Raw genomic sequence first — 113,314 nt, forward strand, 5'->3', positions numbered from 1 at the left:
CGAGGCATCCGCCCACGCCCGGCTGGTCGACTCCGTGCCGGCCCGCGACGCGGTCGCCAAGACGCAGCCGAAGACCGTCCAGTTCCGCTTCGACGAGTCGGTCGAGGGCAAGTTCGGCGCCGTCAAGGTCTTCGACGTCGCCGCCCGCCGCGTCGACGACGGCGACACCAAGCACCCGGGCGGACAGGGCAAGGTCCTGCAGACGGGCCTGAAGCCGAACCTCCCCGACGGCACGTACACCGCGACCTACCGCGTCGTCTCGGCGGACGGGCATCCCGTCGAGGGCGGTCTGGTCTTCTCGATCGGCAAGGCCGGCGCCAGCACGTCGAAGACCATCGACGAGCTGATCGGCACCGCGAAGGCCGGGCCGGCGACGAAGGTGCCGTTCGGCATCGCCCGCTCGATCGACTACCTGGCGACGGCGCTGGCGATCGGTCTGCTCGCGTTCCTGCTCTGGTGCTGGCGGCGTGGCCTGGCGGAGGTCGCAGGCGCCGGGGCCGAGTGGCGGACCGCGTCCGAGGCGCTCGCCGCCCGCGCCCGGCGGATCCTCTTCGCCGTCGTCCTGCTCGGCCTCGTGTCCACGGCGCTGGGCATCGTCTTCCAGGGTGCGGTCGCGGCCGGCACGACGTTCTGGGGCGCCCTCGACGGGACCATCCTGCGGGACGTGATCTCGACGCGCTTCGGCACCGTGTGGGCGCTGAAGGCGGGCGTCTGGGCGGCGCTCGGCGCGGCGCTGGTCGTCGTCGCGCCGCGGCACGCCTTCGCGCTGCGCCCGGCCGCGCTCGGCGCCGACGGGCAGGTCCTCGGCGCGCCCGGGACAGCCCGGCTCGTGGCGCTGATCGTGCCGGCGACAGCGCTGGCGTTCGCCCCCGCGTTCGCCGGGCACGCGACCACTCAGGACGAGCCGTTGCTGCTGATCCCCGCCGACGTCGTCCACGTCCTGGCGATGAGCCTCTGGTTCGGCGGCCTCGCCGGGCTGCTCCTGCTGGTCCCGCGGGCGACCGCCGCGCTCGAGCCGGTCGACCGGACCCGGCTGCTCGCCGCGGTCCTCGTCCGCTTCTCACCGCTCGCGCTCGCGTGTGTCCTGGCGCTGAGCATCACCGGGACGCTGCAGTCGATCGTCTACCTGCAGTCGTTCGGGGACTTCCTGGACGACGCCTTCGGGCGCGCGGTCCTGATCAAGATCGGCCTGATCCTCGCGCTGATCGGCATGGGGGCGACGAACCGGCAGCGCGTCCTGCCGCAGCTGCGGCAGCTCGCCTCCGGCGGCGGGACCCCGGGCGCGGCGGGCCACCTGCTGCGCCGCACGCTCCGCCTGGAGGTCGGCACCGTGCTGGTCGTCCTCGCGGTCACCGGCGCGCTGGTCGGCTACGCACCGCCGAGCTCGACGGCCGGCGTGACCGGCCCGGTGAACATCTCCGAGCGCCTCGGGCCCCTGCAGCTGGAGGCGACGATCGAGCCGGCGCGCGTCGGGGCGAACACCATGCACCTCTACCTCTTCGCCGCGAAGGGCGGCCGTCCGTTCGACGGGACGCAGGAGATCACCGTCACGGCGACCCAGAAGAAGAGCGGCGTCGGCCCGATCGCCGTCTCGATGCAGAAGACCGGCCCGGGGCACTACACGGCCGATCGCTTCCAGCTCGTGCCCGGCGGGACATGGACGTTCGACGTCGTCGACCGCGTGTCCGAGTTCGACCAGTACGAGACCAGCTTCACCGCCGAGGTCGGCCGGTGACCCATCATCTTCCCGTCCCACGCCCGCCTGAGGAGGCACCCACCATGCACCGCAAGCCCATCCTGGCCGCAGCGCTCGCCGCGCTCGCCGTCCTGGCCACCGCCGGCCCGGCGGCCGCGCACGTGACCGTCCAGCCCGACACCGCGACCGCCGGTGAGTACACCGTCATCGACGTCCGCGTCCCCAACGAGTCCGACGAGGCGAGCACGAAGACCATCGCGCTGCAGATGCCGCCCGGGTTCGCCGCCGCGAGCTTCCAGCCCGTCCCCGGCTGGGAGGTGACGGTCAAGAAGGAGAAGCTCGCCACCCCGATCGAGACCGACGACGGCCAGATCACCGAGGGCGTCACGCAGGTCACGTGGACCGGCGGCCGGATCCCGCCGGGCGGCTTCCAGGACTTCCCGCTGTCGGTGCTGATGCCGGACAAGGCGCAGACGCTGACCTTCAAGGCGGTCCAGACGTACACGGACGGCGAGGTGTCCCGTTGGATCGGCGCGCCCGACAGCGACGAGCCCGCGCCGACGGTCAAGCTGACCACCGCCGCGGCCGGCGAAGAGGCCGGGCACGGCGGCGGGGAGGACCACGCCGCCGCCGCCACGGGTGGCGAGGACGCGGAGCCCGCCGCGGCCGCCGAAGGGTCCGCGGCCGCTGCCGACGAGGGCCACGAGGAGAAGGCGAGCGAGCACGAGACCGACGGCCTGGCCGTGGCCGCGCTGATCGTCGGCGGGCTGGGCGTGCTGCTGGGCGCCGCGGGCCTGGCGTCCGGTCGCCGCCGGTCCACGCCGGCCTGAGCCCGTCCCGCCGCACCAACGCGCTCTTTCCCGAAGCCGGCTTCGGGGAAAAGCGCGTTCGTCGGCTTTAGGTGCGCGACACGCGCGCTTGACGCCCGGCTCAGCCGCCGGGCCTACCGTTTCCCGGAGCCACGTCCCACCGCATCGGAGTCCCACACCACCATGAGCGATCCCAACCTGAGCAAGAAGGACCGGCGCGACGCTGCCCGCGCCGAGCGCCAGGCGGCCGAGCAGGCCGCAACGGCGTCCGCCGCGCGCAAGCGGCGCCTGTCGATCCTCGGCGGCCTCGTCGGCGCGGCGGCCGCTGTGATCGTGGCGGTCGCCCTGGCCACGTCCGGCGGCGGCGACGACGACGAGCCGGCGGCCCCCGCCCCCACGTCCGCGGCCGTCGCCGGCGCCGCGGAGTCGTCCGAGATGCTCACCGGCGTGGCGCAGTCCGGCAACACGCTCGGCGACCCCAAGGCCCCGGTGACGCTGGTGGAGTTCGCCGACCTGCAGTGCCCGTTCTGCCGCGACTACGCCGTGCAGACGCTCCCGCGGGTCATCCAGGACTACGTCCGGACCGGCAAGGTGAAGCTCGAACTGCGCCTGCTGACCTTCCTGGGCCCCGACTCCGTCCGCGGCTCCCAGGTGGCCGCTCGCGCCGGCGAGCAGAACAAGCTCTGGAACTTTGTCGACCTCTTCTACCGCAACCAGGGCGAGGAGCAGACGGGCTACGGGACCGACGCGTTCCTGAAGAAGCTGACGGCCGGCGTCAGCGGGCTCGACAGCGCGAAGGTCTTCGCGAGCCCGGTCACCGAGACGGCGACCGAGGCCGACAAGGAGGCCGACTCGCTCGCCGCCGCCAACGGCGTCACCGGCACCCCGGCGATCCTGATCGGGAAGAGCGGCGGACCGCTGAAGGCTGTGGACGGCCTGACGTTCGACGACTCGGGCGCCGACTACGACCGGGTCAAGGCCGCCCTCGACGCCGCCCTGACCGGGTCCTGACGTCGTGGCCGACAGGACCCTCCGGCGGATCGCGCTCGCCCTGGGCCTGTTCGGCCTGGGGATCGCGTCCTACCTGACCTACGTCCACTACGCGGACATCAAGTCGCTGTGCGAGATCGCCCACGGCTGCGAGAAGGTCCAGAACTCCGAATGGTCCAAGCTCGCCGGGGTGCCGGTCGCGCTGCTGGGGCTCATCGGCTACGTCGGGATCCTGGCGTCCCTCTTCGTCCGCGGCGAGGCGGGCCTGCTCGCGGCCGCGGCGCAGTCGATCGTCGGGTTCGGGTTCAGCGCCTACCTGACCTACCGCGAGATCTGGACGATCGAGGCGATCTGCATCTGGTGCGTCGGCAGCGCGATCGTGACGACCGGCCTGGCGATCGTCACGACGGCCCGCCTGGTCAGAACGCAGCCGGCAGGGTCGACAGCAGCCCCCTGACGGTGTTACCCTACGTAGGGTGAAGAAGACCTCCCTCTACCTCGACCCGGAGCTCGACGAACGTCTGGCACGCCGCGCCGAGGAGGAGGGACTGTCGAAGGCGGAGTTCATCCGCCGCACGCTCGCCGGTGCCGTGACCCGCCCGAAGCGCCCCAAGCCGCAGGGCATCGGAACGATCACCGACGACGGTCCCGACTGGTGGTCGTCCGACGTCGATCGCGCCCTGCGCGAGAGCGGCTTCGGACGGTGACGCTGGTGGTGGACACGAGCTTCGTCCTGTCGCTGGCGATCGTCCGCGACGAGTTCCACGTCGCCGCGCGCGACTTCCTGCGCGACAGCGACGAGGACCTCGTCACGAGCCCGCTCGCCGTCGCCGAGATGGACCACCTGATCACGCAGCGCGGCGGCCCCGCAGCCCGCGACGTGCTGTGGGCCGACTTCGAGAGCGGCGCATACGGGGTCCGCTGGTGGGCAGACGCCATGAGCGAGACCTTGACGATCGCGCGCGATGCGCCGAAGGTCGGTCTTGCGGACGCCTCGCTCGTCGCCCTCGCCCGGCGTCTGCGCACCGGCCGGATCCTCAGCTTCGACAGCCACTTCGCCTCCTTTGACTTGACGCTCCTCCCCGAAAGGCCCTGACACAGATGTCCGAGAACCCGAACTCCTTCGACGCCAAGGCGACGCTCAGCGCCGCGGGCAAAGAGCTCACCATCTACCGCCTGGACGCGCTGCAGGCGAAGTACGACGTCGCGCGGCTGCCGTTCAGCCTCAAGGTGCTGCTCGAGAACCTGCTGCGGACCGAGGGCAACGGCGCGGTGACCGAGAAGGACATCGTCGCGCTCGCCTCGTGGGACGCGAAGGCGACGCCGTCCGAGGAGATCGCGTTCACGCCCGCGCGCGTGGTGATGCAGGACTTCACCGGCGTTCCCGCCGTCGTCGACCTCGCCGCGATGCGCGACGCGATGGCCGAGCTGGGCGGCGACCCCGCGAAGATCGAGCCGCTCGTCCCGGCGGAGCTCGTCATCGACCACTCCGTCCAGGTCGACCACTTCGGCACCCGCGAGGCGTTCGGGCAGAACGCGGCCCTCGAGTTCGAGCGCAACCGCGAGCGCTACCAGTTCCTGAAGTGGGGCCAGCAGGCGTTCGACACGTTCAAGGTCGTCCCGCCGGACACGGGGATCGTGCACCAGGTCAACCTCGAGTACCTGGCGCGCACCGTCTTCGTCAACGACAAGACCGGCGAGGCCTACCCGGACACGCTCGTCGGCACCGACTCGCACACGACGATGGTCAACGGGCTCGGCGTGCTGGGTTGGGGCGTCGGCGGCATCGAGGCCGAGGCGGCCATGCTCGGCCAGCCGATCCCGATGCTGATCCCGCAGGTCATCGGCTTCAAGCTCAAGGGCGAGCTGCCGGAGGGGACGACGGCCACCGACCTCGTCCTCACGATCACCGAGATGCTGCGCGCCAAGGGCGTCGTCGGCAAGTTCGTCGAGTTCTACGGCGCGGGCGTGAGCGCGCTGCCGCTGGCCGACCGCGCCACCATCGGCAACATGTCCCCCGAGTTCGGCTCGACCTGCGCGATCTTCCCGATCGACGCGGAGACGGTCCGCTACCTGAAGTTCTCGGGCCGGCCGGACGACCTCTGCGAGCTCGTCGAGGCGTACGCCCGCGAGCAGGGCCTGTGGCACGACGAGAACGCCGAGGAGCCCACGTTCACCGACACGCTGGAGCTCGACCTCGGCGACGTCGTCCCGTCGATCGCCGGCCCCAAGCGCCCGCAGGACCGCATCGCCCTCACCGACGCCTCGTCGGCGTTCGACGAGGCGATCAAGACGTACATGCCGTCCGGTGACGAGTCCGGGGGCAGCCAGGCCGGCGAGCGCGCCGTGGAGGACGAGGCTCCGCTGGCCACCGTCACCGCGAACCGGCGGAGCGCCGACGTCGCGCTGTCGACGGGCGCGAACTGCTCGCTGCAGGACGGCGCGGTCGTGATCGCCGCGATCACCTCGTGCACGAACACGTCGAACCCGTCGGTCATGCTGGCCGCCGGCCTGCTGGCCCGCAACGCGGTCGCCAAGGGCCTCGTCACCAAGCCGTGGGTCAAGACGTCGCTCGCGCCCGGGTCGCTCGTCGTCACCGAGTACCTCGAGCGCGCCGGCCTGATCGACGACCTCGAGGCGCTCGGCTTCCACAACGTCGGCTACGGCTGCACGACCTGCATCGGCAACTCGGGCCCGCTCCCGGACGAGATCAGCGCGGCCATCAACGAGCACGACCTGGTCGCCGTCAGCGTCCTCTCCGGCAACCGGAACTTCGAGGGACGCATCAACCCGGACGTGAAGATGAACTACCTCGCGTCGCCGCCGCTGGTCGTCGCCTACGCGATCGCCGGCTCGATGGACGTCGACCTGTACACCGACCCGCTCGGCCAGGACGACGCCGGCAACGACGTCTACATGAAGGACATCTGGCCGTCGACGGCCGAGATCGCACAGACGGTCGAGGAGGCCGTGCAGAGCGACATGTTCCACAAGTCCTACGCGACCGTGTTCGACGGCAGCACGGACTGGCAGGAGCTCGACGTCCCGTCCGGCGACCGCTTCGCCTGGGACCCGGAGTCGACCTACGTCCGGCACGCGCCGTACTTCGACGGCATGCCCGCCGAGCCCGAGGCCGTCACGGACATCACCGGGGCGCGCGTGCTCGCGAAGCTCGGCGACTCGGTGACGACCGACCACATCTCGCCCGCCGGCGCGATCAAGGCGGATGGCCCGGCCGGCACCTACCTGAAGGAGCACGGCGTCGAGCGCAAGGACTTCAACTCCTACGGCTCACGGCGCGGCAACCACGAGGTGATGATCCGCGGCACGTTCGCGAACATCCGCCTGCGCAACCAGCTCGCGCCCGGCACCGAGGGCGGCGTGACGAAGAAGGACGGCGAGGTGACCTCGATCTACGAGGCCTCCGAGGCGTACATCGCCGCGGGCGTCCCGCTGGTCGTGCTCGGCGGCAAGGAGTACGGCTCGGGCTCGTCCCGCGACTGGGCGGCGAAGGGGACCAACCTGCTGGGTGTCCGCGCCGTCATCTCCGAGTCGTTCGAGCGGATCCACCGCTCGAACCTCGTCGGGATGGGCGTCCTGCCGCTGCAGTTCCCCGAGGGCCAGACGGCGGACTCGCTCGGCCTCACCGGCGAGGAGGAGTTCTCGATCACCGGGTTCGCGGAGGTGCTGAACGACGGCGGCCTGCCGAAGACCTGTGCGGTCAAGGCCGGCGACGTCGAGTTCGAGGCGGTCGTCCGGATCGACACCCCGAAGGAGGGCGACTACTTCCGCCACGGCGGGATCCTGCAGTACGTCCTGCGCCAGATCGTCGCCAGCGACTGAGCGCCGCGCCGGTCACCGAACGGAATGGTTGCCGGGCAACCGTTTCGTTCGGCCGGAAGGCGTCAGGCGGGGCGCTCGCCCCGCTTGACCCGCTTGAAGGCGTGCAGGTCTGAAGCGATGTCCGCCTCCGGCGCGCGCACGACGTAGCGCGTGATGCGGCCGTGGTCCTCGGCGACGAGGACCCGGAGCGGCCACTGGTAGCGCTTGCCGTCGGTGCCCGTCGCCGTCGCGGTGCACACGAGGATCACGAGGTCGCCGACGACCTCCGCGCGGTCCAGGCCCATGTTCAGGTCGGGCGCGGCGGCCAGCGCGGCGGCGACGGTCCCGCGGAAGGCGGCGATGCCGGTTGCCGCCGTCGGCCGCAGGCCGAGCGCGACGGGGGTGAACAGGTCCACCTCCTCGTGCATGAGGACCTCGAGCTCGTCCAGCCGGCGCTCATTGAACGCCAGATGCGCCGCGATGATCACCTCGATAGAGGCGTGCTGCACGCGACCTTCGATCTCATCCGTCCCCTTCATCCTGCCTCCAACTCGCTCTGCCGACGTGGAAAAGACGCGACTGCTCCCGTGCGAGGAGTCTAGCCAGGATCCGGCCGCTAGCCTCACGGTTCATATGAGCCTCCCCTCCGTCCTGCAGGATCTCCTCCTCGCGCACGGCCCGTCCGGCCACGAGACCGCCCCGGCGAAGGTGTGGCGCGACGCCGCCGCGGCGTTCGCGGAGGTCGAAGTCGACCACATGGGCAACTCGACCGCCCGGGTCGCGGGGACGGCCGGCGGGCCGACCGTCGCGATCGTCGGCCACGTCGACGAGATCGGCCTGATCGTCACCCACATCGACGACAAGGGCTTCGTCTACTTCGAGAGCGTCGGCGGTTGGGACCCGCAGATCCTCGTGGGCCAGCGGGTCGCGCTCCACACCAAGGACGCGGTCGTCCCCGGCGTCGTCGGCAAGAAGCCGATCCACCTGCTCGAGGCGGAGGAGCGCAAGAAGGTCACCGAGCTGAAGGACATGCACATCGACATCGGCGCCGCGGACGGGGACGAGGCGAAGGGCCTGGTCCGGATCGGCGACACGGCCGTGATCGACGCGGTGCCCCAGTCGCTGCTCGGCGGGCTGACGGCCGCCCGCGCGATGGACAACCGCCTCGGCGCGTTCGTCGCGTTCGAGGTCGCGCGGCTGGTCGCGGAGGCCGGCGGCGCCCCCGGCGACGTCATCGCGGTGGCCGCCGTCCAGGAGGAGATCGGCCTGTTCGGCGCGGCGGCGAGCTCCTACCGCATCAAGCCCGATGCGGCGATCGCGGTCGACGTCACGTTCGCGACCGACACGCCGGGCAGCGACCACAAGAAGCTCGGCGAGCACCCGCTCGGCTCGGGCCCCGTCCTGACCCGCGGGGCGACGCTGAACCCGCGCCTGTTCGAGGCGCTCTACGACGCCGGGAACACCGCCGAGATCGCGTTCACCGTGAGCGCCAGCGGCGGCCGGACCGGCACGGACGCGGACTCCATGCACCACATGCGCGGCGGCATCCCGACGACCGTGGTCAGCATCCCGCTGCGGTACATGCACTCGCCCGTCGAGGTCATGAACGTGCAGGACGTCCTCGACACGGCGAAGCTCATCGCCGCGACGCTCCAGACGCTGAACGCGGAGACATCCTTCGCGCGCTGATCCCGTCAGCGGCCGGTCCGACCTGGACGGCGGGCTCCGCGGGCCAGGCCCACGCACATCGCCAGCAGCGCCGGGGCGCCCATCAGCAGGAACGTCCCGGCCACCCAGCGCGCGCCGCTGCCGTTGTCGCCGGGGACGTCGGGCGCCGCCGGCCCGTCACCGGCCACCAGCGCGGCCGCGCCCATGCAGGTGAACAGCAGGAAGAACCAGAGGCCGCCGATGGTCGCCGCCATGCCTGTCCCGCCCGGCGCCGCCTTGCCCAGGCCGTGCACGCGGGTGGCGATGAGGTAGATCCCGGCGAACGGCACCACGAAGATCGACAGGACCAGCGCCATCGCCTCGAGTGCGGTGTCGCCGGGACAGGGACGGACGTTGACGTACGGGCCGCCGTCCGAGCACGTCCCGATCTGCACGAGGTCGTAGATCCCGAGCGACGCGACGGTGACCGAGCCGGCGACCAGCGCGATCCCGAGGACGGTGCGGATCCAGTAGCGCGCCATCCCGTCAGCGCCCCAGCGCGTCGACGCACGCCTGCAGCCGCGCCGGCCGGTTGCCCGCGCGCCTGAGGCAGCGGTTCAGGCGCCGGCCGGCCGCGGGGTCGGTGACGATCGTCGTCCCGCCGACGCGGACGACCACGACGTTCGACTCCGGCGGGATCCGCACCTGGGTCCCCGGCCGCGTCGTCGGGCGGACGGGGGTGGTCGGCGTGGGCGCAGGGGTCGCCGCCGGCGTGGTGCTCGTGGTGGGGATCGGCTCGCCGAGGGGCGGCGCGACCGGCTCCGGATCGCCCGCGCGGCGCGACCGGGTCCCCGTCGCGTCGGCGGTCCAGTGCTGGTCGGCGATCGGGACCTCCTCGAGCGTCAGGTCCCAGGACTGCTGCTCCTGGTTCGCCGCGTAGCGCCAGTCGACGCGGACGATGCGCGCCGCCGGCCCGGTGGTGCTCAGCGCCGCCAGCACGAGCCGGCCCGGCGCGCCGGGGTCCAGGCGGGACAGCGCCGGCCCGGGCGCTGCGTTGGTCCCGGTGCGCGCCTCGACCACGTCGTAGGCAAGGTCGACGCCGAACGTGCGCTCGTGGCCCTCGGCGTCACGGACCTCGATGACGGCGCGGACGGGGGAGAGGTCGACGTCCGTGACCACCTCGTCGTCGTCGAGGCGTGCCGCCACCTTCGCGAACACCCGCTGCAGGTTCGCCTCGCGCAGCAACGACCGACCCTCGGCCCGGACGACCTCGCCGCGGCGGCCCTGCTCGACGGGGTCGCGGAGCGCGGCGCGCTCGGCGCGCCAGAGTCCGAGGCCGGTCGCGACGAGCGCCAGCGCCGCGACCACCAGGGGGATCCAGCGCTCGCCCCGGGGCGGGGTCCAGTCCGCCTTCCGGCGGTCGCGGTCGCCCTCGGTATCGCGGCCGGGCCCGGGGCCCCGCGGCCGGTCCCACTGCGGCGGCCCAGGCAGGGGATCGCCGCTGCCGTCGTCGCCGAACGCGCGGCGCGCATCGTCCGTCGAGGAGTTGTCCGGGGGCGCGACCATCTGCGCGGCGGACCGTACCGCGCCATCCCGGGCGTGCCGAGCAGATCGAGACGGGCTTGAGACCACCGCCCGCTCCCGGGCAGGCCGCTCAGGGGCGCAGCATGCCGTCCGCCGCGAGCTGGCGGTAGATGATCCCCGCGGCGATCCCGGTGCCGGTCTTGTTGAGGTGCACGCCGTCCGGCTCGCGGACCACGACGCTGCGGCCCTTGTAGGTGATCGACTCGGTCCACACGTCACCCGGGGAGATCACGTTGCCGATCTTGTCGATCACGATCACGCCGTCCGGGAACGTCTTCGCCGCGAGCAGGATGGCCGTGTTGACCGCGTGCCACTGCGCCGGGCGCTGCGGCCGGTCGGCGGTCGGCCGCGGCGCGGGCAGCAGCGCCCAGTAGACCAGGCTGTGGCCGTCGCGGGTGAACGTGCGCATGATCTCCCGCAGGCGGCGGCTGTACTCCGCGACCCAGGCGGGCCCGCAGCACACCGCCTCATTGCCCGCGTCCGTCGTCAGCGGCTCCGAGTCGCCGGCCGCGCCCAGCATCACGAACGTCACGTCCGGGCGCACGGCCTTGTTGATGACGCGGGCGTGGACGGGCCAGTTGACGAACTCGGGCTTGCTCACCCCGGTGCCGGGGTTCGGATCGCCGCGGACCGTCCCCCCGGTGGGCGCCAGCCGGCGCGCCAGGTCGTTGAAGATCCCGTAGGTCATCGAGTCGCCGGTGACGAGGACGCGCAGCGCCACGCCCCTGCGCACGCTGACGGTCCGCTGCACCGCTGACCCGAACGTCGGCTTCGCGCTGAGGGTCCAGGTCCCCTCGCGGGCCAGGCGGACCTGCGTCTTGTGCCGCAGCCGGCCCGGCGGGACACGCACCCGGCGACACCGCTCGAGGCCCGCGGCCGACGTCGCGCAGACGTCGGCGAAGTACCCCCCGAGCCGCCAGCGGTCGGTGAGGCGGACCGTCGTCGCCTTCCCGGGCCGCACACGGGCGGGGACGGCGACCATGGCTAGGCGGTGTGCACAGGACGGCGTGCGGACGACGGCGGTGGCGGTCCGCGGCGGCCCGTTCGTGCTCCCGCTGCGCGCGATGAACCGGCGCACGCTGCGGTCGCAGCGCCAGGTGGTGATGTCGGGGACGGTCGCCGAACCGGAGGTGACGGTGATCAGCTTGAGCGGGAACTCGCGGCCGCCGAAGACCTCGGACAGCTGGACCACGTCGCCCGGGACGCCGGTGACCGACAGCTCGATGTGTCCCGGGGCCGCGGCGCTGGCGGTCAGCGACATCGGGCGGGCCGGCGGGTCCTGGCTGTGGGCGACCGGCGCCACCACCGCGAGGGCGGCCGCCAGTCCGGCGGCCGCACACGCGCGCAGACCAGACGTGCCTCTGCCCAGGAAATCGGCCATTCGCGGGACAGCGTAGGCGAGATCCGGCGCGTCGCGAGCCGGTGCATGTCAGATGGCGCGCAGGTACGTAGGCTGCTCGGGTCCACGCCGCGCGCCGTGAAAGGCCATGCCCATGCTGCTGCTGTTCGACATCGACGGAACGCTGCTGATCCGGGCCGCGGAGGCGCACACCCGCGCGCTGCACGCCGCGATCGAGGAGGTGCACGGCGTACAGGCTCCCGATGCCTTCGTCCCGACCGCCGGCCGCACCGACCTCTCGATCATGCGCTCGCTGCTGCTGCTGTGCGGGGTGGACGCGCGCGCGATCGACGACGGCGCCGAGGCGACGAGCACCGCGGCGGCGATCGCCTACGCGCGGCTCTGCCCCGCCGACCTCAGCGCGCACGTCGCACCGGGGGTCCCGGATGCGCTCGACGCGCTGCTCGGGGCGGGCCACGTCCCCGCGCTGGTGACGGGCAACATCGAGTCGATCGCGCGGCTGAAGCTGCGTCGTGCCGGCCTGGGGGAGTGGTTTGCCTCAGGGCCCGGCGGGTTCGGGTCCGACCACGAGGACCGCTCCGAGCTGCCGGGCCGTGCCCGCGCACGCGCCGCCGGCGAGGGTGCGCGCCCGGTCCCGCGCGATCAGGCCGTCGTCATCGGCGACACGCCGCTGGACATCGCGTGCGCGCGGGCCGACGGCGTGCGCTGCGTCGGCATCACGACCGGCCCGCACGATCGCGCCGACCTGTCGGACGCCGACGCGGTCATCGACCGGATGGCCGAGCTCGAGGACGTCCTGGCCGGCTGGGCCTGACGCACGGCCCTGGCGGTTGCGATCAGGCCGCGAGCGACCAGTAGCCGTCCGCGCCCACCGGGTGCTCGACCGCCGCGCGCGCCAGCAGCTCGCGGGCGTCCGGGACGGACAGCTCGCAGATCGCGGCGACCTCCTTCGTCGCCAGCGGCTCACCGGCCCAGGCCAGCACCTCGGCGACGTCGTCCGTCGTGTCGCGGCGCTCCAGGCCGGGGGCCAGGTTCGCGATCAGCACCTCGTAGGCGAGCAGCGGCTGGAAGCCGGCGGCGACGACCGTGGAGTCCGGGGAGCCGTCGAGCGTCAGCTCGTACGACGGCGCCGTGTAGCGACGCCCGCCGGACCAGTCGGCCAGCTTGTGGTCCAGAGCCAGCGCGGCCGGGTGCGGATGCCGCGCGCGGTCCATGTCGTCCTTCAGCGCGGCGGCGACGTCGTCACCGGCCGCCCACTCGGCGAGCTGCGCCGGGTCCAGCCCCGCGTCCTCCGCCGCGGCCGCGAGCGTGTCCGGGTCGTCGAGCAGCGCGCCCGCGAAGCAGCGCACGCGGAGGGAGCGCAGGAGGGCCCGCATCGCGGTCGGCGCGTGCAGGCGGGCGGCGACCACCGAGCGACACGCCGGCACGGTCCCGGCCATGCGCGGCCGCAGCGCGGAGTCGATCGGCATCCCGTGGTCGGCGCCGATCTCCTTCAGCGCGCCGGACAGGACGTCGGCGGTGAAGCCCTTCGACTCGTAGTCCTCGCCCGACTCGGCCAGGCCGATCATCACGGGGGTCCACGCGAGCTGGTCCCCGTACACCCAGTCGAGCCGCCGGCGGGCCGGTTCGGCGCTGAAGGCCCACGGGCATCCGGGGTCGGTGAACTCGCTGATCTCGATCGTCGGCATGCGCACACCATAGAAAGACCGCGGACTGCGGTCCGGATGGCCGCGTGATCCGCGGCCGACCGGCTCCCGAATATCCAGGTGCATGTCGAAGATCGCCATCATCGGAGCCGGGATCGCCGGGCTCACCGCAGCGCACCGCCTGCACCCGGACCACGAGATCACGATCTTCGAGGCGGGCGCCTACGTCGGCGGCCACACGAACACGATCGACGTCCGCACGACGAGCGGCGACTGGGCGGTCGACACGGGCTTCATCGTCCTGAACGACCGCAACTACCCGAACTTCACCCGCTTCCTCGACGAGCTCGGCGTCGCGACGCAGCCCACGCACATGGGCTTCAGCGTGTCGTCCGACCATGAGGACTTCGAGTACGCCGGCACGCCGCGCGGGCTCGTGGCGCAGCCGGCCAACGTCGTGAATCCCAGGTACCACCGGATGATCCGGGACCTCCTGCGCTTCAACAAGGACATGCGCGCGCTGCTCGAGTCCGGTGAGGACGGTCCCTCCCTGGGCGAGTACCTCGACGCCGGCGGCTACAGCGAGTGGTTCGTCCACCGGCTGATCGTCCCCCAGGCCAGCGCTGTCTGGTCCGCCGACCCGGCCGGGATGTGGGCGTTCCCGGTCCGCTTCCTCGCCGAGTTCTTCCGCAACCACGGCATGCTCGGCTTCAAGGACCGGCCGCAGTGGCAGACGATCGTCGGCGGCTCGCAGCGCTACGTCGACGCCGTGACCCGGCCGTTCGCGGACCGCATCCACACATCCAGCCCGGTCGAGGCGGTCACCCGCCACGGCGACCACATCGCCGTCACGCCGCGCGGTGCGGAGTCCCAGCGCTTCGACGAGGTCGTCCTCGCCTGCCACGCCGACCAGGCGCGGGCCATGCTCACGAACCCGACCGACCTCGAGGACGAGCTCCTCGCCGCGTTCCCGTTCCAGGCCAACGAGGCCGTCCTGCACACGGACGCCTCGCTGATGCCGCGGCGGCGCACGTGCTGGCAGGCGTGGAACTTCCACCTGCTGCGCGAGCCCAAGCCGCTCACCACCATCACGTACGGCATGAACCACCTCCAGTGCCTGCCGGCGCCCGAGGACTTCCTGGTGACGCTCAACCTGACCGAGAAGATCGATCCGGCCAAGGTCATCGAGACGATCCAGTACGCCCACCCGATCTACACGCGGGAGGGTGTCGCCGCGCAGGCCCGCCACGGGGAGATCAGCGGCGCCGACCGCATCCACTATGCCGGCGCGTACTGGCGCTGGGGCTTCCACGAGGACGGCGTCGTCAGCGCGCTGAACGCCCTCGATCACCGCGAGCGCCACCTCCGGCAGGCAGTCCCGGCCTGATGGCCGGCACGGCAGAGACCCTCGCCCGCGGCGGGCGGCCGACCGAGGACGCGCGTCTGCGGTCGGCGCGTGCCGGTGCCGCCGACCGGCCCACCGCGAGCGCCATCTACGTCGGAACGGTCCGCCACCGGCGCCACGACCCGATCGAGCACGCGTTCACCGCGGCCGTCGGGATGCTGTACCTGGACCTCGACGAGCTGCACCTGCTCGAGCACCGCCCGCTGTGGTCCGCCACCCGCCCCGCCATCGGCCGCTTCCGGCGCGCGGACTACCTGGGCGACCCGGACGTCCCGCTCAAGCACGCTGTCGCCGCCGAGATCCGCCGGCAGACGGGGGCCAACCACCACGGCCCCATCCGGCTGCTCACGACCCCGCGCACGTTCGGCCGGGCGTTCAACCCGGTCAGCTTCTACTACTGCTTCGCCGCCGACGGCACGACGGTCGAGTTCGTCGTCGCCGAGGTGACCAACACGCCCTGGGGTCAGCGTCACAGCTACGTCCTCGACGCCCGCGCGAACCGGCGCCAGACGACGCTCGAGCAGGAGTTCGACAAGGTCTTCCACGTCTCCCCGTTCATGGGGATGGACCACCGCTACGCGTGGTCGCTCACGGTGCCCGGCCCGACGCTGTCGGTGAACATCGACTCCGCGACGACCGGACCGGACGCGCATCACGCGTTCGACGCGACGCTCAAGCTGCACCGCCGTCCGCTGACCGACGCAGGCCTGCGCCGCCTGCTCCTGCGCTTCCCCTTCCAGACGCTTCGCACGGGCCTGCTCATCTACGGGCACGCCGTGCGCCTGAAGCTCAAGGGGGCGCCGTACTTCGCGCACCCCGAGGGCACCAAGCCGCCCCTCCTGACCAAGCTCCGCCGATCCAATAAGGCCTCCGCGCGATGAACGACAAGCACGCACGCTTCCTGCTGCACCAGCTCCTCTCCCGGACCCAGGACGGCCAGCTGACCGTCGAGGAGGACGGGGTGGTGCGCAGCTTCGGCCAGCCCACCGGCGCGGAACCGCTGCGTGCCCACATCACCGTCAACGACCCGAAGTTCAACCAGTCGATCCTCAAGGGGTCGCTCGGCCTCGGGCAGTCGTACATGGACGGCCTCTGGGACGTCGACGACATGGTCACGCTGATCCGCATCGCGGCCCGCAACGTGCACCGCTTCGATGAGCTGCGGCGGACGTTCCGCCCGGTGCTGGCCCCCCTGCAGTCGGCGGTGAGCCTGGCCCGGCGCAACACGATCGAGCGCTCGCGCGAGCAGATCTCCGCGCACTACGACCTCGGGAACGACCTCTACGAGCTGTTCCTGGACCCTTCGATGATGTACTCGGCCGCCGTCTTCGACACGCCCGACACGCCGCTTTACGACGCGCAGATCGCGAAGCTCGACCGCATCTGCCAGAAGCTCGCGCTGAAGCCGGGCGACCGCCTGCTGGAGATCGGCAGCGGCTGGGGCGCGCTCGCCGTCCACGCCGCCGGGAAGTACGGCGCCCGGGTGACGACGACCACGATCTCCACCGAGCAGCACGCGCTCGCCGTGGAGCGCGTCAAGGCCGCGGGGCTGGAGGACCAGGTCACGGTCCTCCTCCAGGACTACCGGACGCTCACCGGCACCTACGACAAGCTCGTCTCGATCGAGATGATCGAGGCCGTCGGCTGGCGGGACTTCCCGACGTTCTTCCGCGTGTGCGGCGAGCGCCTGGCCGACGACGGCGTGATGCTGCTGCAGGCGATCACGATCGACGACCGCGCCTACGACGTCGAGAAGGCGGTCAAGTCGTTCATCAACCAGCTGATCTTCCCGGGCGGCTGCCTGCCGTCGGTCGAGATCATCTCGCGCAACACCGCCCGCCAGAGCGACATGCGCATCGTCCAGCTCGAGGACATCACCGAGCACTACGTCACAACGCTGAAGCACTGGCGCGGGACGTTCGAGGCCGCGACCGAGCAGCTCGAGGAGCGTGGCTACGACGAGCGGTTCCGCCGCCTGTGGCGCCTGTACCTCTCTTACTGCGAGGCCGGCTTCGCCGAGCGCCGGATCCAGGACGTGCAGCTCCTGATCGCGAAGCCGAAGTACCGCGACGAACCGGTCTGGGCGCTCGACAGCCCGTCGGGCGACGAAGGTGAGCGTGCTCGCGGGCCGCACGCGCTGCCCGAGCCGGCGGACGACGCCGACGCGGTCGCTGCCTAGACGACGCTCCCGCCGCGGTTGACCGCGGAACCGCTTCGTGACACAGTGGCCGTATGTCCGCGACTGTACATTCGGCATGAGCGCGCTCCTCGATACCGCAGCAGCGCTGCCGGTCGGCGCCGCGCCGTCGCCGGCCGGGCCGGCGACGCAGGCCGACCTCGACCGGCCGGGCCCGCCCGAGATCCCGCTGCCGAAGCACCTGCAGGTCCTGCGGTTCAACATCCGCCAGACCGAGTTCGTCTTCAAGTGGCGCCGCGAGCTGGGGGACACGTTCCGCTTCAACGGCATGGTCGCGGGGCGTCCCGTCATCACCTGCCACCCGGACCACGTCCGGTCGCTGTTCACGGCGAAGCCCGAGCTCGTCCCCACCCTGGTGTCCGAGTCGCCGCTGCGGCCGATCGTCGGCCCGGCCTCCGTCCTGACCGCGAACGGGCCGCGGCACCTGCGCCAGCGCCGCCTGCTGCTGCCGCCGTTCCACGGCGAGGCGATCGAGCGCTACACGCAGATGATCGCCGACGTCTGCGATCGGGAGATCGCGCAGTGGCCGATCGGCGAGCCGTTCGCCGTCGCCCCGCGCATGCAGTCGGTCACGCTCGACGTGATCATGGCCGGGATCTTCGGCATCGAGGGCGACGTCCCCGCCGGGACGCCCGAGCACCGCTTCCGCCGCGCGATCGAGCACCTGACGACGATGTCGACGACACCGGTCGCGCAGCTCGGCGAGCTGCTGAACGTCGGCAAAGCCGAGCCCGTCGGCTTCCTCAAGCAGGGCGTCCGGCTCCTGGACGCAGTCACGTACCCGATCATCAAGGCCCGCCGCAAGCTCGACGACCTCGAGACCCGCACGGACATCCTGTCGATGATCATGTGCGCGCGGACGGAGGACGGCGACCTGCTCTCCGACGAGGAGCTGCGCGACGAGCTGCTCACGCTCGTGCTGGCCGGCTTCGAGACCACCGCCAACTCGCTCTCGTGGACGCTGGAGCGCTTGGTGCGCACGCCGGACGCCTACGAGCAGCTGCGCGCCGCGGTCCGGGAGGGCGACGACGCCGCCGGCCACATCGAGCGCGCGCTGCAGGAGGGCATGCGCGCCCGGCCGGTCATCCCGATGATCGGCCGCCGGCCGAACGTGGCGTGGCGCCTGGGCGACTTCGCGGTCCCGGCGGGGACGCCGATCACGATGTCGATCCTGCTGCTGCACCACCGCGAGGACCTCTACCCGGACCCGTTCGCGTTCCGCCCGGACCGCTGGGTCGGCCGCAAGCCGGGGACCTACGAGTGGATCCCGTTCGGCGGCGGGACGCGGCGCTGCCTCGGTGCGGCGCTCGCGATGGCCGAGCAGCGCGCCGTTCTCGACGCGGTCATGCGGCGCCTGGACCTGGCGGCCGACCGTCCCGAGGCCGAGCATGCGCAGCACCGCAACGTCACCATGATCCCGGCGCGCGGGGCGCGGATGATCGTGCGCTCGCGGTCCTGAGGCCTGGGCCGCTGAACCGGGTTCCGCGGCCCGGCGTAAAGATGGGGGAGATGTCAGTCGCCTACGACCGCAGCGGGACGGGCCCGCCGCTCCTGCTGATCCACGGCCTCGGCGGCGAGCGCCACATCTGGGAGCCCGTGCTCGAGCACGTGACGCCGGAGCGGGACACGATCCGCGTGGACCTGCCGGGCTTCGGGGACTCTCCCGTCCTGCCCAAGGGGACGAAGGCGACGCCGTGGGCGCTCGCCGCCGGGATCGCGGAGCAGCTCGACGAGCTCGGTCTCGACCGGGTGCACGTCTGCGGCAACTCGCTCGGCGGCTGGGTGGCGCTCGAGCTGGCGAAGGCGGGTCGCGCGCTCAGCGTCACCGGGATCGGGACCGCGGGCCTGTGGCGCGGGCCGCTCGCGCCGAAGCCGTACCTGATGCGGAACGTCTCCCGGGCGCTGCGCCCGGCGTTGCCGGCGCTGCTGCGCGCGGGTGGCGTGCGCCGGTTCGCGCTGCTCGGCTCGGTCGCCCACCCCGAGCGGATCCCGGTGGAGGCGGCCGTCCGGATCGCCGTGGCGTACGCGCGGTCGCCCGGGTTCGTGAACGCCAGCAACAACATGCGGGCCAACCACTTCACCGGTGGCGAGCAGGTCCAGGTCCCCGTGACGATGGCCTGGTGCGAGCACGACCGCCTGATCGCGCGCCCGCGCAAGCTGCCGTTCCCGGCGCGGGAGACCGTGCTCGAGGACTGCGGCCACGTGCCGATGTACGACGATCCGGTGGCTGTCGCGCGGGTCGTCCTGGCGGGCAGTGCGGAGCCCGCTGTCCGGGCGAGCACCGCCCGGGCGTAGGCCGAGCCGCTACGGTTCGGCCCATGCCGCCCCGCCTGTCCGTGCCCGTCGCGTGACCGCATCCACGTCCGCGCCTGCCCTCGTCGTCGAGGACCTGACGAAGGTCTACAAGGGCCGCACCGTCGTCGACAAGCTCTCCTTCGAGGTCCTACCCGGCCGGGTCACCGGCTTCGTCGGCCCGAACGGCGCCGGGAAGACGACGTCGCTGCTGATGATCCTCGGCCTGGCCGAGCCCGCCGGCGGGACCGCGCTGTTCGACGGCCGCCCGTACCGGCAGATCGAGCGGCCGCTGAACGCCGTCGGCGCCGTGCTCGAGATCGCCAAGGGTCACCCCGGCCGCAGCGGCCGTGACGAGCTGCGCTGCCAGGCCGCGACGCACGACATCCCGGACAGCCGCGTGGACGAGCTGCTCGACCTCGTCGGGCTCGCGGACGCCAAGGGCCGCCGCAGCGCGGAGTACTCGCTCGGCATGCGCCAGCGCCTCGCGCTGGCGGGGGCGATGCTCGGCGACCCGCCGATCCTGATCCTCGACGAGCCGCTGAACGGCCTGGACCCCCAGGGCATCCGCTGGATGCGCGCGTTCATGGCCGACCAGGCCGAGGCTGGCCGCGCGATCCTCGTCTCCAGCCATCAGCTGACCGAGCTGCAGCAGGTGGCCGCCGACATGGTGGTCATCGACAAGGGCCGCATGATCGCCCAGGGCCCCATCACCGACCTGGTCTCGAAGTCCGAGACGGGCTCGTGGGCGCGCTGCACCGATCCCGAGGCCCTCGAGCGCGCGCTCGCCGACGCCGGGTTTGCCGTGTTGCGCCAGGACGGCGACGGCCTGCGCGTGACCGGCGCCAGCGGCGTGCAGATCGCGACCGTCGCCCTCGAGCATGGCCTGCTCGTCACGGAGCTGTACCCCCTGGTCGCCAACCTCGAGCAGACCTTCTTCGACCTCGTCGACGGCAAGGAGGGCCCGGCATGATCCGCCTCATCCGCGTGGAGCTGCTGAAGCTCATCACGACGAAGCGCACGACCGGCATCTTCCTCGCCGTGAGCATGGGTCTCTGCCTGCTCATCTCGCTGCTGAACCTGCTCGCCAGCGACGACATCGACACGAGCCAGGACATCCTCGACGTGCTCGGCGGCGCCCAGGTCTCGGCGCTGTTCGTCGTCCTGATCTTCGGCGCCGTGAACATGGGCGGCGAGGCCCGGCACGGCACGCAGGTCGCGACGTTCCTCGCCACGCCGGTGCGCTGGCGCGTCATCGTCGCCAAGTCGATCGCGCACGCGCTGGCCGGCGTCGCGGCGGGTGCGCTCAACGTCCTCGTCGGCCTCCTCTGCATCGCGCTGTTCGCCGACGCGCCGTGGCCGTCCGGCGGCGACCTGTGGCTGCAGATCCTGGGCGGCACGGTCGGCGGCGCGCTGATCGGCTCGTTCGGCGTCGCGATGGGCGCCGTCCTGCGCAACCAGGTCGCGGCGGTGGCCGGCACGCTCGTCTACCTGCTGGTCGTTGAGCCGCTCCTCGGCAGCTTCATCGACTTCTTCGCCGACTACGGCATCTTCGCGAGCCTCGGGACCGTGGCCACGGCCGGCGGCAGCGACGGCATCGCCCAGGGCACGGGCGGGATCGTGCTCCTGGTGTGGATGTTGTCGCTGACCGCGCTCGGGGCGTACGTCGTCGAGAAGCGCGACATCCGCGGCTGAGGCCGGGCCGCCGCCCGTCTGCGTCATCTGACGCGGCGGGCGGGAAATCCGCGTCCGGGCTGCGGCCGGGCCGTTACCGTCGTGAACGGGACACGGCCACGGGAGGCGGGGCGGATGGGGGCAGGCATGCTGGTGCGGGTACGACTCGGCGCTGCGGCACTGCTGGTGCTGACGGGGCTCACGCTCGCGCTCGGCGGGACGCAGGCCGCGTACGCCGATCCCCCGGTTCCGACCGATCAGCTGGCGGCCGAGGTCAACGCGTACCGCACCGCCCGCGGCATCCCGGCGATGGCGGTCGACGCGCGCCTGTCGGCGTCGTGCGCCGCGCACGTCGAGTACCTGCTCGCGAACGGCGGGCTGGCCAAGCTCGAGGACCCGCACACCGAGCTCCCCGGAAGGCCCGGCTACTCCGACCTGGGGAAGGAGGCGGCCGGCGACTCGATCCTCGGGTACTCGCTCATGAACGGCGGCCGGCCGTTCTTCCGTGCTCCGGGGCACCTGTACTTCTTCCTGCACCCGCTCGCCGTCCGGGTGGGCGTCGCCGAGCGCACCGACGTCGTGAACGGCGAGCGCATCACCCAGTCGTGCATGCGGTCGGCGTTCGCGGATGCCGCCGGGCAGCGTCCCGTCGCGGCTGCGCCGCGGATGTACAGCGTGCCGCGCGACGGGGCGACCGGCGTCGACGTCGCCCTGAGCGCGGCTGAGGGCCCGACGATCCCCGCCTTCGAGGCGGGCCTGACGCCGAACCCCACCGGCCCCTACCGCGCCGGCGAGCACGTCCTGCTGTGGCACGACGACGTCGACGGCAAGGACCTCGGGTCGATCTGCCGCAGCGCGATGCTGGGCCCGGGCGGCCAGCCGATCCAGGCGCCCGCGAGCCGCGCGATCATCGTCCCGGCCAAGCCGCTGCTCGCCGGGGCGACGTACACAGCGCTCGCCACCATGAGCACCGCGCGCGAGTGCGGTGCCGTCCAACGGACCGCGGCGACGTCCTTCACGACGGCGCCGCGGCTGCCGGCGACCGCCGACGCGTACGTGAGGTTCGGCGAGCCATACGCGAAGGACGGCAAGACCTTCGCGGACTCCGAGGTGGCGGAGGAGATCAAGCTCGTCCGTGGCGAGCTGATCGGCCGCTACCTGCCGGGCGGGTTCCAGTTCGACCTCAGCGGCAACTGGGAGTACCCGACCAGCTGGGAGCTCAGCAACACGCAGCCGGGGGAGACGTTCTCCGCGCGCTACACGAGCAGGCGCATCGAGCTCGGCGAAGGGTGCTACGGCGCGGCGCTGATCGTCGGGTCGTGGACCCGGTCGCAGGACGGGAAGTCCTACGTCCGCAACGCGCCGACGTTCGAGGCGCTCGGTGATGCGGACTGCAGCGCGGCGCCGGTGGCCGGGCCGCCCGCGCCCGCGTCCGGTGCCCCCGGCCAGATGGTCCGCATCGACGGCGCGGGCCTGGCCAAGGCGACCGCGGTGAGCTTCGGCGGCGTTGATGCGACGGCCTGGACGCGCGACGGCGAGGCGCTCCTGGTCAGCGTCCCGAGCGGGGCGCGCACCGGGCCGGTGATCGTCACCGCGCCGACGGGGACGGCGACCGCGACCGCGACGTTCACCATCACTGAGGATCGGACCCCGCCCGATACCCGCGTGGACCTCGCGCCGCCGGCCGCGACGTCCGCACCCACCGCGTCGATCGCGTTCGCCGCGAGCGAGGCCGGGTCGAGGTTCACCTGCCGCACCGACGGCCGGTGGCCAGAGCCGTGCACGTCGCCGCTCCGTCTCGAGGGCTTGGCGGACGGCCCGCACAAGCTGCTGGTCTGCGCCGTCGACGCCGCGGGCAACTCGGACCTGTCGCCCGCCACCGCGGTTTGGTCGCAGGGGGGCGGTACGCCCCCGGCCGCGTCATTGTCGGACACATGCTTCCCGGGCTTCGACGCGCCTCCGAAGCCGCGACCCGATCCTTGCGCGGCGGGGTCGCCCTGCGACACGCCGCCGCGGACGCCTGCCGCCGGGGTCCTCAAGGTCGGGACCGCGGTGCTGCGCCGGGCCACCGGGCAGTTGGGCCTCGGGACGCTGACGGTGCCGGCCCTCTCGAAGGTGCGGATCGAGGCCACCCTGACCGCGGGCGGACGCCGGACCGTGATCCGGCCGGTGACCGTCACCGTCGTGGCCCGGCGCGCGAAGGCGCTCAGGCTGACCGTCCCGAAGGCGGCCCGCGCGCGCTTCAAGCGCGTGCGTCAGGTCAGCGTCAGGCTGTCGCTCCGGATCGCGCCGGCCAAGAAGGGCAGCAAGGTCACGCGGGTCACGCGGACGTTCAAGGTCCGCGTCGCGCGGTAGCGGCCCGACCGGGGCTCCCGGCGGCCGCGTGCGCTGCGGTGACCAGCGCCTCGCGCACCGCGACGAGCGCCGGACGGTGCGCCCCGGTCCGGCGCGTGAGCGCCTGCACGTCGCGGCGGATCGCGCCCTCGGCGGGGGTGCGGGCGACGACCGAGGTGTCGTTCCCGGTCCGGATCAGGTCCGGCAGCAGCGTGATCGCCCCGATCGTGCGCACCAGCTCCAGCAGCACGAGCAGGTCGTTGGTCGTGTGGCGGACCGTCGGCTCGAAGCCGCCCAGCGCCCGGCAGGTGCCGAGGACCATGGCGTGGTGGGCGGTGCCCGGCTGCGCGGCGCACCACGTCTCACCTGCGAAGGCCGCCAGCGACGGGCGCCGGCGGGTGCGGGCGAGCGGGTGGCCCGCCGGGAGGATCAGCCGGACCTCCTCGCGCAGGAGGGTCTCGCGGTGCAGGTCGGCGTGGCGCTCACGCGGCAGGCCGTCGTACTCGTCCTGGATCAGGACGTCGAGGCGGCCGCGCCGGAGCCCCGGCAGCGCCTCCTCCACCTCGGCCTCGACCAGCTCCACGTGGACGTCGGGATGCGCGCGCCCGACCGCCGCCGACGCCGGGATCACCACCTGCAGCATCGCCGTCTGGAACCCCGCGATGCGGATCGTGCCCGCGACGGTGTGCGCGGCGCGCTGCAGGTCGGCCTCCGCCTCCTCTGCCGCCGCGAGCAGAATGCCCGCGTGCCGTGCGAGCAGCCGGCCGGCGTCGGTGAGGCGGACGCCCCGTCCGGCTTTCGCCAGCAGCCGCGCGCCGGCCTCGCGCTCGAGGACCGCCAGCTGCTGCGAGACCGCGGACGGCGTGTACCCGAGGGCGGCCGCCGTCCCCGCGACCGTCCCGACGGCCTCCAGTTCGCGCAGCATCCGAAGGCGTCCGAGGTCGAGCATCGTGAAGCAAAGCTACTGAGTGATCGGTGCGAACGGGCGCTGGACGTGAACAGTCATGGCTGCGAACGTGGGGCCGGTGAAGGGCGTCCTCCTCTGCCTGTTGTCCGCCGTCGGGTACGCGACCCTCGGGGTGTTCGGCAAGCTCTGCTACGACGCGGACGTCGGCGTCCTGACGCTCCTGACCATCCGGTTCGGGCTCGCGGCCGCCGGGTTCGCGGTCCTGACCCGGGCGGTCGAACGCCGATCTCCGCCGCGGGCTCCGCTCGGTCGCCACGTGGTCCTGACGGCGCTCGGGATGGGCGCGCTCGGCTTCTCGGTGCAGTCCGGGCTGTACTTCGGGGCGCTCGGCCACATCGATCTGTCGCTGTTGTCGCTGCTGCTCTACACCTACCCGGCCTTCGTGACGATCGCCGCCGTCGCGCTCGGCCGCGAGGTCGTCACCCGCCGCCGCGTGATCGCCCTCACCGCCGCGTCCGCCGGGGTCGCGCTCGTGCTGATCGGCGCCGGGGGGTCGGACGCAGACGCGATCGGCGTCGCGATGGCCGTCGGCGCGGCGCTCGTCTACACGACGTACATCCTGATCGCGGACGGCGTGATCGACGACGCGCCGCCGCTGCCGTTCAGCACGCTGATCATGACCGGGGCCTTCGCGACGCTGCTCGTCGCAGCGCTCGTCAGCGGGGAGCTCGACTTCGGCTTCGCACCCGAGGCATGGGGGTGGCTGGCCGCGATGGCGGTCTGCTCGACCATCGTTCCCGTCCTCGCCTTCTTCGCGGGCCTGCGGCACGTGGGCCCGTCGAACGCGTCGATCCTGTCGACGTGCGAGCCGCCCGTCACGGTGCTGCTGGCGCTGCTCGTCTTCGGCGAGCGCCTCGGTCCGGTCCAGCTGGCCGGGGGCGCGCTGGTGGTCTCCGCCGTCGTCCTCCTGCAGGCGGCGGTCCGGCGCGAAACGGCTGCACCGGCGCCGGTTCCGGCGCCGGCCGCCGCCGACCGCGTCCCGCACCTGATTCCTGGATAGGCTCGCCCGCATGGGAAATCTCGGAGGTGTGGCGTCGGCTGAGGTCGACGCGCCGATCGATGTGATCTACGCGCTGCTGGAGGACGTCGCGATCGCCCCGGAGTGGCAGTCGGGGCTGCTCGAGATGACGGTCCTCAAGCGCGACGCGCAGGGCCGTCCGCTGCGCTGCAAGACCTCGAGCGACGCGAAGGTCCGCGTGATCAGCACCGAGGTCGAGTTCAGCTACGAGCCCGGGACGGCCGTGCGCTGGAAGCAGGTCAAGGGTGACCTCAAGAGCCTCGTCGGCGCGTGGGAGCTGCAGGACCTCGGCGGCGGGCGGACCAAGGTGACCTACCGCCTCAACGGCGACCCGGGCCGCGTGCTCGGGATGATGGTCCGCGGTCCGGTCGAGGGCCGGATCCGCGAGAAGATGGTCGACGTACGGCCGGGCGAGGTCGTCGCCCGGCTCGCCGCCGGCTGAACTATGCGGCCGCGTCCGGCGGCGTCATCCACTGCACGAGCTGCAGGACGACGCCGTTCGGGTCGGTCACCTGGAAGTAGCGCTCCCCCCAGGGCTCCGTCTCGATCGGGGTCGTGATCGACACGCCCTCGGCCTGAAGCCGCGCGTACTCCTCGTCGATCGCGTCGACCACGAACGCGACCAGCAGGCCGTCGGCATCGTGGCCGGCGAGGGCAGCGGGCTTGAAGCTCGCGAGCCCCGTGCGCAGGTAGGCGATGTTGAACCCGGCGTCCGGGCGCCCGACGGCCACGAAGCCGTCGGCGGACATCTCCTCGACGAAGCCGAAGTGATCCTGGATGAAACGGGCGGAGGCCGCGGGGTCGCGGACGTTCAGGGACAGGGCGGAGGCGGTGATCTTCAAGAGGGCTCCTGACGGTTTCGATCGAGCGTTACTCCGTACACTGTACAAAGATATGCCGTGCGACGATTTCGAGGTGAGCCACGACAGCACCGGCACCGCGCCGGCGGACCGCACGCTGGCGTTGCTGTGGGCCGACGCCGAGGGCGCCCCCGACGCCGCGGCCACCACCGCGCCGGCCCCGCGGCGCCGCGGTCCGCAGCCTCGCCAGAGCGTCCCCGCGATCGTCGATGCCGCCATCACGCTCGCCGACGCCGACGGCCTCGCGGACCTGACCATGAGGCGGCTGGCGGTGAGCGTCGGCGTCGCGCCGATGACGCTCTACACCTACATCCCGGGCAAGGCCGAGCTGCTGGACCTGATGCTCGACACGGTGTACCGGCGGATGGAGCGCCCCCCATGGTCTGCCGGCGCGGGCTGGCGCGAGCGCCTGGCCCTGGTCGCGGCGGCGAACCGCACGCTGCTGGCGGCGCACCCGTGGGCGATCGGCCTGGGCACGACCCGCCCCCCGCTCGGTCCGGGGGTGATGGCGAAGTACGAGCACGAGCTGGCGGCGCTCGACGACGCGGGCCTCGACGACGTCGCGCGGGACGCGGCGCTGACGTTCCTGCTCGGGTTCGTGACGGCAGCGGCCCGCGCGGCGGTCGATGCCGCCGCTGCGGTCGCGGGCTCGGGGGTCGACGACGCCACGTGGTGGGCGGCGAACGGCCCGCTCCTGGCGCGCGTGCTGGACGCCGAGCGCTACCCGCTCGCGGTGCGGGTGGGGGCGGCGGCGGGGGCCGCCCAGGGCTCGGCGGCCGATCCGGCGGCGGGCTACGCCTTCGGCCTCGAGCGGGTGCTGGACGGGCTGCAAGCGCTGATCGAGCGGTCGCCGGCGGGGTGAGCGCTGCCGCCGTGCCTGCGCCGGGGCTGGTGGTCGGGGGTCGGTGGCGCTGACGCTGCGGGCCTGGTGGTGGGGGGTTGGTGGCGCTGGCGACCGTGGGCCTGGTGGTGGGGGGTCGGTGGCGCTGACGCCGGGGGCCGGGCTGGTCGTGGTGGCTTTGGGAACTGCGGGCCGTTGACGGCGGTGGGCGCTGGGAGGCTGCGGGGGCTCGAGTGCGGGGCGTGCGGCGGGCGGCTGGCAGGGCGGGCGGGGCAAGTGGTGGATCGCACGGCTCCCGGCCGGGTGGGATGCCACTGGCTGCTGCCGGGCGGGACTCGTGGTGGATCGCACGGTCCCCAGGCGGGTGGTACGCCATCTGCCGCCGCCGCCCCGGCGGCCTGGCACGCTCGGAGGATTCGGCGGGCCTGACCCGCGGGAGCCTCCACGCAGGCGGGCCGGACTAGACGCTCGGAGGATTCGGCGGGTCAGGCCCACCAGACCCGCCGCGCGTCGCCGTTGCCCTTGCCCTTGCCCTTGCCCTTGCCGGGCTTGCCACCCGACGAGCAACCACGTCGTGGCGCCCCAGCCGCGGAGGGCCATGACCGATCGCCCGCCACCCCCGGCACCACAGCCCCACTGAGCGCCGGAACAGCGGTCGTCAGACTCCCGCCGGGCGGTAGGTGCCGAACGACCAGGAGTTGCCGTCCGGGTCCCGGACGCTGAAGTGCCGGCCGCCGTAGTCCGCGTCGTAGGGCGCCCGCTCGTCCGTCGCCCCCGCAGCGATCGCCTGCTGGTACAGCGCGTCCACCTCGGGACCGGCCTGCACCACCCAGTAGATCGAGGAGCCGCCCAGTGGCTGATCGACGCCGTCCTCCTGACCGGTGCCGCACATGAACATCGCGCCGCCGATCGTGAGCTCGGCGTGGTCGACGCTGTCCCCCGAGTCGGGGTAGGCGGCGACGACGACCGCGCCGAACGCGGCCTCGTAGAAGTGCATGGTCTCGCGCGAGCTGATGCGCAGGGCGGGGATGGCGACGGCGGTGGTGGTCATGGACAGCACGCTACGCCGCGCCGGCGCCCCCGTCTTGCACAAATGTGACCGCCCCGACCGCCGCGACCCGACGGGCACCGGACCGGGTGATGAATCCCGGTGTGGGTGCCTGGGGGAGGGGCACGTCAGAGGTGGAAGCCCGCCGTGCCCCGCTCGGCCATCAAGGTCGTCGGCGTGGCGCCGGAGAAGGCGCGCAGCTCGCGGGTGAAGTGCGCCTGGTCGGAGAAGCCGCAGGCCGCGGCGATCCGCCCGAGCTCGTCGTCGCCGCAGCGCAGCCGGTCGACCGCGCGCTCGAACCGCAGCAGCCGGCCGTACGTCTTCGGCGTCATCCCCACGTCCTCCCCGAACCGGGCGGCGAGGTGCCGGCGGCTGCAGCCGATCGCGCTGACCAGGTCGCCGATCGGGACCTGCCCGCCCGTCGCGACCAGGCGTCGCCAGGCCCACTCGACCTCGGGCGACAGGCGCGGGGCGCTGTCGAAGCGGCGCAGCAGGAAGCGGTCGAGGACCGCGAAGCGCGCCGGCCAGCCGACGGCAGCCGCCAGCTCGTCCACCAGCAGCACCGCGTCGCGGCCGAGCAGGTCGTCGAACGCGACGATCCGGTCCGTGAGCTCCCGCCCGGGCACGCCGAACAGCGCGCGGGCACCGAGCGGGGTGAGGTCGAACTGCAGCGAGCACGCGTAGCCGCGGTGCTCGGCCACCACCGGCCGGTCGATCAGCCCGCCGACGAACGACGTGAAGCGGGTCAGGGGGACGTCGTTCGCCACGCCCTCCCCGAGCCACCACGCGTCCTCCAGCGCCAGGATGACCGCGACGCCGCCGAACGGCAGCTCCCGCCGGCGGATCGGCTCCGGCGACCACTCCCGGAACCCGCTGTAGGACTGCACGTGCGAGCGCAGCAGCGGGTGCGGCGCCCGGGCGACGTGTTCGATCCCGCTCGCCGCCGCCGTGCTCACCGCACCCGCCCCGCTCCCGCCGTCAGTTCCGCGTGAGCTTCTTGTACGTGAGGCGGTGGGGACGGTCGGCCGCGTCGCCGATGCGCTCGCGCCGGGCCGCTTCGTAGGCCTCGAAGTTGCCCTCGAACCACGTCACCTGCGAGTCGCCCTCGAAGGCGAGGACGTGCGTCGCGATCCGGTCCAGGAAGAACCGATCATGCGAGATGACCACCGCGCAGCCGGAGAACGAGAGCAGCGCCGACTCCAGGGCGGACAGCGTCTCGACGTCCAGGTCGTTGGTCGGCTCGTCGAGCAGCAGCAGGTTGCCACCGCGGCGCAGCAGCTTCGCGAGCTGCACGCGGTTGCGCTCGCCGCCGGAGAGCTTGCCGACCTTCTTCTGCTGGTCGGACTTCTTGAAGTTGAAGCCTGCGACGTACTGCCGGGAGTTCAGCTCGCGCTTGCCGACGGCGATGTAGTCGTGGCCCTCGGAGATCTCCTCCCAGACCGTCTTGTTCGGATCCAGCGAGTCGCGCGACTGGTCGACGTACGCGAGGTCGACCGTGTCGCCCACCCGCAGCGAGCCGCCCGACGGCTGCTCCTCGCCGGTGAGCATCTTGAACAGCGTCGTCTTGCCGGCGCCGTTCGGGCCGATGACGCCGACGATGCCCGCGGGCGGCAACGTGAACGAGAGGTCCTCGATCAGCATGCGGTCCCCGAAGCCCTTGGTCAGGTTCTTCGCCTCGATCACGACGTCGCCCAGGCGCGGCCCCGGCGGGATGTGGATCGTGATCTCCTCGAGCTTCTGGTTCTGCTCCTCCGCGACCAACTCCTCGTAGCGCGACAGGCGCGCTTTGGACTTCGTGCGGCGGCCCTTCGGGTTCGTGCGGACCCACTCGAGCTCGGCGGCGATCTGGCGCGAGCGCGACTTGTCCTGGCGGTCCTCCATCTCCAGGCGCTTCTGCTTGGCCTCGAGCCACTGCGTGTAATTGCCCTCGTACGGGATGCCGCGGCCGCGGTCGATCTCCAGGATCCAGCCGGCGACGTTGTCGAGGAAGTACCGGTCGTGGGTCACCGCGACCACGGCGCCCTTGTAGTCGGCGAGGTGCTGCTCGAGCCAGGTGACGGAGTCGGCGTCCAGGTGGTTGGTCGGCTCGTCGAGCAGCAGCAGGTCGGGGGCGCTCAGCAGCAGGCGGCAGAGCGCGACGCGGCGCTTCTCACCGCCGGAGAGGTCGACCACGGATGCGTCGGCGGGCGGGCAGCGCAGCGCGTCCATCGCGTACTCGAGCTGCGTGTCCAGGTTCCAGGCGTCGGCGGCGTCGATCTTCGTCTGCAGCCGCGCGAACTCGTCGGCGGTCTCCTCCGAGTAGTTCGCCGCCAGCTCGTTGAAGCGGTCCAGGAGGTCCTTGGTCTCGCGGACGCCGTCCTCGACGTTCTCCTTGACGGTCTTGTCGGGATCGAGCGCGGGCTCCTGCTGGAGCATGCCGACGGTCGCGTTCGGCGCCAGCTCGGCCTCGCCGCGGTAGTCGTCGTCCAGGCCCGCCATGATCTTCAGCAGCGAGGACTTGCCCGCGCCGTTGTAGCCCAGCACGCCGATCTTGGCGCCGGGGATGAACGACAGGGAGATCCCGTCGAAGAGCATCTTGTCGGGCGGCACACGCTTCGTGAGCTTGTGCATGGTGTAGACGTACTGACTCGACATGAACCGTCCAGGATACGCGTCTGCAGCGGAGGGCACCCGGAAAAGCGCGCTCCTGCGCGGCTTCACGCTGATCCCGGGACTGCTGATGGTGATCGTGCTCCGCGTGAGCACCCTCGTGGCGTGGCCCGCGGCTGCCGTGTGCGTCCTCGCAACGGCCCGGGTACCGGCCTGGTGGCGCGCCTGGGCGGGCCGGACGCTCACCCGCGCCGCCCATCAGCGCGCGCACGCGTGGCTGCTCACGGAGACCCGCTCGGGACGCGCCGCCGCCGACGTGCCGGTCGCCGTCCCGGTGCTCGGCGTCCACGTCCAGCGCCGCTCGCTGCTGGTCCGCGTGCTCCTGCTCGCGCCGCTCGCGCTCGCGCGCTGGGTCATCGGCACGTTCGCCGTGCTGGCGGCGTTCGCGGTCTGGATGTGCCGGGTCTTCGCGGTGCGCCACCCGCGCTGGCTGCGCCGACTGCAGTGGCGACTGCAGGCCCTCTGCGGGGACATCGACGCGTACGTGCTGCTGCTGGTGCCCCGGCGCCCGCGGCTGCCGGAGGTCGACCCGCGCCTCGCGCCCGGCGGCGTCGCGCTGCAGGACCATCCGCCGCTGCCGCCGTGGTCCCGGCGCATGGGCCGGCTGTCGATCGTCCTGGACGCGGTCGCCGGCGTCGTCGTCGTCGGCGGAGTGGCGGGGCTGGCCGTCGCGCTCGGGGCCGACCTGGACGACGACCAGGTCGTCGTCCTCGGGCTCGACCTCCTGATCCAGACCCTCGCGCCGGCGATGGGGTTCCTCCTCGCCGCGTCGCAGGCACCGCTCACGGTCGCGCAGCTGGGCCTGCACGTGCTGCGTCCGCTGCGCAGCGCTGCGCTGGCGTTCGGGCTGATCGCGAGCTACGCGGTCCTGCTGCTCTCGTTCGCGCTGCTGGCGACGCCATTCGCCGCGGAGGCCGCGGCGGAGGGTGGCGGGATCATCCCCGACGACTCGGGCCTCGCCTGGACCATCGTCTTCATCGGGCTGGCGACGGTCATCGCGCCGGTGTTCGAGGAGGCGTTCTACCGCGGGGTGATGTTCCAGGCGCTGCGCGCGCGCCGGGGGACGTGGACCGCCGCCGTGGTGTCGTCGATCGCGTTCGCCGCCGCGCACCTCGAGTTCGCCCCGGTCGCCCTGATCAACCGCGCCCTGATCGGGATCGGGCTCTGCTACCTGTTCGCGCGCACCGGGCGCCTGCTCCCGGGCATGTTCGCGCACTCGATCAACAACGCGCTGGTCGTGCCGCTGACGATCGGGTGGACGTGGCAGGTCCCCATCGTGGTCGTCGTGTCGCTCGTGCTGGTGTGGGCGCTGGCGTGGCTGGCGAGCCGCCTGAAGGGGGAGTGGGACCCGTTCAAGCGCGCGGCGCGGACCGGGGGACCGGCCGGCGCGGTCCCGATCGCCGTCGCGGCGGTCCCGATGGCGCTGCCGCCGGCGCCTGGACCCGGACCCGGGCGCCTGCCGTGGCGAGATCCGGCCCCGCCCCCGCGGAAGCTGTGGTCGGACTGGAACGAGGACGCGGACGAGTGAGGCGACCGTGGCGAGCCGCGCGCCGTCACCCTCGACGTCCCGTCCGAGCCGCCCGCCGGCCCGCGGCCCGCCGGGCTCGCCGCCACTGCGTGTCGGGACGGGGGTCGAGCGGTACCCTGATCCGTCCGTGGCGCAGATCCTCGACATCGAGCAGGCGATCCTCCTCCTGGAGATCGAGCCGCCGTTCGGCCAGCGTGAGGTCCAGCTCGCCCGCCGCCGTCTCGCGAAGATCTGGCACCCCGACCTGGCGCCCCCAGGGAAGCAGTACGAGCACGAGCGCCACCTGAAGGCGATCAACGAGGCCGCCGACACGCTCGAGCGGATGGCCGAGGACTCTCGCGGTGGCCGCGTCTCGCGCAACGCCGTCAAGGTCAGCGCGCAGGCGGCGCGGCGTGCCCGAGAGGAGGCCGGGCGCCGCAACTACGAGGCCCAGGAGCGCGAGCGGGCCATGGCGAAGGACCGGGCCGAGAACGATCCGTTCGGCGCGCAGGTCCCGACGCACTCGGTCGTCCACCGCTATTGCCGGTGCCTGTCCTATCCCGAGTGGGGCGTGGGCTCGGTCACCGGCATCTACTTCACAGGCGACGAGGACGACGTCCAGCAGTGGGCGCGGGTGAAGTTCCAGGTCGGGGTGCGGACCGTCCCCGCCGGCAGCCTGCAGTTCGTCGACTTCTCCAAGCCCGACCCCGGGGCCGACCGCGTCCAGCGCTTCCTGACCGCCGCGCAGCACGCGATGGCCGAGGGCAAGTTCGAGCTCGCGGCGCAGCGGCTGATCTACGCCCGCGACGCCGAGCCGGACAACGTCCCCGTCCTGCGGCTGATGACGCTCGCGTTCTGGCAGGGCGGCAACCTGCCCGCCGCCGGGCGCGCGGTCCGCGACTGGGCGCGCGTGGACAGGGACCGCCCGGCACCGCACCGCTACGCGAGCCGGATCTACGAGGACATGCGCGCCTACGACCTCGCGGCCGAGTCGGCCGACCGTGCCGCCGCCCGGGGTGCGCCGGACGCGAGCGCCTACGCCCGCGTCGGCCGGCTGCGCCTGCGGCTCATGCAGCGTGAGGCCGCGGTCACTGCCCTGGAGCAGGCCCGTCGCCTCGGCCCGTCCGTCGACGCGCTCCTGGATCTGGCGCTGGCCCACCACCTGGGCGGCGACATCGGCGGTGAGGTCACCGCCACCGAGCAGGCCATCCACCTCGACGGCGAGGACCCGGTCGCCTGGGCGCGCCACGCGCACGCTCTCGCCCGGACGGACCGCGTGTCCGACGCGATCCGCGCCGCCGGTCGTGCGGCCGAGCTCGCACCGGACGACGCCGAGGTCGGCGCGCTGCTCCAGCGCCTGCGCGACGCCGTTCCGCGCGCGCTCCCGGCTGCCTGAGCCGGCTTCGGTCGGCCCACGCCGGACTTGACGCATTCGTCCGCCGGATCGGCGACGGCTTGGCGCGAACGGCGTATCGTCATCGCGGCTGCTGCCGCACGGCGATACGTCGGATATCGATCCAGCGCATCACCGTGCGACGGCGCGTGTTCCCGCTCCCGAACCCTCATGCGTGCCTCCATGTCGACCTCATCCCCGCGGCGTTTCCTCAGCCGGCTGCTCGCCCTCACGATCGCCTCCGCCGCGCTGCTGACGCTGGCCACCCCGCCTGCGGCCCAGGCCGCGGCCCCCGGCCTCAACGTCGCGTTCATCTCCGATGCGGCGCTGAACCCGGCGCTGGCCACCGGCGCGAAGTACATCCGCATGTTCGTCGCGTGGGAGAAGCTCGAGCCCGAGGGCCCGGGGCAGTATCCGGGCTACACGAACATCCCGAACCCCGGTGCCGCCAACAACGTCGCCGAGTTCGACAACGCGATCCGGACGATCAACAAGGCCGGTGCCAAGCCGATCTTCGTGATCGTCGGCGCGCCGCAGTGGGCCAACGGCAGCACCGACGTCCTCGTCCCGCCGAAGGACCCCGCGAGCTACGCGAGCTTCTTCGGCCGCTTCGTCGACCACACCTCGAAGGTGGGCGACATCGCCGCGTACGAGGTCTGGAACGAGGAGGACGCCGCCGAGTTCTGGCACGGACCCGTGGGTGTGGACAGCTACGGACCGATGCTGCGCCAGTCCTACGACGCCGCGAAGAAGGCCAACCCGAACGCGGTGGTCCTCACCGGCGCGACCACCGGCAACAACGCCGCGTGGATCAAGGGCCTATACGACGCGGGCCTGAAGGGCAAGTTCGACGGGGTCGCCGTCCACACCGACACCGCCTGCCTGCAGTTCGGCCCCGATCGCATCTTCCGCGACATCCCCGGCAGCCCGCTGAACCAGTACACGTTCCTCGGCTACCGCTCGGTCCGCGACGTGATGGTCGCGGCCGGCGATGCGAACCTCGGGATCTGGATGACCGAGCTCGGCTGGAGCAGCACCACGACCACCTGCGAGCGCGGCGCGTCCGCGGGCAAGGCCCCGGCCGGGGCGGGCGCGAACCAGGCCCGGTTCCTGACCCAGGCCTACCAGTGCATGGCGCACGACCCGTACGTCGTCGTCGGCGCGTGGTTCACGTTCTCCGACCAGACCTTCTACTCGACCGACGAGCTGAACAAGTACGGCATCGTCGACTCAGGCGGTGCGCCGAAGCCGTCGTACGCCGCGTTCAAGACGGTGGCCGACGCGAACGGCGGTGCGGCCGGGCCATGCGGGGACACGGTCGGGCCGACGGTCGCGTTCGCCCCGAACCAGCCCGTCGTCTTCAGCTCGTCGCTGCTGATCACGGGGGTCGCGACGGACCAGACCGAGCCCGGCGTGGCGCCGGCCGGCCTCAAGCGGATCGTCGCCAGCATCAAGGGCGACAACATCTTCGCGCTCAGCGACTCGGCGCCCGAGGCGGCCACCAAGGCCGTGGACGGGGTCCCGGCGTCCCGGACGTGGGGCGGCGCGAAGGACCTCCCGGACGGCAACCACGTGATCACGATCACCGCGGTCGACAACAACAACAACGTCAACACCGCGAACCTGACGGTCTGCAAGGGAGCGAGCTGCTCGGCGGTGGCCTCGGCGTCCTACACGCCGAAGGTCGTCTTCGCCACGGGCAAGCAGCCCGCGTGCAAGCGGCTGCGGTGCACCATCAAGGGGACGCTGCGCACCCCGGCGGGGCAAACGCCGGCCGGCCGGGTCCGCGTCGAGTGGCAGAGCCAGGCCAAGACGTTCGCGAGCGTCAAGGTGAAGGTCGGCGGCAAGACGCGGATCAAGCGCGTCGTGAAGCTCAAGTGGGCGACGTTCCACAAGGGCGGCGCGGCAGCCGACAAGCCGTTCACGTTCAGGCAGACGCTCAAGCGCAAGGGCAAGTGGCGGGTGCGCGTCCTCTACGACGGCGTGCTGCCGGCGCTGAAGACGACGTCCGCGTTCAAGTCCTTCACGGCGCGCTGACGCCCGCGCCGTCGAGGTCCCCGTAAAGGGCGCGGACCTCGCCGAAGATGCGTTCGGCTGCTTCGACGGCCTGCTCGCGCGTCGGCGCGTCGACCCGTTCGAGGCTCAGCGGCGCGCCGTAGCTGACGCGGATCCGCGGGAACCGGCCGCGACGCCAGCCGCCCCGGATGGCGAGCGAGCCGTGGATCGCGACCGGGACCACCGGGACGCCGGACTCCAGCGCCAGCCGGCCGATGCCGGGGCGCGGAGTCCCGAGACCGCCGCTGCGCGAACGTCCGCCTTCGGCGTACATCCCGACGCAGCCGCCGGCGGCGAGGATCGCGTGGGCCGTGTCGAACGCCGCCTGGTCGTTGAACCCGCGGCGGACCGGGAAGTGGCCCGCGACCCGGAACAGGTACCCGAGCGCGGTGCGCGGCCGGAAGAACTGCGACTTGGTCATGAACCGGATCCGGCGACGCAGGAAGACGCCGCAGAAGAAGTGGTCCATGTTGGAGAAGTGGTTCGGCGCGAGGATGAAGCCACCGTCCTGCGGGACGTTGTCGCGTCCGGTGGCCCGTGCGCGGAAGAGCCCGAGCACGATCGGCGTGAGCAGGACGCGGGTGAGCGTGTAGGTCCAGCCCGGCTCATGGGTTCGCGCCCAGTCGTGGTACGGCGTGAGGGCCTCGGCGGGGCGCTCGTCGCGATAGACCTGCTCCTTGATCTCGGGCACTCGGGGAAAGTTTCTTTGACTCTGGGAAGGAACCGGGGATAGTGGCCGTCTGAGAGTACGTTCTCTTACACTTCAGATTCATGCGCCGGCTCGCTGCGGGGGCACAGAAAGGTCGCAAATGCGTGCAGGACCGGTACGGCTCTTCGGAGCGTTGGTCGTCTCGTTGTCGCTCGCCGGGGCGGTGCCGACGCAGGCGTCCGCCGCGGTCGACATCGTCAGCCGCGGGTTCTCACCGGACCCGGGGGTGATCGGGAGCACGGCGACGCTGGACGTCAGCGTCAAGGTCGGCGCGGCCCCGTACATCGTCGAGTTCTTCTGCTGCGACGTCCTCAACACGGTGACGGCGCAGACCGTGATCGACGACAGCTCGCCGACCACGCAGGCGCTGACCGGTGACCACAAGTTCACGTTCGACCCGTCGACCGGCGGCGTCAACGGCGACAAGCGCGCAGTGACCGTCCGGGTGACCGACTCCAACGGGGACCAGTCGCGGCAGGTGTTCGTGTTCCAGCCGCCGCGCGCCGCCGTCGCACCGACGCCGGTCCCGCCGAAGTCGCCGACGACGCCCTCCACGCCCACGACTCCGGCCACCCCGACCACTCCGAGGCCGCCGACCACACCCGCCACACCGACGGCGCCGGACGCGCCCGTGGTGCAGAAGCAGTGCGATCCGGCCGTGTCGTTCGGGCTGGTCAAGGCCCAGGTGACGGGCCCCGGGTGCTGGCAGAAGGTCCAGGCTCCGTCGTCCGGCTATGCGGAGGAGGGGGTCAACGTCCGCGGCGGCGGCACGTTCTACCGCTTCAACGGCAGCTTCAAGCTGAACGGCATCCCGTTCCCGGCGGCGCCGTCCGGCCGCACCTACATGCTCGCCGAGCCGTCGCCCGACGCGCCGGGTGGGCAGCTCGGCCTGGACGGCGTGGTCGAACTGAAGCTCAAGCAGGTCACGGTCTTCCGCCAGAAGCTGCTGTGGAAGCTCCCGTCCGGGACGACCGAGGGCAAGCTCGCCGGGTTCACGCTGCCGGGTGGCGGCTCGCTCGGCGGCCTGCCGATCGGCGGCACCGTCGAGGTCATCTTCCGCAAGCGCAGCAACCGGTTCGCGACGAGCTTCCCGATCACGGTGACGCTGCCGTCGATCTTCAAGCCGTCCCCGGGCACCCAGGGATCGATCACGGGATCGACCGAGATCACCACCGACGAGACCAGTGGCATCAACCTCGACGGCGGCAAGGTCCAGGTCGCGAACGCGGCGATCGGCAAGCTGGCGATCAAGAACCTGTGCTTCTCGTACCTCTCGGCGAACGTCAGCACGAGCTTCGCCGCGTGTCAGCCGCCGTCGCTGAACGGCGCGCCGGCAGTGCAGTGCGCACCGCCCAGGAAGGCCGAGGAGCGCTTTGACGGCTCGCTGCTGGTCCAGCTGCCGACCGGCAAGGAGACCCAGTTCGCCGCGTTCGGCGGCATCTCCGGCGGCCAGTTCGCCTACGGGGGTGGCTTCGTCGACAACGCCGGCATCCCGCTGGTCGCGGGCATCGCGCTCGAGCGCTTCGGATTCGGCCTGTGTCTGAAGCCGACGCTGCTGCTCAAGGCCGACGCCGGGCTCTCGTTCGCCAAGGGCCTCGTCCGCGGTGACGTCTCCCTGACCTACGCCGAGCCCACCGCGAAGAGCTTCTTCGTCGAGGCCGCCGGCTTCCTGCGGGTGGCCGACATCCCGGTCGGCAACGGCCGGGTGAAGATCGACAGCACCGGCACCGTCGACTTCGACGTCCAGGCCGCGATCAACATCGCGGACGGCTTCCTGAAGGCCGACGGCAAGGTCGCCGGGTTCATCCAGCCGAACCCGTTCGCGTTCAACGTCGACGGCGACCTGCAGGTCTGCATCGACATCAAGATCGCCAACCCGTGCGCCAGGGGCGGCATCACCGTGTCGAACAAGGGCGTCGGCGGCTGCGCCGACCTCCCGTTCTTCCGTGTCTGGAGTGCGCACTTCTTCTGGGTGAAGCCGAAGGACCGCAAGCAGTTCGACTTCGGCACCACCTGCGGCTTCCGGGATCCCGTCCGCGTGACGCGGAGCCGTCAGGCCGGGGCGCCGCTGACGTTCCCCGTCGCACCGAACTCCCAGCAGTACCTCGCGCACTTCGACGGCGTCGGAAAGCCGCCGAAGGTGCGGATCACGAGCCCATCGGGCAAGGTGTTCGCGTCGGGGCCCGACCGCTCCACGACCGACGGCGAGTCGTTCCTGATCATGGAGAACCCGACCGCTCCGGAGACCGTCGTCTTCCTGAAGGAGAACGCGGCCGCGGGCGACTGGAAGGTCGAGCCGCTCGAAGGCAGCACGGTGACGGGTGTCTCGTTCCAGGACGAGGAGAAGGAGCCGACGGTCGTCAGCGCCACCACCCTCCCGCTCAAGACCGGTGGCCGCGTGGCGGACATCGCGTTCGACGCCCGCGCCGGTGACCGCGTCCAGCTCGACATCGTCGGGCAGGAGTACCAGCAGCGGATCGCGACGAACGTGGTCGGCCGTCCGTGCCCGGCGGGTCGCAAGGCGCCCGGGCGCACGAACGCGCAGTCGCTGTGCGCACGGGTCAGCTGGAAGCCGAAGTTCGGCTTCGGCGGTCCGCGGACCCTGCAGGCCACCGTGTTCACCAAGGACGACATCGTCCTCGGCGAGTCGGCGGTCGCCCGGTTCATCGCCCCGCCGCCGAAGCTGTCGCCGACTGTCCCGGCCCTGCGCCTGGTCCGCCGCGGGACCGACGTGTTCGCGATCTGGGGCCGCTCCGGCGGGAACACGGTGCGCTACGCGGCCTACGCGCAGCTCACCAACGGCCGCAAGATCGGCCACACGTCGCCGGAGACGTGCCTGGCCTGGCGGATCAGGAACGTGTCCCCGCGCACGGGGGTCACGCTCCGGCTGCAGTCCGGTCGGCCGGACCTGCGGTTCAGCCCCGCGAAGAGCGTGAAGCTTCTCCCGGGCAAGCTCTACGCCGGGCCGCCGCAGCTGAAGAAGGCGAAGGTCCCGACGCCCTGCGAGTCGATCTAGGGGTCCCCGGCCGGTGCGCGCCGCCCGCCATGCGGGTGGCGCGCCGGCCGGGTCGTCGTCCCCCGTCAGCTGCCGGCGGGGTCGATGCGGAGGATGTGCTGCTCGCGCTGGATGTGAGGTCGTGTCCGCCGGCCGCCTGACCGCCGTCTTCCCGGAGGCGCTGCGGGTTCGACGTCTTCGGGTGCGCCCGCCGTGACGCAGCAGCGCTCGGTCGTCGGCGGCTCAAGGTCACGCGGGTGAAGCCGACGAACCGAACGACTCCCCGTGACATCGACGCGTGCCCCATCCTCGCGACTGCGGTCGATCGTCGGCCGCCTGGCCGCGGGTGCTCCGCTGCTCGCGGCGGTGTTCGCGACAGTGATCGGCGCGGTGACCCTCGCGGGCTGGCTCCTGGGTGTTCGCGGGCTCACGTCGGTGGTCCCCGGGATGCCCGAGATGAAGGTGCTCACGGCGATCGGTCTGGTGGCGTCGGGAACGGCGCTGGTGTGCCTGGCGCCGGCGGGCGCTCCGCGGTCGCTCAGGGTCGGTCGCGCCGGCGGCGGGCTGGTCGCCGCGATCGGCGCGGCCGTCTGCTTCGAGTACCTCGTTCAGCCGGTCGGGATCGATCAGCTGCTGTTCCGCGACCCGGCGGCGACGCTCCCGGGGCGCCCGTCGCCGCACACAGCGGTGGCGTTCATCGCGCTCGGGCTCGCGCTGGTCACGGTCGACCTCCGCCGGCTTCCTGGATGGGTGCATCCGGCGTTGGTTGCCGTCCTCGCCGGCGTGGTGGAGTTCGCGCTGGTCGGCTACGTCTATGGCGTCGACTACCTGCGGGGGCTGTCCGGCCAGACCGGGATGGCGCCCAACACCCTGGTGGCGTTGGTCGCCCTGACGGTCGGCGTCCTCGCGCTACGGCCCGACCGGGGCATCGCGTCGCTGCTACGCGGGGCGGATGCCGGGGCGCAGATGGCCCGTGCGCTCATCCCGGTGGCAACGATGGGTCCAGTGGCGCTCGGGGCGGTGCGATTCGTTCTCCAGGAGCACGGTCTCATCGGCCTGCGGGTCGGGCTCGCGACGTTCACCCTGTCGATGGTCTTCCTGCTCACCGCCGCGGTGGTGATCGCGGCGGCGCGGGCGCGCGCCGTTGATCATGAGCGGGCGGCGGCGCAGCAGCGGTTCAGCGATCTGCTCGAGTCGGCCCCGGACGGCATGGTCATCGTCGACGAGACCGGCGTGATCGTGCTGGTCAACGCCCGCGCCAAGCTGATGTTCGGTTACGCGGAGCAGGAGCTCGTCGGTCAGCCGGTCGAGGTGCTGCTCCCGGCGGCGGTGCGCGCCGCGCACCGCGAGCACCGGGCGGGGTTTGCGGCGGCCCCTGCTGCCAGGGGCATGGGCGGCGACCTCGAGCTCGAAGCGGTCCGGCGTGACGGCTCGACCTTCCTCGTCGAGGTCAGCCTGAGCCCGCTGCAGACTCCGGGTGGCCTCCTGGTCTCCAGCGCGATCCGTGACGTCACCGCCCGCGCGGCGCGTGAAGCGGAAGAAGCGGCGATCCGGCGCGTCGCCGAACTGGTCGCCCAGAATGGCGCTCCCGGAGTGGTGTTCGATGCGGTCGCACGCGAGATCGGGGACCTGCTCTCAGCGACCTCAGCCGCGGTGATGCGGTTCGACGCCGAGCGGCGCGAGGGCCGGATCGTCGGCGGCTGGAATGTCGACGGCGCGCAGATCAAGGGGGCGCGCTTCGATCTGGACGGGCGCACCGCGTCCTCCGCGGTGTTCCGCACCGGACGAGCAGCCTGCGTGGAGGACCTCGCGGACGCTGTCGACGGGGTCGGCCCCCTGGTGACTGCCGCATCATTGCGGACCGGTGTCGCGGCGCCGATCCGGGTCGCCGGCCAGCTGTGGGGCGCCGTCGGCGCAGGGTTCGCGGGCCCCGCGACGGACGAGGCGCTGGTGCGGCTCGACCGCTTCGCTGTGCTGGTCGCGCTGGCGATCGCCAACCGCGAGCAGGAGCTGGCGCTGCGCGAGGCCGAGGGGCTGCACCGTGCGCTGCTCGACAACCTCCCCGGGACTGCCGTGACGCTCTACGACGAGGACCTGCGGGTCCAGAGCATCCGCGGGCCGATCTTGCGGGAAGCGGGCGTCGACCCGGCCCAGTTCCTCGGCCGCCCGATCTGCGAGACGGTCCCCGCGGCCACCCTCGCGATCGTCGAGCCGCTCCTGCGCACGGCGCTGGAGGGCCACGGCGGAGCGACCGAGTACCGGTCTTCGGCCACCGGCGGGGACATCCACATCGAGGTCGTGCCGCATCGTGACGGCGAGGGACGGATCGTCGGCGCCATGTCGGTGTCGCGCGACATCACCGCTCGCCTCGAGCGCGAGCGGGCACTCGACGCCAGCCGTGCTGAGCTCGCGCTGGCGAAACAGTCGCTCGAGGCGATCCTCCTGCACACTCCCGCCGCCGTGTTCCTCAAGGATCGCGACCAGCGGTTCCTCGTCGCGAACGCCGAGACCGCCCGCGTCGTCGGCTTCCCGGGCCAGGACATCACCGGGCGCTCCCTGTGGGACATGTATCCGCACGACGTGGTCGAGATCCTCGACGCGAACGACGCCGCCGTGATGAACGCCGGGACGCCGGTCAAGTTCGAGGAGACCGCACCGGATCAGGACGACGACGGCCGTACTCACACGTGGCTGGCCGTGAAGTTCCCCGTCCGCGATCAGAGCGACGCGGTCGTCGGCATCGGCGGGATCTCGATGGACATCACCGACCACAAGGAGGCGGAGCTCGCGCGGCGGGCGGCAGAGGAGCGCTTCGAGGTCATGTTCGAGAACGCCGCGGTCCCGATGTCCGTCATCGCCCTCGAAGGGGAAGATGCCGGAAAGGTCCTGGACGCCAACCCCGCCTACGCCGAGCTCCTCGGCTGCGACCGTGACGAGATCATCGGGCACGGGGTGGCGACGTGGATGCACCCCGACGACCACGAGAGCGCGTACGCCCGGCCGATGCGCCAGCTCGCCGACGGGGAGGTCGATCGCACCCGGTTCGAGCGCCGGTACCTGCATCGCGACGGCCACGTGGTCTGGACGCTCGTCACCAATGCCGCCTACACCGACGCGCACGGGCGACGGATCGCCGTCGGGCAGATTCTCGACATCTCCGACCGCAAGCACCTCGAGGGCCGCCTGCAGGAACTTGCCGACCACGATCCGCTCACCGGCCTCTTCAACCGCCGTCGGTTCCAGAACGAGCTCGACGGGCGGCTTGCCCATGCGCGCCGCTATGGCGGGACGATCGCCGTCCTGGCCATCGACCTCGACGGGTTCAAGTTCGTCAACGACTCACTCGGGCACGCCGTCGGTGACGAGCTCGTCACGCGACTCGGCGGCGTCCTGCGCCGCTCGCTGCGCGAGAGCGACGTCGTGGCGCGCACCGGTGGCGACGAGTTCGCCGTGATCCTCCCGGGCGCGGACGAGGCCGGTGCACGCGAGGTCGCGAGCAAGCTCGTCATCGAGCTCCGGAACGCCGGCAAGATCGTCGACCGCCACCGGCACGCGAACGTCACCGCGTCGATCGGGATCACCATCCTCGGCGACGGCGAGCAGATCACCGCCGAGGACCTGCTCGTCGAGGCGGACATCGCGATGTACGACGCCAAGGCCGCCGGCAAGAACGGCTACGCGATCCACCAGCGCGACGAGGGACGGCGCGAGCAGATCCAGGTCCGCCAGGACTGGCTGGCCCGCCTCCGCGACGCCGTCGAGCACGAGCGCTTCGAGCTCTTCGCGCAGCCGATCGTCCCGGTCTGCTCGAACGGCCTCCCCCGGTACGAGCTCCTCCTCCGCCTGCCCGACGGCCACGGGGACCTCATACCGCCCGGTTCGTTCCTCTACAACGCCGAGCGCTTCAACCTCATCGGGCAGATCGACTTCTGGGTCATGACGCAGGCGGTCAGGCTCCTCCACCACCAGCACGCCTGCGGCCACGATCTCGCGGTCTCGATCAACGTCTCAGCGAAGACGATCAACGGCGGCGGCGTCATCGACCACCTGCGCAGCCTCATGGCGCGCTGGCCGATACCCACGGGCCGGCTGGTCCTCGAGCTCACCGAGACGGCCGCGATCGCGAACATCGAACGTGCCCAGGAGCTCGCGAGCGACCTCCACGAGCTCGGCTGCGGGCTCGCCCTGGACGACTTCGGCGCCGGCTTCGCCACCTTCTACTACCTCAAGCACCTGAGGTTCGACTTCGTGAAGATCGACGGCGAGTTCATCAAGCGCCTCCCCGACAACCCCACCGACCAGCTCGTCGTCAAAGCCGTCGTCGACATCGCCCGCGGCATGGGAGCCGACACCATCGCCGAGTACGTCCAGGACGACGCGACCCTCGACGTGTTGACACGCCTCGGCGTCGGCTACGCCCAGGGCTACCACACCGGACGTCCGGTCGCGCTCAGCAGCATCCTCACCGCATCGCCCGCGGACGCATGAAGAGGGCGATCGCTTCGCGATGCCCCTGCTGTCAGAGCGGGCTGCCAGGGCAGGCCTTGGGCTCAGCGAAAGCACGCAGACAGCGCCGGTCGGGCCAGTAGAGGGTCCACGTCTCGTACTTGCTGGTCCAGCGCAGGCGCGCGACCCCACGGCGGGTCCATGCGGGGTCGTGGTCCTTGCGCCAGGGCGGGCGGCATCCGACGATCGTGATGCCGCGGGCGTCGACGTCGGCCTCGATGCGCAGTTCATCGGCCACCTCAGGCGGGATCCGTTGCTCGCAGTGGTGGCGGACCGCGGTGATGTCGCGCTCGGGTAGCGGCATCGTGCGGTCAGGTGCCCGGGCGGAGGTCTTCGATGACGCATGGCGGGTCGTCGAGGATGATGAGCTCGGGGTCGCCGGTGAGGAGCGGGAGGCCGTGGGCGGCGGCGGTGGCGGCGGCGAAGCAGTCGCCCAGGGCGATCGGAGCGCGGGCCTTCAGGCGGGCGGCGTCGATCATGCGGGCGGTGCCCGGGAGGTCAGGCGCGAGAGAGGCGCGGAGGGCGGAGAGGATCTCGTCGGCCTGGTCGCGGCCGTGGTCGCGCTCGACGCGGTAGTAGACCTCGATGAGGTTGACCCAGCTGACGACAGGTCGGTCGGGCAGCAGCTGTTCGACGCGGGTGCGGGCGGGCTCGTCGCCGTCGAGCCAGGCGAGGATCGCCCAGGAGTCAAGGCAGGCGCTCACCGTGGTTCGCGGCCGCGGTCCTCGAGCAGCCGGCCGGCCATGCCGCTGCCGGCGAAGCGGCCGCCGAGCGTCGCCGGCCGGTTTCGGGCGATAAGGACGACCATGTCGTCGCGGAGCTCGAAGTCGACTTCGTCGCCGGGGTGCAGGCCGACGCGGTCGCGGATGGCCTTCGGGATGACGACCTGGCCCTTTGCGCCGATGCGGACGGTCATACCTGTTGAGTATGACCGCCGCGGCTGTGGCGTCAAGGCGCAGCGCCGTCGGCGGAACGTTCTGCGCAGATAGCGGCGAGCGCACGCGGGGACGTCGGGTTGTGCCAGTACCGTCGTCGGCCGATGCGCCTGATCGTCGCCCGCTGTGAGGTCGTGTACACCGGCCGCCTGACTGCCGTCCTCCCGGAGGCGCTCCGGCTGCTGATGCTCAAGAGTGACGGGTCGGTGCTCGTGCACGCGGACACCGGTGGGTACAAGCCACAGAACTGTAGCTTGACTAAATAGCCACCCGGCGGTACAAAGGCTCGAATGGCCGCGCGAGACGTCTTCGATGGCTACATCCGCGTGTCGCGCGTCGGCGACCGTGTCGAGCGGCTGCGGTCGCCTGAATTCCAGGAGCGCGAGATCCGCCGCGAGGCCAAGCAACGCGGGCTGCGGGTCGGCCGCGTGATCAGCGACCTGGACCAGTCCGGCGGGCGGGACGACCGGCCGGGGCTGCTGGAGGCGATGGAGCGGATCGAGAGCGGCGAGAGCGCAGGGATCATCGTCGCGAAGCTCGATCGTTTCTCTCGGAACCTCACGCAGGCGACCGCGCTCGCGAAGCGGATCATGGACGCGGGCGGCCGCATCTATTCGTACGCGGAGCCGGCGGACTGGACGAGCAGTGACGGGGAGCTCCAGATCCACCTGGCGCTGGCGATCGCGCAGCATCAGCGCCGGCGGGCGAACGAGTACTTCGAGACGGCGAAGCAGTCCGCGGTCGAGCGCGGCGTCGCCGTGAATCCGCGGATCGCGCCCGGGTACCGCCGCGATGAGGCGACACGTCGGCTGGTGGTCGACCGGAAGGCGGCGTCGGTCATCCAGGAGGTCTTCGAGCGGCGGACGATGGGCGCCGGTCCCGCCACGCTCGCCGACCTCCTCGAGGCCGGCGGTGTGACGACGTCGATGGGGTCCGAGACGTGGAGCAAGGCCGCGGTCTACGCGCTGCTCAAGAACCGGATCTACCTCGGCGAGCTGAAGTACGCCGAGCACGTCAACGTCGAGTCGCACGAAGCGATCGTCGACCGAGCGACGTGGGAGGCCGCCCAGCGGCAAGTGGCGAAGCTTCCCAAGAGCGCGGCACGCTGGCCGTTCGCCCTGACTGGGCTCGCTCGCTGCTGGGCGTGCCGCTACGCCCTGCAGGGAACGACCTCCAGCCACGGCAAGCGGATCTACCGCTGCACCGTGCGACACGCCGGAGGTCGCTGTCCGGATCCCTGCCGCATCGCGGCCGACGAGTTCGAGCTCGTCGTGAGTGACGCGTTCCGGCGCCGGATCCTCAAGTGGCCCGCGATGCAGCAGGTCGTCGACACCGGGGCGCTCGACGCAGCGCGGGCCGCGGTCCTCGAGGCCGAACGCGAACTCGCCGGCTACCGGGACGACACCGAGCTGCGCGACGTCATCGGGCGCGACGCGTGGCTCGACGGCCTTCGGGCGCGGCGTGCGGTTCTCGACCAGGGGGAGGACGAGCTGGCACGGGTTCGGCTGGCGACGCCGACGCCTCAACCGGACCTTCGGTTCCTAGTCGATGAGCTGCCGAACATGACGTTGGTCGAGCAGCGGGAGGCGATGGGCCAGCTCATCGACGTCGTCGCTTTACGCAGCGCCGCGTCGGCGAAGTTGCCGGTCGATCGCGTCGTCGTCTTCTGGGCGGGGGAGGGGCCGAGCGATCTCCCGCGGCGAGGCTTCCGTGAAAAGCCGGAGCTGCGCCCCTTCGAGCTGCCGCCAGGAGTTCCCGTACGTGCGTGACAACCAGCGGGCGTACCACTCCTCGAGGCGGCGCTGACCATCAGGGCTCGGGTCGCCGATTTCCATCGTCAGTCGCAGAGTCCGGGGTTGGAGGCGCGTGTCCGATCTGACTCCATGCCCGGTACGCGACACCAGCAAGGCAGCGTGCGCACTCCGGTGGGCGGATCGGTCCGGAACGCTGGCGTCGCGTACGAAGTCATGCTTAGTAAGCGGGTCGACGGGCCGCGGGTGCGCAGTTCGTTGATCGTGTCCGTAAGGGACAGTGAGATCACCAGCCGTCCGGCCGCTGATGCGCGTCGATCGGGTGAGTCAGTTGGCGGCGGTGCGTTTCGTGGTAGGCGGCGTAGTCGCGGAGGGCGGTGATCCACTGCAGTTCGAGTCTGGGGTCGTTGCCGGCGTGCTCGTCGATCTGCTGTCGCCAGACGGTGAGGGCGAGGACGCCGTCGCGGGTGAGCCGGTCGGTTGTCCACTCGTAGGAGACGATGTCGTGCAGCACGGGGTAGCTGGCCATGAGCCGTTTGACCGCGAGCCACATGGTCCGGCGCCATTCCGGGTCGTGGTGTTGCTCGAGCCAGGTGGCGCGTTCTAGTGCGGGTTGGGATCCGTCGCCACTTGATGGAGATGTCCCGCCTCGCGCCCCGGTGGACGACTCGGCGGCGAGGCGTTCGTTAACGAACGCGTCGCGGTCGTCGACGTCCCGGGTGTCGGGGCGTTTTCCGGTAAACGGTTGTGGGGCGATGTCGGTGGCGGCGGTGACGATGGCTGCGGCGATGGTGGAGGGGCGGCTTTGGTGGGCGGCGGCGGTGGCGGTGAGGGATTGGTAGACGTGGTCGGGGACGATGATTTGGATGCGGTGGCTCATATCTCGGGTGACAGGTCGGGGGTCGGGGCAGGGGCGGGCGGTGTGATGCGGAGGTCGGGCAGCTCGCGGGTGAGGTGCTCGGCGCCGGCGCTGAGGTCGATGGCGCGGTCGGCCGCGGTGTGCTCCACGGTGCGGTCTGTCGCTGTGGTGTGGTCGAGGCTTGGGGTCTTGCGTTCGCTTTTGGTCATGCGGTCGGCGAGGCGCTGGACGCGGTCGATGTCGGTTCCGGTCTCGCCGAGTTCGTCGCGGGGGATGTGCCAGTCGATGCCTTGGCGGGCGCGGGAGGCTTGGACGTAGGCGGATTCGCGGCTGGTTTGCCAGCCGCCTGTGACGGCGATGGCGCGGTCGACGGTGGCGCCTTGCTGGCGGACGACGTGTTGGGCGTAGCCGAGCCGGCGTCCGTCGAGCTGCTCGGGTCCGGTGATGGCGACGCGGCGCTCAGAGCCGACGAGCTCGACCTCGACCGTGTGCTTGCCGGGGTCGGCGTGTGTGACGATCCCGCGGCTGCCGTTCTCGATCCGGGCTTGGCCGGGGACGGTCTGGATCTGACGCCAGGTGACCAGGTCACCAGTGCGCAGTCCGTAGTGCGGGCCTTCGTCGGTTGCGGGAAGCGCGACCGTGGGTCCGGTGAGTTCGCCGCGCTCGGCGCGGAGGTGCTGGACGCGGGCGTTGAGGCGGTCGATCTCTTTGGTCGAGCCATCGCTCATCAGTGCGACCTGCGCCACTTCGTGGTCCTGGGTGAGCTTGGCGTAGCGCGCGGCAGCGGCTTCGAGGGCCTGGTCGCGCGTCGGCTCCAGGTGCAGCTGTCCGCGGGCGAGGTAATGCGCAAGCGCGCGTTCCGGTTTGCCCTGCCGCAGCGCTCGCCAGGCTTTCCGCTCGTCCGGGTCGTCGGTGCGGCGGACGTGCTCGAGGCTGGCTTTGGGGGCGTGGTGGGTGAGGCGGTCGAACATGCCGCCCGGTCCGATCGCCGGGAGCTGTTTGCCGTCGCCGACGGCGATGAGCTTCGCCCCGGTGTCGTGGGCGACCTTGATGAGCTCGGCGAGGGTGGGGGTGTCGACCATCCCGGCCTCGTCGACGATCAGGGTGGTCTGGTGGTCGATGCGGTCGCCGGTCCGGTCGTGCTGGGCGAGCAGCGAGGCGATGGTGGTGGTGCGGCCGGCGAGGGCGGGGGAGTCCTGCCCGAGGCGCTGTGCGGTTGCGCCGGCGAGCGCGACGCCGATGACGGTGCGGCCGCTCATCCGCTCAACGCGGGCGGCGGCGTCGATGACCACACCTTTGCCGGTGCCAGCCTGGCCTTCCAGGGCGGCGATCCGCTCGGGCCCGGTCAGCGCCCGAAGGGCCCGGTCCTGCTCGGCGGAGAGCGGGGCGCCGATCCGTTCGCTCGCCTGATCGATCGCCGCCCCGATGAACCGCTCGCTCACCATCGGACGGGAGTGGTCCGGGTGGGCCATGTCGGCGGCGCGGTCGACGATCGCGTGCTCGAGCTCCCGCAGGCCGCGGGTGGTGAACTGCCGGTTCTCCAGCGCGATCAGCCGGCCGACGTCCACGAGCTGGTCGACGCGCCGTAGGGCGGTGTCGGGGTCCAGGGTTCCGGCGGCCTGCTCGAGCGCGGTCGCGCGCAGCTCTCGGGCGGGGAACGTCGCCCGCTCGTGCGTGAGCGCGCGCTCGACGCGTTCTCCCCAGCTGATGTCGATGTCGTGAAACCCGCGGGCTTTCGTGCGGGAGCGGATTGGCTGCTGGTCGTGCTCACGCGCGGTCTGCTTCCAGGCGTCGGTCAGCTCGCGGCTGGTCTGCGGCGCCTTCGCCTGCCGCGACGTGATCTTGATCAGCTGCAGCTCGTTCTCCCCGGGCCGGCGGCCCTCGCGCGCCTCGAACTCGCGGGCGGCGCGCTCGATCTCGCGGGAGCGGCCGCTGAACGCCTGAAGTACCTCGGGGCGAGCGTGAGAGAGCTCGAAGTAGCGGCCGTGCTTCCCCGTCCCTGGCTCAACGGCGTATCCCGCCTGCGAGAGGCCTTGGGCGAGAGCGGCGCGGTAGTAGGCGCCGCCCTCCCTGGCGGCCCGGTACATCGCGCGGTCCCGGACCGCGGCGATGCGGCCGTCCTGCTTGACGACGCTCATCACGACCAGGTGGGAGTGCAGCTGCGGGTCGGGCACCCTGCCCTTCAGGCCGCGGGCGGTCGAGTGCCGAAACTCGGCGGCGTGTAGATCGCGAGCGACGGTCGGCGCGTTGCGGTCATCGACGCGCTCGGTCGTCAGCGGCACCGAATCGCGCAGGAACGCGAACGTCCGCGTCACCGCCTGCTGATGAATCGCCTCAAGCTCCGCTCGCTGCTCCGGGCCCGCGAGCGCCCACGCCACGCTCACCGACTTCGGCGCCGACAACGTCACATCAACGCCGGCGTTGCGGGTACCGGTCGGGCCCGCTGGCCGCACGTGCTCCTCAGTGCCGGGTCGGCGGCCCTGCATCAGCGCGACGAGCTCCTCCCGACCGACCCGCGCACCCGGATCGATCCCGAGCGCCCGGAGCGTCTCGGGCCGGCTCAGCCAACGCCCGGGTGACTCGACCGGCTCCCCGTCATGGCCGAGGTAGTAGTCCCCGCGCTCCGGCGCGACGGTCTTCGCGTCCAGGTACTCCGCGTACCCGTCGGCGCCTTGGCTGCCGATCGACTTCACCGTCATCATCGCCGCGCACCGGCCGCGCTGACGACGTCCTTCTGCTGGGAGATTGACATGCCTCTATAGCGACGGCAGCGCCCCGAAATGCGCAGACAGCTTTCGCGCCGACGCTCACGGGCGGCCTCGCGCGCGCTGATGCACCGGGCGCAGTACGACGGAGTGTCTTGCGCTGTGTCCCGCTGTAGCCGGCACCTCGTGCATCTGGTCTGTTTTGGATTTTGCTGTGTCAGTTACGACGGTCTGACCTGAACGCAGGACCCCGGCGGGTCGACTGGTGGCCTTGGGTGCTGTGGGGCCAGCTGCGTCGTCGGGTCCGATGGCCAGGTGCCTCTCGTGCCAGGGCGAGGGGCGTGCTTCCGCTGTGAGGACGACGCTCGGCCTGCAACGGAGGTGCTGTGGCGAGCGTCGGGTCGGACGTCCTGCAGCGACGGCTCGTCGGTGGCCGATAGGCGGGCAAAGCCGAGGAACGAGGCGACGATTTAGACGCCAAACTTCCGCCGCGCGTCGATCCGCCCGCCGCCCCGCCGTCAATGCCCCCACGCTCCGCCGCTCCGCGGCGCTTGCGGCAGCCCACCGGCCCGTGGAGCGAGCCGACCGAGGCTCCCACCCCCGGCCAGAGTAGGCCGTGCCGCGGATCGAGCTCCGCTCGCGCGGAGCACGTGAACCAGAGCCGCTCCTCTACGGCGGGCGAGCCTGGCTCGACTGTTCAGGCAGGCGGCGTAAGACGCATGCCGTACATCGCCATGCGGGTGGCTGCGTCGATCATGCCGTCATCGTCGTCGGCGATCGTGCCAGCCAGGAGCGGCTGGAGCAGAACCGCGCCTACGACCATTGCGATGATGAGCGAGTTGCTGAAGGCGAGCGTCTCGCGGTCTAGCCAGTCTCGGCGGTCGGCTTCGTGCTCAGCCATCAGGCGAAGCTCGTGGAGCCCGGCGGCCAGACTGCCGCGGGTCTGAGCGAAGATGCTGCTGGCGGAGTCGTTACCTGCTGCTAGCAGCGTCACGAGCGAGGCTCGGTGTTCGGTGGAGTTGCGGTAGAGATCGCGGACGAACTCGCGCACGAGCCGCTCGTCGTCCCAGGGAGTCTCGACCTGGTCACTCCAAGCCTGGGCGAACTCCTCGAACGTCTCGAGGAACGGCGCAAGGAGGGTGGCGGCGAAGAGCTCCTCCTTTCCGTCGAACTGGCGGTAGAGGACGGACAGGCTAATCCCGGCGCGGCTGGCGATGTCGCGCATCGCCGTCTGGGCGAAGCCGTGCTCGACGAACAGGTTGTTCGCCGCCTCAAGGATGAGCTCCCGTACTTCGGCCGTACTGCGCCGGGGCGCTCGCTGTGATTCCGCCATTGCGCAAAATCTTAGCTCCCCTCTCGCTAAGAAACAATGTTGCTTGACAAGAGAAACGTCGTTGCTCTACGGTGGCGATCGAGCAGGTCAACTGAGCTTGGAGGAGACGAGATGGCTGTAGAGTCGCGGCCGCTCGACGCGCCCGAACTGTCCGCTTTTGGGACAGCCGGGATCGTGGTCGACGCGCCGAATGAGAAGAAGCCGATCAAGGCATGGGCCGCCTTCGGGGCGTTGTGGTTCGCGTTCTACGCGTACCTCGCCATCGCGTGGGTGACGGGCCCGGACTTCAAGCGCGTGGACGGAGGCGAGACGGCGCTGCCGGGATGGATGGATCTGTTCTTCAAGATCTACATGCCCCTCGGCATCGTGGCCACCATCGGTGTCCTCTACTGGTTCGCGTTTCGCCCGCGGCTGAAGGAGAAGCGTTGGACGACCGACGGGCTGATGCTGCTGAGCTTCATCGGCCTGTGGTTCCAGGATCCGTTCATCAACTGGTACCAGCCGACGTTCACGTACAACGCGCACCTGTTCAACATGGGCTCGTGGGTTGGCAGCGTCCCGGGGTGGCAGTCGATCAGCGCCGGCAGCCCCGGGCAGCAGTTCCAGGAGCCGCTGGCGTTCATCATCCCGGCTTACCTGTACATGCTGTTCCCGATCTCGGTGATCTGCGCTTTCGTCATGCGCAAGGCCAAGGCGAAGTGGCCGAACCTCGGCATGCTCGGCCTGATCTCGATCTCGCTGGTGTTCGGCTTCCTGCTCGACCTCATCTGCGAGGGAGCGTGGGTTCGCCTCGGGATCTACAACTACTGGGCGACCGACCCGTCCTGGACCCTGTTCGCGGGCAAGTACTACCAGTTCCCGGTGTATGAGTCGATCTTCACCGCGTTCTGGGTGACGGGCTTCGGCTGCCTGCTGTTCTTCAAGGACGACAAGGGCTACTCCTTCGCCGAGCGCGGCGTCGACGAGATCCGGGCCAGCCCGGGGATCAAGACCGGGATGCGGTTCCTGGCGATCCTCGGCGCCGGCAGCTTGATCTACGTCGTCACGTACAACGTGCCCTACCAGTTCTTCAACCTCCAGGGTCACTCGTGGCCGAAGAGCGTGCAGGAGCGCTCGTACTACACCAACGGCATCTGCGGCCCGAAGACCGACCAGGCCTGCCCGTCCACGAACCTGCCGTTGTCTCGCAAGGACGCGGTGCACTTCGATCCGAGCGGCAAGTTGATCGTGCCGAAGGGCATCACCCCGGCGTCGGACACGGCGAAGAAGTTCCGTCCGAAGGGCTGAGCGGTGAGCGAGACGTTGGTGTTCGATCCGCCGGAGCAGAAGGCTCCGGCGGATGGCGTCGGCATGAACCGACGCGTCCAGATGGCCTGCGTGTGGACGGGGCCGATCATGATCATCGGCTGGGTCGCGGCGTTTGTCGTCCTCGCGCGGTTCATCCCGCCGCCGTCGCCGGAGAAGTCGCCGGCGGACGTGGTCGACATGTACCGCGAGCACACCGGCGCGATCCAGCTCGGCCTGGTCATCACGCTCTTCGCGTCCGCGCTGCTGGTGCCGTTCGCGGCGGTGATCAGCGCGCAGATGCGGCGCATCGAGGGCCCGCGGTCGGTGATGGCGTGGACGCAGCTGGTGTCGGCGGGGCTGCTGTCGCTCGAGTTCATCATCCCGCTGATGATCTGGCAGACCGCGGCGTATCGCGTGGACAGCAACAGCGCGGAGATCATCCGGATGCTGAACGACATGGGCTGGCTGATGTTCGTCGGAGTGATCTCCTCCGCGGTCGTCGAGTTCGGCTCGATCGGGGTGGCGATCCTCGCGGACGAGCGTGACAGCGACGTCTTCCCGCGGTGGGCGGGCTACTTCAACCTCTGGGTCGCGGTGCTGATCATCCCGGCGGGGGTCGTGCCGTTCTTCAAGGACGGCCCCTTCGCCTGGAACGGAGCGTTCGCGTTCTTCCTGCCCCTGGTGGTGTTCGCGGCGTGGATCGTCGTGATGACCGTCCTGCTGCGGCGAGCGATCGATACGGAAGCGCAGCAGCAGACGGCCTGAAGGGCAGCAGCGGCCGGCACGCCGGCGGGTAGGTCCACAACGAGAGAGGGAGAACCGATGAAGAGCGGATCGGTGGCGGACGGCGCTGAAGTGATCGTCGCGGGCGGCGGACACAACGGGCTGGTCGCTGCCTGCTTTCTGGCGAAGGCTGGGCTAGACGTCCTGGTGGTGGAGGCCCATTCCACGCCCGGCGGGATGACCGCCACGAACGAGTTCCTGCCCGAGGCGCCGGGGCACATGATCAATGAGGCGTCGATCCACGCGTCGCTGTTCCGGACGACGAACATCGACGCCGAGCTGGGCCTGTCGGCGCGCCACGGCCTGAAGATGCGGCCGATCGACCCCGCGCACGTGCACCTCGGATTCGAGGGCGAGTCGATCGCCATGTGGCGCGACCCGCAGAAGACGGCGGACGAGATCCGGCACTTCTCCCGCAAGGACGCAGACAGCTACATCAAGCTCTGCGACATCATCCGCACCGCGGTGAACATCGGCATCCCGGCGATGCAGACCAGCGCGGTCCGCCCGGAGCCGAAGGTGATCCTCAAGGCGCTGAAGGAGGCGGCCAAGGGCCGCAAGGAGCTCGGGGAGATCGCGCGCTGGGTCACCGCCTCGCAGCGCGAGGTGATCGAGGAGTGGTTCGAGCACGACATGGTCCGCGGGCCGCTGACCACGAACCTGCCGTTCATGCAGTTCGACGCGGACCTGTCGGGCTGGTCCCTGATCTACCTCGGCGTCCTGGAGAAGGTCGGCGTGGCGATGTTCGAGGGCGGGACGGGGTCCTTCCCGAAGGCGCTGATCCGCTGTCTTGAGTCCTACGGCGGCCGGGTGCGGTGCAGCGCCCCGGTCGAGCAGCTGCTGATCGGGGACCTTGGCCAGGTCACCGGGGTGCGCCTGGTGGGCGGTGAGGAGATCACCGCGCGACGTGCGGTCGTCACCGCGTTCAGCCCCAAGACGGTGCTGACGAAGCTGCTTCCGCAGGGCACGCTGACGCACACGTACGCAAACCGCGCCGAGCGGATCCCGACGAAGAACACCGGGATGACCGACTACAAGCTGAACGTCGCGGTCAAGGGCAAGCTCGAGCTCGCCCGTCACCAGGCGTGGCGCAAGGACGACATCGACCTGCGGCTGCCGTGCACGACCTGGAACACCCACCAGCAGGCGCTGACCGCAGCGAACGAGTGCGTGCAGGGCCGCGTCCCGGACATGGTCCCCGGCCTGTCGCAGATCACGACCGCGTTTGACCCAGGCATGGCGCCCGACGGGCACGACACCTTCTGGTTCTGGACCGGCCTGACGCCCGCCGAGCCCGTCGACGGCTGGGACACCGCGCGTGAGCAGATCACCGACCGGGTGATCAAGAACGCGTCGGAGTACTTCGTCGGCATGGAGGAGATGGAGATCGCCCGTCGTCCCCTTGCGCAGCCGGACATCGAGGAGCGCTTCTGGGCGATCGACGGCAACGTCTACCACGTCGATCCGACGATCACGCGGTTCGGACCGCTGAAGCCGGCGATGGGCCTGGCGGGCTACGAGACACCGGTGTCCGGCTTGTTCCTCACGGGCTCGGGCACCCACCCCGTCGCCGGGATCTCCGGTATGCCCGGGCAGAACTGCGCGAAGCGCGTGCTGCAGGTGCTGAAGAAGCAGGACAGGCAGGGGCCGCGCCAGCGTGAGGCAGCGGCGGCCTCCCACGCCGAGCGGTGGGTGTCAGCAGCGCCTGAGGAGAAGCCCGTTGTCCCTGCGTAGCGGCGACGGTGCGACGCTGCTGGCGTCGGCGATCGTCGGCCGGACGATCCCCGTCGTCGTGCTCCGCAGCGGAGTCACCCACACCGACGGGGAGACGATCTACGCAGGCCCCGACAGCAGCACGGACAGCGTCGTCGTGCAGGCGGCGCTGATCGCCGCCGGCAGCCTGGACGTCGGGATGGGAAAGCTCGTCGGGCGCCGCGGCAGCCGCTCGCGGTACCTGACGCTCGAGACGCAGCGGGCGATGGATCTCCTGCGCGACGTGGCCCCCAACCAGGTGCTGGACCGTGCGGGGGCGCTCTATGACGGCCCGGCGTCGCGCTCGGCAGAGGAGTCGCTTCGGCGGGCCAAGTCGGCCCGTATTCCGGATGCGCCGGCCTGGTGCGGCGAGATCCGGCCGAGCAAGCTCATCCGCCAGCAGCAGACCGAGTCCAGCGAGATCACCGAGACGATGCTGAGCAACGCGCTGAAGCCTTCTGAGCTTCAGGAGCTCGACGACGACGAGGCCGACGATGCCGACCGCAGCAGCGTCCTTGACCTGCTGGCGGCGCCGATCAACAACCCCATGGCCGCGAAGCTGGCGAAGATGCTCGGCATGGGCGGGTCGCCGACGTCCGGCGAGTCCGGCGCCGGCGACGAGGCCGCCATGCGCGGCAACCGGCAGGGACGCGGCCTGCGCGGCGCGACCCAGGTCCGCACCACGGCCAGCACCACAGGCTCACCGGGCGCGCCGTCGGCCGGCCACCACTACCCGGAATGGTCGGTCGATCGCCGCGCGTACCGTGCGGACTGGTGCACGGTCAGCCAGTTCGATCCACCGGTCCAAAGCGGCACCGCGCCTCTGCCTGAGACTCCCGACGTGCGGCTGCGAAAGCAGCTCGCCACGCTGGGCCAGGCCAACGAACCGCACCGGCGCCAGCACGACGGCGACGGCTTGGACATCACCGCCCTCGTCGACTTCGCAAGCGACAGGCGCATCGGCCAGCCTGGCGACCCCCGCGTCTACGAGCAGCGGCGCCGCACCGGCCACGACCTCGGCGTGCTGATCCTCCTGGACGCCAGCGGCTCGACGGGGGAGTCCACCGACGGCCATCAGATCTTCGCCGGTGAACGTCAGCTCGCAGCTCAGCTCACCGCCGAGCTCGACGTGCTCGGCAACCGCGTGGCGACCTACGGCTTCTACTCGCGCGGCAAGGACAACGTGCGGTTCCTGCGCGCGAAGACGTTCAACGAGCCCTACGGCCACGCCGCTCGCCGCCGCCTTGCCGCGATCCAGCCGACCGGGTTCACCCGGCTCGGAGCTGCCGTGCGCCACGGAACCCATCTGCTCCGCGAGCAGGCGGGCACCAGCAAGCTCCTGCTCATCGTCGTCGGAGACGGCCTGCCGTACGAAGACGGATACGAGCACCGGCACGCGCACGAGGACACGCGCAAGGCGCTGGCCGAAGCGGTGGAGCTGGGGGTCGGATGCGCATGCATCGCCATGCGCTCACCGACCCGGCCAGAGGTGATCGATCGTGTCTGGGGACATGTCGCCCACTGCCACGTGGAGCACCCGCACGAGCTCGCCCCGCAGATCCGCCCGCTCATCCAGCGCGCGCTGAAAGACGCCGCCGCCCAGCGGCGACGAGGCACATCAACCACACACGAGGCGACCGGATGACCGACGCAGTGAAGCTCGAAGCTCCGTTCTACGCAGCCACCAGCGACGAGATCGACGTCTTCGCCGCCGCCTGGCGGCAGCAGCTGGCCGTGATGCTCAAAGGCCCCACCGGCTGCGGCAAGACGCGACTGGTGGAGCACATGGCGGCCCGTCTGGACGTGCCGCTGATGACGGTCTCCTGCCACGAGGACATGACCGCCAGCGACCTGCTGGGACGGTTCGTGCTGACCGGCGGCGACACCGAATGGGTCGACGGGCCCCTGACGCAGGCCGTCCGGCTGGGCGGCATCTGCTACCTCGACGAGGTCGTCGAGGCGCGGCAGGACGCCGTGGTGGCCGTCCACTCCCTCACCGATCACCGCCGCACGATGACGCTCGAGCGGCTCGGCGGCGAGACCATCCAGGCCGCCCCGGGCTTCATGCTCGTCGTCTCCTACAACCCCGGGTACCAGAGCGTGCTGAAGGACCTGAAGGTCTCAACGCGCCAGCGCATGGTCGGCCTTGACCTGACGTATCCACCGGCCGACACCGAGCGCCTGATCGTCAGCCGCGAAAGTGGACTTGACGATCGCCGCCTTGACGATCTCATCCGGCTCGGGCAGGCACTGCGCCGCGGCAAGGACGCGGGCCTGCGGGAAGTGGCGTCCACCCGCACGCTGATCGCCGCCGCACGGCTCATGCAGGAGGGCCTGGGGTTCCGGCGCGCCGCCACCGCCGCGATCGCTGCGCCGCTCACCGACGACGAGGCGCTCACCGCCCAGCTCATCACGGTCATCGACGCGTACGACAGCTCCTCGGAGCATTCCTGATGCAGCTCGGCGAATCCCTGCGCGGCACCCGGCCGACTGACCGACGCGTCCCCGGAGAGTCCGGCACGTGGGTCTTCATCGTCGGCGACATGACGGTGTTCGCCTTCGTCTTCGCCACCTACCTCCTCGCGCGCGCACAGGACCCCGCGCTTTTCGCCGAGGGACAGCAGCACCTCAGCGCCACCGTCGGCGCGACGAACACGCTGCTGCTGCTGCTCAGCTCGCTCTGCGTCGTCGCCGGCGTGCGCGCGACCGGCCGCCGCCGGTCGCGAGCCGCCCAGCGGCTCTTCGGCCTCGCGGCGCTCTGCGGCCTGGGGTTCGCGGCCAACAAGTACCTGGAGTACAGCGACAAGATCAGCCACGGACTGACCCCCACGACCAACGACTTCTGGACCTACTACTACATCCTCACGGGGCTTCACCTGTTTCACCTCGTCGTGGGGCTCGGGGTCCTGGCCTTTGCGATCAGGCAGGTCGGAAAACCGCGGCTCACCGCCCGCCGCTACGCGTACATCGAAGGCGGCGCGTGCTTCTGGCACATGGTCGACCTGCTGTGGATCGTCCTGTTCCCGCTGCTGTACCTCGTGCGATGAAGACCCCGCAGCTCCTCGATCCTCGCGTTGCCCTGGTCGGGCTTCTGCTCGTCGCAGCGACCTGCAGCTCCTGGTGGCTGGGCGCCGACCACGTGCTGCCAAGCGCGCGGACCTCAAGCGCCGCGATCCTGGCGGTGGCGTTCGTGAAGGTCCGGCTGATCGGCATGTACTTCATGGACCTGCGCGCGGCCCCCACCGCGCTGCGCCACGTCTTTGACGCGTGGTGCCTGACCGTCTGCGCGCTCGTCATCTCGCTCTACCTCTACGCATGACCTCTTCGACTGTGACCGCCACCATCCCCGCACACGATCACCCGTACACAGCCCTCAGCGATGTCGTGGCGTCCGGCCGGCCCGAGGTGACCCGGCTGACCTACGCCCAGACGACGGTGGCCTTCGTGCTGCCGCATTCCTCCGTCACGCTGCTGCTCGATCAGCGCCCCCCGCAGGTGACGCAGGACAAGGCCGCCGCAGAGATCGAAGTCCGTCTCAGCGAGGACCAGGCGCGCCGGTTCGCGCGCGGCGAGCTTCACCTGACGGCCGACGTGATCGCCGGCCGCGCCGCGACGGCCGGGCCGGTTCGCCGCTTCCTTGAGGTCGAGCCGATCCTCCGCGGACTGCTCGCTGCCCGGTCCACAGACCAGACCGACCGCGACCCGCTGACCAGCCACGGCCAGATCGACGAGCAGCTGCTGGCGATCGAGACACGCGGCCTGCACAAGGCGTTCGGCACCAACCGCATCCTCAGGGGCGCGGACATCACCATCCCCGAGGGCCTGATCTCGGTCGTGCTCGGCCCGTCCGGCACCGGGAAAAGCGTTCTGCTGCAGCACGTCACCGGACTGCTGCGCCCCGACGCGGGCGAAGTCCTGATCCGGGGCCGGCGCCTGAGCCAGATGTCCCGCTCACAGCTGCTGGCGCTGCGCACGGAGATCGGCGTCATGTTCCAGGACGGTGCGCTGTTCAGCGCCATGAACATCTACGACAACGTCGCCTTCCCCCTGCGCCGGCACACCGACCTGCCCGACAAGGTCGTCGCGGAGATCGTGCACGGGCACCTGGCGAACGTCGGGCTGACCAGCGCCGCAAACCGGATGCCGAACGAGCTGTCGGGCGGGATGCGCAAGCGCGCGGGCCTGGCCCGGGCGCTCGTCCTTGAGCCGAGCATCATCATCTGCGACGAGCCCGATTCCGGCCTTGACCCGGTGCGCACTGCCCTCCTCGGGGAGCTTCTCGTCGACCAGCACCAGGCGATGGGCGGGGCGATGGTCGTGGTCACCCACAACATCGCGCTGACCAAGCGCATCGCCGAGCACATCACCGTCCTGTGGCAGGGAAAGGTCCTGCTCTCCGGGATGCGCGACGACGTCCTCGGCTCCGACGAGCCGTTCGTGCAGCAGTTCCTCGCCGGCGACACCGACGGCCCCCTCTCCATGGACGCCTGACCGATCATGAACCCTCAAGCCAGTCACTCAACCCTGCGGCGCCTCGAGCGCCTCGCCGAGGTCCCGGCGCGTCTCGCGGCCGCGGCGGACCCCAGCGAACTGTTCCAGCGCGGCGCGTCGCTGGCCGCGACCGAGTGCGGCTTCGCGCGTGCCCTGGTGCTCTCGATCGATCGCGGCACCCTGACCGGCGAGACATCAGACCGCCTCCCAGACGACGCGAGTGAGTTCATGCGACGAGAGATCTCGCGCTCCCCGCTGTCGATCACGGCCGGTACCGCTGAAGCAGACGCGATCCGCATCGGGCGCTCACGCCCGCAGAGCCACAGCCTGCTGGCCGAGCAGCTCGGCCTCACCCACTACGCCCTGCTGCGGATCGCCGTGCAGGACGTCGCTCTCGGCCTGCTCGTGGTGGACCGCGACACCCCTGCTCTGGACGAGGTCGACTACGCGGTGCTGTCGGCCTATGCGGCGATCCTGTCCAGCGTCCTTGAGACGAGCCTGACGCGGACACGGCTGGGCGAGGTCTCCGAAGAGCTCCGGTATCTGGCTGTCTCAACCCAGGCGCTCCTCGGCGAAGTCCGGCACGCGCCGCCGTCACTGCCGCACCGGCACGGAGAGCGCCTGGCCTTCGGCACGTTCCAAGGAGTACCGGCGTCTGCGGGCGCCGGCGGCGGGGTACACCTCACCGAGCGGGAGCGGGCAATCGCCCAGCTGCTCGCCGAGGGCCTCTCGAACCGCGAGATCGCCAGCCGGCTCGTCGTCTCACCCGAAACCGTCAAGAGCCACGTCACCCGGATCCTGCGCAAGTTCGGCGCATCCAACCGCATCGAGGCGGTCACCCGTTTCCTCCAAGGTGAGACGGACGGACGCGCGGCATGACCCATTCGCCCGCCAACCTCCCCCGCGCAACGCGCAAGGTTCCCCCGGCCGGGGGCTGTTCACCACCTACCACCCACCGAGAGAGTCTGATCATGGCCGAACAAGGCATACGCAGAGGCCGGGCTGCCCGCTCCGTCCGGTCACTGGGCACTCCCAGATCCGCCGGGCTGCAGACCGCCGGCGACATCGGCCTGCTCGCCGTCCGCAGCGTCAGGCTGACGTTCACCCCGCCCTTCCCGTGGTGGCGCGACGCGATCGTCGAGTTCTCGCTGGCCCTTCGCCGCTGCACGCTGCCGCTCGTGCTGGCCATGATCACCTTCGCCATCGGCATCGCCGTGCTGTTCGTCGGCCGCATCGTCGAGACGCTGGGGACCTCTGACCGCCTCGCCGGCGGCCTGACCATCGGCTTCATGCGCGAGCCGGCCGTGTGGGTCACGGCGATGGTGTTCGCCGGAGTGGCCGGCAGCGCGATGACCGCCGACATCGGTGCTCGCCGCATCCGCGAGGAGCTCGAGGCGCTCTCGGTCCTTGGCGTGGACACCACCCGGGCGCTCGTCGTCCCGCGGGTGGTGGCGATGACGCTCGTCGCCCCTGTGCTCGGCCTGATCACGTTCCTGACCTCGCAGGTCGTCTGCTACCTGCTGATCCCGGTGTTCTACCCGTCGGTGTCCTTCGGGGCGCAGCTGGACACGATGAAGGACTTCGTCTACACCGCCGACGTCCTGGCGCTGCTGGTGAAGCTGCCGCTGTGCGGCTTCGCGGTCGGACTGATCAGCTGCGCGAAGGGGCTGTCCACCAAGGGCGGCGCCGAAGGCGTCGGCACTGCCGTAAACCAAGCGGTGGTGCTCATGTTCGGCACCCTCTGGGTCATCAACGGCCTGGTCAACGGCGCCTACCTCGCATTGTTCCCCAGCGTCCAGCAGCTCCGCGGCTGATGGCAACCAACGCTCCCCCAGCCGCCAAGGCTCAGACCCCGCGTCCTGGGCGCGTGAAGCCGATCCTCGAGGAGGCCGGCGAGCTTGCCGTGTTCAGCGTCTCGGCGATAGCGGCGCTGCGCGGTGTCCCGGGCAACATGTCCGAGGTCCTGCGCCAGTCCGGAAAGCTCGTCCGCGGAAGCACGCTGATCATCGCGTTCCTCGGCTTCCTCATCGGCTTCTCGGTGATCGAGTTCGGCTACTACTTCCTGCGGGCCGTCAGCGCCACCGACTACCTCGGCCTGGTCTCGGGCGTCATCAGCCCACGCGGCACCGCACCGCTGATGTTCGCCTACGTCTTCGCGGCGAAGGTCGGATGCGGCATCGTCGCCGAGCTCGGCGCGATGCGCGTAAACCAGGAGACCGACGCCTACGAGTCCGAGGGCGTCGACCCGATGCGCTACCTCGTCGCCACCCGCCTGGCTGCGGCCTGGCTGTTCATCCCGCTGGCAGCCGTGGTGTCGCTCCTCGCGAACACCGCCGGCGCGTGGTTCGCCGGCATCGTCGTCCTCGACGGCCTGACCTCCTCGGCGTTCTTCCGCTACCACTGGGGCGTACAGACGATGTCAGACCAGTTTCTGGCGATGCTCTGCATCCTCACGGTCGCGACGGTGATCGTCCTGGTCTCCTGCTTCTACGGGCTGCGCACCCGCGGCGGGCCCGCCGCCGTCGGGCAGGCGACCGCCCGCTCGCTGGTCGTCAACCTCGGTCTGATCCACATCATCGTGCCGGCGTATCTCGCGCTCGCCTACGGCACCGACCCGCACCTTCCGATCGGCGGCTGAGATCGATGAGAGCCAAGGCCACCACCGTCGCCCTCCTGCTGATCGCATGCGCGGCGCTCGCGATCATCATCGGATCCGGTAGCAGCGCGCCGACCCACCGCGTCAGCTTCAACGTCGCAAACGCCGCGAACCTCACCCCTGGCCTGAAGGTCCGAGCTGCCGGCCAGCAGGTCGGAACGATCACGAACATCTCCGTGCGCAGCGGTGGCAACGGCGCACGCGTCACGCTGCGACTCACCGACCAGGCCGTTTGGCCGCTCCCGGCCGACACTGCCGTCCGGATTCGCTACGGCGGCACCATCGCCGCGAGCGGCCGGTACGTGGATCTGCTCCGCGGCGTGGCACGAGGGACCCCGATCAGTGACGGCGGGCGCATTCGCCGGGTGGAGCTGCCCGTCGAGTTCGACGAGGTCTTCAACACGTTCGGGCCACGGACACGACAGAACTTGCGCTCCACCGTCGATGCGGCCGGAAGCACCCTGCAGGCCGCCGGCGGGCCGCTGCGCCGGGCACTGAAGAGCGCTCCGCCCGCCGTCCATCAGGTCGCCGGCACCCTGATCGACCTGGGCGACACCCACGCGACCCTCGACACCCTCGTCCGGTCCACCGACCGCGTCCTGGCCGCGACCCAGCGCGCCGACCCCGGTCTCGGTCCGCTGCTCGCGGACGCGGCGACGACGTTCACCGCCGTAGGCGACGAGGCCAGTGCGGTCAAGCGCACGCTCACCGAGGCACCCTCCACCATGAAGGACACCCGCACGACGCTCGCGCAGGTCGACCGCACCCTGACCGCGGCAACAGCCCTCACCGGGAAGCTCGCGCCCGGCGTGCAGCAGCTCCGGAAGATCATCCTGCCGCTGAACAGCACGCTGCAGACCGTCCACGAGGTCGCTCCGACCGCGCGCCGTGCCCTGGCCACCACGCGGCGCGCCGCCCCGGACCTCACCCGGCTGCTGGACGACGCCGGCGCGCTGACCCCGAACCTGAAGTCCACCCTCGAGCAGGCCAGCACCCAGCTCACCTGCCTGCGGCCGTACGCCCCGGAGATCGCCGGCTTTGCGTCCACCTGGAGCGGGTTCGTCGCCAACGGCGACAAGAAGAACAAGTACGCGCGGTTGTTCAACGCCGTGTACCCCTTCCCGAACGACACCCCCCTGACCGTCCCGCAGCTCTCCAAGCTGATGCCCGGCCCCTTCCAGGCCTGGGGATTCCCGCGCGCCCCCGGAGCCAACGCCGGACAGCCGTGGTACCAGCCCGACTGCGGCATCACCGCCGACGGCGCCGACCCCGCCAAGGACCCCGAGGCACGCAACTTCGACCCCTTCTCAAAGAACCTGATCGAGGTCGCGCCATGAACCGCCCACTCACGACAGCGTTGGCCGCGGCGAGCTTGGCCTTGGGGCTCGGCGCCTGCGGCTCAGACGCGGACTACCGCGTGACCCTGGAGCTGAAGAACGCCGATGGCTTGCGGGAAGGATCCCTCGTCCAGGTCGGCGGCGTCCCCGTCGGGAAGGTCGCAGAGCTTCGCCTGCAGCCCAACGACCGCGTGGATGCCACGCTCAAGATCGACGCCGACCGCGGACCGATCGGCCGCAACGCCCGCGCCACGATCGCCTCACGGAACCTGCTCGGAGAGAAGTACGTGAACCTCACGCCCGGCGACCGCCGGGCGGCGCTGCCATCCGGCGGCCGGGTCGGCGCCGATCGCGTCACCGCATCCGTCGACCTGGACCAGATCCTCGACGTCCTCGCTCCGACCACCCGCGCGAAGGTCGGGGTGCTCATCAACGAAGCCGGCGCGGGACTGGTCGGGCGCGGCGGTGACCTCAACAGCTTCCTTCGCCAGTTCCCACCCGCCGTGGACAAGGCCACCGACCTGCTCGAGCAGGTCGTGGGCGACAACCACACCCTCGGCGAGGTCATCGAGCGCAGCGACCGATTCCTCGCCACACTGACCCGCCAGCGGCGCGAGCTCACGCAGCTCATCGACACCGCCGGCCGCGCATCGCAGAGCTTCTCCGCCAAGCGCGCCGAGCTCATCGCCACCCTCGACCGCGCACCGGGAACGCTGAGCGAACTGCAACGCGCGCTCGGTGAGATCCGCGACACCGCCCCTCCCCTCGGCCAGGCCGCACGGGCGATCAGCGCAACCGCTCCCCCCCTCGCCCAGACCCTCAACGCCGTCGAGCCGTTCCGTCAGGCCGCCGCCCCCGCCCTCGAGCAGCTGCGCCGCACCTCGCCGGCGATCAGCCGCCTCGGCCGCCAGGCCACCCCGGTCCTGAGGCGCGCCCAGCCGACGCTGAGCTCCCTGCGTGGCTTCGCCACCTCGCTGGCACCGGTGTCGCGCACCCTGGATCTCACGATCGACGACCTGATGGCCACCCTTCAGGGCTGGTCACGGGCGATCCAGGCCCGGGACGGCCTGACGCACATGTTCCGCGCGAAGGTCGCGGTCAACCCCGAGTCCCTGAACTCGATCATCACCCGCCTCTCCACCCCCGCGCCGACGCAGAGCAAGACCACCAAGCCCACGAAGCCCGGAATACCGAGCGTCGCCGGACTGCTTCCCGCGCTCACGCGCAAGCCACCCAAATCAGCGAAACCGCAGCTCCCATCCACGCCAGCGCCCAGCACGCCCGGTGCGCCCGCAGCTGACCTTGGAAACACCGTCGGCAACGGCGTAAGCCAGCTCCTCGACTACCTCCTCGGGAAATGACCACCACCACCCGAATGCGAAAGCGCCGCCGCGACCCCGCTGGTCGCCTGGCGCGAGCCGGAGTCATCACGATCGCGGCAACAATCCTGCTCGCCTGGCTGACGCTCAACTCACCCAACGGGGTACCGGGCACCAAGCACCGCACCGCGACCGTCGTCCTCGGCGACGTCGGAAGCCTGCGCGCGCACAACGACGTGCGCACGGCCGGAGTGCTCATCGGCCAGGTCAAGACGATCGAACCGAGCGGCACCCGCGCAAAGGTCACCCTGCGACTCTCCGCAGCGGCCGGGATGATCCCCGAGGACTCCACCGCCGCGGTGCGCAGCGCCGGACTGCTCGGCCAGCGGTACCTGCAGCTCATCCGCGGCACCAGCAGCCGCGAGCTACCCGACGGGGGGACGCTGCGCCCGGCGTCGCGATCGATCACGCTCGGCGTCCCGGACGTTCTCGAGACCTTCGATGCCGCGACGCGTGGCGGACTCGGCCACAGCGTCCGCGGCCTCGGCACCGGCGTCCTCGGCGAGGGGCAGCACATCAACGACGCCATCAAGGCCGGCCCACAGGCGGCCGCAGACTTCCGCACCACCGCCGACGCAGTCCTCGACAGCAACGCCAACGCCTCCCTGCTCGCGCCACGCCTCAACAGCGCCGCCGCAGCCCTGGACGCCTCACGCGGACAGATCGCGACGCTGCTCTCCCCGACCGACCACGCCCTGCGGCCGCTGGCCGAGGAGCGCGTCGCGGTCGGCCGCGCCCTCGACCTGGCCCCGGCGACCCTGACGGCGGCCCGTCCGGGGCTGGCGGCCGCCTACCGCCTCGCCGGCACCGTCCACCGGCTCGCGGACACCGCCGCCCAGACGTTGCCGAAGGCACCCACCGCCCTACGGGCCACGACCGTGCTGCTCCGCGACGCCCGCGCGCCGCTGCGCGACGCCGCGCCACTCGTGGAACAGGCCCGAGCGACGGTCCCGAAAGCCCTCCACCTCACCGAAGCGATCGACCCTGTGCTCACCCCACTCCGCCAACCCCTGGACCGTCTGCAGAGCCCGCTGAACATCCTCGGCGAGCACGGCTGCGACGTCGTGAACTTCGCGAGGGTGTGGCGCAGCTTCCTCGGGTTCGGAAGCGTCCCCGGCGGCAAGATCGGAAACCTCGGCGAGATCCGCGCTGAGGCGATCGTCAACATGCCGCTCACCGGCGCCGGCGACAGCCTCACGCTGCCCGACGCGCTCTCCGAGCGCGACCTGTACCCCGCGCCCTGCAAGTACGCAGGCTCCGTCCACCCGACCCTGACGCTTCGGCCATGAAGAACCTCGCCGCCAACCGGGCCGCGCTCGGCGCGCTCGTCCTGACCCTGCTGATCGCCGTCACCGTCGCCATCGACAGCGGCCTGGTCGCCTCCCAGTTCAGTGAGAAGGGAACAACGATCCGCGCGCAGTTCACCACCACCGGACAGCTGAAGAAGGGCGACCCCGTTCGCATCAACGGGATCACCGCCGGACGCGTAGACCGGCTCCGCCTCGCTCCCGGCGGACGCACGGCGATCGTCGACCTGACCGTGTTCGACAGCGCCGGCACGATCCACGCCGACGCCTCGGCCAGGATCCGGCTGCGCACCGCGCTCGGAGGCACCTTCGCCGTCGACCTGAAGCCCGGCACAGCGAGCACCTCGCCCCTCGGTGACCGCACGATCCCGACCACCCGCACCGAGAACCAGGTCGAGGTCGAGGACCTCATCGCGTTCAACCGCGGCGCCTCCAGGGACGGACTGCGCACCACCCTGAAAGAGCTCCCCGCCGCGCTGCACCCCGAGCCGGTCGCTAGCGCGGTAACCAAGCTCGACGCTGACGCCCCCGCCCTGGAGGCCACCATCGCCGCAGTCCGCGGGCCGCGCGAGCAGGATCTTCGACGGGTCCTCGCCGCGACCGCACAGACGGTCCGCGCCGTCGACGCACCCGCTGACGGCGTCCGCCGAATGGTCGAAGGCGCCGCTTCCACCGTCAACGTCACCGCCGCCCGCAGCCAGGAGCTGCGGCGCACCTTCGCGCTGACCGGCCAGATCCAGCCACAGGTCCGGCGAACCCTCGCCGAGCTGCGCAGCACCCTGCACCAGGCGGACCCGCTGATCGAGCGGCTCACCGGCGCCGCGCCGGCCCTGTCGCCGACGCTCAGCGAGCTGCGCCCGACCGTACGCTCGGCCGACCGGCTGCTCAGCACCGCACGGCCGGTCGCCCAGAACCTCCGCTACGCCGCGCGCTCGCTTGCCCTGACGGCTCGCAGCGGCACGCAGCTTGTCAACGAGCTGCAGCCGAGCATCGACCGACTCGCCGGCACCGTCCTGCCGGGCCTGGCCGAGCGCGACCCGGTAACCGAGCTACGGACTTATCAGATCGTCGGACCGACGATCGCCAGCCTGAACGGGTCCGCATCGACGTTCGACGCCGAGGGCCACCTCTTCCGGTTCCCCGCCCTGGGCAGCGAACGCTCGGTGGCAAACCTCCTGCCCTGCAACGTGCTCCTGACCGACCCAGAGGAGAGCTCGATCCTGAAGTGCAACAAGCTCCTCGGCGGCGTCAAGCGTGCCCTCAGCTACCGGCAGCCGACACCGAAGGCCGGCAAATGACCGCGATCCGCGACCACATCAGCCACCGTCCCAGCCGTGCCCGCGCGACCCTGGAGATCAAACGCTCGCTGGCGCCGCTCGCCGCCGTCGCCGTCGGCCTCGCACTCGCCGCTGGCGGACTTGCGTACATCGCGCTGCAGATCCCCGGACACGGCGGGCTGACGGAGTCCCAGAGCGTGCAGTTCACCGTCGCGGACGCCACCGGCGTCGTCGCCGGCCGCGACGAGGTCCGCGTCAGCGGCATCCCCGCCGGCACCATCACCAGCGTCAAGCTCGACCGTGGCCGGGCGATCCTCACCGCGAAGATCGACCGCAAGTACACCCCCGTCTACCGCGACGCCCGGGCGCAGCTTCGGCCGAACACGCCCCTGCAGGACATGTACCTCGACATCGTCGACCGCGGCACCCGCGCCAGCGGCAAGGCCCCCGCAGCACAGCCGCTCTCCGAGAGTCAGACCTCCTCGAGCGTCTCGATCGCCGACGTCCTGCAGACCTTCAACGCGGACACGCGAGTTCGGCTACGGACGATGCTCGCCGAGTTCGGCACCGGCATCGACGGCGAAGGGGCCGCCGTCCGCAACGCGTTCGTCGCGCTCTCGCCGCTTCTGGACGCAGCCCGTCGCCTGACCACACAGGTCACCAAGCGCAAGACGATGACCCGTCGTCTCGTCCAGAACACAGCAACCCTGACCGAGGAGCTCGGGCGCCGGCAGACGCAGGTGCGCCGCTTGGTCGGCGACAGCGCCCAGACGCTGTCGGCGATCCAGGATGAACGCCAGGGCCTTGACCAGACGCTGCAGCAGCTGCCACCCGCGCTCAGCACACTGAGCGCCGCGACCTCGGCCCTTGGCATCGTCCTGCCCGACGTCGACACCGCCGTCCAGCGGCTACAGCCCATCGCCGATCGGCTTGGCACTTCCCTCAAAGCGGTCCGCCGCTTGAGCGCCACCGCCAGGCCGGCCCTTGACGACCTGCGCCCGGCGATCACCGACGTCAGCCCGCTCGTGTCCGAGCTCCGTCCGGCATCCGCCAGCCTCGCCGATGCCGTTCAGGCACTGCAGCCGCAGACCGGTGCGATCAACCACGTCACCACAAGCCTCGGCAAGTGCACGTTCGTGCTCCAGCGGTTCTTCCAGTGGACGCAGTCGGTTTTCGCCACCGGCGACGCCCGCGGCGTGGCCCCCCGCGGTGACGCAGCGGTCTCCCTGGACAGCACCGGCCTCGCGATCGACACCGCGACCAAGAAGTACCCCAACAACTGTGGTGGCGGCACCACGCTCGGCGGCGCACCCGCCGAGGTCGTCCGTCCCTGAGGAGACAGAGCAATGCGAGGACCCATCACAGGCTTCCGCGGCCACGTCGTAACGGCGGTGGTCGCAGTGCTGTTCGCCGCAGTCTTCAGCGGCACGCTGCTCAACATCTCCGGCCTGTTCTCCGTCGGCGGCGGCGACTACCGGGTCACGGCCCTGCTGCCGTCCTCCTCCGCGCTCGCTGCGCAGTCCCGCGTCACGATCGCCGGCGTCCCGGTCGGACGCGTCGTCAAGGTCACAAACCACAACGGCGCCGCTGCCGCCGAGCTGTCGATCGACAAAGACCACGGCCCCATCCCGGTCAACAGCCGGGTCGACGTACGGCTACGGACCCTGATCGGCGAGAAGTCGATCGAGATCATCCCCGGGTCCTCGCCGCGCATGGTCAGCGACCACGGCGTGCTGCCGCTCAGCCAGGGCAACGAGCTCGTCGAGGTCGACGACATTCTCTCGCAGCTCCGCGGCCCCACCCGCGTGCGTACGCAGCAGATGCTGCAGGGCCTCGGCGGGGCGCTCAAGAACCGCGGCGACGGCCTGCACCAGATCGTCAACGACAGCACCACCATGATCTCGCGCGGGGCACCGTCGGTGCGGGTCCTCGCCCAAGACCACCGCGCGGTCACCCGGCTCGTTGCGAACCTCGGTCAGGTCGCCGAGCAGATCGGCGAGCGCGGCGGATCCCTCAAGACCCTCGCGACGTCCGCCACGACGGCCTTCCGCGCCGTCGCCGCGCGCGACGAGGCTCTCGGCGCCACCGTCCGCGAGCTTCCCGCGACCCTGCAGCAGGTCAAGGCATCCGCCGCGGTCCTGCAGACCACGCAGACCCGGGCGTCGCCGGTGCTCGATCAGCTCACCGGCGCCGTGAAGGACCTCAGCCCGACCTTCGGCCTGCTCCAGCCGGCCGCAGCGGAGGGCCAGGGCCTGGTGCGCGAGCTCGGCCGCGCAACGCCTCCGCTCCGGCGTACGCTCAGCGCCGTCCAGCGCACCGCAGACCCGCTGGCTTCGACCGTCCCCAAGCTGCAGCAGACGCTGTGCCAGTTGAACCCGATGGTGCGGTACCTCGCCCCCTACGGCAAGGAGTTCGCCGCCGTGATCCAGGGCCTGGGATCAGCGGTCAACGCCTACGACGCCAACGGCCACCTCGCCCGCCTCTACATCGGCTTTGGTGACGCCTCGGTGATCGGGCTCCAGTCGCCGCAGGTCGCTCACGCCCTCAACCAGCTCTTCAGCGTCGGGATCCTCCAGAAGGTCCGGCTGCTTGGCTACAACCCCTACCCGGCTCCAGGCAACGCGAACGACCTGACGGTCGGACGTAAATCCAGCGGGCCGGCTGACGCTGAGAACCGGTACACACGCGTCGAGGCCGACTGCTAGTCAGAAGCGGGGCGCGCTCTACCCGCGATCACCGCTGGACGCCTGAATCCCAGCTGCCGAGAACTGCCCCGCCAATGCGATCAGCGGCTGATCGTCGCCGTCCCGAGCAGCCAGCACCCACGGCCGGAACAAGACGAGGCCCGCGACCATCGCCACGACGAGCATGTTCGCGTCACGCTCACGCTGCCCGTCAGTGCCGGCCGTCGGGCCGGCGAGATGCAGGTTCTCCCACGCCTCCCCGAGGCCAGCTCGCACCTCGTCGATCAGCTCCGTCCCCGGCTCCTCAAGCGCACCGAGCAGCGTGATCAAAGTGCGCCGGTTCTCCCCGAGGTTCAGATGAAGGTCGCGAATGAAATCGCTGACCACCACCGCCTCAGGACCTTCGTTGGTCGGCGTCGCTCGCCGGTCGCGAAACCGCTCGAAGGACGTAAGGAACGGCGCCACGAACGTCGTCGAGAAGAGCCGCTCCTTACTCTCGAACTGGCGGTACAGGACCGACAGCGCGATGCCCGCGGAGGCCGCGACGTCGCGCATCGTCGTCTGCGTATAGCCCCGCTCGGTGAACAGCTCCGTCGCTGCATCCACGATCAACGCCCTCACCTCTTCGGTGCTTCGTCGAGGCGCGCGCTCAGGCGAACGCTTGCGAGCCGGTCGAGGCGAAGAACTCATGGCGTGATTCTACGTTGACAGAAGTAACGACGTTCCTTAGTGTGAGGAACGTTGTACCTTAGTGTTGTCGGTCAATGAGGAGAGCAGCCGTGTCAGAGACGTATCGGGTCATCCAATGGGCTCCCGGGCTCGTGGGCAAACAGACGCTCAAGGGCATCATCAACCACCCAGACCTCGACCTCGCAGGGCTATGGGTGCACAGCCCCGAGAAGGCGGGAATCGACGCAGGGGACTTCTGCGGGGCTGACTCGACCGGTGTCATCAGCAGCGCCTCCGTGGAGGACGTCCTAGCCATCGACGCCGACTGCGTCGCCTACCTCGCCACCGACCTGCGACGCACGCCGGCTGAGCTCGTGGCCGACATCGGCAGGATCCTTCGCAGCGGGAAGAACGTCGTTGGTGTCCAGGCCTCCATGAACTTCCCGACGATCCACGGGGAGGATCTCGTCGCCGAGCTCGAGGACGCATGCCGCGAAGGCAACACCTCCTACTACCCGACCGGCATCAACGCCAATGGCAGCCAGACCGTCCTGGCCGCGATGGCAAGCATGTGCCAGCGCGTGGAGTCGACGTACCTGTGCGAGATGTACAACTTCGAGACCTATGAAGACCCGGAGGTCTTTGGCTACTTCGGCTACGGCCTCACCCCGGAGCAGGCCAGCAGTCACGACCTCCGCCCTTTGTTCGAGTACCTGTTCGGCCCGGCGCTGCACATGACAGCGCGGTGGTTCGGCGTCGAGCTCGACGAGGTGCGCTGGGACCAGGAGGTCGCCTACGCAGAGAGGGACGTCGTCGCGCCGCTGTTCCGCGTGGACGCCGGCACGGTCTCCGCCATTCGCTTCAACCTGGATGGCTACGTCGACGGCCAGTGCCGAGTCACACAGGGAGGCTGTTACTGGCTGGGCGACTACCCCAGGCACTGGGAGGCGCCTCCAGGCGAGGGCGGTTACCGCGTGGCAATCAAGGGTGAGCCTGAAATGCAGGTGCAGTGGGCGACGCGGACACGCAACGAATCGTTCCGCGGCCCGCTCGCCAAGGAGCGCAACGCAGAAGGTCTCGCGATCATGGGCGGCCTCATGGCGACGGCAGCTCGAGCGGTGAACTCGATCCCCGAGCTCTGCCGCGCCGCGCCCGGCATCGTCACGCTCTGCGACCAAGCCCCCTTGCTCCCCCCGGTGGACTGGCGGCGGGGCGGCGTCGGTGACACCGAAGGCGCGGTGTTTGCGGGAGCTCGGAACTAGGCTTCGGGGGGACAAGGTCTCCGGGCCACGGTCATCGCCGTGATGGACGCGCGCTCACACTAGAAGCGCAAAAGAGAACCCGGCGGCGACACGGGTGTTGGCCTGGTTGCCGCCGGCGGCCGAATACGATCTAACAGGGGTCGTCGCTGGTCGGAGGTTGACGAGCGGAGCCGCGGTCGGGCCGAGTCGTAGGCGCCCAAGGACTAGAAGCCGGGAAGGGTCGGCTGGCGGGGCTCAGGGTCAGTGAGGTCGTCAGCGGCGCGGCGTGCGAACTCGGCGAGGATGGCGGCGGGGTTGGGCTCGAGGCTTGGGGAGAGGCTACGCGCGAGCAAGGTGTGCAGTCGCGGACCCGGCAGGTAGTGCCGGCCGCGCGTCTGGCCTTGGGCGGCGAGCAGCCCCGCAGCGGTGGCCGACGTGAGGTCGTTTCTGGCGGTCGCTTGGCTGAGCGCAATGAGATCCCGGTAGTACGCGGTCGTGATGTCGCGGCCAAAGAAGCTGTCGTAGAGGGCGTTGGCTAAACGGTCTGGCAGCCCGTGGTCGGTGAGGACGTTCTCCAGCGTGGTGTAGAGCTCACCTTCGGTGCGCTGCCGGAGGGCGAGGATGCGGACTTGGCCCAGTTGCGCGCCGATATGAGTCTTGACGAACGTTGTCACGTCCGCCGCTGGTTCGAAGCGGTCGCCGAGACAGTCGAAGGCTTGGTAGTACGACTGCGCGTGGCGTCCCCACCACTCCTCAAGGCTTGTGAACGCCGGGTGTCGGAAGCCGCCGCGGTACATCCGTAGGGACGCGAGGACACGCGCAGAGCGGCCGTTTCCATCCTTGAACGGATGGACGGCGGCGAGTGCGACGTGAAGCCAGGCTGCTTGGAGTGCGGGGTGAAGGCGGCTCGCGGCCAGGACGTCGCAGATCTCGTCGACGAGCCCGGGGACAAGCTCGGCGGGCGGTGGCTCGAAGACGACTGTGCCGGTCGCGTCGTTGCGAATCCACGCCGCGCCGTCACGGAGACGCCCAGCTCCGCTGGCGAGGTTCCCAGCGAGCACTCGATCTTGCACCCCGACGATGAGCTCGCGGTTCCACTGAAGGTTGCCATCATCTGCGCGACGCTGAACGTAGGTCATCGCGTCGTGGTAACCGCTTACCAAGGCGGCGTCAGCGACGGAGACTGGTTCGGGCCGATCGCCCGCGAGGATCTTCAGGGTGTCGGCGACCGTAACCGGCACCCCTTCCATGCTTGTCGATGCGGCGACCGCCTCGGCTTCGAGTGCGCGACGAAGACGGCCCTGCCAGCGGCGGGAGAGGATGCGCTCGTCAAGCCGAGCAGCCCACGCATCGAGAGCCTCGCAGGCGGGCCCCAGATCGGAGTCGTCGAATGAGAGAAGCATTCGCTAATAGATTAGCGAATGATGTCATCCTTTCGAGAAGGGAAAGGTCCCTGTGATCAATTTCGACCCTTGACGTAAAGGCCGCAAACTGCGGCCGCCTCCGCAACCGTGTCCGTCGTGCCTCGTACGCTCGGGGCGTGCGCTTGTTAGTTGCCCGCTGTGAGGTCGAGTACACCGGCCGTCTGACGACCCATCTTCCCGAGGCCGTGCGCCTGATCATGATGCACGCCAACGGCGGCATCTCGATCTGGCATGACGGTGGCTCGTCGGTCAAGCCACAGAACTGGATGACGCCGCCCACGGCGATCGAGTTCGAGGGCGACCCGCTCGAGGCGATCGTCGTCCGCAAGTTCGCGGGCAAGACGGAGGACCGCTTGGACATCCGCATCAGCGAGATCGTCTCGGACGTCACCCACGACATGGGCGAGGCCGCGCTCCTGGAGAAGGACGGCGTCGAGAAGCACCTGCAGGAGCTGCTGGCCGCGCAGCCGCATTGGTGCGGGGACGGCTTCCGCCTGGTCCGCCGCGAGTGGCCGACCGACATCGGACCGGTCGACCTGATGTGCCGCGACGAGGCGGACGGCTGGATCGCGGTGGAGATCAAGCGGGTGGCGACGATCGACGCGGTCGAGCAGCTCACGCGGTACCTGGACTTCATCCGACGCGACCCGGCCATGGCCGAGTGCGTGGGCGTCCTCGCGGCGCAGCAGATCAAGCCGCAGGCGCGAACCCTCGCGGAGTCCCGCGGCCTGCGCTGCGTGGAGGTCGACCTCGCGGTCCTGCGCGGCGAGCGCGAGCCGGAGCTCACGCTCTTCGTGGCCTGACGGCGGCGGCGCTGCTGCTGGCCCCCGCGTTGTGTCAGCGGCGCACGCGCACGGCCATCACGGCGTACCGCAGCCCGCGGGTCTTTTTGCGGACGGCGTGGGCGACGTTGCCCTCGACCGTCCGGACGGAGCCGCCGCTCGGCCTGGAGGTCACGAGCGCGATGTGCGACGCGGTGCTCTGCCCGCGGTGCAGGGCGAAGAGCAGCAGGTCCCCAGGCCGCACGTCGCTCTTCGCGATCGTGAACAGGCCGCGCTGCCCGGCGGCGGCGTCCCGCTCGGTCCGGGTCGGATCGATCAGGCGGGGCGACAGGTCGACGCCGGCGCGGCGGAACGCCTCGTGGACGAACGCGCCGCACCAGGGCCGGCACGGCGGGACGTTCAGGCGCATGTTCCGCGACCAGGCGTTGAGCTTGGACGAGCAGTTCGTCGTCCCGTCCTCACGGGTGCCCACCTGCGAGAGGCCCCACGACACCGCCTTGTCGCTGACCCTGTCGGCTGACGCGGTGGGCGCGCCGGCGCCGGCCGCGACGGTGCAGCACGCGGTCACCGCGAGGGTGGTCAGGGTCCGCCTTGGGCCGGGCACGGGCCGCACTTTACGTGGCCGGTGGCCCGGCCCGCGACGGTCGCTGACAGGTTCTGCCCACCATCTGGTGCAGAACCTGTCAGCGGGCTGCCGTCGGTCAATCGGCGGCGGCCGGCGGCGGGACGACCGGGGCGAACAGCGCGGCCACCTCGGGGTCCATGTAGTAGTCGGTGCCGCCGTCCTCCCGGCCGTCGGTGAGGATCGGCAACTCGCGGTCGAGCTTGCGGCAGTACCGCCCGGGCCAGGCGAGGATGCCCGCCACGCCATGCGCGCCCTTGTCGAGCCCGAGGCGCGCGGCGATGTCGTTGCCCGAGAAGCGCTCGCCGGGGGCGCCGGCGAGCAGGTCGAACAGGGCTCGCGCCGGGGGCGCGAGCTTGCCGAGCAGCCAGGCCGCCTCTTCGGTGTCGGCGCCCGTCCACGGCTCGGCGTCCGGGTGCATGCCCCGTCCGCCGCGCCCGCGGCCGCGCGTGAAGCCGCCCGGTCCGTCTCCGCGTCCGCCGCCCGGCCTGAAGCCGGGTCCGCCGCCGCGCGCGCCGGGGCCGAAGCCCGGGCCGCGCAGCCCGGCGACGTCATCGCCGCGGTCCGCCGCCAGGAAGGCGGCGAACCAGGCGTAGAACTCCGGGACGCGGTCCTCGGGGACCGCGACCGTGATCTGCTTGTCCGCCATCAGGCGGGGTCCGGACTGCGGCCCGTATCGGGCGGCGTGATGTCGGCAGACTCGTGCGGGGCGGCGGCGCGTTCGTCGGTGTGGCTGGGGCGGCAGCCGCGGTGGTGCCCATCGGGGCCGTGGCCGGGGCCGCGACCGTGCCGCCCGCGTGGGCCGCCCGGTCCGCGACGGCCGCGGCGTCCGCCCGACCCGTCCGCGGCCAGGAAACGCGCGAAGAACGCGTAGAACTCCGGGAGGCGGTCGGCGGGGACGTCGACGGTGATCTGCTTGTCCTGCTGGGGGGTGGGGGTATCGGTTCCCATGTGCTTGTCCTTGGTCGTTTTCGGATGCAGACACAAGGTAACACAAGTAAATACATAAGTAAATACATGTACTCCGCGACGGCCAAGCGCGGGACTACCGGCGGTTACGAGTCCGGAGTCATCCGAGCTTCTTCGCCACCCAGGCCGCCAGTCGCTCGGCCGCGTTCTCGCGGAGCACGGGGCCGTGTCCGAAGCCGACGACCGCGGGCTCGAGGGCGGCGAGTCGACGGGCGGCCTCGCGATTGGCCTCGGGGTCGATCGTCTGGGCACGCGGCGGCGGGCGCAGGCCGGACTTCGTCGTCTTCATGTTCATGTTGAGCCAGACGTCCCCACACAGCAGGACGCGGTCGCTCTCCCGCCACAGCGAGATGTGGCCCGGAGTCCGGCCGGGCGTGTCCAGGACGACGAACCCCGGGCCGACCTTGTGCCCCTCGCGCAGCTTCTTCTCGACCTTGACGCCCTCGAAGTTGCCCATCGCGCGCATCGCCGGGGCGAGGGGTCCGGTGGCGACCACCTTGCCCGACTCGACCGTGTCGGCGTCGTTCCAGCCCGCCCAGACCGGAACGCCGAGCTCCTTCACGATCGCGTGCGAGCCGCCGGCGTGGTCACCGCGCGCGTGGGTGAGGACGTGGAGCCGGACCGAGTGCTGCTCGGCGCGGAGCTCCTGCACGATGCGCGGGCCGAACGGCGGCCCGCCGGCGTCCACCAGCACGTCCCCGATGACGTACGCGTTCACCCCGTGCCGGAGCATCATCGAGATCTGGAAGACGTCGTCGGCGATCTGCTCCATGGGGGCGTCAGGCTACCCGGCCGCCGGGCGCACGCCGGACGGGGAGGAACTGAATCTGATTCAGGAAAAGGGTCTAGGCTCCTCCACATGGAGCCCACCACCGACGCCCCCGCCATCCTCACCGAGCGACACGGCAGCGTCCTCGTCATCACCATCAACCGCCCCCAGGTCCGCAACGCGATCGACGGCGCCGCGGCGCACGGCATCGCCGCGGCGATCGACGAGCTCGACGGCGACGACTCGCTGAGCGCCGGTGTCCTCACCGGGGCCGGCGGCTTCTTCTGTGCCGGCATGGACCTCGGTGCGTTCGCCCGGGGCGACGCGCCGTGGATCGAGGGCCGCGGGTTCGCCGGCATCACGCAGCGTGCGTCGGTGAAGCCACTGATCGCCGCGATCGAGGGGTTCGCCGTCGCCGGCGGTCTGGAGATCGCCCTCAGCTGCGACCTGATCGTCGCCGCGGCGGGGGCGAAGCTCGGCATCCCGGAGACGAAGCGCTCGCTCGTCGCCGCCGGTGGCGGGCTGCTCCGCCTGCCGCGGCGGATGCCGTACCACCTGGTCATGGAGCTGGCCCTGACCGGTGACCCGATGCCGGCCGAGCGCTTCCACGCGTTCGGCGTCGTCAACCGCGTGGCCGACCCCGGCGAGGCGCTGACCGTCGCGCTCGAGCTGGCGGCGACGCTGGCGAAGAACGGTCCGCTCGCGCTCGTCGCGTCCAAGCGGATCGTGCAGGAGCAGCAGGACTGGTCGCTGGAGGAGATGTGGCTCAAGCAGGCCGAGATCGCCGGCCCGGTGCTGATGTCCGCCGACGCCCGCGAGGGAGCGGTGGCGTTCAAGGAGAAGCGGGAGCCCGTCTGGACGTCGAGCTGACATCACGGGCCCGTCGTCCGTCGCGTCAGCGACACGCGACGGGCCCGTCCCCGACACCGCGTTGTCCAAACCCCCGTCCAGGCCCCTTGTACGCGCGGTCCAGGTCCGATCGCCCAGAGGCTGAAATCTGCTCGGAGCAGGCGATCCGTCCGTACCTTCTGCTCATGGAGATGAGGGTCCCCCAGATTGTCGCGTTCGGCGGCGGCGGCTTCTCGATGGAGTCGTCCAACACGCTGATGGACGACCACGTGCTGCGCCTGACCGGCAAGCGGAGACCGAAGGTCTGCTTCATCCCGACCGCGTCCGGCGACGCCGACCACTACGTCGTCCGCTTCTACCGGCGGTTCGCCGCGGTGGCGGACACGTCGCACGTCTCGCTCTTCCGTCGCGACACCGGCAGCGGTGCCGTCGAGGGGGATCTCGAAGCGCACCTGCTCCAGCAGGACCTGATCTACGTCGGCGGGGGCAGCGTCCTGTCGCTCCTGGGCGCTTGGCGCGCGCATCGCCTTGACACGATCCTCGAGCGCGCGTGGCTCGGAGGGACCGTCCTCTGCGGACTGTCGGCGGGATCCCTGTGCTGGTTCCAGGACGCGGTGACGGCGTTCCACGGTCCGCCCGAGCGCCTGCACGGCCTTGGCCTGCTGCCCTACTCGAACTGCGTCCACTACGACGCCGAGCCCGAGCGCGCGATCGAGTTCAAGGAGTTCATCGCCGCCGGGATGAGCCCCGGGTTCGGGGTCGACGACGGCGCGGCGCTGCACTTCAAGGGCACTGAGCTGTTCGACGTCATCGCCTCCAAGCCGGCCGCCGGTGCGCGCCGGGTGGAGTGCGTCGACGGCACCGTCGTGGAGACGGCGCTGAGCACCCGCTATCTCGGGATGGCGGCTCCCGCCCTGGCCGCGTGAGCTTCAACGGCGCGCTGACATCTTGGTCCGCGCCGTACCCTGTCGGGATGCAGACACGCGTCCCCACGATCTTCGCCATGGGTGGGGGCGGCTTCACGATGGAGCCCGAGAACCCGGCGCTGGACGAGTTCATCCTGTCGCTCGCACCGGTTCAGGTCCCCAAGATCCTGCTGCTGCCCACCGCCTCCGGGGACGCCGGCAGCCAGGAGGCGCAGTTCCGCGCGACGTTCGGCGACCGGCCCTGCGAGCCGCGGGCGCTGTCGCTCTTCCGGCTCGGCGAGGGTGGGCCGATCGACCTGCGCCAGACGATCCTCGAGCAGGACATCGTGTACGTCGGCGGCGGCTCGATGCGCAACCTGCTCGCCATCTGGCGGGTCCACGAGATGGACGACATCCTGCGGGAGGCGTGGGCGGCGGGCGTCGTCCTGGCCGGCCTCAGTGCGGGGGCGATGTGCTGGTTCGCGGGCGGCGTGACGAAGTCGTCGGGCGAGCCCGAGGTGACGAAGGGCCTGGGTCTGCTGCCGGGGTCGCTCAGCGTCCACGCCGACGGCGACCCGAACCGGCTGCCGGTCTACGAGCGCGCCGTCGCCGAGCGTCGCCTGCCCGCCGGCTGGGCCGCGGACGACGGCGTCGGCCTGCTGTTCAAGGGCCGGGACCTGGTCCGCGTCGTGAGCTCCCGGCCGAAGACCCGCGCGGTCTGGACCGAGCAGACCCCGGCCGGCCTACGTCGCGACGTCCGGGAGCCGGAGTACCTGCCGAACCTCGGCCACGTCTCGAGCGAGGGGTCGCGGATCGTCTCGGCCGACGTGCTCGAGTTCCGGCGGGCCAGGCGCCACGGGGCGTCGTTGCGGGACTGAGTGGGTCAGCGCTCGCCGACGAGCACGAGCTGCTCGGCGAACAGCTCCGGCCGCAGGCGTAGGAGCGGCCGCTGCAGGTGCCGCAGCGAGGGGAACTGCGCCTGCAGCGGGAGCAGCGCCGGGGTGTAGCCCTCCTCGACCGCGTTCAGCCCGGCCGCGTGGAGCAGGCCGCGGACACCGGCCAGCGAGAAGAACCGCAGGTGGGCGCGGGCGAAGAGACCGTCGTCCTCCCGCGGGAACTGCCCGCGCAGGAACGCGCGGCGAGCGGTCCAGTGGGCGACGTTCGGCAGCGAGATCGCGACCCGGCCACCGTCGGCGAGCTGCGCGACGAGCGCCTGCAGCGTGGCCTCCGGGCGCGGGACGTGCGCGAGGACGTCGCCGCAGACGATGGCGTCGTAGGGCCCGTGCTCGGCGATGCGGGAGAGGACGTCCTCGTCGTCGACGGACCCGATCAGCACGTCCGCGATGACGTCCCGCGCGCGGGCCCGCAGCGCCGCGCGCTCGTCCTGCTCGACGCCGACAACCTGGCAGCCGGTCGCGGCGAGTACGGCGCCCAGGTAGCCGGTCGAGCAGCCGACGTCCAGCACGCGCGAACCGGGCGGGACGGCGTCGACGAGCATTCGGTGAGCCGCCGACAGGCCGTGGGCGGCGACGAGAGCGTCGTACGGCGCGGCGGTGCTCATGCGTCGTCCCCGTTGACGGTCAGGGTCAGAGTCCGGGGGCCGCCGTGGTCGCGGTGCTCGCAGAGGTAGATGCCCTGCCACGTCCCGAGCACCGGCCGCCCGTCCCTGAGCGGGAGGGTGAGCGTCGCGCCCATCAGCGACGACTTCACGTGGGCGGGCATGTCGTCCGGGCCCTCGAGGGTGTGGGTCCAGGCGAAGCCCTCCGGGACGGCGGCGTTGACCCACGTCTCCATGTCGACGCGGACGTCGGGCGAGGCGTTCTCGTTGAGCGTGAGCGACGCCGAGGTGTGCTGGAGCAGCAGGTGCAGCAGCCCGACCCGGACGTGCCCCAGCTCGGGCACGGCGTCAAGGACCTCGCCGGTCACGAGATGGAAGCCGCGTGGCCGCGGCCGGAGGGAGATGTCGCGCTGAAGCCACACGAGTTGCCGTCCAGACTAGTGGCCCTCCCGGAAACGTTCGCCGGGTTCAGTCGGCGCCGCGCGGCGCTGCGCCGCACCCGCCCCGACCCGGCAAACGCTCCCGTGCAGGCCACTAGTCAGGTGCCTCGGGGAGGCGGGCGGCGCGCAGGTCGACCCGTCCGGCCGGGGTGAACGGGACGCCCTCGGCCTCCAGTCGCTCGCGCTGCCGCGAGCCGACCGCCAGGGTTCCGTCCGCGCGGACGACGCGCCACCACGGCAGGTCGTCGGCGGCGTGGTGACGCAGGACGGTGCCGGCCAGCCGCGGCGCGCCGGGGGTGATGTCGCCGTAGGTGCGGACCCAGCCCTCGGGGATCGCGCGGACGCGGTCCAGGATGTGGTCATGGTCGTGAGCGGGCTCAGTCACGTTCAGGCGCCACTTTGACACCACTGCCGGTGCCGAAACCCGGTGGGCATCGGACCGGGTGATGAAAAACGGGTCTCGGCGCACCGGTGGGGGGTGCGGGCGCGGCTAGCCTCGGTCCATGACCTACTCGATCGTCGCCCACGACCCCGAGACCGGCGCGATGGGCGTTGCGGTGCAGTCGCACTGGTTCAACGTCGGAGGGGTCGTGACCTGGGCGCGGGCGGGGGTCGGGGCGGTGGCGACGCAGTCGGTCGTCGAGCCCGCGTACGGCCTGCGGCTGCTGGACCGGCTGGCGGCCGGGACCGCGCCCCGCGATGCGCTCGCGCAGCTCCTGGCGGACGACCCGACGCCCGAATACCGGCAGGTCGCCGTCGTCGGCGTGGACGGGGACGTTGCTGTCCACACCGGTGAGCGCTGCATCGCGTACGCGGGCCACGCGGACGGCCGCGGCTACAGCGCCCAGGCGAACATCATGGCCTCCGAGGCCGTCTGGCCGGCCATGGCCCGCGCCTACGAGCAGGCGAGCGGGCCGCTGCAGCGCCGGCTGGCGGTGGCCCTGCACGCCGCCGAGGCCGCCGGGGGCGACGTGCGCGGACGGCAGTCGGCGGCGCTGGTCGTCGTCCCGGCCACGGGGGAGGCCCACGAGCGGCTCGTGGACGTCCGGGTCGACGACCATCCCGAGCCGCTGGCGGAGCTCGACCGGCTGCTGGACCTCACGGACGCCTACGGCCTGGCGACCGAGGGGGACGACCTGACGGCCGAAGGGCGCCTGGAGGAGGCCGGCGACCGCTACGAGCGGGCGAGCGCGCTGGCGCCGGGCAACCACGAGCTGCTGTTCTGGTCGGGGATGGGCGCGGCGAACAGCGGCGACATGCCGACGGCGCTCGCGCGCGTGCGTGAGGCGATCGCGGTCCAGCCGGGTTGGCGGGACCTGCTGGGCCGGCTGGGCGAGGACGTGGCGCCGTCCGCGGCGGCGGTCCTGGCGGCGCTGGACGGCTGACTCACCCGACCGGCAGGTCCCGTCCGAGCGCCGAGATGCGATGAACGTCGACCTGGGTGTCGAAGAACGCATCGCAGCCGTCTGGGGCGGCGTCGTGCTGCGGGGGGACGCTAGGTGCGGGCCACGTCGAAGGAGATCGCCGCCAGGACTGCGTCGCCCTCCTCGGCGTGCTTGACCACCGTGGTCGCCGCGAAGATCCCGTCCCCGTCGTTGAACGTGTCGCGGCCGGTCCGCGCGGCGTACGGCTCGCGGGCGAAGACGTCGCTGCTCAGCGCTTCGTCGAAGTACAGCTGGGTCGTCAGCAGGGACGTCTTCGCCAGGTGGACCTTGGCGTGGATGTGCACCGTCCGCCCGCGGTACCAGCCCGGGTAGACCGTCACGAAGTTCACGACCCCGTCCGCGCCGGTGACCTGGGCGCCGCGCATGTACGTCTCGTCATCGGTTCGGCCGCCGCCCGGTCCGCCCCCGGACGCCTGCTCGAAGCCCGAGTACACCCCGCCGGCGTCGCAGTGCCAGATCTCCACCACCGCGTCGCGCAGCGGCCTGCAGTCCGGGTCGCGGACGCGGATCGCCAGCTGCAGCTCCACGCCCGGCCGGCCCTCGCGCACGTCGCTGCGGATGCGGTCGGCGTCGAAGTAGTACGGGCCCTCGGTCTGCTCAGGGGTGAGGACGCAGGCGGACGAGGAGTCCAGCAGTGCCGCGGCCTTCCCGGAGGAGGCGCCGGACGGCTCGACCGTGGCGGTTCCGCCAGTCGTGGTGGGGACGTCGGCGACGGCGCCCGTCGTCCCGCTGCCGGTGACTGCCCCGGTCCTCTCGTCGCCGCACGCGGCCAGCAGCGCCGCGAGGCTCACGCTGCTGACACCCGCCAGCGCCTGGCGCCGGCTCACCCGCATTCCACTCATGAGGGCGACGCTAGCGGGCGAACCTGGGCGATCCCTGGGAGGGAGGAGCTACGGCGCGAGGCCACCGCTCTTCATCGCCTGGGCGACCATCCCCAGCGCGCCCGGTGCCAGCTCGTCCGCGAGGGCGATCGCATCGAACTGCTGCGCCGCCGGCGGCACCGTGATCTTCGTGGCCTTGCCGTAGTCCGAGAGGTTGATCGTGATCTTCTGCGACACGCCCTGGAACTTCTGGGTGACGACCTGGCGGCGGACGAGGCCGTCCTTGCCGACCCACACGTCGACCGGGCTCTTGGTCGGCGCGCCGGACTTCTTCAGGGCGGCGCCGAGCTGCTTGAAGGTCTTCTCCATCGCCGGCGGGACCGCGCCCTTCGGGATGTTCGCCACGTCGAGCGTGCCGCGGTAGTGCGTCGTGTCGACCCCGGCGATCTTCTCCGCGCCGATCTTGTCCAGGGCGCCGGTGAGCGCGCGCATGTAGGCGATGGTCTGCTCGGAGCCGCTGCTGCCGGCGAAGATGCTGCTGAGGTCGATGCCGAAGGTCTTGCCGAGCTTCAGCACGTCGAGGCGCGCCCAGTCCGCCACGTCCTTGTTGGCGTACTGCTTCAGCGCCTTCTTCATCGCGTCCGACTTGAGCAGGATGCTCGTCTTGTCGGTGATCATGGTCGCCTTCAGCGCGTTCGCGCCGCCGAGCTGCTGGAGCGTGTCGCTCGCGCCGGGAACGGCGCCGAGCAGCTTTGCGACGCTGCCGAAGTCCAGCGTCATGCGGCCCTTGCCGCCCGAGTAGTCGCCCTCGGACACGACGCTGAACGCCTGGCCCATGACCGTCTGGTCCATGGTCATCGCCATGTGGAAGGACTGCTGCTTCGCGGTCTTGGAGGCCGCCTGCTCCAGGACGTCGAGGTTCGTCGTCCCCCCGTCGTCGCTCGAGCCGCAGCCGATGGCGCCGCCCGCCATAAGCACGCCTGCTGCCGCTACACCTGCGAACCGCCGTCCACGAATCATGCGACCGAGAGTAGCTGGCCGCAGAACGGGGTGTGGCAGCACCAGGCGTCGTAAAACGACACCTGACGCTGCCACGTCAGCGTGCTACCGCTCGCCCGGCGTCTTGGTCGGGTAGAGCGTGACCGGGATCGACAGATCGAGCGCCGTCGAGATGATCCGGTTCTGCTCGGTGTTGTGCGCGGCCGGGTAGCCCTCGCCCGGGCTGGCACGCTCCGGGCGGCCGATGTAGCCGAACGCCAGGTGCTCCGGGAGGATCTGCATCAGGCGCGGGGCCATGTGCGCACGGGCGCCCATGTTCCGCGGCTCCTCCTGGACCCACACGACCTCCTTGAGGTTCGGGTAGGTCCCGATGAGCTCCTTGATCTGCCCCTCGGGGAAGGGGTAGAGCAGCTCGACGCGGCCGACGGCGACGGCTTCGTTGCCCTCGCGATCGGGGTGCCCGACGAGGTCGTAGTAGACCTTGCCGGTGCACAGCACGAGGCGGGTCACCTTCTCGATCGGGACGCGCGGCTCGCCCAGGACCGGGAAGAACTGCGTCTCGGACAGGTGCTCGACGCGGTTCGTCGCCTGGGGCAGGCGCAGCAGCGACTTCGGCTGCATCACGATCAGCGGACGCTGCTTGGCGATGCGCGCCTGCCGCCGGATGAGGTGGAAGTACTGCGCCGGCGTCGTGACGTTGGCCACGCGGATGTTGCCCTCGCTCGCGAGCTGGAGGAAGCGCTCCAGGCGGGCCGAGGAGTGCTCGGGACCGGAACCCTCGTAGCCGTGCGGCAGCAGCAGCGTCAGCCGCGAGGACTGGCCCCACTTCGCCAGGCCGGACACGATGAACTGGTCGATGATGACCTGCGCGCCGTTGGCGAAGTCGCCGAACTGCGCCTCCCAGATGACGAGCGTCTCCGGCGCCTCCTGCGAGTAGCCGTACTCGAAGCCGAGGCAGGCGGTCTCGCTGAGCGGCGAGTTGTGCAGCTCGATCGGGGCCAGCGCGCCCGGGAGGTTCTGGATCGGACTGATCCGCTGCCCGTTCTTCGCGTCGTGCAGCACCATGTGGCGGTGGCTGAACGTGCCGCGCTGGACGTCCTGGCCGGTCAGGCGGATCGGGATGCCCTCGGTCAGCAGCGACGCGTAGGCCAGCGCCTCGGCGTGACCCCAGTCGATGCCGCCGTCCGGGCCGATCGCCTTGCGGCGACGCTCCAGCTGCTTGACGAGCTTCGGGTGGACGGTGAAGCCCTCCGGCACCGTCAGCAGCTCGTCGTTGAGCGAGTGCAGGCGCTCGGCGGAGACGGCCGTCTTGACGTCCGGCGACGGCGAGCGGTCCAGCGTGTACTCGCCGGTCTGCTGCGTCGGCGAGCCGGAGTCGGCCGCGGCCTTGATCTGGGCCTTGAGGTCGCCGTGCAGGCGGGTCATCTCGTCCCAGATCGCGCTCTTCGCGCCCTCGACCTCGTCCTTCGAGATCACGCCGCCGCTCGTGAGCTGCTCGGCGAACAGGTCCGCCACGCGCGTCTTCTTCTTGATGATCGCGGTCTGCTCGGGCTGCGTGTAGGCGGGCTCGTCGGCCTCGTTGTGCCCGAACCGGCGGTAGCCGATCAGGTCGATGACCACGTCGTGCCCGAACTCCTGGCGGAACGCGAACGCCAGCCGCACCGCGCTGATGCACGCGGCGACGTCGTCGGCGTTGACGTGGATGATCGGGACGTCGAAGCCCTTGGCGGGGTCAGAGGCCCAGCGGGTGGACCGGGAGTCCTCCGGGTCGGTCGTGAACCCGACCTGGTTGTTCGTGATGATGTGCAGCGTGCCGCCGACCTGGTAGCCGTCGAGCGCCTGCAGGTTCATCGACTCGGCGACGACGCCCTGGCCCGGGAAGGCCGCGTCGCCGTGGAGGACGATCGGGACCGCCGCGGCGGTGTCCCGGTGGGCGTGCGGGCCCTGGCGCGTCGTCTGGGCGGCGCGCGAGGCGCCGACGACGACCGGGTGCACGAACTCCAGGTGCGAGGGGTTGGACTCGAGGTTCACCAGGATCGACGAGCCGTCGGGCAGCTGGTAGGACCCCTGGGCGCCGTGGTGGTACTTCACGTCGCCGGTGCCGCCCTGCGGGATCGTGGTGATCGCCTCCAGGGTGGACGCGCCCTCGAACTCGGCGAAGATCGACTCGTACGGGCGACCCAGGTTGTGGGCCAACACGTTCAGCCGGCCACGGTGCGCCATGCCGAGGACGACCTCGCGGGCGCCGTGCGCGGCGGACAGCTGGATCATCTCGTCGATCATCGGGACCGTCATGTCGAGGCCCTCGACCGAGAACTGCTTCTGCCCGAGGTACGCCTTGTGCATGAAGCGCTCGAAGGCGTCGACCTCGATCAGGCGCTTCAGCAGCGCCTGCTGCTCCTCGGTCGTCAGCGGCGTGCGGAACGCGCCGGACTCGACCTTCTCGCGCAGCCAGACGCGCTGGCGGTGCGAGGCGATGTGCTCGATCTCGTACGCGATCGTGCCGCAGTACGTCTCCTTCAGGTGCGGCAGCGCGTCGGCGAGCGTGGCGCCGGGGACGTGCATCCGCAGGATCTTGGCCGGGATCTTCGCGAGCAGCTCGGGGGTGAGGCCGAGGGGCTCGGGGTCCAGGGCCGGATCGCCCTCGGGCTCGGAGCCGAGCGGGTCCAGGCGCGCGGCCAGGTGGCCGTGGGTCCGGTGGGCCTTGACGAGCGAGACCGCGGCCTGGACGGCCTGCAGCAGCTCCTCGTCGACGACGCCGGGCGCGGACGCCTGCGGCGAGGCGGCAGCGCTGTCGCGGGCGGCGGCGGCAGCGGCAGCCGGTGCGGGGGGGGTGGGAGCCGCGCCCAGCGGCGCCTCCAGCGAGTGGAAGATCCCCTCGTAGAAGCCGTGCTCGCCCTGGAGGTACTCCTCGACCGTCTTCAGGAACTGGCCGGACTCGGCGCCCTGGATGATGCGGTGGTCATACGTCGAGGTCATGGTCATGACCTTCTCGGCGCCGATCATGTCGCCGATGTTCCCGAGGCCGACCGGGTAGGCGATCGAGCCGGTGGCGATGATCGTCCCCTGGCCCGTCATCAGGCGCGGGACCGAGGCGATCGTGCCGATGCCGCCGGGGTTCGTCAGGGAGACGTTCGCGCCCTGCAGGTCGTCGGCGGTGAGGCTGTTCGTGCGCGCCTTGTCGATCAGCGCGTCGAACGCGGCCTTGAAGCCCTCGAAGGAGAGGCGGCCCGCGTCCCGGATGACCGGGACCATCAGCGTGCGCTCGCCCTTCTTGTTCGTGACGTCGACCGCGATGCCGAGGTTCACGGCGCCGTCGTCGAGACGGTGCGGCTTGCCGTCGATGGTGTCGAAGTGGTGCGCCATCACCGGCATGTCCTGCGTGGCGGCGAGGGAGATCGCGTAGGCGATCAGGTGCGTGAAGGAGACCTTCAGCCCCGCGGCCTTCAGCTCCTTGCGGCGGCCGTCCATCACGGTGACGGTGATGGTGCGGAACGAGGTCGCCGTCGGGATGGCGCGCGACTCGTCCATGTAGCGCGCGAGCATCGCCGCGGCGCCCTTGATCGGCTTCGCGCCGGCGGGGGCGGGGGCGGCCTTCCCGTTGGTGGCCGCCTTGGCGCCGCTGGCGCCGTTCGAGCCACCGGAGAGGACGTCCTCCTTCATGATCCGGCCCTGGGGACCGGTGCCCGTGACGCCGGCGAGGTCGATGCCCTTCGAAGCGGCGACACGCGCAGCGACTGGCGACGCCTTCACGCCGTCCGGTGTTGCAGCAGCCTCACCGGTGGTGGAAGCCGTGGTGCTCGCGCCGTTGTCCGAATCGGCGTCCTTGCTCCCGGCGGCGTTGACGGCGTCGCCCCCGGTGGACCCGCCGGCGCCCGCGCCGACCTGCAGCCGCGCGATGACCTGGCCGACGGTGACCGTCTCGCCCTCCTCGGCGAGCAGCTCGACGACCGTGCCCGCGGACGGGGACGGCAGCTCGACGTCGACCTTGTCGGTCGAGATCTCGACGATGGTCTGGTCGGCCTCGACGGTGTCGCCGACCTTCACGTGCCACTCGAGGATGTCGCCCTCAGTGACGGACTCGCCGGCGCCGGGGGTGACGATGTCGAGGATCTCGCCCGTGCCGTCGCCGCCGCCGGCGCCGTTGCCCGACGCGTCGGAGCCTGAGGCCTCGGGCGTTGAGCCCGTGCTCTCCGAGCTGCTCTCCTGGCGCTCGTCCTGGTCGGCCTCGGTGTCCTCGGGCGCGTGCTCGCCGTCGCTCTCGGGGTCGATGTTGCCGGTGGCGGGCGGCGAGGTGTCGTCGCCGTCGCCGTCCCCGTCGCTGGGGGCGGCCGCGTCCGGCTGGGCCGGAGCGTCGCCGTCGCCCGGCTGGATCTCCGCGAGGAGCTGGCCGACGTTGATCGTCTCACCCTCCTCCGCGTGGAGCTTGATGACCGTCCCGGTGGCCGGAGAGGGAACCTCGACGTCGACCTTGTCCGTCGAGATCTCGACGATCGTGTCGCCCTCGTTGACGTGGCCTCCCTCCTCCACGTGCCATTCGAGGATTTCGCCCTCGGTGACCGACTCGCCCGCCCCGGGCGCGACCACCTGAATCGTCGTGTTAATCGCCATAAGTGTCTAGCTGTCGACTCTAGCGCGGAGCACTGTCCGCCGCGTGACGATGCAGTGAGGCTTTCATCCCCCGCCCGAGGGGGTCAGGACGCCCTGGCCGCGACGCGCTCCTGGCGGACGAATTCGGCCGAGCCGATGAACGGGCCGACGGCGCCGATCACCGCCACGGCCGTCGCCAGCCGGATGTTCACGACCCGGGCTTTCAGCCCGGCGATCATCAGCGCGCACATCGCGAACCACCCGAGGCCGTGGGCGAGGCCGAAGACGAACTCGACCGGGGCCAGCCCGGGGATCGCCCACGCGACGAGCAGGACGAGGTAGACCGCGGAGTGGGTGAACGACGCCCACTTGAGGCGGTTCCAGGTGAGCACCGTCAAGGCCCGCCTATCCGGGGGCCGGGCCGGACGCGTCCAGCAGGCGCGCCATGTAGCGCAGCGGGTCGTCGGCCTCGGCGGGCCAGGCGTCGATGTCGGCCGGCCACCAGGCGAACTCGTCGTGCTCGGCGTCCGGGACGACGTCGTCCTCGACGCCCGCCGCCAGCCAGGCCTGGCCGACGAACATGATCATCTGCTTGGGCAGCCGGACGAGCGCCTCGCCCTGGACACGCTCGGGGGCGACGGACCACTCCTCGCGCAGCTCGCGGGTGAGGGTGTCAGCCGGCGACTCGCCGAGGTCGACGGCCCCGCCGGCGCCGAGCGCCCAGCGTCCGGCCCAGGTGCTCAGCCAGGCGGCACGGCGGCCGGCCAGCCAGCGGCCCTGCGCATCCCGGATCACGCACAGCGACGCCATCGACGAGCAGGTGTCGTCCTCCAGCAGGCGCAGCGCCCAGCGGATCGGCTGCAGCTGCAGGCTGAGCCGGCCCGCGTCGGACAGCGACCAGTCCACCAGCCGCGCGGCGTGGCCGTCGTGGCTCGGCGAGCCCCGTTCGGCGAGGGCGGCGATCGCGGCGTCGGCGGCGTCCGTCGCGGCGGACGAGGGTTCGTAGTGGTCCGCGTCCCAGGTGGCGACGATCTGGTCGATCGCCCACGGGCCGCGCGCCAGGATGCCGGGCGGCAGGCTCATCGGTCCGATCCATCTTATGGACCCGTGTCGTCGGGTGGGTCAGGCAAGCTCCCCGCCATGGAGTCCCCCGCCTTCACGTTCGCCGCGCACGCCGCCCGCCAGGAGCTCGCCTACCAGGTGGACGCCGCCGGCCTGCCGCTGTGGCCGCCGCAGGTCCGCGGCGCGGGCTGGCGCGTGAGCGACGGGCTCGGGACGGTCTACGCGACCACGACGCTCCGGCGCGCCGGCGAGGAGCCGCTGGACCTGTCCCTGGTCGACCTCGACGACGGCGTGCGGCTGATGTCCCGGATCGTCGGTGTCGCGCCGGAGGACGTCAGCATCGGCATGCGCGTGCGGCTCACCTGGGACGGCGAGGTCCCGCTCTTCACCCCCGAGCAGGACGGATGACCGCACCGGGCGGGGTCGCGATCGCCGGCGCCGCCGAGTCCGACCTGGGGCAGGTCGCCCCCGGCCTGACGCCGACCGACCTGATGGCGCAGGCCTCGCTGCGCGCGCTCGAGGACTGCGGGCTGACCACCGCCGACGTCGACGGCCTCTACGCCGCGTCCACGCAGCTGCCGTGGGCGGCGCTGAACCTCGGCGAGGCCCTCGGGATCAGCCCGCGCACGGGCGACTCGACGATGGTCGGCGGCGGGTCGCCGATCGTCCACCTGGCCCACGCGCGGGCGGCCATCGCCCGCGGCGACTGCGACGTCGCGCTCATCGCCTACGGGTCCACGCAGCGGTCGGTCGGCCGCGCGAGCGCGTCGGTGCAGGAGGTCTCCCCGTGGGAGGCGCCGTACCGCCCGCTGCTGCCGATCAGCGCGTACGCCCTCGCGGCCTCGCGGCACATGCACGAGTTCGGGACCACGCCGGAGCAGCTGGCGGCCGTCGCGGTCGCCGCGCGCGAGTGGGCGCAGGACCGGCCGAACGCGTGGACGGCGGGCAAGGGGCCGCTCACGGTCGACGAGGTCCTGGCCGCGCCCCGCGTCTGCGACCCGCTCGGCGTGAAGGACTGCTGCCTGCTGACGGACGGCGGCGGCGCCCTCGTGGTCACCAGCGCGGAGCGGGCCCGCACGCTGCGCCGGCCGCCGGTCCACCTGCTCGGGGCGGGGGACGCGACGACGCACCGCCACCTGTCGTCGATGCCGTCGCTGACGCGCACGGCCGCCGACCAGTCGGGCGCCCGCGCCTTTTCGCAGGCGCGCCTGACCCCGGCCGACGTGACCTGCGTCCAGCTCTACGACGCCTTCACCATCACCCCGATCCTGTTCCTGGAGGACCTCGGGTTCTGCGCGAAGGGCGACGGTGGGCCCTTCGTGGCGTCCGGCGCGATCGCCCCGGGTGGCGCGCTGCCGATGAACACGAACGGCGGCGGGCTCAGCTACCAGCACCCGGGGATGTACGGCCTGCTCCTGCTGGTGGAAGCGGTGCGCCAGATCAGGGAGGGTGGGCACGACGTGGTCCTCGCACATGGAAACGGCGGCGTCTTCAGCGCCCAGGCGACAGCGCTGCTCGGCTCGGACGCGGCCGCGTCATGACCGGGCGCGAGCGCAACTGGTGGGGCTGGGGGTTCGCGGACGCCCGCATCGACCCGCACGGGATCGGCGCGCACGCGGGCGCCGTCCTCGGGCTCGACGGCCTGGGCGCGGTCGAGGACCCCGTGCCGCTGGAGGCGATCGCGCTGCCGGCCCCGCGGCTCGACGTGTCCGCGCTCCCGGGCGGCAGCACGGACAAGCTCGACCGGATCCACCACTCGCTCGGCAAGTCCTACCCCGACACCATCCGGGCCTTCCGCGGCGCGATCGACCACGTCGTCGACGCCGTCGCCCACCCGGCCGACGAGGCCGGCGTGGAGGCGGTCCTCGAGTGGGCGGCGGGGGCGAACGCCGCGGTCATCCCCTACGGCGGCGGAACGAGCGTCGTCGGCGGCGTCGAGCCGCGAGGGCTGGGCGGGGACGGGTCGTCCTTCGACGGCGTCGTCTCGCTCGACCTCACGCGCCTGGACCGGATCCTCGAGCTCGACGAGCACTCGCGCGCGGCCCGCATCCAGGCCGGCGCCAGCGGCCCGGTGCTGGAGTCGCAGCTCCGCGAGCACGGCCTGACGCTGCGCTTCTTCCCGCAGTCCTTCGAGCTCTCGACGCTCGGGGGCTGGCTCGCCACGCGCGCCGGCGGGCACTTCGCGACGGGCCGCACCCACATCGACGACCTCACCGAGTCGATCCGCGCGGTCACGCCGTCGGGCGCCTGGGAGTCCCGGCGCCTGCCGGGCAGCGGCGCCGGCGTCTCGCCGGACCGCATGCTGCTCGGCAGCGAGGGGACCCTGGGCGTCATCACCGAGGCCTGGATGCGCGTGCAGCCCCGGCCCGAGCACCGGGCCTCCCGCGCGGTCCGCTTCGGGACCTTCGCCGCCGGGTGCGATGCCGCCCGCGCGATCGTCCAGGCCGGGCTGACCCCCGCCAACCTACGCCTGTTGGACGAGCTCGAGGCGCTGCAGACCGGCGCCGGGGACGGGAGCGGCGCGGTGCTCGTGGTCGGGGTCGAGTCGCCCGGGGTCGACGTCGAGGACGACCTGCGCCGCTGCCTCGCGATCTGCCGGGAGCACGGCGGGGCGTACGACGACCCGGCGGCGAAGAAGGCGGCGGACGGGGCGGCGGGGACCGTCGACACGTGGCGCGACGCGTTCCTCGCGATGCCGTACCTCCGCGACGCCCTGCTGCGCTGCGGCGTCCTGACCGACACGTTCGAGACCGCGATCACGTGGGACCGCTTCCCGGCCTTCCACGCCCACGTCACGGGCGCCGTCCGCGAGGCGCTCGGCGAGCCGTGCCGCGTCTCCTGCCGCTTCACCCACGTGTACCCCGACGGGCCGGCGCCGTACTACACGGTCATCGCGCCGGCACGGCGCGGCGAGGAGCTTGCGCAGTGGCAGCGGATGAAGCAGGCGGCGGGCGACGCGATCAGCAGCGGCGGCGGGACGATCACGCACCACCACGCGGTCGGGCGCGATCACCGGCCCTGGTACGACGTCCAGCGCCCCGACGTCTTCGCCGCGGCGCTGACCGGCGCGAAGCAGGCCGTCGATCCGCGGGGCCTGCTCAACCCCGGTGTCCTGATCGGCTGACCCGCCTCGGTAACCTGGCTGGACGATGTCCGCAGAGGCCAAGAACTTCGAGGCGATCACCCGCGCGAAGGACCAGCACAACAAGTCGTGCCCGTTCCCGCCGCACACCGTCCGCATGCACCCGTTCGAGATCGAGCGGATGCAGTGGGAGGAGGGGGACACCATCGCCGGCTTGCTGCTCGAGTCCGACCCGAAGCTCGGGACGGGGGCGTTCCGCCTGATCTGCGACGGCATGGAGCCGCCGGAGCTCGAGCACGAGCAGACGGACACGATCACCGCTCCGGCCGAGCCGCTGAAGGTGCCGGTCGGCCCGGCGCGCGAGGACGAGCGCACGTTCGACGAGCCCTGGAACCCGCGCAGCTGACGCGGCCGGGTCGGTCGCCGCGCGATCGGCGGCGCACGGTCGAGTAGTGCCAACGCGCCAGTTACTAAGAACGCTCTCATCATTTCTGAACCCTGGGCAGCTGGCCTGCGAAGGAACGCGGAGTACCGCGCGCGCCGCATGAGGGCGCTCGTGGACACCGACATCGAACCCGCAGGAGGGGCAGTGCAGACCCGATCCAGGATCCGGAGGGCAGCCGCAACGGCCGCGCTCGTCACGTCAGGGGTGCTGCTCGCAGCGCCCGGCCAGGCGCTCGCCGAGTCGGCGTTCGCCGTCGACGGCGCGAACAACCTCTACACGTTCGACACGAAGACGCCCGGCACGCTGTCCGCCGCGCTGCCCGTCACCGGGCTCGGCGCCGGCACGCTCGAGGCGATCGACGTCCGCCCCGCCACCGGCGAGCTCTACGGCCTCGTGCGCACCGCCACCAGCACCGTCCAGCTGGTCCGCGTCCCCAAGGGCGGCGGCGCAGCCGTCCCCGTCGGCGCGACGTTCGCCCTGACCGGCGTCGTCACCGGCTTCGACTTCAACCCGACCGTCGACCGGATCCGCATCGCGACCGGCGACGACGAGAACCGCCGCGTGGCGCCCCTCACGGGCACGGTCACGACGGACGGCGCGATCAACCCCACGTCGGACGTCATCGCCGCTGCGTACACCAACAACGTCTCGGGCGCGCTCAGCACCCGGCTCTACTACATCGACTTCAACGGCGGGCCCGCGCGGCTGCAGCTGTCCGGTGACCCGAACGCGGGCACGGTCACGAACGTCGGCTCCCTCGGCGCCACGCTGAACAACGGCGACGCCGGGTTCGACGTCTCGGGCGCCACCGGCATCGCCTACGCCTCGGTCCAGGCGACCGCGGGCGTGGCGACGCTGCACACCATCAACCTCGACACCGGTGCTGCCTCGACCGGCACCGCCTTCGCGGGCGTGACGGACATCGTCGACATCGCGGTCGACACCGCGCCGCCGGCCATCGGCGGGCTCGCGGCCGAGAAGGCGTTCGTCGTGACGGGCACCGCTGCCGCCCCGACGCTGCAGACCCTGCAGACGAACGCGCCGCAGACGCTCACCAGTGTCGGCGCCCTCGGGCTCCCGGCGGGCGAGACGTTCGCCGGCCTCGACGCCCAGCCCTCGAGCGGCCGTCTCTTCCTGATCACGAAGGACGCGGCCAACGCCGGCCGCGTCTACACCGTGAACAAGGGCACGGGCGGCCTGACGCTCGTGACGACGACCCCGTTCGCACTCGACGCCGCGACGGCCTACGCGGTCGACTTCAACCCGGTCCCCAACGCGATCCGCGTGATCTCGAACCTCGGGCTGAACCTGCGGATCTCCCCGGTCACTGGTAACCAGGCCGCGGCCGACACCGCCCTCACGGGCACCCCGGCGCCGAACATCGTGGGCGCCGCCTACGACAACAACGTCAACGGGGCGCAGCAGTCGACGCTGTACGACATCGACGCGACCGGCGACTCGCTCCGCATCCAGGGCTCCCCGGGCGGCTCGCCGGACAGCCCGAACGGCGGCGTCGTGAACAACTTCGGCGCCGGCGCACCCTTCGGGACACTCGGCATCGACACGAACACGCAGGTCGGCTTCGACATCTCCGGTGCGACGGGCATCGGCTGGGCGACGCTGCAGCCGTCGGCGGGTGCCTCGCGCCTGCATCGCATCGACCTCGCAACCGGGCGTGCCGGGGCGGGTGCGCCGATCGGCGCCGCCGCGACCGACGTCCTCGACGTGACGCTCGACGTGCAGCCGCCGAGCGTGCAGTTCTCCGCGGCGGCCTTCTCGACGAACGAGAAGACCGGCACGGCGACGCTGACGATCAGCCGCTCCGGTAACACGGACGGCACGTCGACGGTGTCCTACGCGACGACGGCGACCGGGACGGCGACCGCCGGCACGGACTTCACCGCCGTCGCCGCCACCCCGGTGACGTTCGCGGCCGGGGAGACCAGCAAGGCGGTCGACATCGTGGTCGCCGACGACACCGTGGTCGAGGACACCGAGACCATCGGCGTCACGCTCGTCGCCGGGTCGAACACGGGCGCGTCGCTGGGCGCACCGAACGCGGCGACCGTGTCGGTCTTCGACAACGATCCGACCGGTGCCACCGTCCCCGTCCCCGTTCCGGGTCCGACCGTGACGGTGCCCGGCCCGACCGTCACCGTCCCGGGTCCGACGACCAACAAGCCGCCCGTCGCCGTCAGCGCGCGGAGCGCCACGGCCAAGGTCAACACCACCCGCGACCGGCGCGGCCCGTACTCGTTCCGCGTCTCGGGGTCCGTCACCCCGCCGAGCGGCCTGAGCAAGTCCACGGCGTGCCGCTACGGCACGGTGTCGATGGTCGTGAAGCCGACGTCGGGCAGCTCGAAGACGTTCGAGAAGCGCGTGTCGTCCAGCTGCACGTTCGCGGCGACGGTGCCGGTCAGCAAGAAGGGCTCGTACACGATCACCGTGCGGTTCCTGGGGAGCGACCGCCTGAAGGCGCGGTCGGTCAAGACCCTGAAGGTCCGCGCGGGCTAGCGCTCGGCGCGGGTCGCAGAGGGCGCCGGGGGACCGTAGGGTCTCCCGGCGTGGCTCTCAACGACCGTGTCGCCTCCTACCTGGACCAAGCGCGGCTGAAGCTGCGCGACGGCCTCTTCGCCGAGGCCGAGGGGTTCGAGCGCGTCGCGGGGCAGCAGGTGGCCGGCCTGCCGGACGGGCGGGCCGAGCGCCTGGCGATCTGCCGGACCGCGGCCGCCCGGTTGCGGGCGCAGGGCGACGGGCCGGGGGCCGCGGCGCAGCTGCGCGACGCGGTCGCCATCGCGGACGGGCTGCAGGTCCCGCTGCCGCAGCGGCACGAGCTGCTCAGCGAGCTGGGCGTCGCGCTGACGCTGGCGGCCGACTTCGAGGGCTCGGTGAGCGCCTTCCAGCAGGCGCTCGCCGTCGGGACGCAGCTGGGGGCCGGCTACCTGCCGGCCGCGGAGACGCGCGTGCGGATGAGCGTCCCGCTGCGTCGCCTCGGGCGCCGCGGCGAAGCGGACGCCGTCCTGCGCGAGGCGCTGGCGCAGGCGCGGCAGCAGCGGACGCCCGGCGCGGACCGGCTGATCGAGCAGATCGACGCGGAGCTCGCGGAGCTGCGCGAGGCGCACGGACCGCCCCTGGTCGGCGGCGCTGCGGCGGACCGGCCGGCGGTCGCCACGGGCGCCGGCGCCACGGCCACCGACGGTGTCCCGCCGCCGCCGGTCCTGCCGCAGGCGCACTTCGACGAGGCCGCCTATGCGCAGGCGCTCGCGGACCTCGACGCGCTCGTCGGCCTGTCCGGCGTCAAGGCGCAGATGCGGCGGATGGCCGAGCTGCTGCGCGTCGGCACGTTGCGGGTGGAGGCGGGGCTGAAGCGCGCGGACGTCAGCCTGCACCTGGTCTTCATCGGCGCGCCGGGGACTGGCAAGACCACGGTCGCGCGGCTGTTCGGCCGCCTGTACCACGCACTCGGCCTGCTGAACTCCGACCGGGTGGTCGAGGTGACCCGGGCCGACCTCGTCTCCGGCTACGTGGGGCAGACGGCGACGCTCACCAACAAGGTGGTCGACGGCGCGCTGGACGGCGTCCTGTTCCTCGACGAGGCCTACTCGCTCGTGCGCCCCGGGAGCCCCGGGGACTTCGGGCCGGAGGCGGTCACCGAGCTGCTGAAGCGGATGGAGGACGACCGCACGCGGCTGGCGGTGATCGTCGCCGGCTACCCGCAGGAGATGGGCGAGTTCCTGCAGTCCAACACCGGCCTGGCGAGCCGCTTCGCCGAGACGGTCACGTTCGCCGACTACGGTCCGGAGGAACTGGTGCAGATCTTCGTGTCGTTCGCCGAGCACGCCGACTACGGCCTGGACGCGGAGGCCCGCGCCGCGGTGCTCGAGGTCCTCGGCACGCTCCACGCGGCGCGCGATCGCTTCTTCGCGAACGCCCGGGCGGCGCGCAACCTGTTCGACGACGTCATCGGCCACCAGGCGGAGCGCCTGCTCAAGACGGGTGCGGGTGCGCCGACGCGAGCGGAGCTGATGGCGATCACGGCGGCGGACGTGCGCGCGGCGCGCCCGCAATAGAAGCTGAACCCGGGTTCCGCCACCGCCACGGTGGTCAAAGCACTAATGACGCTCGTCCGGGGCCGGTGACCGGGTCGACTGCCGCGCGCGACCTCGCCGTCAGCGGACGACGAGGGTGCGGTCGAACGCCCGGCGGAACAGGTCCACCTCGCGCTGCGCCGCCCAGCGCGGCAGCGCCACCGAGCCGTCGGCGTCGAGGATCAGGTGCACCTCGTCCCCCGCGACCTTCACGCGGACCGCGGTGACGATCTGGTCGCGGGCCCGTTCGAGGTCCTCCGCCAGTCGCAGCAGCGCGGCGCACCGGTTCAGCCGCCGGATCCCGTCCTCGTCCAGGTGCGCGGCGAGCGGGCCCGGGTCCGGCGTGCCCTTGCGGTGGTAGCGCGCCGCCTGGGCGACGATGGCGACCTCGGACGGGGTGAACCCGGGCAGCCCGGCGTTGAGGATCAGGTACCGGGAGTGCTTGTGGTGGTCGTCGTAGTCGACGGACATCCCGATGTCGTGGAGGCAGCACGCCGCCCACAGCAGCTCGCGCTCCAGCGGGTCCCCGGGATGCAGGCGCGCGGCCGCGAGGTCGTCGAACATCCCGAGCGCGAGCTTGGCCACGTGCGCGGTGTGGCGCGGCTCGACCCGGTACTGCGCCGCGATGTTCAGGACGCTGGCACGGCGGACGTCGTCGACCAGCGGCGGGTCGCCCGCGTGGCGCAGCAGCCGCTCGAAGAAGACGCCCTCGCGCAGTCCGGCCTCGGTCGCCTCGATCCCCGGGAAGCCGCCCGCCTCCATGACGCCCTCGACGACCAGCGCGCCGGCCAGGATCAGGTCCCCGCGGTTCGGCTTCACGCCGGGGACGCTGCGGCGCTCGGCGGTCGGCAGCGCGGCGAGGCGCTCGATCAGGCCGCCGAGCGTGTCGCGGGTGATGACCTGTCCCTGCACTCCGCCGGACGGCAGCCCGTCCGCGCGCTGGGCGGCCGACGCGAGGTTGCGCACGGTCCCGCCGATGCCGACCAGGCGGTCTCCGCAGCGCGGCAGCCACTCGGCCTTCTCGAGCCGGCTCGCGACGTGGCCGCGCACGTCGTCGAGCGCCTTCTTCTTGTGCGGGCCCGGACCCGACAGGAAACGCTCGGTCATGCGCACCGCGCCGAGCCGCCAGGACTCGGCGTCGCGTGAATGGCGGCCGACGACCCGCACGAGCTGCATCGATCCGCCGCCCAGGTCGAGCACGCAGCCGTCGGCGAGGGTCGTGGAGTTGACGGCGGCCAGGTAGCCGTAGTGCGCCTCCTCCGCCCCGGAGAGCACGCGGATCGGCAGCTTGGTCAGCTTCCGGGCCTTGGCCAGGAAGGCGTCCGAGTTGCTCGCCTCGCGGATCGCGCTGGTCGCCACGGCGTCGATCTGGGTGTGCTCCAGTCCGCTGGCGCGGGCGAAGTGGGCGAAGACGTCGAGCGCGTCGAGGGCCCGGGCCATCGGGGCCCGGCCGAGCTCGCCGGTGGCGGCCATGCCCTCGCCGATCCGGACGGCCTCGAAGATCTCGTCGGAGCGCCGCCAGGTCCCCTCGTGGGCCTCGAAGACGACGAGCCGGAAGGAGTTCGAGCCCAGGTCGATCACGGCGACCCGCAGGTCCGGCTGGGGTGGGTCTCCGTCCACGCGGGCATCCTCGCGTATCGCCCGGCCGCGACGCGTCGCCGTCAGGGTGGCGAGCGGGCGCGCCGGCGCGGGCCGTGCGCTGACAGGGCGGATCGCTTGATCAGGGCCGAGCTGTCGTTATGTCCCGGTACATGCGCGCCCGCTCAGCCCCGTCACGTCCCGCCGTCCTCGCCGTGCTGTGCGCCGGGGGTGCGGCGCTGGCCGGGACCGCAGCCGCGACCGCGCACGCCGCTGCCCCGTCCGGCCCGGGTCGGCCGCTGGCCTCGGCGCTCAGCACCACCGCGAAGACGGTCAAGGCAGGCACGCGCGTGCGCGTCGCCGGGACGGTGCGCAACGCCGGCGGGCGGACCTCGAAGGTCAGCCTCGAGTTCAAGCTGCGCTCGCGCGGGCGGCCGCACGTGATGATCCCGCTGGGCCGACGCATCACGCCGGACGTCCGCGCCGGCGGCTCGCGGCGCTTCAGCTTCCTGCTGACCGCTCGTGGCAGCACCTTCCCGGCGCGGGTGACCTCGGCCTACGAGGTGGTGGTCTGCGTCCGCCGCGCCCCTGGCGACGCCGTCGCCCGCTGCCGCAAGGCGCCGACGGGCGTGACGGTCGTCCCGCCGGCGGTGAAACCGGCGCCGGTGCCGGCGCCCGCGCCCGCCCCGCCGCCGGCGCTTCCCGCCCCGGCCACGCCGAGCCCAGCCACACCGCCGACGACCCCCGCGACACCGACCACTCCCACCACCCCCGATCCCGCCGCGAAGTACACCCCGGGGGCGCGGTCGCTCGGCGACACCCTCTTCCCGGACATCGGCGGCGGCGGCTACGACGTCCAGCACTACGGCCTGGACCTCGCGTACGACATCGCGAGCAAGGTCCTGGGCGGGACGGCGACGATCACCCTGAAGGCGACGCAGGACCTCTCGCGCCTGACGCTCGACTTCGCGCCCTGGCTGCGCGTGTCCGCCGTGACCGTCGATGGGGTCGCGGCGCAGTTCCGGCAGGCGGACGACACCCCGCCCGCGAGCCCGCCGTCCCCCGGCCTCCCGGCGCTGCCCGGGGCGGCAGCCGACACCGCCGACTACAACCTCGACATCACGCCGCCGGCGCCCGGCCTCGACCGTGACAAGGTCGTCGCGGTCGCGATCACCTACTCCGGCGTCACCCGTCCCGTGATCGACCCCGACGGCGCCCCGGACGGCTGGATCCCGGACACCACCTACGGGGCGATCGCCGTCTCCGAGCCGATCGGCGCGATGGGCTGGTTCCCCGGGAACAACGTCCCGTTCGACAAGGCGACGTTCACGACCCGGATCTCGGTCCCGGAGGTGTCCCCGCCGTGGGTCGCCGTCGGGACGGGCGTCCTCGATGGCCCGCCCGTGGTCGCCGGGGGCCGCCGCACCTACACCTGGAACGACCCCGACCCGACGGCGCCGTACCTCGCCTCGGTCGCGATCGCGAAGTTCGACCTGGCGACCGACACGTCGCGGAGCGTCCCCTTCTACACCGCCGTCGACCGGTCCTTCGACGCGGCGGCGAAGGCCAAACAGCTCGCGGACCTGAACCGCACCCCGGCGATCCTCGACTACTACGCCGCCTACTTCGGGGTCCCGTATCCGTTCAACGCGATGGGCGGCATCAACCCGCGGCAGTCGGTCGGCTACTCGCTCGAGACGCAGGGCAAGCCGACGTACGCGGTCAGCAGCGCCGCCGACTCGGCGGGCGCCGGCATCGACACGGTCGCCCACGAGAACGGCCACATGTACTTCGGCGATCACGTGACGCTCACGCAGTGGAAGGACATCTGGCTGAACGAGGGGATGACCGAGTTCGCCGCGTGGCTGTGGTCGGTGAACCAGAACGGCGGGCCGACGCTGAAGGCGCGCTTCGACGAGGTGTACGGCGCGCTGGAGCCGAACTTCTGGAGCATCCCCCCGGCCGACCCGCCGACCGCGGGGGACATCTTCGACGACAACGCGATGTACCAGCGCGGCGCGGCGACGATGACCGCGATCCACGAGATCCTCGGCGACGCGCGGTTCCGGACGCTCATGCGCGACTGGCTCACCGCCCCCGGGCACCCCGGCGGCAACGCGACGACCGAGCAGTTCATCGCGCTCGTGAAGGCCCACGACCCGGCGCGGGCCGCCCGCTGGGATGCCTTCTTCCGCGAATGGCTCTACACGTCCTACCAGGGGGTCGGACCCGCGACCGGACGACCCGCCATCACCCCGGCGACGTTCTGAAGCAGCGTCATCTGACGCACACTCCACAAAGGCGTCACTTCGGCGAGGAGTGGTCGTTTACGGTCGCATCATGCGCAAACTCACCCTCCTCCCGCTGGCCGCGATAGCCGCCACGGCACTCATCCCCGCCAGTGCTTCCGCCAAGGTGACCCGCTGCGACGGGACCCGCGGCGTCGAGCTCGCCAAGAGCAAGATCGTCAAGATCTACAAGGTCAAGCAGGGCTCGAAGAACCGCTACTACGGCTGTGCGAAGCCGCGCGGCCCCGTGATCGCCCTGACCCAGACGTTCACGGGCAACCAGGTCAAGATGGTCGCGGCGAAGGGCGCCTACGCGGCCTTCACCCGCACGATCTCCGGCTCTGACACGATCTCGGTCGTCGACGCGCGGACCGGCAAGAAGAAGAAGGGCCTCTTCCCGCCGAGCAGCATCGAGTTCGACATCGACAACCAGACGCCGCAGATCGGCGCGGCGCGGATCAACGACAAGGGCGCGCTCGTCGTCGCCTACTCCGGCCTGGGTGACGGCCAGAGCACGGACTCGCAGACCTACATCTACGGCTTCGACGCCGACGGCGCCGGCTACGACCAGCAGTTCCTGGACAGCGGCACGAGCTCCAAGGTCCCGCCGAAGTCGATCAAGCTCAGCGGTGACGTCGTCACCTGGACCAACAGCGGCAAGACGCGGACGGCGAAGCTCGACCAGAACGGCCTGAGCATCGTCAGCGGCGGCGGCCTGCTCGAGGGTGACGTCACGACCACGCCGGCCGGCGGGATCGCCTGCCACATCACGAAGCTGACCGAGGTCGGCAGCTGCGTCGGCGCGTTCGCCCCGTCGTCGAAGGTGACCGTGACCGCGACCGGTCCGGCCAACTCGACCGTGACGATCACGGGCGCCTGCACCGCGTCCCACGCGCCGGTCCCCGGTGAGGCCACGAGCGTCGCGACGTGCGAGGTCACCATGAGCGACGAGCGCGAGGTGAAGGTCACCTTCGCCTGACGGTTCGCCGCGAACGCCGTCGTCCCGCGGGCGGTCCCTCTCCGGGGGCCGCCCGCGGTCGTTCTCAGCCGCGCTCGATCAGCTCGATGCGGTAGTCGTCCGGGTCGCGGACGAAGCAGATGCGCGAGCCGCCGTCGCTGACGGTGTACGGCGGCTTCTCGGGCGTGATGCCCTGCTCGGCGAGGTCTGCAAGGGCGCTGTCGAGGTCCCCGGTCGTCACGGCGATGTGCCCGTAGCCGGAGCCGACGTCGTAGGACTCGACGCCCGGGTTGTACGTCAGCTCGAGGCGCGCGCCGTCGCCGGGCAGGCCCATGAAGACGTTCGTCGCGCCGTCGGGAAGGCTCATGCGATGGACCTCCTCGAAGCCGAGCGCGCCGTAGAAGGCGACGCTGCGGTCGATCTCGACGATGCGATAGCAGGTATGGATGAGTTCGGAGGACATGACGGCGACGGTAGCGGGCCGGGGGCGCCGGGTAGCATCGATCGGGTGATCCTCGAACGCGCGATGAACGATGACTTCCTGTCGAACACCTACCTCGTGGGGGAGGCGGGCGGGCCTGGCTTCTTCGTCGACGCCGGCGGGCCCGTGGCCCCGCTGCTGGCCAAGGCCAAGGAGCACGCCATCGACGTCACCCACGTCCTGCTGACCCACCACCACTGGGATCACGTCTCTCAGCTGGCCGAGATCCTCGAGGTCTTCCCCGGCGCCGCCGTCCTGATCCACCCGCTCGAGCGCCCGCTCGTCGCCGACGAGTTCGCCGGTCACGTCACCGGCACGATGGAGGCCGGCGAGGAGATCGCCATCGGCGATCTCACCGTGAAGACGCTGCACACCCCGGGGCACACGCTCGGCATGCTGTCCCTGCTCGTCGACGGCAACGTCTTCACCGGGGACACGCTGTTCAAGAACTCGGTCGGCGGCGTCCGCGCGCCCGGCCACACGACGTTCGCGGACATCAAGCACTCGATCATGGACGTGTTGCTGACGCTCCCGCCGGAGACGGTGCTGCGGCCGGGCCACACCGACCCGTCGACGGTCGCCGACGAGCTCGAGACCAACTCGTTCGTCCGGATCTGGCGGGGGGTGGACCCCGAGGGCGACGCGCAGTGCACGGCCCTCGATGAGCCCGCGACGCTCGTCCACCTCGGCGACGACTACGACGGCGGGCACAAGGCCTGGGTCCGCTGGCCCGACGGCAGCGACGACATCGTCCCCGGCTCGAAGATCGTGCAGGGGTAGACCGACCCGTGGCCGTCCGCGCCCGCGGCGCGCGCCGGGGTGGGACACTCAGCTGATGGCCAAGAAGGACGCACCCATGCCCACCTCGCGCATCCGGCGGACCGCGGTGGTGGGCAAGCTCGCCGCCGGGCAGGCGGCGCGGCAGTACGGCACGAAGGCCGCGAACCTGACGCGGTCCGAGGAGGACGCCCGGGCAGCGAACGCGCGGCGGCAGCTCGAGAGCGCCGAGCAGATCGTGACGGCCCTCGGGACGATGAAGGGCGCGGCCATGAAGCTCGGCCAGGTCCTGTCGTTCCTGGACGTCGGGCTGGTCCCGGAGGAGCACCGCGAGGAGTTCCAGCTGAAGCTCGCCGCGCTACGCGACGCGGCGCCGAACGTCGCCTTCAAGGACATGAAGAAGGTCATCGAGGCCGACCTCGGCGAGAAGCTGAAGGACGTCTTCAGCGAGTTCGACGAGACGGCCATCGCCGCGGCGTCGATCGGCCAGGTCTACCGCGCGAGGCTGAAGGACGACGGCCGCGAGGTCGCCGTCAAGGTCCAGTACCCCGGCGTGAACAGCGCCGTGCGGGCGGACATGCAGAACCTCGGCATCATCATGCGGCTGATCAAGCGCATGGTGCCGGGCATCGACGCCCAGGAGCTGGCGGACGAGATCCGCGAACGCGTGCACGAGGAGCTCGACTACGAGCTCGAGGCGTCCAACCAGCGCCGCCTGGCCCGGATCTTCCGCGGGCACCCGTTCATCGTCATCCCCGAGGTCGTCACGGACCTCTGCCGCGAGCGCGTGATCGTCTCCGAGTTCGTCGAGGGCGCGGGCTTCGACGCCATCAACGAGCACGCGACGGACGCCGAGCGCGACCGCCTCGGCGAGATCGTCTTCCGCTTCTACTTCGGCTGCATGTACCGCCACCACCAGTTCAGCGGCGACCCGCACCCCGGCAACTTCCTGGTCATGGACGACGGCCGGGTCTGCTTCCTGGACTTCGGCCTCTTCAAGGTGATCGACAAGAAGATCGCCGAGGTCGAGCTCGAGACCCAGCGGCGCGTGGACGCCGGCGACGCGCAGGGGCTGCACGACCTGTGGGCGCGCGAGGGCTTCCTGAACGACGCCACGCGGATGGACCCCGAGCGGCTGCTGGAGTTCGCCCGCTACTCGACGTGGTGGTACACGGACGACGACGAGGTCCGCCTGTCGCCGCAGATCGCCAGCGAGATCGTCCTCGGGATCTCGACGCCGATGGGCGAGCACTTCGCCCGCATGCGGCACGAGAACTTCCCGCGGGAGTACCTCTTCGGCCGGCGCCTGGAGCACATGACGCTGGCGGTCCTCGGGCAGCTCGGCGCGAGCGCAAACTGGCACCGCATCGCCCGCGAGTGGACGTTCGGGGACGCGCCGGTGACGGAGCTCGGCGTCCTCGAGACCGAGTTCTACGCCTCGCGCGGCCGGTAGCGCGGGGTTGCCCGGGCTCGGTCCGCGCGCGCGGATCCTGACGCTGGTCGGCTTCGTGGCCGTCTGCATCGGCGCGCTCGCGCTGAGTGGCAGCGTCTCCGTCGACCGCGTCCGGGACGCCGCGGAGGGGCACGGGCTGCTCGGCCCCGTCCTGTTCATCGTCGTCTCCAGCTGCCTCACCGTCGCGTTCTTCCCCGGGCCGATCCTGAGCGGCGCGTCCGGCCTCGTCTTCGGGACGGCGCTCGGCTTCCCGGTCTCCCTGATCTCCGCCGTGGTCGGTGCGTCGCTCGCGTTCAGCGTGTCGCGCTGGTGGGCGCACGACGCCGTCGCCGAGATCGCCGGGCCGCGCGTGACGGCGTTCCGCGAGTTCGTCGGGCGCCGCGGCTTCCTCGCGGTCCTCTACGCGCGGCTCGCTCCGGGAGTCCCGTACAACGGCGTGAACTACGCCGCGGGCCTGACGCCCGTGCCGCTGGCGGTGTTCGCCGCCGCGACCGCGGTCGGCGCGGCCCCGCGGGCGTTCGCGTACACCGCACTCGGCGGCCAGCTGGACGACCTCGGGTCCTGGCAGGCGATCCTCGCGCTGGTGATCCTGGTCGGCATGGCCACCGTCGGCCTCGTCGTAGCCGCCCGGGATCCCGAGATCGCCGGTGCGGTGAAGTCGCTGCGTCGTCGTCCGTAGGCATGGACGAACGTCGACGTAGGTCGATCTTCGTCGTATAACGTCCGGTCATCGCCGCGCCCGCGGGGACCGGACCGTGCCGCGCGCTGCCGCGGCCGAGCTCCGGCAGCACGACCGAAGGACAGCTCGATGATCGCCCAGCACCAGGCCGACCCGGGGGCCCGCCCCGCCTCCCGTACCGACACCACGGTCCGTCGCCGGACGTCGCTCGCCGCGACCCGGACCGCGCTGATCGCGGCCGCTGCGCTCGTCGGGGCCGCGGCGTCGGCCACCCCGGCGTCGGCCGCGCGGCCGCAGATCGTCGGTGGCCAGCAGGTCCAGATCAGCGCGTTCCCCGCCACCGTCTCGATCGGCGTGAACTTCACCCCGAGCCAGGCCGGCGGCCACTTCTGCGGCGGAGCGCTGATCGCCCCGCAGTGGGTCCTGACCGCGTCGCACTGCTTCGACAGCCCGGGGACCGGGGCCAAACCGGACGCGGCCGGCCTCGCGACCATGGCCGCCGAGCTGCAGGTGGTGAGCGGCACGACCGTCCTGGACGGCGCCTCGAACGGCGCAGCGGTCGGCGCGGCCGAGATCATCCAGCACGAGTCCTACCCGGGCAGCGCGCCGGCAGGTGACGGCGGGCCGAACGACGTCGCGCTCGTGAAGCTGAAGGAGCCGCTGACGGGCGTGCCGACCGTCCCCATCCCGCGGTCGACCGGCGACGAGGCCCTCTACGCCGCCGGCCGGGCGTACTCGGTCGTCGGCTGGGGCTCGACCGAGCCGGACAGCAACACGCCGGGTGCGTTCAAGCCGGAGCTCAAGGCGCTGGGCGTGGTGAGCCGCGCGGACGGGGAGTGCGGCCCCGGGTTCGCCGCGGCGCTCGAGCTCTGCACGGCCCTCCCGGCCGGGACGCCGACCCCGTCGTCCTCGTGCCAGGGCGACAGCGGCGGGCCGCTGTACGCCACGGCGCCCGGCGGTCTGGTGCTGGTCGGCGTCGTGAGCCGCGGCCCGTCCCCGTGCGACGGGATCGGGGAGGAGGGGACCTACGGCGAGACCGCGGCCTTCCGGACCTGGATCGAGGGCAAGATCGGCGCGCAGCTCCCGGTGAGCACGTCGACGCCCACCCCGACGCCCGCGCCGACTCCCACCCCGACGCCGACGCCCACCCCGACGCCGACGCCCGCGCCGTCGCCCACGCCGACGCCGACCCCCACGCTGACTCCGACCCCCACGCCGACCCCGACACCTACGCCGCCCGTCACCCCGGTGCCGGCCGCGCGTGCCGTGACGCTGCCCGCCGGCGCGTCGCTGACCGCGACCCGTCGTGCCGCGCTGCGGCTGCGGTGTGCCGTCCGTCCGTGCGTCTCCGTCGTCGAGATCCGCCGCGGCGGCCGCCTGGTCGCCACCAAGACGGTGAAGCTCACGGCCGCAGCCCAGACGGTGACGTTCGCCCCGCGGGCAGGGCAGAAGCTGTTCCGGCTCGGTCAGACGCTCCGGGTCACGGTCCGCACGACCGGCCGGACCAACCGCACGGTGACCGTCAAGATCCGCTGATCGCGGAGCTCGCCGCTACTCGCGGACCTCGCGCGTCACCGGCCACGTCTGGCCCGGCGCCGGCAGCTCCTGCACCTGCAGCAGCGACGTCGATCCGGGTCGGCCGCTCGGCAGGCCGGCGGTGATGCCGACGCGCATGCCGGGCTGGCACCAGCCGAGCTCGACGACGCGGGCGGCCGCGGCCGCGATCAGCTCTTCGGTCACGTCGTAGCGCCCGATCGACGACGCGGTCACGCCCCACATCAGGCCACAGCGGCGGACCGTCTCGCGACCCGGGGACAGCGCGTAGATCGGCACGTCCGGACGGTGAGCCGACACGAGCCGCGCTGAGCGGCCCGAGAGCGTGGGCACCACCAGCGCGGCGAGCTCGAGATCGCTGGCCGCCTGGCAGGCTGCGTGGGCGACCGTGTACGACGGGTCGCGCGTGTCGCGGCCGACCCGGGAGATGTTCCACTCCTTGTACGGCGCGTGGCGCTCGGTGTGGAGCGCGATCGACGCCATCATCTCGACGGCCAGCACCGGGTAGGCGCCGACGGCCGTCTCCTGGGAGAGCATGATCGCGTCCGTCCCGTCGAGGATCGCGTTCGCGACGTCGGCGACCTCGGCCCGGGTCGGGCGCGGCGACGTGATCATCGAGTCCAGCATCTGGGTCGCGGTGATCGACGGGCGGGCGAGGCTGCCGGCCAGCGCCAGCAGGCGCTTCTGCACCATCGGCACCTCCTCGATCGGGAGCTCGATGCCGAGGTCGCCGCGGGCGACCATGACGCAGTCGCTGACCTTCAGGATGTCCTCGGCGCGCGCCACGGCCTGCGGCTTCTCGATCTTGGCGATCAGCGGGGCACGCGTGTGCTCGCGCACGAACGTCACGTCCTCGGGGCGGCGGACGAACGACAGGGCGACCATGTCGACCCCGATCTCGATCCCGGCGCGCAGGTGCTCGAGGTCCTCCTCCGGCACGGCCGGCAGGGCGTCCGCGGGCCCGGGGATGTTGAGTCCCTGGCGACTGGCGACGGCGCCGCCGACCTCGACGACCGTGTCGATCTCACCTAGTTCGGGCCGGACCGCGAGGGCGCGCAGGCGCACGCGACCGTCGGCGAGGTACATCGACTCGCCCACCTCGATCGCGTCGACGAGCCCTGCCCAGTCCATGTACAGGGTCTGCTCATCCCCGACGCGGTCGTCGACCGGCCCGCACAGGACCGTGACCTCGCTCCGGGCGGGGAGGACGACGCTGCCGTCGCGGACCGCGCCGATGCGCAGCTTCGGGCCGGGCAGGTCCTGCAGGATCGCCACCGGGCGGCCGGCGCGGTTGGCGGCCTCCCGCACGAGGTTCGCGGTCTCGCGGTGCTCCTCGTGGGTGCCGTGGCTGAAGTTCAGCCGGGCGACGTCCATCCCCGCCTCGATCAGGCGGACGAGCATCTCGGGCGTGCGGCAGGCAGGGCCGATGGTGGCGACGATCTTCGTGCGGCGCTGGGTCACGCCCCCAACCTACCGGCGGACCGTGCGCACCCCGGTGATCGGGCTGGGAAACCCCCTACTTGTCCAGGTTGACCCCGCGCGGCAGCGTGAACGTCTTCGACGTCGAGTTCGACCTGGTGGTCTTCCGGACGAACGTGCTCATCCGGTAGACGGCGGCCGTCGCGTCGTCCGGCGCGTCGACGGTGACCGTGAACGTCCCGTCCGACTTCGGCTTGAAGCGCTTGACCGTCTCGACCGTCTTGCAGGAGAGGCGTCGCGTCAGCGTGATCTGCGCGACCGACTTCGCGAGCGGAAGGACCACGCGGCCCTTGAGCGTCACCTTCCCATCGGACGAGGTGACCGAGTTCACGAGCATCCGCCGCGTCAGCTTGAGGTCGAGGGACTTCTCGCTGCCGATGAACGCCTGGTAGCGGGCCTTGTCGGTGTTCCGGATCGACTTCGGCGGCAGCGGGGCGGTGGCGCTGAACGACCCGTCCGCCCGGACGGTCGCCGTGGCCACGGTGCGGCTGTTGCTCTTGAGCCGCAGCCCGACGCTCCGGCCCGCGAGCTTGCGGTCCGCCGCGCCGAGGAACTTGACGCGGCCGTTCTGGTTCAGCACGTCCACCAGTACGAGGCGGCGCGTGGTGCACTGCAGCGCGAGGTCGGCGGCGGACGGGGGCGGCGTCGCGGCGGGGACGACGCAGTCGACGCCGGCGGTGCCGCCGATCGTCGCCTCGCCGAGGATGACGTCCGCGAGCGACTGCCCGGCGATCGAGACCTGCAGCCGCGGCCCCTGCTGGACCAGGGTGCCGTCGGGGCGGATCGTCTGGCTCGACGGCGTGAGCTTGACGCTCGCGAGCGTGGCCGGGATCTCGATCTTCGGCAGCGCCGCCACGAGCGGCTTGAGGACGGTCTCCTGGATCGGGCCGAGGAGCGTCGGGAGCAGGCCGCCGAGGGCGCTGGTCAGGCCGAGCGGGAGCTCGATCTTGGTGAGGTCGAGCTTGCTGAGGTCGATGCTGCCCGAGTCGATGACGCTCAGCACCTGGCTCAGGAGCTGGTCGGTCGGCAGCGCGTCCCCGAGGACCTTCAGGTCGGCGACCTGGCTGGCGCCGAACGCCTTGGCCGTCCCGTCCTGGCAGCTGGCGCCCGCGTAGGCCGTGGCCGCGCCGAACGAGAGCAGGTCGACGTTCGGCAGCCCGCCGTTCGGGAGCAGGGCATCGATGGCCGGCTTGAGGTCGAAGGTCAGCGTCGACGGCAGCCCGAGGAGGCCCAGCAGCGGGTTCAGGGGCGTCAGGCTCGACAGCGGGACCTCGAGCTTCAGCAGCTCCGGCGGGATCGACGCGGTCGGAAGCGTGATGGGCAGCGTCGGAAGGGCCTTGACCGTCAGGCCGGCGAGACCGCCGCTGGCCAGGGCCCCCTGCTTGTCGTTGGGAGTGCCGGAGGGCGTGACGATGGTCTTGGCGCTCAGGGCGCTGGCGCTGACGGGGAGCGCGGCGAGCGCGTCGGCCAGCACGGCGCCGCCCGCGGAGTCGTTCGTGCACTCGGCGCTCCCGCGGTTCGCGGTGACCGGTTCGATCGCCGCCTGACCGAGGATCGTGCCGCGCAGGGCGCTGGCGTCGCAGGTGAAGCCGGCCGCGGCGGCGGGGGACGGCAGGGCGGCAGCGGCGGTGACGGCGGCGACGGCCGTCACGAGCGTGAGGGCCGCGCGGGGGCGGAAGGGGGTCAGCGGCATGGGGGTGGGGCTCCTGGTCGCGACCAGGCTGTCAGGGACAGCCCGCTGGGGTGGGGATCGCGACGGTCAATGGACGACGAGGGTGGTATCGGCATCCGCGATCGGCCGCTTGAGGTATCGGTGCGTACCGACATGCCCCTCTGAGACTGCCTCGGGACCTCACCCGACCGGTATTCGTCGTACCCTCAAGGGAGCGATGCAGACCGACGTCGACACCCCGGATACCGGGGAGCCGCAGGACGCAGCCGAGCGTCCCGTGGTCAAGCTGAAGAAGGTGCGCCGGTCCGCAGCCGCGGAAGGCCCGTCCGCGGACGCCTCCGATGCGGGCGACGGCGACGGCGACGGGACCACCACGGCGGTCGCCGACCCGGAGGACGACCCGCGCTACCTGCCGGCCCACCTGGACCCGACGGCGCCGACGATCCTGCCCCCGCTCGGGCCGATCGAGCACTCGCGCGGCTGGCGTCGCTGGTTCTTGCGGATCTTCGTGGTCAGCCTGCTGATCGCCGCCGCGGCCACGATCGCAGTCGCCGCCACGATGATCGTGGAGGAGGCGGACAAGCCGGAGGGTCGCAAGCCGGTCAACGGCGTCCTCATGCCGGACGACTCCCGCTTCCGCGACATCGCGAACCAGCTGCTGAGCCGCAAGCGGCCGGAGAAGGTCACCGGCATCGTCGTGACGGGGGAGGCCGGCGAGGTGACGGTCGTCCGCTACAAGCGCGGGCAGACCTCGTTCATGTCGAACTACCTGAACCCGAACGCCCTGCAGGTCATCGCCCGCGCGATCGGGGTCCGCAGCGACGACCCGATCACCGTCGACGAGCTGCGGCTCGAGGTGCTGCGCCGCACCGGGCGCCAGCGGTGGCGCCTGCGCGGCGAGCAGAGCGGGCAGCCGTGGCGCGCCACGATCAACCCGAACGGCACGAACCTCCGCATCATCCCCGTCAACGACGGGAACTGACACGCCGCGCACGGCCGCCCCGGGGCATCCCGGGCCGGCCCCCCGAGCGGCGTGCGGGCCTACTTCGGCGGCATCCGGATCGCGCCGTCCAGCCGCACCGTCTCGCCGTTCATGTACGGGTTGGTGAGGATCTCGAGGGCCATCGACGCGAACTCGTCGGCGACGCCGAGCCGCTTCGGGAACGGGACGTTCTTGCCCAGGTGCGCCTTGAACTGCTCCGCCTGCTCGCCGCTGCCGTAGATCGGCGTGTCGAACAGGCCGGGGGCGATCGTGTTCACGCGGATGCCGGCGCTCGACAGGTCCCGGGCGATCGGCAGCGTCATGCCGACGATCGCGCCCTTAGACGCCGAGTAGGACGCCTGGCCGATCTGTCCGTCGAACGCCGCCGCCGACGCGGTGTTGATGATCGAGCCGCGCCACCCGTCGGCGTCCGGCTCGGTCTGCGCGATGGCTGCAGCGGCCAGGCGCGTGACGTTGAACGTCCCGATCAGGTTGACGCGGATGACCCGCTCGAAGGTCTCGAGGCTGGCGGGGGAGCCGTCGCGGTTGACGGTCCGCTCGGCCGCGCCGATCCCGGCCGAGTTGAGCACGTAACGCAGGGGCGCCAGCTCGACGGCGGCGTCGACGGCTTTGGTGACCTGCTCCGGGTCGGCGACGTCGGCCTGTGCGAACACGGCGCCGATCTCGTCCGCCACGGCCTGCCCGACGTCGGCGTTGAGGTCGACGATCACGACCCCGGCGCCGGCGGCCACGAGCCGCTTCGCGGTCGCCAGGCCCAGGCCGGACGCACCTCCGGTGACCAGCGCCGACGTGTTCTCCAAGCTCACCACGTGTCTTTCACCTCTACGGTTCGGGAAGGGACCAGCTGCCGGACAGCCTATGCCGGGTGGTGGGCGGTCGGCCGTAAGTTCCGGCCGGCCCGGTCGTTGCACGGACATGCAATCGCGCCTGCTGCTCGTGACCACCGCGGCCCTCGTGGCCGCAGCGCTGTCCGGGGGCGGCCCGGCCGGTGCGGGCGTGCCGAGGGACGACCTGCCGGCGAAGGCGCAGGCCGTGCCCAAGTCGCCCGGCTCCCGCCAGGTCGTCCGCCTGCGGTTCCGCGCGCGCTACGACAGCTACCGGGCGACGTACGTCGCCAACACGACGGGCCCCCGGCATGGCTGCGGGACCGCCAGCGACTGGACCGCCGACTACGACAGCGTCGACCCGGGCGACCGTCTGGACTTCGAGCTCACCCCGCCGCGTGGCGGCTGGTGTCGCGGCGTCCACCGGGTGCGCCTCGTCGCGACCGCCTGGGTCGACATGTCCGACGACGACTGCGAGCAGGTGCCGGAGACGGCGTCGTCCGCCTGTCCGGAGGAGCTGAATCGGGTGACGCTGGTCGACCGGCGCACGAGCTTCCGCGTCCGCTGACGGGCAGCACGTCGACAGCCCGCTCGGGGTGACGGCCCGGCCGTGACCCGCCGCCCCTGTGTCGTGCTAACGCGCTCGGACTGACACCGGCCGGCTGAAGCCGTTGATCAGGTCGACGTTTCCGGGCACCTTCACGCGGTAGGTCCCCGACCGCCGCACGCGCGCGGCGATGGCGAAGATGGAGTCGCTGCCCGAGGCGCGCAGCCGGCTACGCACGATCGTCGCGTAGCGGCCGGAAGGCGTGCGGCGCTGCAGCAGCACAGCGGCGCCGTTGCGGGCGGGCCGGACCAGGCCCGAGAACCGGACGATCCGCCCAGCCCGCGGCGTCCGGATCGACGCCTTGAGCCCGACGAACGGCCGCACGGCCACGAGGCGGGCGCTGCTGGTGATCGACGGGGACGCCTTGACGACGACCCGGTACTGCGTGTTGCGGGCCGGCCGCACGGCGAACGAGTAGCCGCCCGTGGTGTTCGTCTTCACCGACTGGCCTGCCGGCTTGAAGCTGTCGCCGTAGGGGCGGCTGTCGTCGTGCTCGAGCGTGACCGGGACGTTCCCCAGACGCGCGACACCACTGAGCGAGCCGGTCACGGTCACCGCGCCCGGGAACGTGAGCGACGGAGCCGACACCCCGAGCGTTGCGACGCCGGTGGCAGGTGCCGGCTTCGGCGGCTTCGGCGGCTTCGCCGCAAGCGCAGCGGTC

General features: G+C 71.6%; 100 protein-coding genes and 1 pseudogene (2 of these 101 running past the window's edge). 64 read left to right on the forward strand and 37 right to left on the reverse strand.

All coding sequences use genetic code 11. From position 1 onward, the window contains the following. The 7 genes from DSM112329_RS02165 to acnA form a co-directional block, all read left to right on the forward strand. Window positions 1–1,735, forward strand: the 3' portion of a protein-coding gene (locus DSM112329_RS02165) for a copper resistance protein CopC (protein WP_354700165.1). It extends 62 nt beyond the left edge of the window; 1,735 of the gene's 1,797 nt are visible here — the last part of the coding sequence; its start codon lies off the left edge, out of view; it ends in the stop codon at window positions 1,733–1,735. 44 nt (window positions 1,736–1,779) lie between these two features. Next, window positions 1,780–2,526 (forward strand): YcnI family protein, encoded by a 747-nt coding sequence (locus DSM112329_RS02170; protein ID WP_354700166.1) that lies wholly within the window; start codon window positions 1,780–1,782, stop codon window positions 2,524–2,526. A 162-nt stretch (window positions 2,527–2,688) separates the two neighbouring features. Continuing rightward, window positions 2,689–3,516 carry a thioredoxin domain-containing protein gene (locus DSM112329_RS02175; RefSeq protein WP_354700167.1) on the forward strand — a complete coding sequence of 276 codons (828 nt, stop codon included), beginning with the start codon at window positions 2,689–2,691 and terminating at the stop codon, window positions 3,514–3,516. Window positions 3,517–3,520: 4 nt separating this feature from the next. Next, the gene (locus tag DSM112329_RS02180; protein ID WP_354700168.1) at window positions 3,521–3,952 is read left to right on the forward strand and encodes a vitamin K epoxide reductase family protein; all 432 of its coding nucleotides are present in this window, start codon (window positions 3,521–3,523) and stop codon (window positions 3,950–3,952) included. Between the two features lie 19 nt (window positions 3,953–3,971). Then, the gene (locus tag DSM112329_RS02185) at window positions 3,972–4,202 is read left to right on the forward strand and encodes a CopG family transcriptional regulator (protein ID WP_354700169.1); all 231 of its coding nucleotides are present in this window, start codon (window positions 3,972–3,974) and stop codon (window positions 4,200–4,202) included. Beyond that, a complete protein-coding gene (locus tag DSM112329_RS02190) occupies window positions 4,199–4,591 on the forward strand; it encodes a PIN domain-containing protein (RefSeq protein WP_354700170.1) in 393 nt (130 codons plus the stop codon). Before DSM112329_RS02185 ends, DSM112329_RS02190 begins: the two co-directional genes overlap by 4 nt. A 5-nt stretch (window positions 4,592–4,596) precedes the next feature. Next, window positions 4,597–7,338, forward strand: a complete 2,742-nt coding sequence (gene acnA / locus DSM112329_RS02195; RefSeq protein WP_354700171.1) for an aconitate hydratase AcnA — start codon at window positions 4,597–4,599, stop codon at window positions 7,336–7,338. A gap of 62 nt (window positions 7,339–7,400) precedes the next feature. On the opposite strand, the gene DSM112329_RS02200 is transcribed toward acnA, so the two are convergent. Continuing rightward, window positions 7,401–7,856, reverse strand: a complete 456-nt coding sequence (locus DSM112329_RS02200) for a nuclear transport factor 2 family protein (RefSeq protein ID WP_354700172.1) — start codon at window positions 7,854–7,856, stop codon at window positions 7,401–7,403. A 94-nt stretch (window positions 7,857–7,950) separates the two neighbouring features. Here DSM112329_RS02200 and DSM112329_RS02205 point away from each other — a divergent pair, with 94 nt between their 5' ends. Then, a complete protein-coding gene (locus tag DSM112329_RS02205; RefSeq protein ID WP_354700173.1) occupies window positions 7,951–9,006 on the forward strand; it encodes a M42 family metallopeptidase in 1,056 nt (351 codons plus the stop codon). A 5-nt stretch (window positions 9,007–9,011) separates the two neighbouring features. On the opposite strand, the gene DSM112329_RS02210 is transcribed toward DSM112329_RS02205, so the two are convergent. The 3 genes from DSM112329_RS02210 to DSM112329_RS02220 all read right to left on the reverse strand — a co-directional run bounded on the left by DSM112329_RS02210 (window position 9,012) and on the right by DSM112329_RS02220 (window position 11,929). Next, the gene (locus tag DSM112329_RS02210; protein WP_354700174.1) at window positions 9,012–9,506 is read right to left on the reverse strand and encodes a hypothetical protein; all 495 of its coding nucleotides are present in this window, start codon (window positions 9,504–9,506) and stop codon (window positions 9,012–9,014) included. 4 nt (window positions 9,507–9,510) lie between these two features. Continuing rightward, complete coding sequence (locus tag DSM112329_RS02215; RefSeq protein ID WP_354700175.1) at window positions 9,511–10,530, reverse strand: hypothetical protein; 1,020 nt, start codon at window positions 10,528–10,530, stop codon at window positions 9,511–9,513. Window positions 10,531–10,618: 88 nt separating this feature from the next. Further along, window positions 10,619–11,929 carry a hypothetical protein gene (locus tag DSM112329_RS02220; RefSeq protein ID WP_354700176.1) on the reverse strand — a complete coding sequence of 437 codons (1,311 nt, stop codon included), beginning with the start codon at window positions 11,927–11,929 and terminating at the stop codon, window positions 10,619–10,621. A 106-nt stretch (window positions 11,930–12,035) separates the two neighbouring features. Between DSM112329_RS02220 and DSM112329_RS02225 the strand changes: the two genes are divergently transcribed. After that, window positions 12,036–12,722, forward strand: a complete 687-nt coding sequence (locus DSM112329_RS02225; protein ID WP_354700177.1) for a haloacid dehalogenase-like hydrolase — start codon at window positions 12,036–12,038, stop codon at window positions 12,720–12,722. A 22-nt stretch (window positions 12,723–12,744) separates the two neighbouring features. On the opposite strand, the gene DSM112329_RS02230 is transcribed toward DSM112329_RS02225, so the two are convergent. Next, window positions 12,745–13,596, reverse strand: a complete 852-nt coding sequence (locus tag DSM112329_RS02230) for a DsbA family protein (protein WP_354700178.1) — start codon at window positions 13,594–13,596, stop codon at window positions 12,745–12,747. Window positions 13,597–13,678: 82 nt separating this feature from the next. Here DSM112329_RS02230 and DSM112329_RS02235 point away from each other — a divergent pair, with 82 nt between their 5' ends. The 8 genes from DSM112329_RS02235 (at window position 13,679) to DSM112329_RS02270 (ending at window position 23,477) form a co-directional block, all read left to right on the forward strand. After that, window positions 13,679–14,941: an FAD-dependent oxidoreductase gene (locus DSM112329_RS02235; RefSeq protein ID WP_354700179.1), complete on the forward strand. Its 1,263-nt coding sequence runs from the start codon at window positions 13,679–13,681 to the stop codon at window positions 14,939–14,941. Further along, entirely contained in the window at window positions 14,941–15,840 is a 900-nt protein-coding gene (locus DSM112329_RS02240; protein ID WP_354700180.1) for a DUF1365 domain-containing protein, read from the forward strand. Before DSM112329_RS02235 ends, DSM112329_RS02240 begins: the two co-directional genes overlap by 1 nt. Continuing rightward, window positions 15,837–17,138 carry a cyclopropane-fatty-acyl-phospholipid synthase family protein gene (locus DSM112329_RS02245; RefSeq protein WP_354700181.1) on the forward strand — a complete coding sequence of 434 codons (1,302 nt, stop codon included), beginning with the start codon at window positions 15,837–15,839 and terminating at the stop codon, window positions 17,136–17,138. Before DSM112329_RS02240 ends, DSM112329_RS02245 begins: the two co-directional genes overlap by 4 nt. A gap of 76 nt (window positions 17,139–17,214) precedes the next feature. After that, window positions 17,215–18,615, forward strand: coding sequence for a cytochrome P450 (locus DSM112329_RS02250; protein WP_354700182.1), 1,401 nt, complete (start codon window positions 17,215–17,217; stop codon window positions 18,613–18,615). A 50-nt stretch (window positions 18,616–18,665) separates the two neighbouring features. Then, window positions 18,666–19,451 (forward strand): alpha/beta fold hydrolase, encoded by a 786-nt coding sequence (locus DSM112329_RS02255; RefSeq protein WP_354700183.1) that lies wholly within the window; start codon window positions 18,666–18,668, stop codon window positions 19,449–19,451. 52 nt (window positions 19,452–19,503) lie between these two features. Continuing rightward, complete coding sequence (locus DSM112329_RS02260) at window positions 19,504–20,421, forward strand: ATP-binding cassette domain-containing protein (protein ID WP_354700184.1); 918 nt, start codon at window positions 19,504–19,506, stop codon at window positions 20,419–20,421. Next, complete coding sequence (locus DSM112329_RS02265; protein ID WP_354700185.1) at window positions 20,418–21,143, forward strand: hypothetical protein; 726 nt, start codon at window positions 20,418–20,420, stop codon at window positions 21,141–21,143. The genes DSM112329_RS02260 and DSM112329_RS02265 overlap by 4 nt, the downstream gene beginning before the upstream one ends. A 114-nt stretch (window positions 21,144–21,257) precedes the next feature. Further along, window positions 21,258–23,477 (forward strand): hypothetical protein, encoded by a 2,220-nt coding sequence (locus DSM112329_RS02270; RefSeq protein ID WP_354700186.1) that lies wholly within the window; start codon window positions 21,258–21,260, stop codon window positions 23,475–23,477. Here the strand turns inward: DSM112329_RS02270 and DSM112329_RS02275 are convergent. Then, window positions 23,455–24,405: a LysR family transcriptional regulator gene (locus DSM112329_RS02275; protein ID WP_354700187.1), complete on the reverse strand. Its 951-nt coding sequence runs from the start codon at window positions 24,403–24,405 to the stop codon at window positions 23,455–23,457. The two genes, DSM112329_RS02270 and DSM112329_RS02275, sit on opposite strands and share 23 nt — an antisense overlap. 55 nt (window positions 24,406–24,460) lie before the next feature. Between DSM112329_RS02275 and DSM112329_RS02280 the strand changes: the two genes are divergently transcribed. Then, window positions 24,461–25,423 carry an EamA family transporter gene (locus tag DSM112329_RS02280; RefSeq protein ID WP_354700188.1) on the forward strand — a complete coding sequence of 321 codons (963 nt, stop codon included), beginning with the start codon at window positions 24,461–24,463 and terminating at the stop codon, window positions 25,421–25,423. 10 nt (window positions 25,424–25,433) lie between these two features. Next, window positions 25,434–25,883: an SRPBCC family protein gene (locus DSM112329_RS02285; protein WP_354700189.1), complete on the forward strand. Its 450-nt coding sequence runs from the start codon at window positions 25,434–25,436 to the stop codon at window positions 25,881–25,883. A 1-nt stretch (window position 25,884) separates the two neighbouring features. Here DSM112329_RS02285 and DSM112329_RS02290 read toward each other — a convergent pair whose 3' ends face one another. Next, the gene (locus DSM112329_RS02290) at window positions 25,885–26,283 is read right to left on the reverse strand and encodes a VOC family protein (protein ID WP_354700190.1); all 399 of its coding nucleotides are present in this window, start codon (window positions 26,281–26,283) and stop codon (window positions 25,885–25,887) included. Window positions 26,284–26,356: 73 nt separating this feature from the next. Between DSM112329_RS02290 and DSM112329_RS02295 the strand changes: the two genes are divergently transcribed. Then, window positions 26,357–27,163, forward strand: coding sequence for a TetR/AcrR family transcriptional regulator (locus DSM112329_RS02295; protein WP_354700191.1), 807 nt, complete (start codon window positions 26,357–26,359; stop codon window positions 27,161–27,163). Between the two features lie 637 nt (window positions 27,164–27,800). Here DSM112329_RS02295 and DSM112329_RS02300 read toward each other — a convergent pair. From DSM112329_RS02300 to ettA, 3 genes are all read right to left on the reverse strand, one after another. After that, entirely contained in the window at window positions 27,801–28,193 is a 393-nt protein-coding gene (locus DSM112329_RS02300) for a VOC family protein (RefSeq protein WP_354700192.1), read from the reverse strand. Window positions 28,194–28,318: 125 nt separating this feature from the next. After that, window positions 28,319–29,146: a helix-turn-helix transcriptional regulator gene (locus DSM112329_RS02305; protein WP_354700193.1), complete on the reverse strand. Its 828-nt coding sequence runs from the start codon at window positions 29,144–29,146 to the stop codon at window positions 28,319–28,321. Window positions 29,147–29,168: 22 nt separating this feature from the next. Then, complete coding sequence (gene ettA, locus DSM112329_RS02310) at window positions 29,169–30,824, reverse strand: energy-dependent translational throttle protein EttA (protein WP_354700194.1); 1,656 nt, start codon at window positions 30,822–30,824, stop codon at window positions 29,169–29,171. Here ettA and DSM112329_RS02315 point away from each other — a divergent pair. The 3 genes from DSM112329_RS02315 (at window position 30,823) to DSM112329_RS02325 (ending at window position 35,776) form a co-directional block, all read left to right on the forward strand. Beyond that, a complete protein-coding gene (locus DSM112329_RS02315) occupies window positions 30,823–32,367 on the forward strand; it encodes a CPBP family intramembrane glutamic endopeptidase (protein ID WP_354700195.1) in 1,545 nt (514 codons plus the stop codon). The genes ettA and DSM112329_RS02315 overlap by 2 nt on opposite strands. Before the next feature lie 127 nt (window positions 32,368–32,494). Next, a complete protein-coding gene (locus DSM112329_RS02320; protein ID WP_354700196.1) occupies window positions 32,495–33,742 on the forward strand; it encodes a hypothetical protein in 1,248 nt (415 codons plus the stop codon). 180 nt (window positions 33,743–33,922) lie between these two features. Next, window positions 33,923–35,776 carry a hypothetical protein gene (locus tag DSM112329_RS02325; RefSeq protein ID WP_354700197.1) on the forward strand — a complete coding sequence of 618 codons (1,854 nt, stop codon included), beginning with the start codon at window positions 33,923–33,925 and terminating at the stop codon, window positions 35,774–35,776. Here the strand turns inward: DSM112329_RS02325 and DSM112329_RS02330 are convergent. Next, window positions 35,763–36,485, reverse strand: coding sequence for a lysophospholipid acyltransferase family protein (locus DSM112329_RS02330; protein WP_354700198.1), 723 nt, complete (start codon window positions 36,483–36,485; stop codon window positions 35,763–35,765). The two genes, DSM112329_RS02325 and DSM112329_RS02330, sit on opposite strands and share 14 nt — an antisense overlap. A gap of 151 nt (window positions 36,486–36,636) precedes the next feature. Here DSM112329_RS02330 and DSM112329_RS02335 point away from each other — a divergent pair, with 151 nt between their 5' ends. Then, entirely contained in the window at window positions 36,637–39,519 is a 2,883-nt protein-coding gene (locus DSM112329_RS02335; protein WP_354700199.1) for a hypothetical protein, read from the forward strand. A gap of 264 nt (window positions 39,520–39,783) precedes the next feature. Beyond that, on the forward strand, window positions 39,784–43,986 hold the full coding sequence (locus DSM112329_RS02340; RefSeq protein WP_354700200.1) for a PAS domain S-box protein: 4,203 nt from the start codon (window positions 39,784–39,786) through the stop codon (window positions 43,984–43,986). Between the two features lie 31 nt (window positions 43,987–44,017). Here the strand turns inward: DSM112329_RS02340 and DSM112329_RS02345 are convergent, their stop codons facing one another. From DSM112329_RS02345 to DSM112329_RS02355, 3 genes are read right to left on the reverse strand one after another with little or no spacing between them, the layout of a single operon-like run. Continuing rightward, window positions 44,018–44,308: a DUF3024 domain-containing protein gene (locus DSM112329_RS02345; protein ID WP_354700201.1), complete on the reverse strand. Its 291-nt coding sequence runs from the start codon at window positions 44,306–44,308 to the stop codon at window positions 44,018–44,020. 7 nt (window positions 44,309–44,315) lie between these two features. After that, window positions 44,316–44,708, reverse strand: a complete 393-nt coding sequence (locus DSM112329_RS02350; protein WP_354700202.1) for a PIN domain-containing protein — start codon at window positions 44,706–44,708, stop codon at window positions 44,316–44,318. Then, the gene (locus tag DSM112329_RS02355) at window positions 44,705–44,920 is read right to left on the reverse strand and encodes an AbrB/MazE/SpoVT family DNA-binding domain-containing protein (RefSeq protein WP_354700203.1); all 216 of its coding nucleotides are present in this window, start codon (window positions 44,918–44,920) and stop codon (window positions 44,705–44,707) included. The genes DSM112329_RS02350 and DSM112329_RS02355 overlap by 4 nt, the downstream gene beginning before the upstream one ends. Window positions 44,921–45,043: 123 nt before the next feature. On the opposite strand from DSM112329_RS02355, the pseudogene DSM112329_RS02360 reads away from it, so the two are divergent. Together DSM112329_RS02360 and DSM112329_RS02365 are read left to right on the forward strand one after the other, a co-directional pair. Next, window positions 45,044–45,187 (forward strand): annotated as a pseudogene (locus tag DSM112329_RS02360) (endonuclease); the annotation flags it as partial. Between the two features lie 42 nt (window positions 45,188–45,229). Continuing rightward, the gene (locus tag DSM112329_RS02365; RefSeq protein ID WP_354700204.1) at window positions 45,230–46,708 is read left to right on the forward strand and encodes a recombinase family protein; all 1,479 of its coding nucleotides are present in this window, start codon (window positions 45,230–45,232) and stop codon (window positions 46,706–46,708) included. Window positions 46,709–46,976: 268 nt separating this feature from the next. Here the strand turns inward: DSM112329_RS02365 and DSM112329_RS02370 are convergent, their stop codons facing one another. The 3 genes from DSM112329_RS02370 to DSM112329_RS02380 all read right to left on the reverse strand — a co-directional run bounded on the left by DSM112329_RS02370 (window position 46,977) and on the right by DSM112329_RS02380 (window position 51,587). Further along, a complete protein-coding gene (locus DSM112329_RS02370) occupies window positions 46,977–47,570 on the reverse strand; it encodes a hypothetical protein (protein WP_354700205.1) in 594 nt (197 codons plus the stop codon). Further along, a complete protein-coding gene (mobF, locus tag DSM112329_RS02375) occupies window positions 47,567–50,251 on the reverse strand; it encodes a MobF family relaxase (RefSeq protein WP_354700206.1) in 2,685 nt (894 codons plus the stop codon). The genes DSM112329_RS02370 and mobF overlap by 4 nt, the downstream gene beginning before the upstream one ends. Before the next feature lie 700 nt (window positions 50,252–50,951). Next, a complete protein-coding gene (locus DSM112329_RS02380) occupies window positions 50,952–51,587 on the reverse strand; it encodes a helix-turn-helix domain-containing protein (RefSeq protein ID WP_354700207.1) in 636 nt (211 codons plus the stop codon). A gap of 111 nt (window positions 51,588–51,698) precedes the next feature. On the opposite strand from DSM112329_RS02380, the gene DSM112329_RS02385 reads away from it, so the two are divergent. The 17 genes from DSM112329_RS02385 (at window position 51,699) to DSM112329_RS02465 (ending at window position 70,561) form a co-directional block, all read left to right on the forward strand. After that, window positions 51,699–52,874 carry a spirocyclase AveC family protein gene (locus tag DSM112329_RS02385; RefSeq protein WP_354700208.1) on the forward strand — a complete coding sequence of 392 codons (1,176 nt, stop codon included), beginning with the start codon at window positions 51,699–51,701 and terminating at the stop codon, window positions 52,872–52,874. A gap of 3 nt (window positions 52,875–52,877) precedes the next feature. Beyond that, window positions 52,878–53,639, forward strand: coding sequence for a hypothetical protein (locus DSM112329_RS02390; protein WP_354700209.1), 762 nt, complete (start codon window positions 52,878–52,880; stop codon window positions 53,637–53,639). 57 nt (window positions 53,640–53,696) lie between these two features. Beyond that, window positions 53,697–55,391 (forward strand): NAD(P)/FAD-dependent oxidoreductase, encoded by a 1,695-nt coding sequence (locus DSM112329_RS02395; protein WP_354700210.1) that lies wholly within the window; start codon window positions 53,697–53,699, stop codon window positions 55,389–55,391. Next, window positions 55,378–57,054, forward strand: a complete 1,677-nt coding sequence (locus tag DSM112329_RS02400; protein ID WP_354700211.1) for a hypothetical protein — start codon at window positions 55,378–55,380, stop codon at window positions 57,052–57,054. The genes DSM112329_RS02395 and DSM112329_RS02400 overlap by 14 nt, the downstream gene beginning before the upstream one ends. After that, window positions 57,051–57,863, forward strand: coding sequence for a CbbQ/NirQ/NorQ/GpvN family protein (locus DSM112329_RS02405; protein WP_354700212.1), 813 nt, complete (start codon window positions 57,051–57,053; stop codon window positions 57,861–57,863). The genes DSM112329_RS02400 and DSM112329_RS02405 overlap by 4 nt, the downstream gene beginning before the upstream one ends. Next, the gene (locus DSM112329_RS02410; RefSeq protein ID WP_354700213.1) at window positions 57,863–58,456 is read left to right on the forward strand and encodes a cytochrome c oxidase subunit 3 family protein; all 594 of its coding nucleotides are present in this window, start codon (window positions 57,863–57,865) and stop codon (window positions 58,454–58,456) included. Before DSM112329_RS02405 ends, DSM112329_RS02410 begins: the two co-directional genes overlap by 1 nt. After that, window positions 58,453–58,728 (forward strand): cytochrome C oxidase subunit IV family protein, encoded by a 276-nt coding sequence (locus tag DSM112329_RS02415; RefSeq protein ID WP_354700214.1) that lies wholly within the window; start codon window positions 58,453–58,455, stop codon window positions 58,726–58,728. Before DSM112329_RS02410 ends, DSM112329_RS02415 begins: the two co-directional genes overlap by 4 nt. Continuing rightward, entirely contained in the window at window positions 58,725–59,900 is a 1,176-nt protein-coding gene (locus DSM112329_RS02420; protein ID WP_354700215.1) for an ATP-binding cassette domain-containing protein, read from the forward strand. The genes DSM112329_RS02415 and DSM112329_RS02420 overlap by 4 nt, the downstream gene beginning before the upstream one ends. Before the next feature lie 6 nt (window positions 59,901–59,906). Beyond that, window positions 59,907–60,779, forward strand: coding sequence for a helix-turn-helix transcriptional regulator (locus tag DSM112329_RS02425; RefSeq protein WP_354700216.1), 873 nt, complete (start codon window positions 59,907–59,909; stop codon window positions 60,777–60,779). A 92-nt stretch (window positions 60,780–60,871) separates the two neighbouring features. Then, window positions 60,872–61,714 (forward strand): ABC transporter permease, encoded by an 843-nt coding sequence (locus DSM112329_RS02430; protein ID WP_354700217.1) that lies wholly within the window; start codon window positions 60,872–60,874, stop codon window positions 61,712–61,714. A gap of 53 nt (window positions 61,715–61,767) precedes the next feature. Next, a complete protein-coding gene (locus DSM112329_RS02435; protein ID WP_354700218.1) occupies window positions 61,768–62,538 on the forward strand; it encodes an ABC transporter permease in 771 nt (256 codons plus the stop codon). 5 nt (window positions 62,539–62,543) lie between these two features. Beyond that, window positions 62,544–63,893, forward strand: coding sequence for an MlaD family protein (locus tag DSM112329_RS02440; RefSeq protein ID WP_354700219.1), 1,350 nt, complete (start codon window positions 62,544–62,546; stop codon window positions 63,891–63,893). Beyond that, complete coding sequence (locus DSM112329_RS02445; RefSeq protein WP_354700220.1) at window positions 63,890–65,254, forward strand: MlaD family protein; 1,365 nt, start codon at window positions 63,890–63,892, stop codon at window positions 65,252–65,254. The genes DSM112329_RS02440 and DSM112329_RS02445 overlap by 4 nt, the downstream gene beginning before the upstream one ends. Further along, window positions 65,251–66,561, forward strand: a complete 1,311-nt coding sequence (locus DSM112329_RS02450; protein ID WP_354700221.1) for an MlaD family protein — start codon at window positions 65,251–65,253, stop codon at window positions 66,559–66,561. Before DSM112329_RS02445 ends, DSM112329_RS02450 begins: the two co-directional genes overlap by 4 nt. Continuing rightward, a complete protein-coding gene (locus DSM112329_RS02455; RefSeq protein WP_354700222.1) occupies window positions 66,558–67,877 on the forward strand; it encodes an MlaD family protein in 1,320 nt (439 codons plus the stop codon). The genes DSM112329_RS02450 and DSM112329_RS02455 overlap by 4 nt, the downstream gene beginning before the upstream one ends. Beyond that, complete coding sequence (locus tag DSM112329_RS02460) at window positions 67,874–69,190, forward strand: MlaD family protein (protein ID WP_354700223.1); 1,317 nt, start codon at window positions 67,874–67,876, stop codon at window positions 69,188–69,190. The genes DSM112329_RS02455 and DSM112329_RS02460 overlap by 4 nt, the downstream gene beginning before the upstream one ends. Window positions 69,191–69,202: 12 nt before the next feature. Continuing rightward, on the forward strand, window positions 69,203–70,561 hold the full coding sequence (locus DSM112329_RS02465) for an MlaD family protein (RefSeq protein ID WP_354700224.1): 1,359 nt from the start codon (window positions 69,203–69,205) through the stop codon (window positions 70,559–70,561). An 18-nt stretch (window positions 70,562–70,579) separates the two neighbouring features. On the opposite strand, the gene DSM112329_RS02470 is transcribed toward DSM112329_RS02465, so the two are convergent. Then, window positions 70,580–71,146 carry a helix-turn-helix domain-containing protein gene (locus DSM112329_RS02470; protein WP_354702538.1) on the reverse strand — a complete coding sequence of 189 codons (567 nt, stop codon included), beginning with the start codon at window positions 71,144–71,146 and terminating at the stop codon, window positions 70,580–70,582. Window positions 71,147–71,361: 215 nt separating this feature from the next. On the opposite strand from DSM112329_RS02470, the gene DSM112329_RS02475 reads away from it, so the two are divergent. Continuing rightward, window positions 71,362–72,471 carry a hypothetical protein gene (locus DSM112329_RS02475; protein WP_354700225.1) on the forward strand — a complete coding sequence of 370 codons (1,110 nt, stop codon included), beginning with the start codon at window positions 71,362–71,364 and terminating at the stop codon, window positions 72,469–72,471. A 203-nt stretch (window positions 72,472–72,674) separates the two neighbouring features. On the opposite strand, the gene DSM112329_RS02480 is transcribed toward DSM112329_RS02475, so the two are convergent. Beyond that, a complete protein-coding gene (locus tag DSM112329_RS02480; protein WP_354700226.1) occupies window positions 72,675–73,853 on the reverse strand; it encodes a Fic family protein in 1,179 nt (392 codons plus the stop codon). Between the two features lie 137 nt (window positions 73,854–73,990). Here DSM112329_RS02480 and nucS point away from each other — a divergent pair, with 137 nt between their 5' ends. Continuing rightward, window positions 73,991–74,677, forward strand: a complete 687-nt coding sequence (nucS, locus tag DSM112329_RS02485; RefSeq protein WP_354700227.1) for an endonuclease NucS — start codon at window positions 73,991–73,993, stop codon at window positions 74,675–74,677. Window positions 74,678–74,711: 34 nt separating this feature from the next. Here nucS and DSM112329_RS02490 read toward each other — a convergent pair whose 3' ends face one another. The 4 genes from DSM112329_RS02490 to DSM112329_RS02505 form a co-directional block, all read right to left on the reverse strand. Continuing rightward, on the reverse strand, window positions 74,712–75,260 hold the full coding sequence (locus tag DSM112329_RS02490) for a hypothetical protein (protein ID WP_354700228.1): 549 nt from the start codon (window positions 75,258–75,260) through the stop codon (window positions 74,712–74,714). 97 nt (window positions 75,261–75,357) lie between these two features. Beyond that, complete coding sequence (locus DSM112329_RS02495; protein ID WP_354700229.1) at window positions 75,358–75,927, reverse strand: DUF6416 domain-containing protein; 570 nt, start codon at window positions 75,925–75,927, stop codon at window positions 75,358–75,360. Next, a complete protein-coding gene (locus DSM112329_RS02500; RefSeq protein WP_354700230.1) occupies window positions 75,927–76,229 on the reverse strand; it encodes a hypothetical protein in 303 nt (100 codons plus the stop codon). The genes DSM112329_RS02495 and DSM112329_RS02500 overlap by 1 nt, the downstream gene beginning before the upstream one ends. Window positions 76,230–76,347: 118 nt before the next feature. Further along, window positions 76,348–77,019: an MBL fold metallo-hydrolase gene (locus DSM112329_RS02505; protein ID WP_354700231.1), complete on the reverse strand. Its 672-nt coding sequence runs from the start codon at window positions 77,017–77,019 to the stop codon at window positions 76,348–76,350. A gap of 87 nt (window positions 77,020–77,106) precedes the next feature. On the opposite strand from DSM112329_RS02505, the gene DSM112329_RS02510 reads away from it, so the two are divergent. The 3 genes from DSM112329_RS02510 (at window position 77,107) to DSM112329_RS02520 (ending at window position 79,648) form a co-directional block, all read left to right on the forward strand. After that, a complete protein-coding gene (locus tag DSM112329_RS02510; RefSeq protein ID WP_354700232.1) occupies window positions 77,107–77,886 on the forward strand; it encodes a crotonase/enoyl-CoA hydratase family protein in 780 nt (259 codons plus the stop codon). 164 nt (window positions 77,887–78,050) lie between these two features. Continuing rightward, complete coding sequence (locus tag DSM112329_RS02515; protein ID WP_354700233.1) at window positions 78,051–78,791, forward strand: peptidase E; 741 nt, start codon at window positions 78,051–78,053, stop codon at window positions 78,789–78,791. Window positions 78,792–78,838: 47 nt separating this feature from the next. Further along, on the forward strand, window positions 78,839–79,648 hold the full coding sequence (locus DSM112329_RS02520; RefSeq protein WP_354700234.1) for a peptidase E: 810 nt from the start codon (window positions 78,839–78,841) through the stop codon (window positions 79,646–79,648). A 5-nt stretch (window positions 79,649–79,653) separates the two neighbouring features. On the opposite strand, the gene DSM112329_RS02525 is transcribed toward DSM112329_RS02520, so the two are convergent. The 3 genes from DSM112329_RS02525 to DSM112329_RS02535 form a co-directional block, all read right to left on the reverse strand. Continuing rightward, window positions 79,654–80,331, reverse strand: coding sequence for a class I SAM-dependent methyltransferase (locus tag DSM112329_RS02525; RefSeq protein ID WP_354700235.1), 678 nt, complete (start codon window positions 80,329–80,331; stop codon window positions 79,654–79,656). Then, the gene (locus DSM112329_RS02530; RefSeq protein ID WP_354700236.1) at window positions 80,328–80,750 is read right to left on the reverse strand and encodes a secondary thiamine-phosphate synthase enzyme YjbQ; all 423 of its coding nucleotides are present in this window, start codon (window positions 80,748–80,750) and stop codon (window positions 80,328–80,330) included. Before DSM112329_RS02530 ends, DSM112329_RS02525 begins: the two co-directional genes overlap by 4 nt. Window positions 80,751–80,862: 112 nt before the next feature. After that, the gene (locus DSM112329_RS02535) at window positions 80,863–81,153 is read right to left on the reverse strand and encodes an MGMT family protein (protein ID WP_354700237.1); all 291 of its coding nucleotides are present in this window, start codon (window positions 81,151–81,153) and stop codon (window positions 80,863–80,865) included. 118 nt (window positions 81,154–81,271) lie between these two features. On the opposite strand from DSM112329_RS02535, the gene DSM112329_RS02540 reads away from it, so the two are divergent. Further along, the gene (locus DSM112329_RS02540; protein WP_354700238.1) at window positions 81,272–82,153 is read left to right on the forward strand and encodes a DUF1028 domain-containing protein; all 882 of its coding nucleotides are present in this window, start codon (window positions 81,272–81,274) and stop codon (window positions 82,151–82,153) included. A 110-nt stretch (window positions 82,154–82,263) separates the two neighbouring features. Here the strand turns inward: DSM112329_RS02540 and DSM112329_RS02545 are convergent, their stop codons facing one another. From DSM112329_RS02545 to DSM112329_RS02565, 5 genes are all read right to left on the reverse strand, one after another. Next, a complete protein-coding gene (locus DSM112329_RS02545) occupies window positions 82,264–83,055 on the reverse strand; it encodes an intradiol ring-cleavage dioxygenase (RefSeq protein WP_354700239.1) in 792 nt (263 codons plus the stop codon). Between the two features lie 48 nt (window positions 83,056–83,103). Continuing rightward, on the reverse strand, window positions 83,104–84,006 hold the full coding sequence (locus DSM112329_RS02550; protein ID WP_354700240.1) for a hypothetical protein: 903 nt from the start codon (window positions 84,004–84,006) through the stop codon (window positions 83,104–83,106). A 132-nt stretch (window positions 84,007–84,138) separates the two neighbouring features. After that, complete coding sequence (locus DSM112329_RS02555) at window positions 84,139–88,644, reverse strand: multifunctional oxoglutarate decarboxylase/oxoglutarate dehydrogenase thiamine pyrophosphate-binding subunit/dihydrolipoyllysine-residue succinyltransferase subunit (protein ID WP_354700241.1); 4,506 nt, start codon at window positions 88,642–88,644, stop codon at window positions 84,139–84,141. Between the two features lie 83 nt (window positions 88,645–88,727). Then, window positions 88,728–89,021, reverse strand: coding sequence for a hypothetical protein (locus DSM112329_RS02560; RefSeq protein WP_354700242.1), 294 nt, complete (start codon window positions 89,019–89,021; stop codon window positions 88,728–88,730). Window positions 89,022–89,028: 7 nt separating this feature from the next. Beyond that, a complete protein-coding gene (locus tag DSM112329_RS02565) occupies window positions 89,029–89,706 on the reverse strand; it encodes an NUDIX domain-containing protein (protein ID WP_354700243.1) in 678 nt (225 codons plus the stop codon). A gap of 57 nt (window positions 89,707–89,763) precedes the next feature. Between DSM112329_RS02565 and DSM112329_RS02570 the strand changes: the two genes are divergently transcribed. The 6 genes from DSM112329_RS02570 (at window position 89,764) to DSM112329_RS02595 (ending at window position 97,282) form a co-directional block, all read left to right on the forward strand. Then, window positions 89,764–90,093, forward strand: a complete 330-nt coding sequence (locus DSM112329_RS02570) for an OB-fold domain-containing protein (RefSeq protein ID WP_354700244.1) — start codon at window positions 89,764–89,766, stop codon at window positions 90,091–90,093. Continuing rightward, window positions 90,090–91,226: an acetyl-CoA acetyltransferase gene (locus DSM112329_RS02575; protein ID WP_354700245.1), complete on the forward strand. Its 1,137-nt coding sequence runs from the start codon at window positions 90,090–90,092 to the stop codon at window positions 91,224–91,226. Before DSM112329_RS02570 ends, DSM112329_RS02575 begins: the two co-directional genes overlap by 4 nt. Beyond that, window positions 91,223–92,809, forward strand: a complete 1,587-nt coding sequence (locus tag DSM112329_RS02580) for an FAD-binding oxidoreductase (RefSeq protein WP_354700246.1) — start codon at window positions 91,223–91,225, stop codon at window positions 92,807–92,809. The genes DSM112329_RS02575 and DSM112329_RS02580 overlap by 4 nt, the downstream gene beginning before the upstream one ends. Window positions 92,810–92,834: 25 nt before the next feature. Beyond that, window positions 92,835–93,173, forward strand: a complete 339-nt coding sequence (locus DSM112329_RS02585; protein ID WP_354700247.1) for a hypothetical protein — start codon at window positions 92,835–92,837, stop codon at window positions 93,171–93,173. A 183-nt stretch (window positions 93,174–93,356) separates the two neighbouring features. Beyond that, entirely contained in the window at window positions 93,357–95,726 is a 2,370-nt protein-coding gene (locus DSM112329_RS02590; RefSeq protein ID WP_354700248.1) for a DUF4394 domain-containing protein, read from the forward strand. 50 nt (window positions 95,727–95,776) lie between these two features. Then, window positions 95,777–97,282 (forward strand): AAA family ATPase, encoded by a 1,506-nt coding sequence (locus tag DSM112329_RS02595; RefSeq protein WP_354700249.1) that lies wholly within the window; start codon window positions 95,777–95,779, stop codon window positions 97,280–97,282. A 99-nt stretch (window positions 97,283–97,381) separates the two neighbouring features. Here DSM112329_RS02595 and DSM112329_RS02600 read toward each other — a convergent pair whose 3' ends face one another. Beyond that, entirely contained in the window at window positions 97,382–98,920 is a 1,539-nt protein-coding gene (locus DSM112329_RS02600; protein ID WP_354700250.1) for a Ppx/GppA phosphatase family protein, read from the reverse strand. 131 nt (window positions 98,921–99,051) lie between these two features. Here DSM112329_RS02600 and DSM112329_RS02605 point away from each other — a divergent pair, with 131 nt between their 5' ends. Beyond that, the gene (locus DSM112329_RS02605) at window positions 99,052–101,148 is read left to right on the forward strand and encodes a M1 family metallopeptidase (protein WP_354700251.1); all 2,097 of its coding nucleotides are present in this window, start codon (window positions 99,052–99,054) and stop codon (window positions 101,146–101,148) included. A gap of 70 nt (window positions 101,149–101,218) precedes the next feature. Next, window positions 101,219–102,145, forward strand: a complete 927-nt coding sequence (locus DSM112329_RS02610) for a hypothetical protein (protein ID WP_354700252.1) — start codon at window positions 101,219–101,221, stop codon at window positions 102,143–102,145. A gap of 64 nt (window positions 102,146–102,209) precedes the next feature. Here DSM112329_RS02610 and DSM112329_RS02615 read toward each other — a convergent pair whose 3' ends face one another. Beyond that, window positions 102,210–102,587, reverse strand: coding sequence for a VOC family protein (locus DSM112329_RS02615; protein ID WP_354700253.1), 378 nt, complete (start codon window positions 102,585–102,587; stop codon window positions 102,210–102,212). A 45-nt stretch (window positions 102,588–102,632) separates the two neighbouring features. Between DSM112329_RS02615 and DSM112329_RS02620 the strand changes: the two genes are divergently transcribed. The 4 genes from DSM112329_RS02620 (at window position 102,633) to DSM112329_RS02635 (ending at window position 107,050) form a co-directional block, all read left to right on the forward strand. Next, window positions 102,633–103,385: an MBL fold metallo-hydrolase gene (locus tag DSM112329_RS02620; protein ID WP_354700254.1), complete on the forward strand. Its 753-nt coding sequence runs from the start codon at window positions 102,633–102,635 to the stop codon at window positions 103,383–103,385. 76 nt (window positions 103,386–103,461) lie between these two features. Beyond that, window positions 103,462–104,835, forward strand: a complete 1,374-nt coding sequence (locus DSM112329_RS02625; protein WP_354700255.1) for an AarF/ABC1/UbiB kinase family protein — start codon at window positions 103,462–103,464, stop codon at window positions 104,833–104,835. A 7-nt stretch (window positions 104,836–104,842) separates the two neighbouring features. Beyond that, window positions 104,843–105,514 (forward strand): TVP38/TMEM64 family protein, encoded by a 672-nt coding sequence (locus DSM112329_RS02630; protein WP_354700256.1) that lies wholly within the window; start codon window positions 104,843–104,845, stop codon window positions 105,512–105,514. 129 nt (window positions 105,515–105,643) lie between these two features. Then, a complete protein-coding gene (locus DSM112329_RS02635; RefSeq protein WP_354700257.1) occupies window positions 105,644–107,050 on the forward strand; it encodes a serine protease in 1,407 nt (468 codons plus the stop codon). Between the two features lie 15 nt (window positions 107,051–107,065). Here DSM112329_RS02635 and pyk read toward each other — a convergent pair whose 3' ends face one another. Beyond that, window positions 107,066–108,529, reverse strand: coding sequence for a pyruvate kinase (gene pyk, locus DSM112329_RS02640; RefSeq protein WP_354700258.1), 1,464 nt, complete (start codon window positions 108,527–108,529; stop codon window positions 107,066–107,068). A 55-nt stretch (window positions 108,530–108,584) separates the two neighbouring features. Further along, on the reverse strand, window positions 108,585–110,240 hold the full coding sequence (locus tag DSM112329_RS02645; RefSeq protein ID WP_354700259.1) for a hypothetical protein: 1,656 nt from the start codon (window positions 110,238–110,240) through the stop codon (window positions 108,585–108,587). A 196-nt stretch (window positions 110,241–110,436) separates the two neighbouring features. Between DSM112329_RS02645 and DSM112329_RS02650 the strand changes: the two genes are divergently transcribed. After that, window positions 110,437–111,201, forward strand: a complete 765-nt coding sequence (locus DSM112329_RS02650) for a hypothetical protein (protein ID WP_354700260.1) — start codon at window positions 110,437–110,439, stop codon at window positions 111,199–111,201. Window positions 111,202–111,260: 59 nt separating this feature from the next. Here DSM112329_RS02650 and DSM112329_RS02655 read toward each other — a convergent pair whose 3' ends face one another. After that, a complete protein-coding gene (locus DSM112329_RS02655; RefSeq protein ID WP_354702539.1) occupies window positions 111,261–112,028 on the reverse strand; it encodes an SDR family NAD(P)-dependent oxidoreductase in 768 nt (255 codons plus the stop codon). A gap of 109 nt (window positions 112,029–112,137) precedes the next feature. On the opposite strand from DSM112329_RS02655, the gene DSM112329_RS02660 reads away from it, so the two are divergent. Continuing rightward, window positions 112,138–112,614, forward strand: a complete 477-nt coding sequence (locus tag DSM112329_RS02660) for a hypothetical protein (RefSeq protein ID WP_354700261.1) — start codon at window positions 112,138–112,140, stop codon at window positions 112,612–112,614. Window positions 112,615–112,680: 66 nt separating this feature from the next. Here the strand turns inward: DSM112329_RS02660 and DSM112329_RS02665 are convergent, their stop codons facing one another. Continuing rightward, window positions 112,681–113,314, reverse strand: the 3' portion of a protein-coding gene (locus DSM112329_RS02665) for a hypothetical protein (RefSeq protein ID WP_354700262.1). 50 nt of this gene lie beyond the right edge of the window; the window shows 634 of its 684 coding nt (coding positions 51–684); the start codon falls outside the window, past its right edge; its stop codon occupies window positions 112,681–112,683.

Source organism: Paraconexibacter sp. AEG42_29 (assembly GCF_040581415.1).
GTDB lineage: Bacteria > Actinomycetota > Thermoleophilia > Solirubrobacterales > Solirubrobacteraceae > Paraconexibacter.

What these genes read in the sequence shown, in the direction of transcription:
- DSM112329_RS02170 (WP_354700166.1), top strand. Translation starts at nt 1,780, where the DNA reads ATGCACCGCAAGCCCATCCTGGCCGCAGCGCTCGCCGCGCTCGCCGTC.
- DSM112329_RS02175 (WP_354700167.1), top strand. Translation starts at nt 2,689, where the DNA reads ATGAGCGATCCCAACCTGAGCAAGAAGGACCGGCGCGACGCTGCCCGC.
- acnA (WP_354700171.1), top strand. Translation starts at nt 4,597, where the DNA reads ATGTCCGAGAACCCGAACTCCTTCGACGCCAAGGCGACGCTCAGCGCC.
- DSM112329_RS02200 (WP_354700172.1), bottom strand. Translation starts at nt 7,856, where the DNA reads ATGAAGGGGACGGATGAGATCGAAGGTCGCGTGCAGCACGCCTCTATC.
- DSM112329_RS02205 (WP_354700173.1), top strand. Translation starts at nt 7,951, where the DNA reads ATGAGCCTCCCCTCCGTCCTGCAGGATCTCCTCCTCGCGCACGGCCCG.
- DSM112329_RS02210 (WP_354700174.1), bottom strand. Translation starts at nt 9,506, where the DNA reads ATGGCGCGCTACTGGATCCGCACCGTCCTCGGGATCGCGCTGGTCGCC.
- DSM112329_RS02215 (WP_354700175.1), bottom strand. Translation starts at nt 10,530, where the DNA reads ATGGTCGCGCCCCCGGACAACTCCTCGACGGACGATGCGCGCCGCGCG.
- DSM112329_RS02220 (WP_354700176.1), bottom strand. Translation starts at nt 11,929, where the DNA reads ATGGCCGATTTCCTGGGCAGAGGCACGTCTGGTCTGCGCGCGTGTGCG.
- DSM112329_RS02225 (WP_354700177.1), top strand. Translation starts at nt 12,036, where the DNA reads ATGCCCATGCTGCTGCTGTTCGACATCGACGGAACGCTGCTGATCCGG.
- DSM112329_RS02230 (WP_354700178.1), bottom strand. Translation starts at nt 13,596, where the DNA reads ATGCCGACGATCGAGATCAGCGAGTTCACCGACCCCGGATGCCCGTGG.
- DSM112329_RS02235 (WP_354700179.1), top strand. Translation starts at nt 13,679, where the DNA reads ATGTCGAAGATCGCCATCATCGGAGCCGGGATCGCCGGGCTCACCGCA.
- DSM112329_RS02240 (WP_354700180.1), top strand. Translation starts at nt 14,941, where the DNA reads ATGGCCGGCACGGCAGAGACCCTCGCCCGCGGCGGGCGGCCGACCGAG.
- DSM112329_RS02245 (WP_354700181.1), top strand. Translation starts at nt 15,837, where the DNA reads ATGAACGACAAGCACGCACGCTTCCTGCTGCACCAGCTCCTCTCCCGG.
- DSM112329_RS02250 (WP_354700182.1), top strand. Translation starts at nt 17,215, where the DNA reads ATGAGCGCGCTCCTCGATACCGCAGCAGCGCTGCCGGTCGGCGCCGCG.
- DSM112329_RS02255 (WP_354700183.1), top strand. Translation starts at nt 18,666, where the DNA reads ATGTCAGTCGCCTACGACCGCAGCGGGACGGGCCCGCCGCTCCTGCTG.
- DSM112329_RS02265 (WP_354700185.1), top strand. Translation starts at nt 20,418, where the DNA reads ATGATCCGCCTCATCCGCGTGGAGCTGCTGAAGCTCATCACGACGAAG.
- DSM112329_RS02270 (WP_354700186.1), top strand. Translation starts at nt 21,258, where the DNA reads ATGGGGGCAGGCATGCTGGTGCGGGTACGACTCGGCGCTGCGGCACTG.
- DSM112329_RS02275 (WP_354700187.1), bottom strand. Translation starts at nt 24,405, where the DNA reads ATGCTCGACCTCGGACGCCTTCGGATGCTGCGCGAACTGGAGGCCGTC.
- DSM112329_RS02280 (WP_354700188.1), top strand. Translation starts at nt 24,461, where the DNA reads ATGGCTGCGAACGTGGGGCCGGTGAAGGGCGTCCTCCTCTGCCTGTTG.
- DSM112329_RS02285 (WP_354700189.1), top strand. Translation starts at nt 25,434, where the DNA reads ATGGGAAATCTCGGAGGTGTGGCGTCGGCTGAGGTCGACGCGCCGATC.
- DSM112329_RS02300 (WP_354700192.1), bottom strand. Translation starts at nt 28,193, where the DNA reads ATGACCACCACCGCCGTCGCCATCCCCGCCCTGCGCATCAGCTCGCGC.
- DSM112329_RS02315 (WP_354700195.1), top strand. Translation starts at nt 30,823, where the DNA reads ATGAACCGTCCAGGATACGCGTCTGCAGCGGAGGGCACCCGGAAAAGC.
- ettA (WP_354700194.1), bottom strand. Translation starts at nt 30,824, where the DNA reads ATGTCGAGTCAGTACGTCTACACCATGCACAAGCTCACGAAGCGTGTG.
- DSM112329_RS02325 (WP_354700197.1), top strand. Translation starts at nt 33,923, where the DNA reads ATGTCGACCTCATCCCCGCGGCGTTTCCTCAGCCGGCTGCTCGCCCTC.
- DSM112329_RS02345 (WP_354700201.1), bottom strand. Translation starts at nt 44,308, where the DNA reads ATGCCGCTACCCGAGCGCGACATCACCGCGGTCCGCCACCACTGCGAG.
- DSM112329_RS02355 (WP_354700203.1), bottom strand. Translation starts at nt 44,920, where the DNA reads ATGACCGTCCGCATCGGCGCAAAGGGCCAGGTCGTCATCCCGAAGGCC.
- DSM112329_RS02365 (WP_354700204.1), top strand. Translation starts at nt 45,230, where the DNA reads ATGGCCGCGCGAGACGTCTTCGATGGCTACATCCGCGTGTCGCGCGTC.
- DSM112329_RS02370 (WP_354700205.1), bottom strand. Translation starts at nt 47,570, where the DNA reads ATGAGCCACCGCATCCAAATCATCGTCCCCGACCACGTCTACCAATCC.
- mobF (WP_354700206.1), bottom strand. Translation starts at nt 50,251, where the DNA reads ATGATGACGGTGAAGTCGATCGGCAGCCAAGGCGCCGACGGGTACGCG.
- DSM112329_RS02380 (WP_354700207.1), bottom strand. Translation starts at nt 51,587, where the DNA reads ATGGCGGAATCACAGCGAGCGCCCCGGCGCAGTACGGCCGAAGTACGG.
- DSM112329_RS02385 (WP_354700208.1), top strand. Translation starts at nt 51,699, where the DNA reads ATGGCTGTAGAGTCGCGGCCGCTCGACGCGCCCGAACTGTCCGCTTTT.
- DSM112329_RS02395 (WP_354700210.1), top strand. Translation starts at nt 53,697, where the DNA reads ATGAAGAGCGGATCGGTGGCGGACGGCGCTGAAGTGATCGTCGCGGGC.
- DSM112329_RS02405 (WP_354700212.1), top strand. Translation starts at nt 57,051, where the DNA reads ATGACCGACGCAGTGAAGCTCGAAGCTCCGTTCTACGCAGCCACCAGC.
- DSM112329_RS02410 (WP_354700213.1), top strand. Translation starts at nt 57,863, where the DNA reads ATGCAGCTCGGCGAATCCCTGCGCGGCACCCGGCCGACTGACCGACGC.
- DSM112329_RS02415 (WP_354700214.1), top strand. Translation starts at nt 58,453, where the DNA reads ATGAAGACCCCGCAGCTCCTCGATCCTCGCGTTGCCCTGGTCGGGCTT.
- DSM112329_RS02420 (WP_354700215.1), top strand. Translation starts at nt 58,725, where the DNA reads ATGACCTCTTCGACTGTGACCGCCACCATCCCCGCACACGATCACCCG.
- DSM112329_RS02425 (WP_354700216.1), top strand. Translation starts at nt 59,907, where the DNA reads ATGAACCCTCAAGCCAGTCACTCAACCCTGCGGCGCCTCGAGCGCCTC.
- DSM112329_RS02430 (WP_354700217.1), top strand. Translation starts at nt 60,872, where the DNA reads ATGGCCGAACAAGGCATACGCAGAGGCCGGGCTGCCCGCTCCGTCCGG.
- DSM112329_RS02440 (WP_354700219.1), top strand. Translation starts at nt 62,544, where the DNA reads ATGAGAGCCAAGGCCACCACCGTCGCCCTCCTGCTGATCGCATGCGCG.
- DSM112329_RS02445 (WP_354700220.1), top strand. Translation starts at nt 63,890, where the DNA reads ATGAACCGCCCACTCACGACAGCGTTGGCCGCGGCGAGCTTGGCCTTG.
- DSM112329_RS02450 (WP_354700221.1), top strand. Translation starts at nt 65,251, where the DNA reads ATGACCACCACCACCCGAATGCGAAAGCGCCGCCGCGACCCCGCTGGT.
- DSM112329_RS02455 (WP_354700222.1), top strand. Translation starts at nt 66,558, where the DNA reads ATGAAGAACCTCGCCGCCAACCGGGCCGCGCTCGGCGCGCTCGTCCTG.
- DSM112329_RS02460 (WP_354700223.1), top strand. Translation starts at nt 67,874, where the DNA reads ATGACCGCGATCCGCGACCACATCAGCCACCGTCCCAGCCGTGCCCGC.
- DSM112329_RS02465 (WP_354700224.1), top strand. Translation starts at nt 69,203, where the DNA reads ATGCGAGGACCCATCACAGGCTTCCGCGGCCACGTCGTAACGGCGGTG.
- DSM112329_RS02480 (WP_354700226.1), bottom strand. Translation starts at nt 73,853, where the DNA reads ATGCTTCTCTCATTCGACGACTCCGATCTGGGGCCCGCCTGCGAGGCT.
- DSM112329_RS02495 (WP_354700229.1), bottom strand. Translation starts at nt 75,927, where the DNA reads ATGGCGGACAAGCAGATCACGGTCGCGGTCCCCGAGGACCGCGTCCCG.
- DSM112329_RS02500 (WP_354700230.1), bottom strand. Translation starts at nt 76,229, where the DNA reads ATGGGAACCGATACCCCCACCCCCCAGCAGGACAAGCAGATCACCGTC.
- DSM112329_RS02505 (WP_354700231.1), bottom strand. Translation starts at nt 77,019, where the DNA reads ATGGAGCAGATCGCCGACGACGTCTTCCAGATCTCGATGATGCTCCGG.
- DSM112329_RS02510 (WP_354700232.1), top strand. Translation starts at nt 77,107, where the DNA reads ATGGAGCCCACCACCGACGCCCCCGCCATCCTCACCGAGCGACACGGC.
- DSM112329_RS02515 (WP_354700233.1), top strand. Translation starts at nt 78,051, where the DNA reads ATGGAGATGAGGGTCCCCCAGATTGTCGCGTTCGGCGGCGGCGGCTTC.
- DSM112329_RS02520 (WP_354700234.1), top strand. Translation starts at nt 78,839, where the DNA reads ATGCAGACACGCGTCCCCACGATCTTCGCCATGGGTGGGGGCGGCTTC.
- DSM112329_RS02525 (WP_354700235.1), bottom strand. Translation starts at nt 80,331, where the DNA reads ATGAGCACCGCCGCGCCGTACGACGCTCTCGTCGCCGCCCACGGCCTG.
- DSM112329_RS02540 (WP_354700238.1), top strand. Translation starts at nt 81,272, where the DNA reads ATGACCTACTCGATCGTCGCCCACGACCCCGAGACCGGCGCGATGGGC.
- DSM112329_RS02545 (WP_354700239.1), bottom strand. Translation starts at nt 83,055, where the DNA reads ATGAGTGGAATGCGGGTGAGCCGGCGCCAGGCGCTGGCGGGTGTCAGC.
- DSM112329_RS02550 (WP_354700240.1), bottom strand. Translation starts at nt 84,006, where the DNA reads ATGGCGGGCGGCGCCATCGGCTGCGGCTCGAGCGACGACGGGGGGACG.
- DSM112329_RS02555 (WP_354700241.1), bottom strand. Translation starts at nt 88,644, where the DNA reads ATGGCGATTAACACGACGATTCAGGTGGTCGCGCCCGGGGCGGGCGAG.
- DSM112329_RS02565 (WP_354700243.1), bottom strand. Translation starts at nt 89,706, where the DNA reads ATGAGCCTGCCGCCCGGCATCCTGGCGCGCGGCCCGTGGGCGATCGAC.
- DSM112329_RS02570 (WP_354700244.1), top strand. Translation starts at nt 89,764, where the DNA reads ATGGAGTCCCCCGCCTTCACGTTCGCCGCGCACGCCGCCCGCCAGGAG.
- DSM112329_RS02575 (WP_354700245.1), top strand. Translation starts at nt 90,090, where the DNA reads ATGACCGCACCGGGCGGGGTCGCGATCGCCGGCGCCGCCGAGTCCGAC.
- DSM112329_RS02580 (WP_354700246.1), top strand. Translation starts at nt 91,223, where the DNA reads ATGACCGGGCGCGAGCGCAACTGGTGGGGCTGGGGGTTCGCGGACGCC.
- DSM112329_RS02585 (WP_354700247.1), top strand. Translation starts at nt 92,835, where the DNA reads ATGTCCGCAGAGGCCAAGAACTTCGAGGCGATCACCCGCGCGAAGGAC.
- DSM112329_RS02605 (WP_354700251.1), top strand. Translation starts at nt 99,052, where the DNA reads ATGCGCGCCCGCTCAGCCCCGTCACGTCCCGCCGTCCTCGCCGTGCTG.
- DSM112329_RS02610 (WP_354700252.1), top strand. Translation starts at nt 101,219, where the DNA reads ATGCGCAAACTCACCCTCCTCCCGCTGGCCGCGATAGCCGCCACGGCA.
- DSM112329_RS02615 (WP_354700253.1), bottom strand. Translation starts at nt 102,587, where the DNA reads ATGTCCTCCGAACTCATCCATACCTGCTATCGCATCGTCGAGATCGAC.
- DSM112329_RS02625 (WP_354700255.1), top strand. Translation starts at nt 103,462, where the DNA reads ATGCCCACCTCGCGCATCCGGCGGACCGCGGTGGTGGGCAAGCTCGCC.
- DSM112329_RS02635 (WP_354700257.1), top strand. Translation starts at nt 105,644, where the DNA reads ATGATCGCCCAGCACCAGGCCGACCCGGGGGCCCGCCCCGCCTCCCGT.
- DSM112329_RS02645 (WP_354700259.1), bottom strand. Translation starts at nt 110,240, where the DNA reads ATGCCGCTGACCCCCTTCCGCCCCCGCGCGGCCCTCACGCTCGTGACG.
- DSM112329_RS02650 (WP_354700260.1), top strand. Translation starts at nt 110,437, where the DNA reads ATGCAGACCGACGTCGACACCCCGGATACCGGGGAGCCGCAGGACGCA.
- DSM112329_RS02660 (WP_354700261.1), top strand. Translation starts at nt 112,138, where the DNA reads ATGCAATCGCGCCTGCTGCTCGTGACCACCGCGGCCCTCGTGGCCGCA.